Annotated in this window: 108 protein-coding genes, 1 tRNA gene and 1 riboswitch; of the genes, 60 read left to right on the top strand and 49 right to left on the bottom strand. The window is 43.3% G+C overall.

Going from position 1 to position 114,085, the window contains the following annotated elements; translation table 11 throughout:
- Window positions 1-24 precede the first annotated feature (24 nt).
- From N5J47_RS12070 to rplM, 6 genes are all read right to left on the bottom strand, one after another.
- Complete coding sequence (locus N5J47_RS12070) at window positions 25-384, bottom strand: hypothetical protein (RefSeq protein WP_004652550.1); 360 nt, start codon at window positions 382-384, stop codon at window positions 25-27.
- Between the two features lie 385 nt (window positions 385-769).
- Complete coding sequence (locus N5J47_RS12065) at window positions 770-1,429, bottom strand: hypothetical protein (RefSeq protein WP_279960111.1); 660 nt, start codon at window positions 1,427-1,429, stop codon at window positions 770-772.
- Window positions 1,430-1,444: 15 nt separating this feature from the next.
- Window positions 1,445-1,870 carry a ClpXP protease specificity-enhancing factor gene (locus tag N5J47_RS12060; protein ID WP_279960112.1) on the bottom strand — a complete coding sequence of 142 codons (426 nt, stop codon included), beginning with the start codon at window positions 1,868-1,870 and terminating at the stop codon, window positions 1,445-1,447.
- A gap of 14 nt (window positions 1,871-1,884) precedes the next feature.
- A complete protein-coding gene (locus tag N5J47_RS12055; protein ID WP_267981999.1) occupies window positions 1,885-2,541 on the bottom strand; it encodes a glutathione S-transferase N-terminal domain-containing protein in 657 nt (218 codons plus the stop codon).
- A 132-nt stretch (window positions 2,542-2,673) separates the two neighbouring features.
- Window positions 2,674-3,060: a 30S ribosomal protein S9 gene (gene rpsI / locus N5J47_RS12050; RefSeq protein WP_004675485.1), complete on the bottom strand. Its 387-nt coding sequence runs from the start codon at window positions 3,058-3,060 to the stop codon at window positions 2,674-2,676.
- Between the two features lie 12 nt (window positions 3,061-3,072).
- Window positions 3,073-3,501 carry a 50S ribosomal protein L13 gene (rplM, locus tag N5J47_RS12045; RefSeq protein WP_004675486.1) on the bottom strand — a complete coding sequence of 143 codons (429 nt, stop codon included), beginning with the start codon at window positions 3,499-3,501 and terminating at the stop codon, window positions 3,073-3,075.
- Window positions 3,502-3,762: 261 nt separating this feature from the next.
- On the opposite strand from rplM, the gene N5J47_RS12040 reads away from it, so the two are divergent.
- The 18 genes from N5J47_RS12040 to N5J47_RS11955 all read left to right on the top strand — a co-directional run bounded on the left by N5J47_RS12040 (window position 3,763) and on the right by N5J47_RS11955 (window position 20,564).
- A complete protein-coding gene (locus N5J47_RS12040) occupies window positions 3,763-4,395 on the top strand; it encodes a hypothetical protein (protein ID WP_279960114.1) in 633 nt (210 codons plus the stop codon).
- A gap of 36 nt (window positions 4,396-4,431) precedes the next feature.
- Window positions 4,432-5,406, top strand: a complete 975-nt coding sequence (gene pdxA / locus N5J47_RS12035; protein WP_279960115.1) for a 4-hydroxythreonine-4-phosphate dehydrogenase PdxA — start codon at window positions 4,432-4,434, stop codon at window positions 5,404-5,406.
- Between the two features lie 32 nt (window positions 5,407-5,438).
- Window positions 5,439-6,251 carry a 16S rRNA (adenine(1518)-N(6)/adenine(1519)-N(6))-dimethyltransferase RsmA gene (rsmA, locus tag N5J47_RS12030; RefSeq protein ID WP_279960116.1) on the top strand — a complete coding sequence of 271 codons (813 nt, stop codon included), beginning with the start codon at window positions 5,439-5,441 and terminating at the stop codon, window positions 6,249-6,251.
- A gap of 1 nt (window position 6,252) precedes the next feature.
- Entirely contained in the window at window positions 6,253-7,092 is an 840-nt protein-coding gene (locus N5J47_RS12025; protein WP_279960117.1) for a symmetrical bis(5'-nucleosyl)-tetraphosphatase, read from the top strand.
- Between the two features lie 157 nt (window positions 7,093-7,249).
- Window positions 7,250-8,536 carry a glycosyltransferase family 1 protein gene (locus N5J47_RS12020; protein ID WP_279960118.1) on the top strand — a complete coding sequence of 429 codons (1,287 nt, stop codon included), beginning with the start codon at window positions 7,250-7,252 and terminating at the stop codon, window positions 8,534-8,536.
- Between the two features lie 27 nt (window positions 8,537-8,563).
- On the top strand, window positions 8,564-9,115 hold the full coding sequence (locus N5J47_RS12015) for a phosphatase PAP2 family protein (RefSeq protein ID WP_279960119.1): 552 nt from the start codon (window positions 8,564-8,566) through the stop codon (window positions 9,113-9,115).
- 105 nt (window positions 9,116-9,220) lie between these two features.
- Window positions 9,221-9,421, top strand: coding sequence for a Fe-S cluster assembly protein IscX (iscX, locus tag N5J47_RS12010; protein ID WP_005269171.1), 201 nt, complete (start codon window positions 9,221-9,223; stop codon window positions 9,419-9,421).
- A gap of 112 nt (window positions 9,422-9,533) precedes the next feature.
- Complete coding sequence (gene ndk, locus N5J47_RS12005) at window positions 9,534-9,965, top strand: nucleoside-diphosphate kinase (RefSeq protein WP_267981992.1); 432 nt, start codon at window positions 9,534-9,536, stop codon at window positions 9,963-9,965.
- Between the two features lie 122 nt (window positions 9,966-10,087).
- Window positions 10,088-11,323: a 23S rRNA (adenine(2503)-C(2))-methyltransferase RlmN gene (rlmN, locus tag N5J47_RS12000; RefSeq protein ID WP_279960121.1), complete on the top strand. Its 1,236-nt coding sequence runs from the start codon at window positions 10,088-10,090 to the stop codon at window positions 11,321-11,323.
- A gap of 17 nt (window positions 11,324-11,340) precedes the next feature.
- Complete coding sequence (gene pilW / locus N5J47_RS11995) at window positions 11,341-12,141, top strand: type IV pilus biogenesis/stability protein PilW (protein WP_267981990.1); 801 nt, start codon at window positions 11,341-11,343, stop codon at window positions 12,139-12,141.
- Window positions 12,132-12,923: a RodZ domain-containing protein gene (locus N5J47_RS11990; protein ID WP_279960122.1), complete on the top strand. Its 792-nt coding sequence runs from the start codon at window positions 12,132-12,134 to the stop codon at window positions 12,921-12,923. The genes pilW and N5J47_RS11990 overlap by 10 nt, the downstream gene beginning before the upstream one ends.
- A 22-nt stretch (window positions 12,924-12,945) precedes the next feature.
- Complete coding sequence (gene ispG / locus N5J47_RS11985) at window positions 12,946-14,061, top strand: flavodoxin-dependent (E)-4-hydroxy-3-methylbut-2-enyl-diphosphate synthase (protein ID WP_267981988.1); 1,116 nt, start codon at window positions 12,946-12,948, stop codon at window positions 14,059-14,061.
- Between the two features lie 7 nt (window positions 14,062-14,068).
- The gene (hisS, locus tag N5J47_RS11980; protein WP_279960123.1) at window positions 14,069-15,361 is read left to right on the top strand and encodes a histidine--tRNA ligase; all 1,293 of its coding nucleotides are present in this window, start codon (window positions 14,069-14,071) and stop codon (window positions 15,359-15,361) included.
- Window positions 15,362-15,392: 31 nt separating this feature from the next.
- Window positions 15,393-16,091: a tetratricopeptide repeat protein gene (locus N5J47_RS11975; RefSeq protein WP_279960124.1), complete on the top strand. Its 699-nt coding sequence runs from the start codon at window positions 15,393-15,395 to the stop codon at window positions 16,089-16,091.
- The gene (bamB, locus tag N5J47_RS11970) at window positions 16,091-17,233 is read left to right on the top strand and encodes an outer membrane protein assembly factor BamB (protein WP_279960125.1); all 1,143 of its coding nucleotides are present in this window, start codon (window positions 16,091-16,093) and stop codon (window positions 17,231-17,233) included. The genes N5J47_RS11975 and bamB overlap by 1 nt, the downstream gene beginning before the upstream one ends.
- A gap of 175 nt (window positions 17,234-17,408) precedes the next feature.
- Window positions 17,409-18,818: a ribosome biogenesis GTPase Der gene (gene der / locus N5J47_RS11965; RefSeq protein WP_279960126.1), complete on the top strand. Its 1,410-nt coding sequence runs from the start codon at window positions 17,409-17,411 to the stop codon at window positions 18,816-18,818.
- A 64-nt stretch (window positions 18,819-18,882) separates the two neighbouring features.
- On the top strand, window positions 18,883-19,530 hold the full coding sequence (locus N5J47_RS11960) for a 4'-phosphopantetheinyl transferase superfamily protein (protein ID WP_279960127.1): 648 nt from the start codon (window positions 18,883-18,885) through the stop codon (window positions 19,528-19,530).
- A 68-nt stretch (window positions 19,531-19,598) separates the two neighbouring features.
- Window positions 19,599-20,564, top strand: coding sequence for a hypothetical protein (locus tag N5J47_RS11955; RefSeq protein ID WP_279960128.1), 966 nt, complete (start codon window positions 19,599-19,601; stop codon window positions 20,562-20,564).
- Between the two features lie 60 nt (window positions 20,565-20,624).
- Here the strand turns inward: N5J47_RS11955 and secF are convergent, their stop codons facing one another.
- From secF to N5J47_RS11910, 9 genes are all read right to left on the bottom strand, one after another.
- Window positions 20,625-21,593: a protein translocase subunit SecF gene (gene secF / locus N5J47_RS11950; protein ID WP_279960130.1), complete on the bottom strand. Its 969-nt coding sequence runs from the start codon at window positions 21,591-21,593 to the stop codon at window positions 20,625-20,627.
- A 10-nt stretch (window positions 21,594-21,603) separates the two neighbouring features.
- Entirely contained in the window at window positions 21,604-23,505 is a 1,902-nt protein-coding gene (secD, locus tag N5J47_RS11945) for a protein translocase subunit SecD (protein WP_279960131.1), read from the bottom strand.
- Between the two features lie 51 nt (window positions 23,506-23,556).
- Window positions 23,557-23,886: a preprotein translocase subunit YajC gene (yajC, locus tag N5J47_RS11940; protein WP_004675516.1), complete on the bottom strand. Its 330-nt coding sequence runs from the start codon at window positions 23,884-23,886 to the stop codon at window positions 23,557-23,559.
- A 109-nt stretch (window positions 23,887-23,995) separates the two neighbouring features.
- A complete protein-coding gene (tgt, locus tag N5J47_RS11935; protein WP_279960132.1) occupies window positions 23,996-25,126 on the bottom strand; it encodes a tRNA guanosine(34) transglycosylase Tgt in 1,131 nt (376 codons plus the stop codon).
- 337 nt (window positions 25,127-25,463) lie between these two features.
- On the bottom strand, window positions 25,464-26,093 hold the full coding sequence (locus tag N5J47_RS11930; protein ID WP_279960133.1) for a hypothetical protein: 630 nt from the start codon (window positions 26,091-26,093) through the stop codon (window positions 25,464-25,466).
- 37 nt (window positions 26,094-26,130) lie between these two features.
- Window positions 26,131-26,700, bottom strand: coding sequence for a LemA family protein (locus N5J47_RS11925; RefSeq protein ID WP_279960134.1), 570 nt, complete (start codon window positions 26,698-26,700; stop codon window positions 26,131-26,133).
- A 62-nt stretch (window positions 26,701-26,762) separates the two neighbouring features.
- Window positions 26,763-27,788, bottom strand: coding sequence for a hypothetical protein (locus N5J47_RS11920; RefSeq protein ID WP_279960135.1), 1,026 nt, complete (start codon window positions 27,786-27,788; stop codon window positions 26,763-26,765).
- Between the two features lie 177 nt (window positions 27,789-27,965).
- Complete coding sequence (gene queA, locus N5J47_RS11915) at window positions 27,966-29,003, bottom strand: tRNA preQ1(34) S-adenosylmethionine ribosyltransferase-isomerase QueA (RefSeq protein ID WP_279960136.1); 1,038 nt, start codon at window positions 29,001-29,003, stop codon at window positions 27,966-27,968.
- A 102-nt stretch (window positions 29,004-29,105) separates the two neighbouring features.
- Window positions 29,106-29,192 (bottom strand) — tRNA-Leu (locus N5J47_RS11910).
- Between the two features lie 314 nt (window positions 29,193-29,506).
- Between N5J47_RS11910 and N5J47_RS11905 the strand changes: the two genes are divergently transcribed.
- The 8 genes from N5J47_RS11905 (at window position 29,507) to N5J47_RS11870 (ending at window position 39,426) form a co-directional block, all read left to right on the top strand.
- The gene (locus tag N5J47_RS11905) at window positions 29,507-30,778 is read left to right on the top strand and encodes a HAMP domain-containing sensor histidine kinase (RefSeq protein WP_279960137.1); all 1,272 of its coding nucleotides are present in this window, start codon (window positions 29,507-29,509) and stop codon (window positions 30,776-30,778) included.
- Between the two features lie 73 nt (window positions 30,779-30,851).
- Window positions 30,852-33,599 (top strand): bifunctional [glutamate--ammonia ligase]-adenylyl-L-tyrosine phosphorylase/[glutamate--ammonia-ligase] adenylyltransferase, encoded by a 2,748-nt coding sequence (gene glnE, locus N5J47_RS11900; RefSeq protein ID WP_279960138.1) that lies wholly within the window; start codon window positions 30,852-30,854, stop codon window positions 33,597-33,599.
- Between the two features lie 26 nt (window positions 33,600-33,625).
- The gene (locus N5J47_RS11895; protein WP_004675528.1) at window positions 33,626-34,552 is read left to right on the top strand and encodes a branched-chain amino acid transaminase; all 927 of its coding nucleotides are present in this window, start codon (window positions 33,626-33,628) and stop codon (window positions 34,550-34,552) included.
- Between the two features lie 138 nt (window positions 34,553-34,690).
- Entirely contained in the window at window positions 34,691-35,851 is a 1,161-nt protein-coding gene (locus N5J47_RS11890) for a nucleotide sugar dehydrogenase (protein WP_279960139.1), read from the top strand.
- A gap of 173 nt (window positions 35,852-36,024) precedes the next feature.
- Complete coding sequence (locus N5J47_RS11885; RefSeq protein WP_279960140.1) at window positions 36,025-36,780, top strand: glycosyltransferase; 756 nt, start codon at window positions 36,025-36,027, stop codon at window positions 36,778-36,780.
- Between the two features lie 30 nt (window positions 36,781-36,810).
- Window positions 36,811-37,554 carry a hypothetical protein gene (locus tag N5J47_RS11880; RefSeq protein ID WP_279960141.1) on the top strand — a complete coding sequence of 248 codons (744 nt, stop codon included), beginning with the start codon at window positions 36,811-36,813 and terminating at the stop codon, window positions 37,552-37,554.
- Window positions 37,555-37,557: 3 nt separating this feature from the next.
- Window positions 37,558-38,373: a glycosyltransferase family 25 protein gene (locus tag N5J47_RS11875; protein ID WP_279960142.1), complete on the top strand. Its 816-nt coding sequence runs from the start codon at window positions 37,558-37,560 to the stop codon at window positions 38,371-38,373.
- Window positions 38,374-39,426, top strand: a complete 1,053-nt coding sequence (locus N5J47_RS11870) for a glycosyltransferase (RefSeq protein WP_279960143.1) — start codon at window positions 38,374-38,376, stop codon at window positions 39,424-39,426.
- Here N5J47_RS11870 and N5J47_RS11865 read toward each other — a convergent pair.
- Complete coding sequence (locus tag N5J47_RS11865; RefSeq protein ID WP_279960144.1) at window positions 39,415-40,524, bottom strand: glycosyltransferase; 1,110 nt, start codon at window positions 40,522-40,524, stop codon at window positions 39,415-39,417. The two genes, N5J47_RS11870 and N5J47_RS11865, sit on opposite strands and share 12 nt — an antisense overlap.
- 342 nt (window positions 40,525-40,866) lie before the next feature.
- Between N5J47_RS11865 and N5J47_RS11860 the strand changes: the two genes are divergently transcribed.
- On the top strand, window positions 40,867-41,736 hold the full coding sequence (locus N5J47_RS11860; protein ID WP_279960145.1) for a DUF535 family protein: 870 nt from the start codon (window positions 40,867-40,869) through the stop codon (window positions 41,734-41,736).
- Here the strand turns inward: N5J47_RS11860 and N5J47_RS11855 are convergent.
- Both N5J47_RS11855 and N5J47_RS11850 read right to left on the bottom strand, forming a co-directional pair.
- Window positions 41,733-42,614 carry a lysophospholipid acyltransferase family protein gene (locus N5J47_RS11855; protein ID WP_279960146.1) on the bottom strand — a complete coding sequence of 294 codons (882 nt, stop codon included), beginning with the start codon at window positions 42,612-42,614 and terminating at the stop codon, window positions 41,733-41,735. The two genes, N5J47_RS11860 and N5J47_RS11855, sit on opposite strands and share 4 nt — an antisense overlap.
- 5 nt (window positions 42,615-42,619) lie before the next feature.
- On the bottom strand, window positions 42,620-42,841 hold the full coding sequence (locus N5J47_RS11850; protein ID WP_004675553.1) for a hypothetical protein: 222 nt from the start codon (window positions 42,839-42,841) through the stop codon (window positions 42,620-42,622).
- 214 nt (window positions 42,842-43,055) lie between these two features.
- Here N5J47_RS11850 and N5J47_RS11845 point away from each other — a divergent pair, with 214 nt between their 5' ends.
- Window positions 43,056-43,310 (top strand): type II toxin-antitoxin system prevent-host-death family antitoxin, encoded by a 255-nt coding sequence (locus N5J47_RS11845; RefSeq protein WP_279960147.1) that lies wholly within the window; start codon window positions 43,056-43,058, stop codon window positions 43,308-43,310.
- Complete coding sequence (locus tag N5J47_RS11840; RefSeq protein ID WP_279960148.1) at window positions 43,307-43,564, top strand: Txe/YoeB family addiction module toxin; 258 nt, start codon at window positions 43,307-43,309, stop codon at window positions 43,562-43,564. The genes N5J47_RS11845 and N5J47_RS11840 overlap by 4 nt, the downstream gene beginning before the upstream one ends.
- Window positions 43,565-43,626: 62 nt before the next feature.
- On the opposite strand, the gene aspS is transcribed toward N5J47_RS11840, so the two are convergent.
- A complete protein-coding gene (gene aspS, locus N5J47_RS11835; protein WP_279960149.1) occupies window positions 43,627-45,408 on the bottom strand; it encodes an aspartate--tRNA ligase in 1,782 nt (593 codons plus the stop codon).
- Between the two features lie 143 nt (window positions 45,409-45,551).
- Window positions 45,552-46,322, bottom strand: coding sequence for a DUF4184 family protein (locus tag N5J47_RS11830; protein ID WP_279960150.1), 771 nt, complete (start codon window positions 46,320-46,322; stop codon window positions 45,552-45,554).
- Between the two features lie 137 nt (window positions 46,323-46,459).
- On the opposite strand from N5J47_RS11830, the gene znuD reads away from it, so the two are divergent.
- Window positions 46,460-48,520: a zinc piracy TonB-dependent receptor ZnuD gene (gene znuD, locus N5J47_RS11825; protein WP_279960151.1), complete on the top strand. Its 2,061-nt coding sequence runs from the start codon at window positions 46,460-46,462 to the stop codon at window positions 48,518-48,520.
- Between the two features lie 79 nt (window positions 48,521-48,599).
- Window positions 48,600-50,063, top strand: a complete 1,464-nt coding sequence (locus N5J47_RS11820; protein WP_279960152.1) for a phospholipase D family protein — start codon at window positions 48,600-48,602, stop codon at window positions 50,061-50,063.
- Window positions 50,064-50,106: 43 nt separating this feature from the next.
- Here the strand turns inward: N5J47_RS11820 and N5J47_RS11815 are convergent, their stop codons facing one another.
- Window positions 50,107-50,568, bottom strand: coding sequence for a DUF29 domain-containing protein (locus N5J47_RS11815; RefSeq protein WP_279960153.1), 462 nt, complete (start codon window positions 50,566-50,568; stop codon window positions 50,107-50,109).
- 49 nt (window positions 50,569-50,617) lie between these two features.
- A complete protein-coding gene (locus N5J47_RS11810) occupies window positions 50,618-51,064 on the bottom strand; it encodes a hypothetical protein (protein WP_279960154.1) in 447 nt (148 codons plus the stop codon).
- A gap of 167 nt (window positions 51,065-51,231) precedes the next feature.
- Between N5J47_RS11810 and N5J47_RS11805 the strand changes: the two genes are divergently transcribed.
- On the top strand, window positions 51,232-51,723 hold the full coding sequence (locus N5J47_RS11805; protein ID WP_279960155.1) for an RcnB family protein: 492 nt from the start codon (window positions 51,232-51,234) through the stop codon (window positions 51,721-51,723).
- 149 nt (window positions 51,724-51,872) lie between these two features.
- On the top strand, window positions 51,873-52,232 hold the full coding sequence (locus tag N5J47_RS11800) for an RcnB family protein (RefSeq protein ID WP_279960156.1): 360 nt from the start codon (window positions 51,873-51,875) through the stop codon (window positions 52,230-52,232).
- 41 nt (window positions 52,233-52,273) lie between these two features.
- Here N5J47_RS11800 and N5J47_RS11795 read toward each other — a convergent pair whose 3' ends face one another.
- The 4 genes from N5J47_RS11795 to N5J47_RS11780 all read right to left on the bottom strand — a co-directional run bounded on the left by N5J47_RS11795 (window position 52,274) and on the right by N5J47_RS11780 (window position 57,327).
- The gene (locus N5J47_RS11795) at window positions 52,274-52,771 is read right to left on the bottom strand and encodes a phosphate-starvation-inducible PsiE family protein (RefSeq protein ID WP_267981957.1); all 498 of its coding nucleotides are present in this window, start codon (window positions 52,769-52,771) and stop codon (window positions 52,274-52,276) included.
- Window positions 52,772-52,893: 122 nt separating this feature from the next.
- Entirely contained in the window at window positions 52,894-54,675 is a 1,782-nt protein-coding gene (locus N5J47_RS11790; protein ID WP_279960157.1) for an acyl-CoA dehydrogenase C-terminal domain-containing protein, read from the bottom strand.
- 160 nt (window positions 54,676-54,835) lie between these two features.
- Window positions 54,836-56,638: an acyl-CoA dehydrogenase C-terminal domain-containing protein gene (locus tag N5J47_RS11785; RefSeq protein WP_267981955.1), complete on the bottom strand. Its 1,803-nt coding sequence runs from the start codon at window positions 56,636-56,638 to the stop codon at window positions 54,836-54,838.
- Window positions 56,639-56,937: 299 nt separating this feature from the next.
- Window positions 56,938-57,327, bottom strand: coding sequence for a heavy-metal resistance (locus tag N5J47_RS11780; RefSeq protein WP_279960158.1), 390 nt, complete (start codon window positions 57,325-57,327; stop codon window positions 56,938-56,940).
- Between the two features lie 129 nt (window positions 57,328-57,456).
- Here N5J47_RS11780 and baeS point away from each other — a divergent pair, with 129 nt between their 5' ends.
- The 4 genes from baeS (at window position 57,457) to N5J47_RS11760 (ending at window position 62,527) form a co-directional block, all read left to right on the top strand.
- Window positions 57,457-59,115: a sensor histidine kinase efflux regulator BaeS gene (baeS, locus tag N5J47_RS11775; protein ID WP_279960202.1), complete on the top strand. Its 1,659-nt coding sequence runs from the start codon at window positions 57,457-57,459 to the stop codon at window positions 59,113-59,115.
- 46 nt (window positions 59,116-59,161) lie between these two features.
- The gene (locus N5J47_RS11770; RefSeq protein WP_279960159.1) at window positions 59,162-59,848 is read left to right on the top strand and encodes a response regulator; all 687 of its coding nucleotides are present in this window, start codon (window positions 59,162-59,164) and stop codon (window positions 59,846-59,848) included.
- 157 nt (window positions 59,849-60,005) lie between these two features.
- On the top strand, window positions 60,006-61,415 hold the full coding sequence (locus N5J47_RS11765) for a hypothetical protein (RefSeq protein WP_279960160.1): 1,410 nt from the start codon (window positions 60,006-60,008) through the stop codon (window positions 61,413-61,415).
- 38 nt (window positions 61,416-61,453) lie between these two features.
- Entirely contained in the window at window positions 61,454-62,527 is a 1,074-nt protein-coding gene (locus N5J47_RS11760; RefSeq protein ID WP_279960161.1) for a hypothetical protein, read from the top strand.
- A gap of 3 nt (window positions 62,528-62,530) precedes the next feature.
- On the opposite strand, the gene N5J47_RS11755 is transcribed toward N5J47_RS11760, so the two are convergent.
- From N5J47_RS11755 to N5J47_RS11745, 3 genes are all read right to left on the bottom strand, one after another.
- On the bottom strand, window positions 62,531-63,406 hold the full coding sequence (locus N5J47_RS11755; protein ID WP_279960162.1) for a hypothetical protein: 876 nt from the start codon (window positions 63,404-63,406) through the stop codon (window positions 62,531-62,533).
- Between the two features lie 97 nt (window positions 63,407-63,503).
- On the bottom strand, window positions 63,504-64,946 hold the full coding sequence (locus tag N5J47_RS11750) for a protein adenylyltransferase SelO family protein (protein WP_279960163.1): 1,443 nt from the start codon (window positions 64,944-64,946) through the stop codon (window positions 63,504-63,506).
- A 160-nt stretch (window positions 64,947-65,106) separates the two neighbouring features.
- Window positions 65,107-66,276, bottom strand: coding sequence for an acyl-CoA desaturase (locus N5J47_RS11745; protein WP_267981949.1), 1,170 nt, complete (start codon window positions 66,274-66,276; stop codon window positions 65,107-65,109).
- 212 nt (window positions 66,277-66,488) lie between these two features.
- Between N5J47_RS11745 and N5J47_RS11740 the strand changes: the two genes are divergently transcribed.
- Entirely contained in the window at window positions 66,489-67,016 is a 528-nt protein-coding gene (locus N5J47_RS11740) for an META domain-containing protein (protein WP_279960164.1), read from the top strand.
- 56 nt (window positions 67,017-67,072) lie between these two features.
- Here the strand turns inward: N5J47_RS11740 and N5J47_RS11735 are convergent, their stop codons facing one another.
- The 3 genes from N5J47_RS11735 to N5J47_RS11725 all read right to left on the bottom strand — a co-directional run bounded on the left by N5J47_RS11735 (window position 67,073) and on the right by N5J47_RS11725 (window position 70,361).
- Window positions 67,073-67,792, bottom strand: a complete 720-nt coding sequence (locus N5J47_RS11735; protein WP_279960165.1) for a glycerophosphodiester phosphodiesterase — start codon at window positions 67,790-67,792, stop codon at window positions 67,073-67,075.
- 22 nt (window positions 67,793-67,814) lie between these two features.
- Window positions 67,815-68,402 carry a cob(I)yrinic acid a,c-diamide adenosyltransferase gene (locus N5J47_RS11730; RefSeq protein WP_279960166.1) on the bottom strand — a complete coding sequence of 196 codons (588 nt, stop codon included), beginning with the start codon at window positions 68,400-68,402 and terminating at the stop codon, window positions 67,815-67,817.
- A 102-nt stretch (window positions 68,403-68,504) separates the two neighbouring features.
- Window positions 68,505-70,361 carry a TonB-dependent receptor gene (locus N5J47_RS11725; protein WP_279960167.1) on the bottom strand — a complete coding sequence of 619 codons (1,857 nt, stop codon included), beginning with the start codon at window positions 70,359-70,361 and terminating at the stop codon, window positions 68,505-68,507.
- Window positions 70,362-70,396: 35 nt separating this feature from the next.
- Window positions 70,397-70,611, bottom strand: a riboswitch (cobalamin riboswitch).
- Window positions 70,612-70,771: 160 nt separating this feature from the next.
- On the opposite strand from N5J47_RS11725, the gene N5J47_RS11720 reads away from it, so the two are divergent.
- From N5J47_RS11720 to N5J47_RS11705, 4 genes are all read left to right on the top strand, one after another.
- Window positions 70,772-71,431, top strand: a complete 660-nt coding sequence (locus N5J47_RS11720; protein WP_279960168.1) for a phosphoribosylanthranilate isomerase — start codon at window positions 70,772-70,774, stop codon at window positions 71,429-71,431.
- Window positions 71,412-72,656, top strand: coding sequence for a tryptophan synthase subunit beta (gene trpB, locus N5J47_RS11715; RefSeq protein ID WP_279960169.1), 1,245 nt, complete (start codon window positions 71,412-71,414; stop codon window positions 72,654-72,656). The genes N5J47_RS11720 and trpB overlap by 20 nt, the downstream gene beginning before the upstream one ends.
- A 101-nt stretch (window positions 72,657-72,757) precedes the next feature.
- Window positions 72,758-73,906 carry a GGDEF domain-containing protein gene (locus N5J47_RS11710; protein WP_279960171.1) on the top strand — a complete coding sequence of 383 codons (1,149 nt, stop codon included), beginning with the start codon at window positions 72,758-72,760 and terminating at the stop codon, window positions 73,904-73,906.
- A gap of 18 nt (window positions 73,907-73,924) precedes the next feature.
- A complete protein-coding gene (locus tag N5J47_RS11705; RefSeq protein ID WP_279960172.1) occupies window positions 73,925-74,920 on the top strand; it encodes a DUF2804 domain-containing protein in 996 nt (331 codons plus the stop codon).
- Window positions 74,921-74,965: 45 nt separating this feature from the next.
- Here the strand turns inward: N5J47_RS11705 and N5J47_RS11700 are convergent, their stop codons facing one another.
- Window positions 74,966-75,841 (bottom strand): metal-dependent hydrolase, encoded by an 876-nt coding sequence (locus tag N5J47_RS11700; RefSeq protein ID WP_279960173.1) that lies wholly within the window; start codon window positions 75,839-75,841, stop codon window positions 74,966-74,968.
- A gap of 115 nt (window positions 75,842-75,956) precedes the next feature.
- Here N5J47_RS11700 and N5J47_RS11695 point away from each other — a divergent pair, with 115 nt between their 5' ends.
- The 5 genes from N5J47_RS11695 (at window position 75,957) to N5J47_RS11675 (ending at window position 81,285) form a co-directional block, all read left to right on the top strand.
- Complete coding sequence (locus N5J47_RS11695; RefSeq protein WP_279960174.1) at window positions 75,957-76,976, top strand: AraC family transcriptional regulator; 1,020 nt, start codon at window positions 75,957-75,959, stop codon at window positions 76,974-76,976.
- Window positions 76,977-77,178: 202 nt separating this feature from the next.
- Window positions 77,179-77,982, top strand: coding sequence for a tryptophan synthase subunit alpha (gene trpA, locus N5J47_RS11690; RefSeq protein WP_279960175.1), 804 nt, complete (start codon window positions 77,179-77,181; stop codon window positions 77,980-77,982).
- Window positions 77,979-78,890: an acetyl-CoA carboxylase, carboxyltransferase subunit beta gene (accD, locus tag N5J47_RS11685; protein WP_267981936.1), complete on the top strand. Its 912-nt coding sequence runs from the start codon at window positions 77,979-77,981 to the stop codon at window positions 78,888-78,890. Before trpA ends, accD begins: the two co-directional genes overlap by 4 nt.
- A complete protein-coding gene (gene folC, locus N5J47_RS11680; RefSeq protein ID WP_279960176.1) occupies window positions 78,887-80,173 on the top strand; it encodes a bifunctional tetrahydrofolate synthase/dihydrofolate synthase in 1,287 nt (428 codons plus the stop codon). The genes accD and folC overlap by 4 nt, the downstream gene beginning before the upstream one ends.
- Window positions 80,164-81,285, top strand: coding sequence for an SPOR domain-containing protein (locus N5J47_RS11675; protein ID WP_279960177.1), 1,122 nt, complete (start codon window positions 80,164-80,166; stop codon window positions 81,283-81,285). The genes folC and N5J47_RS11675 overlap by 10 nt, the downstream gene beginning before the upstream one ends.
- A gap of 38 nt (window positions 81,286-81,323) precedes the next feature.
- Here the strand turns inward: N5J47_RS11675 and N5J47_RS11670 are convergent, their stop codons facing one another.
- The 3 genes from N5J47_RS11670 to N5J47_RS11660 all read right to left on the bottom strand — a co-directional run bounded on the left by N5J47_RS11670 (window position 81,324) and on the right by N5J47_RS11660 (window position 83,522).
- Complete coding sequence (locus N5J47_RS11670; RefSeq protein ID WP_279960203.1) at window positions 81,324-81,908, bottom strand: dual specificity protein phosphatase family protein; 585 nt, start codon at window positions 81,906-81,908, stop codon at window positions 81,324-81,326.
- Window position 81,909: 1 nt separating this feature from the next.
- Window positions 81,910-82,719 carry an MBL fold metallo-hydrolase gene (locus N5J47_RS11665; protein ID WP_279960178.1) on the bottom strand — a complete coding sequence of 270 codons (810 nt, stop codon included), beginning with the start codon at window positions 82,717-82,719 and terminating at the stop codon, window positions 81,910-81,912.
- Between the two features lie 161 nt (window positions 82,720-82,880).
- Window positions 82,881-83,522, bottom strand: coding sequence for a peroxiredoxin (locus N5J47_RS11660; protein WP_279960179.1), 642 nt, complete (start codon window positions 83,520-83,522; stop codon window positions 82,881-82,883).
- Window positions 83,523-83,889: 367 nt separating this feature from the next.
- Between N5J47_RS11660 and secA the strand changes: the two genes are divergently transcribed.
- Complete coding sequence (gene secA / locus N5J47_RS11655; RefSeq protein WP_279960180.1) at window positions 83,890-86,625, top strand: preprotein translocase subunit SecA; 2,736 nt, start codon at window positions 83,890-83,892, stop codon at window positions 86,623-86,625.
- Between the two features lie 145 nt (window positions 86,626-86,770).
- A complete protein-coding gene (locus N5J47_RS11650) occupies window positions 86,771-87,166 on the top strand; it encodes a hypothetical protein (protein ID WP_279960181.1) in 396 nt (131 codons plus the stop codon).
- A 40-nt stretch (window positions 87,167-87,206) separates the two neighbouring features.
- Here the strand turns inward: N5J47_RS11650 and N5J47_RS11645 are convergent, their stop codons facing one another.
- The 6 genes from N5J47_RS11645 to N5J47_RS11620 all read right to left on the bottom strand — a co-directional run bounded on the left by N5J47_RS11645 (window position 87,207) and on the right by N5J47_RS11620 (window position 95,470).
- Window positions 87,207-89,102 carry an ATP-binding protein gene (locus N5J47_RS11645; RefSeq protein WP_279960182.1) on the bottom strand — a complete coding sequence of 632 codons (1,896 nt, stop codon included), beginning with the start codon at window positions 89,100-89,102 and terminating at the stop codon, window positions 87,207-87,209.
- The gene (locus N5J47_RS11640; protein WP_279960183.1) at window positions 89,051-89,722 is read right to left on the bottom strand and encodes a response regulator transcription factor; all 672 of its coding nucleotides are present in this window, start codon (window positions 89,720-89,722) and stop codon (window positions 89,051-89,053) included. Before N5J47_RS11640 ends, N5J47_RS11645 begins: the two co-directional genes overlap by 52 nt.
- 277 nt (window positions 89,723-89,999) lie before the next feature.
- Window positions 90,000-91,964 (bottom strand): hypothetical protein, encoded by a 1,965-nt coding sequence (locus tag N5J47_RS11635; protein ID WP_279960184.1) that lies wholly within the window; start codon window positions 91,962-91,964, stop codon window positions 90,000-90,002.
- Between the two features lie 387 nt (window positions 91,965-92,351).
- A complete protein-coding gene (gene lpxO, locus N5J47_RS11630) occupies window positions 92,352-93,257 on the bottom strand; it encodes a lipid A hydroxylase LpxO (protein WP_279960185.1) in 906 nt (301 codons plus the stop codon).
- A gap of 159 nt (window positions 93,258-93,416) precedes the next feature.
- A complete protein-coding gene (locus N5J47_RS11625; RefSeq protein ID WP_279960186.1) occupies window positions 93,417-94,727 on the bottom strand; it encodes an MFS transporter in 1,311 nt (436 codons plus the stop codon).
- Between the two features lie 101 nt (window positions 94,728-94,828).
- Window positions 94,829-95,470: a hemolysin III family protein gene (locus N5J47_RS11620; protein ID WP_279960187.1), complete on the bottom strand. Its 642-nt coding sequence runs from the start codon at window positions 95,468-95,470 to the stop codon at window positions 94,829-94,831.
- Between the two features lie 100 nt (window positions 95,471-95,570).
- On the opposite strand from N5J47_RS11620, the gene N5J47_RS11615 reads away from it, so the two are divergent.
- Both N5J47_RS11615 and N5J47_RS11610 read left to right on the top strand, forming a co-directional pair.
- Window positions 95,571-96,848 (top strand): SAM-dependent methyltransferase, encoded by a 1,278-nt coding sequence (locus N5J47_RS11615; RefSeq protein ID WP_279960188.1) that lies wholly within the window; start codon window positions 95,571-95,573, stop codon window positions 96,846-96,848.
- A 17-nt stretch (window positions 96,849-96,865) separates the two neighbouring features.
- On the top strand, window positions 96,866-97,288 hold the full coding sequence (locus tag N5J47_RS11610) for a GNAT family N-acetyltransferase (RefSeq protein ID WP_279960189.1): 423 nt from the start codon (window positions 96,866-96,868) through the stop codon (window positions 97,286-97,288).
- A 76-nt stretch (window positions 97,289-97,364) separates the two neighbouring features.
- Here N5J47_RS11610 and N5J47_RS11605 read toward each other — a convergent pair whose 3' ends face one another.
- The 3 genes from N5J47_RS11605 to N5J47_RS11595 all read right to left on the bottom strand — a co-directional run bounded on the left by N5J47_RS11605 (window position 97,365) and on the right by N5J47_RS11595 (window position 98,840).
- On the bottom strand, window positions 97,365-97,601 hold the full coding sequence (locus N5J47_RS11605; protein WP_279960190.1) for a hypothetical protein: 237 nt from the start codon (window positions 97,599-97,601) through the stop codon (window positions 97,365-97,367).
- Between the two features lie 93 nt (window positions 97,602-97,694).
- A complete protein-coding gene (locus N5J47_RS11600) occupies window positions 97,695-98,549 on the bottom strand; it encodes a patatin family protein (RefSeq protein ID WP_279960191.1) in 855 nt (284 codons plus the stop codon).
- Window positions 98,550-98,615: 66 nt separating this feature from the next.
- Window positions 98,616-98,840, bottom strand: a complete 225-nt coding sequence (locus tag N5J47_RS11595) for a hypothetical protein (protein WP_267981920.1) — start codon at window positions 98,838-98,840, stop codon at window positions 98,616-98,618.
- 265 nt (window positions 98,841-99,105) lie between these two features.
- Here N5J47_RS11595 and N5J47_RS11590 point away from each other — a divergent pair, with 265 nt between their 5' ends.
- Window positions 99,106-99,396, top strand: a complete 291-nt coding sequence (locus N5J47_RS11590; protein WP_279960204.1) for a hypothetical protein — start codon at window positions 99,106-99,108, stop codon at window positions 99,394-99,396.
- A 93-nt stretch (window positions 99,397-99,489) separates the two neighbouring features.
- Here the strand turns inward: N5J47_RS11590 and N5J47_RS11585 are convergent, their stop codons facing one another.
- Both N5J47_RS11585 and N5J47_RS11580 read right to left on the bottom strand, forming a co-directional pair.
- Window positions 99,490-101,625, bottom strand: coding sequence for a 3-hydroxyacyl-CoA dehydrogenase NAD-binding domain-containing protein (locus tag N5J47_RS11585; protein ID WP_279960192.1), 2,136 nt, complete (start codon window positions 101,623-101,625; stop codon window positions 99,490-99,492).
- Between the two features lie 146 nt (window positions 101,626-101,771).
- The gene (locus tag N5J47_RS11580; RefSeq protein WP_279960193.1) at window positions 101,772-102,977 is read right to left on the bottom strand and encodes an acetyl-CoA C-acetyltransferase; all 1,206 of its coding nucleotides are present in this window, start codon (window positions 102,975-102,977) and stop codon (window positions 101,772-101,774) included.
- A 177-nt stretch (window positions 102,978-103,154) separates the two neighbouring features.
- Between N5J47_RS11580 and N5J47_RS11575 the strand changes: the two genes are divergently transcribed.
- Together N5J47_RS11575 and N5J47_RS11570 are read left to right on the top strand one after the other, a co-directional pair.
- Window positions 103,155-103,697 carry an AAA family ATPase gene (locus N5J47_RS11575; protein WP_279960194.1) on the top strand — a complete coding sequence of 181 codons (543 nt, stop codon included), beginning with the start codon at window positions 103,155-103,157 and terminating at the stop codon, window positions 103,695-103,697.
- Window positions 103,694-104,134 carry an NUDIX domain-containing protein gene (locus N5J47_RS11570; protein WP_279960195.1) on the top strand — a complete coding sequence of 147 codons (441 nt, stop codon included), beginning with the start codon at window positions 103,694-103,696 and terminating at the stop codon, window positions 104,132-104,134. Before N5J47_RS11575 ends, N5J47_RS11570 begins: the two co-directional genes overlap by 4 nt.
- A gap of 36 nt (window positions 104,135-104,170) precedes the next feature.
- Here the strand turns inward: N5J47_RS11570 and N5J47_RS11565 are convergent, their stop codons facing one another.
- On the bottom strand, window positions 104,171-105,184 hold the full coding sequence (locus N5J47_RS11565; RefSeq protein WP_267981914.1) for an AraC family transcriptional regulator: 1,014 nt from the start codon (window positions 105,182-105,184) through the stop codon (window positions 104,171-104,173).
- 213 nt (window positions 105,185-105,397) lie between these two features.
- Here N5J47_RS11565 and N5J47_RS11560 point away from each other — a divergent pair, with 213 nt between their 5' ends.
- The 6 genes from N5J47_RS11560 (at window position 105,398) to N5J47_RS11535 (ending at window position 113,418) form a co-directional block, all read left to right on the top strand.
- A complete protein-coding gene (locus N5J47_RS11560; RefSeq protein WP_279960196.1) occupies window positions 105,398-106,516 on the top strand; it encodes a CaiB/BaiF CoA-transferase family protein in 1,119 nt (372 codons plus the stop codon).
- 390 nt (window positions 106,517-106,906) lie between these two features.
- The gene (locus N5J47_RS11555; RefSeq protein WP_279960197.1) at window positions 106,907-108,145 is read left to right on the top strand and encodes a carbohydrate porin; all 1,239 of its coding nucleotides are present in this window, start codon (window positions 106,907-106,909) and stop codon (window positions 108,143-108,145) included.
- A 143-nt stretch (window positions 108,146-108,288) separates the two neighbouring features.
- Entirely contained in the window at window positions 108,289-110,691 is a 2,403-nt protein-coding gene (locus N5J47_RS11550) for a glucose/quinate/shikimate family membrane-bound PQQ-dependent dehydrogenase (RefSeq protein WP_279960198.1), read from the top strand.
- 172 nt (window positions 110,692-110,863) lie between these two features.
- Complete coding sequence (locus N5J47_RS11545; RefSeq protein WP_267981910.1) at window positions 110,864-112,507, top strand: nitrite/sulfite reductase; 1,644 nt, start codon at window positions 110,864-110,866, stop codon at window positions 112,505-112,507.
- Window positions 112,500-112,985: a DUF934 domain-containing protein gene (locus N5J47_RS11540; RefSeq protein WP_279960199.1), complete on the top strand. Its 486-nt coding sequence runs from the start codon at window positions 112,500-112,502 to the stop codon at window positions 112,983-112,985. The genes N5J47_RS11545 and N5J47_RS11540 overlap by 8 nt, the downstream gene beginning before the upstream one ends.
- Before the next feature lie 79 nt (window positions 112,986-113,064).
- Window positions 113,065-113,418, top strand: a complete 354-nt coding sequence (locus N5J47_RS11535) for an SMR family transporter (RefSeq protein ID WP_279960200.1) — start codon at window positions 113,065-113,067, stop codon at window positions 113,416-113,418.
- A 45-nt stretch (window positions 113,419-113,463) separates the two neighbouring features.
- Here N5J47_RS11535 and N5J47_RS11530 read toward each other — a convergent pair whose 3' ends face one another.
- Window positions 113,464-113,907, bottom strand: coding sequence for a VOC family protein (locus N5J47_RS11530; RefSeq protein WP_279960201.1), 444 nt, complete (start codon window positions 113,905-113,907; stop codon window positions 113,464-113,466).
- Between the last annotated feature and the right edge of the window lie 178 nt (window positions 113,908-114,085).

The raw sequence follows: 114,085 nt of genomic DNA, 5'->3' as shown, positions 1-114,085 counted from the left end.
TATTAAATATTGTGTAATTGCCAATTAAGCAAAGTCTAACTCTTTTTCAAATGTTTTTAACTCATGTCGAGCCATTGCCAGATTAGATTTACTGCGGTCCAATACTAGATAGAGGAACAGGTTGCCATTGCTTTCCAGAGGGCGGATCAAGTGATATGCCTTACCAAGGGTGATGAGAATATCTTCAATATCATCATTAAGTTTCAGAGAGTTAGCAACACGGCGTTTAGCTCGAATAACTTCAGTATTACCCGCAGCCGCCAATTCTAAATCAAGTGCGCCCCCGCCTTGAGTTGCCAGCGCCAAACCGCTTTCTGTATCTACCAACGCTGCTGCAACGAAACCATCAATATTTGTTAAGCTTTCTAATGAAATTTTAGCCATGATTTTATCTCTACTTAATACATCTTGTTTATGAATTTATATTCCCTACTTTTGCTTTTGATTAGTTTTCAAAAGTAGATAACCTTATTATAGGAAACTCTTTTATTAAATCAATAATACTTTAAAAGTGTTGAAATCACAGGAGTGCTAATAATTGACAATTTTTGTCAAATAAACAACTTAAAATACCAATTAAAGATAATAATCTAAATTTAATGTGATTTTATTCACACTAATATTTGATTTTAAATTCTCCTTTTGATTGTAAATAAATGTAAATATTTTTCTTGTTAAACTGTATTAAAACATATTTTATGAAATTTAAATTTATTATAAGTACATGATAAAGAAAGTTTTTAAACTTTCTTTATCAATTATTGTTTAATTAATGTGCAAGTAATTGACTGTAAGAACAATACATGAATAGTAAAATGACCAATGCAATGATTGGGGAAAGCAGATAGGACCAGGCTGGAATATTTGGTTGTTCAACCTCAATTTCTTCAGTGTGATGGATGCTAGGTTGTGCCTGATGAACCATTTGATTGAACTCCTGCATGGTGGTTTCCAGTGAAATATCTTGCTGCTCAACAGGTTTGGAGCCTTTCAGTTCTGTGAGCTGGTTGGTTGACCAAACCCAGTCTTCTGCCTGTCCAGACAAGTGCTCGATTTGTCCAAGCAAAAGCTCTGTGAGCCCTGTTTGTCCAAAGCTTCCTGTCTGGTCAAGTTGATTCAGTTCAGTAAACTGTAGACTCAATACCTCTGAGATACTGGACTCTAGCTCGGCTGGGCTAAGTGCAGATTTATTATGTTTGGAGGTAGTGAGGTGTCGGGCAATTTCCTGAATATAAAGCGGGTCGGCAGCCTTGATCTCTTGATAAAGTTTTTGGGGATTTTGTCTCCAAAGACTAATCAGTTGCCCCAATGTCAGCACATTGACTTCATGAATATAAGATTGCTTTTCTTTGGGAGAATACTGGCTAAAAAGCTGTGGTTTTTGAAGCTTAATTTGTTCGCAAAAGTATTGAACTAAGTCAAATGCCATCGTGTATTTCCTCGTTTAATCTAAAATTCTAAGAGAAGGTTTCTTTTTACTTGGTTCTGCTTCTTGCTTTGTTTCAGTCACCTGAGGCGTGTTTGTATCTTCAATGTCAGCATATTCAGCTGGATCGAAAAATAAACCCTGTCCATTTTCTTTGGCGTAAATTCCCAACATCGCCCGAACAGGCACATAAATTTCTTTTGCCACGCCGCCAAAACGTGCCGAGAACGTGATGGCCTCATTACTCATATGCAGGGCATGGATGGCATGTGGGGCAAGGTTCAGGACAATTTGTCCGTCTTTTACGAACTGTAGTGGAACGTCGGTATGGGGTTGTGTGGCATCAACCAATAAGTAGGGTGTCAGTTGGTTATCGCAAATCCATTCATAAATGGCGCGGGCAAGATAGGGACGTGTCGGGGTAAAGGTTATTTGCTCAGACATAATTAAAAAACTTATTAAATCGTAGAAATTAAGTCATTGTAGCTGTTTTTTTCTTGAGCTGTCATTGATTTAATAAAAGATGGTCGGCTAAAGATACGATGGCAATACAAGAAAATGGGACGGCAGTGCTGTTGGGGAAGCTCTATCCCCATGCTCCTTAAGCGCAGGAAAATGGGAGCAAGCATACAGTCCAGAATGGAGAAATTTTCAGACATGAAAAATGGAAAATGCTGAAATAAAGGGGTTAGTGAGATTAGGGTATCTCTCAGCTCTTTCTGTGCTTTCTGTTTTTGTGCGGGATTGAGTGTGTCTGCATGGCGGAGCATGTGGTCAGCCAGTTGAAACCAGTCCTGCTCAAAACGCCAGATATATTGACGCTGCTCAGCCCTTGCCATTGGCGCATCTGCATAGAGCTTGTTCTGGCGATAACGGTCATCAAGATATTCTGCAATCACATTTGCCGAGAAGAGTTTTAGGTTCTGCTCAATGAGCATCGGCAACTGGTTGTATGGATTCAGGTCAGCTAAGTCCTCATCTTCATGGTCGGTAATGATGAGCTGATACTTGATCTGTTTTTCAGCAAGTAAAAAACGAATCCAGTGTGAACGGAAATCATCTGCATGACTATAAAGCGTAATACCTTGAACAGGCGTATTTTCAACCGATGACATATCACAAAGCTAGAGATATAAACGGATTAGCATACTAAAAAAATGTTAGAAAAGCATCTTTGTGACACTAAACTGCCCAGAAATAAAAAACCTCGGAAAAATCCGAGGTTTTTTGTCCAATTCGTAAAACGATTAACGTTTAGAGAATTGAGGACGTTTACGTGCTTTACGTAAACCAAGTTTCTTACGTTCAACTTCACGAGCATCACGAGTAACGAAACCAGCTTGACGAAGAGCAGGTTTTAAAGTTTCGTCAGCAGCGATCAACGCACGAGTAATACCGTGACGGATTGCGCCAGCTTGACCACCGATACCACCACCCTTAACAGTGATGTAAAGGTCATATTTTTCAGTTGCTTCTAAAAGCTCTAAAGGCTGACGCACAACCATACGAGCAGTTTCACGACCGAAATATTGCTCTAAAGTACGATTGTTGATTACGAGTTTGCCTGTACCAGCTGATAAGAAAACACGTGCAGTTGCGGTCTTACGGCGACCTGTACCATAATTAGTAGCCATGTGCTGTATCCCTTAGATGTCCAAAACTTGTGGCTGTTGAGCAGTATGAGGATGCTCGCTACCAGCGTACACTTTCATCTTCTTGATCATCGCGTAACCAAGAGGACCTTTTGGCAACATACCTTTTACAGCACGTTGGAAGATTTCTTCTGGTTTATGCGCAACTAATTTTTCAAAATTAGTTTCACGAATACCACCAGGGAAACCAGTGTGGCGATAGTATTTCTTATCAAGTGATTTGTTACCAGTCACCTGAACTTGTTCAGCATTGATCACTACGATGTAGTCGCCAGTGTCAACGTGAGGGGTATAAGAAGTTTTGTGTTTACCGCGTAAACGACGAGCGATTTCAGTCGCAAGACGACCTAAAGTTTTGCCAGAAGCATCAACAACGTACCAGTCGTGTTGAACTTCAGCTGGCTTAGCGCTGAGAGTTTTCATTAACCACTACCTATTATAGTTGGTTTGGGCAAGGAATCGCCCAAACAAAAGGAGACCGAATTCTATATGAATTTGAAAAAGTGTACAAGAACAATTCGATGGGGATGCCATATTTTGCTGTAAAGTGACTGATTTTGTAACTATAGCGTCGCGAATTTTAGGCTACATTATTTGCCTTGTGAGGGTATGGGATTTGCCCTATCATTTTTACATCAATTAATTGAAATAAATAGAAGTATCTAGCTCTCTTAGGAACCCTCCATGAAACTGTCGTTTGCTGCAAAAATTGCTGTAGTCAGCCTGTTAATCGGTGTTTGCTCTACACAAGCAAACGCACGGCGACTGTATAAGTGGGTAGACCAGAGCAGCGTGACCAATTATTCAGAATTCAAGCCTAAAGAGGGGACAGAGCGCAAGCTGGAGGTTCTGGAAAGCCGTGGTAATGATCATGTTGACCCAGCCATGGCGGTAACTGCTGAAATGAAGCCGATTGAAATTCCTGTGGATATGGTCAATCCAGCCAGTTCACCTGTGGCAACCAACCCCAACTCGCAAACGGTTTATAAACAGGGAGCGATTGTGGAGCCATATACGCGCCCAGCAAGTGGCGTGGTGGCAATCCAGCCATCTGTAGAGAAAAAAGAAGCGGTTATTACACAACATCAGTCAACTAGCCCTGAAAAACAGGGAACGACTGCAATTGCAGAAAGACCAGCGAGTACAGTTGTTGCAACTGTAGAAAAAGTGAAAGAAGAACCAGTGGTGGCGACTGTACCAGCAGAGAAAAAAGTACAAATCAAGGTTAATCCGTGGACACGTACGGTGGATGCCGTTCCATCAAATCTGGTTCCTGAAAATCTACCTAGAACATCAAGTGGTAATCCTGAGAAATAATCGCCATACTGAACGTGATACAGCTTGGGAACCCAGATGATTATGCTTCCTTTATATGTCACGTCAGGTGAACCCGCAGGGATTGGTCCTGATATCTGCTTAAGTTTGGCTGGGCGAGTGGATGAGCGCCCAGTGGTGGTTTTGGCGGATATGCAGATGTTGCGGCAGCGTGCAAAACAACTGGGCAATCCTGTTGAATTGGTTGCATATCAGGGACAAGAGCAGTCAAGTCTGTCAGGACAGCTTTTTGTGGAGCATATCCCTTTAGTTGAACCTGTTGAACTGGGACAGTTAAATCCCGCCAATGCGGCTTATGTGATTGAGCAGTTACGACGTTCAGCCGAGTATGCGATGTCTGGACGTAGCGTGGGTGTTGCAACGGCACCTGTGCAAAAATCCGTGATCAATGATGCAGGCATTACTTTTAGTGGGCACACAGAATATTATCAGGAGTTTGCGGGTGTTGATCGTGTGGTGATGATGCTGGCCACCAAAACATTACGGGTTGCTCTGGCCACGACACATTTACCCTTGCGTGATGTACCTAATGCGATTACCAAACAACGCCTGCATCAGGTGATTGACATCCTGATTCATGATTTAAAAACAAAATTTAAAATAGCCAAACCACGAATTTTGGTCTGTGGTCTAAATCCGCATGCAGGTGAGGATGGTTATCTGGGGCGGGAAGAAATTGATGTCATCAATCCCGTGCTGGAAACCTATCGGGCGCAAGGCATTGATATGAGTTTAAGTTTACCTGCGGATACCCTGTTTACCCCTGAAAACCTGAAAGATGCAGATGCGGTTCTGGCGATGTATCACGATCAGGGCTTACCTGTGTTAAAATCACAGGGCTTTGGTGAAGCGGTAAACATTACATTAGGCCTGCCATTTATTCGAACCTCTGTCGATCATGGTACGGCACTTTCTCTTGCAGGCACTGGACAGGCAAAATCGTCGAGTTTGCATGTTGCGGTTGATTTAGCACTTGATTTAGCCCGTCAGTGATTGACGGGTAAATTATTCACGTTGGAATTATTATGTATCAAATTAATGCCCTAAACCCTAAAGATGAAGGGCATCAGGCTCGAAAACGTTTTGGTCAGAATTTTTTGCATGACCAGCGTGTGATTGCCAAAATTGTACGCTCAGTGAATCCACGTGCGGGCGATAATATTGTCGAAATCGGCCCAGGTTTGGCTGCACTGACATCGCCCCTGATTGGTGAGTGCGATGCGCTCACAGTGGTTGAACTTGACCGTGATCTGGCAGCAGGCTTGCCTGCTCGCGTGCCACATCCTGAACGTTTGACCATTGTTGAGGCAGATGCCTTAAAATATGATTTCACCCAGTTGTTTCAGGCAGGCCGTCCACTACGTGTCGTAGGAAATCTGCCCTATAACATTTCAACCCCACTCTTGTTCCATCTGTTAGAGTTTGGTGACAAAGTCAAAGATATGCATTTCATGTTGCAGAAAGAAGTGGTTGATCGTATTACCGCTGTGCCAAATACCAAAGAGTACGGGCGTTTATCAGTGATGATCCAGTATTTCTGTAAACCAACCTTTTTGTTTGAAGTACCGCCAGGTTCATTCAATCCACCACCGAAAGTGACTTCTGCGGTATTTCGTTTGGAACCTTATGAAACTAAACCAATTATCGCAAAAAATGAAAAAGCTTTGGCACGTTTGGTCAGCCATGTGTTTACCCAGCGCCGTAAAACCTTGCGTAACAGCTTAAAAGGCATGTTGGTTGAAGAGGGTTTTGAGAAAGCAGGTGTGGACCCGATGGCACGTCCAGAAACCTTGAGTCTGGCTGATTTTGTGGCATTGTCCGATCAAATGGTGTCTTAAAATGTCCAAGCGCTACAATTATGTCATCGGTGATGTGCAGGGCTGTTTTGAAGCCCTGAAAGCGTTATTGAAAGAAATTCGCTTTGATCCAGATCAGGACTTTTTATGGTTTGCAGGTGATTTGGTTGCGCGTGGCGAAAACTCGGTGGGTGCCTTGCGCTTTGTTAAAAAGCTGGCTGACCGAGGCGCTGCCGCGACTGTTTTAGGCAACCATGACTTAACCCTGATCGCCTGCGCGCGTGGCTTGAAAAAAATCAAGGACAAAGATCGTACACAAGAGATTATTGACGCAATTGATGGTGATGAACTGATTGATTGGCTGCGTAAACAGCCTCTAAGTTTATGTCCGAATGATCATACCTTGATTACCCATGCGGGTGTGCCTTGTATTTGGTCGGCAGAACAAACTGTGCAGTTGGCAAGCGAAGTGCAACAAGTGGTTGGGCATGACGATCTTACGGTATTGGATGTTTTCCTTGCAGAAATGTATGGTGAGCAACCTGATCTCTGGTCGGATGATTTGACTGGGCAGGCTCGCTTGCGCTGTATTACCAATTATTTAACCCGTATGCGCTTAACCAATGCAGAGGGTAGGCTGGAGTTTGAATTCAAGGATGCACTGGATGCACCGATGCCAACAGGCTTTCAGCCGTGGTTTGAGTTTGATAGTCAGGCTGCACAAACTCATCAGCTGATTTTTGGACATTGGGCTGCCTTGCAGGGCAAAACCATTAGCTCTCAAATTCAAAATGTCGATGGTGGCTGTGTTTGGGGGCAGCAACTGGTTGCCTTGCGTTTAGAGGATCAACAGTTGTTTAAGGTGGATAATCCGTTGGCGTAGGAAAATTCTTAATCACTTGTTATTGCTCTACTTAGTGCTTAAGTAGAGCATTTTTATTTTTAACCCTGTCATAAAGCTGTCACACACTGATCATTAAAGTGTCAAAAAATATTTATAAGCTAAACGCATGAAAATAACGACACAAATGGATGGCGATATGCAGAGTACATACGCGACATCTCTATTAAAGCAAGATCAGTTTCCTGAAAATTTTAAATTCTATTTTAAGAGGAAGCAGCAAAAAGATTATTCTTATGAACGATCCGAGCTGCGGGATTTGGTTCGTCCACGTCTCAGGATTGCAATTGTAACTGAAACGTGGCCACCAGAAATCAATGGTGTGGCTTTATCCATGATGCAGTTATGTCAGGGCTTGCAACGTCTTGGGCATAAAATCCTGCTGGTTCGTCCAGTTCAGAAAGAAACCTGTACGGAATTCCATCCTGAACAGGAATGTCTGGTGCTGTCCCAGCCGATTCCAAAATATCCAAGCCTGCAATTTGGCTGGCCGCAATATCTGAAAGTCACCAAGGCCTTTGAAAAATTCTCACCCGATGTTGTGCATATTGTGACTGAAGGACCTTTAGGACTCACTGCATTACAGGCAGCCAAGGCAAAGAAGATTGCGGTGTCCAGTGGCTTTCATTCACCTTTTCAGGATTTTAGCCGCTTCTTTGACCTGGCCTTTCTGGTCAAGCCCATCCAGCGTTACTTAACCTGGTTTCATAACAGTACCGATGTGACCTGTGTGCCGAGCCAGTATACCGAACAGGCACTGCGTGGTTTTGGTGTGACCTGTCCATTGGTTGTGGTTGGTCGTGGTGTCGATACAGCACGGTTCTCCCCAAAACATCGTTCCCAGCAACTCCGTCAACAATGGGGTGTCGATGCTGATACCCGTGTGATGTTGTATGTCGGGCGCTTATCACCCGAAAAGGAAGTTGATGTGCTGATTAAAAGCTTTCATGCCTTGCAGGCCCAGCAGGGTGTCAATATCAAGTTTGTGATTGTGGGTGATGGGCCTGACCGTGTCCGACTCAGCAAGATGACCACATCCAAAGATGTGATCTTTATGGGGAGTCTTGGCGGGCATGAGTTGGCAACAGCCTACGCAAGTGCAGATGTGTTTACCTTTGCCAGTCAGGCGGATACCTTTGGCAACGTGGTGCTGGAGGCAATCGCCAGTGGTTTGCCCGTGATTGCCTATGACTACGTCTGCGCACATCAGCACGTCAAACATAATATAACAGGATGGTTGAGTCCTTTGGGGCATACAGCCGAATTGATTCAGTCCATTTGCCGTTTACCTGCGCTTCCGCAATTGCGGCAAATGGGCTTGCTGGCCAGTGAAAGTGTGCAGCACAGCAGTTGGCAGTTTCCTGTACAGCAACTTGAACAAGCACTTTATCAGGTGGTGAAGGAGTCTCCCATGACCTCTACCTAAAGTATTCTCAACAAGAGGAGAAAAAGTATGAAATTTCAAAATGCAAAAATAAAAATGCTCGATCTCGATTTAAAAGGCTGCGTATATCTCAATCATCTCTCCCAGACGCAAGCAGTTGCCCTGTTTTTTAAAACCATCAGTCGTTTGGGAGATGGGCCTTTTTGGTATGTGATGTTGCTGTCCGTATGGATCATGCAGGGGTTGGCATACGGTCTACAAATTCTGTACCTGATTGTGGCAGGTTCAGCAGGCACCTTAATTTATAAATTCCTCAAACACAAAACCACACGTCCAAGACCTTATCAAGTCCATCAAGTCATTATTTTAGGTGAACGGCCACTGGACCATTTTAGCTTTCCATCAGGCCATACCCTGCATGCGGTGATGGTTACGATGACCTTGGGCTATATTCAACCCATCTTATTATTGTTGATGTTGCCATTTACGATTCTGGTTGCATTGTCACGAATGATTCTTGGGCTACATTATCCAAGTGATGTGATTGTGGGGGCGATCATTGGGGCATCGGTTGCAAGCGCAATCATCCTGCTGGCACCAGGCTTTAATATTCTTTTATAAATATAACAGTAAATTTCAGGTGAATTTACCAAAACAGCACTATTCCTTAAATCTGCTGATTTGTTAAAGTAGGCTGAATCACATTCATTACATTCAGGTTGTCATATGGGCTTACGTTGGACAGATACGATTGATATTGCGATTGAACTCACCGAAGCGCATCCAGAGGTTGATCCACAATGGATTCGTTTTACCGATTTACACGCATGGGTCTGTGCCTTGCCTGACTTTAGTGATGACCCAAACAAGTCAACAGAGGGCTTGCTGGAAGCCATCCAAATGGCATGGTTGGATGAAGTTCGATAAAAATTCATCAGAAATTAGCGAACTTTTACAGATTCAAGCTGATTATTGGTGCTGACATCGGTATAATGCGGCAAATTTTTTTAATGTTTAGACCTGGATTAGGGAGCCAATCATGGCAGTTGAACGTACTTTATCAATCGTAAAACCAGATGCAGTTGCAAAAAACCACATCGGTGACATTTTTGCCCGTTTTGAAAAAAATGGCTTAAAAATTGTTGCAACTAAAATGAAACACCTTTCTCAGGCAGATGCTGAAGGTTTCTATGCTGAGCACAAAGAACGTGGTTTCTTTGCTGACCTCGTTGCATTCATGACTTCTGGTCCAGTGGTTGTTTCAGTTCTTGAAGGCGAAAACGCAGTTCTTGCTCACCGTGAAATCTTGGGTGCTACAAATCCTAAAGAAGCGGCTGCTGGCACAATCCGTGCTGACTTTGCTGTAAGCATCGATGAAAACGCGGCTCACGGTTCTGACTCAGTTGCTTCTGCTGAGCGTGAAATCGCTTACTTCTTTGCTGACAACGAGATCTGCCCACGCACTCGTTAATCCAAAGCATTCAGGCCAGATAAGTGGTATACTGCTTATCTGGTTTTTTATTTTCTTATAGATCGGTTTGTGTAAATAATGCACAGCCTTTTCTAGCGTTGACATCTTTTAGGTAAATTCACATGAGTTCTGTAGCCGTAGTTTCATCAGAAAATCTGGATGAAAAACAACAGTCTGTTTATACGCCTGTAGTTCAAGCTACCCATACAAAAGTGAACCTATTGGGCATGTCTCGTCCTGAACTGGAAAAATTCTTTGAAGACCTGGGCGAAAAAAAGTTTCGTGCTGGTCAGGTAATGAAATGGATTCACCAGTATTTCGTAACTGATTTCGCTGAGATGAGCAATATCTCAGGTAAGCTGCGTGAAAAACTGGAAAAGATTTGTGAGATCAAGGCGCCTGAAGTGGTGCATCGCAACTATTCCAAAGACGGTACACGTAAGTGGGTGTTCCGTGTTGGCGATGGCGAGGGTTCCCTGGTTGAAACCGTGCTGATTCCTGCTGAAGATAAAACAGGTGCACGCAAGACCCTGTGTATTTCTTCGCAAGTTGGTTGTGCACTGGATTGCTCATTCTGCTCTACAGGCAAGCAAGGTTTCCAGCGTGATTTAACCCCTGCGGAAATTATTGGTCAGCTCTGGATGGCAAACTATTCCTATATGGAAGATGTGCCTGTTGCTGAGCGTGAACGTACCGTGACCAATGTGGTAATGATGGGCATGGGTGAGCCATTGCTCAACTATGATGCTGTCCTGAGCTCCATGCAGTTGATGCTGGATGATTTTGCCTATGGCATGTCGAAGCGCCGTGTGACCTTGTCAACATCAGGTGTGGTTCCCAAGATTGACCAGTTGGCACAGGATATAGATGTGGCACTGGCGATTTCACTACATGCGCCAAATGACGAGTTGCGTAATGAACTGGTGCCGATTAATAAAAAATACCCTTTACAACAATTGATCGCTGCATGCCAGCGTTATCTGGCAAAGGATGGCAACGAAAGTGCCCGCCGTCATGTCACCATTGAGTATGTGATGCTGGATGGGGTCAATGACCAGCCTGAACATGCACAGCAGTTATTAAAACTATTGAAAAATCTGCCAAGTAAAATCAACCTGATTCCATTTAATCCATTCCCGCATGCGCCTTATGGGCGTTCAAGCCGAAACCGTATTATTGCATTCCAAAAAACTTTGTCTGATGCAGGTTTTGTGTGTACGATTCGTCAGACACGGGGCGATGATATTGATGCTGCCTGTGGTCAATTGGTGGGGCAGGTGGCTGACCGTACCCGTCGTGCCGAACAGTGGAAAAAGAAAGTGGCGCAGCAACAAGAAATTTTGCGCACACAAGGATAAAACTTGAGGGTAAAGCGTTGAATACAACTCGACCAAAAACGATTATAGCGACAGCTGTTGTGTTTACTGTATTGGGCCTAAGCGCCTGCCAATCAACAACACTGAAGAAAGACCCAGAAAAAGGGGTACAGGTGCGTACCCAGCTCGCCGCAGAATATATCCGTACAGGTGACTTGGATTCAGCCAAACGCTCTCTTGATCAGGCGTTGAAAGTCGATTCCCGTGATGCAAACGCCAACATGATGATGGGCATCCTGCTGCAACAAGAGGGCAGTAAACCCAATATGGAAAAAGCAGACGCCTATTTCAAGCGTGCGATTTCCTCTGAGCCGAATAATGCACAGGCTCGTAATAATTACGGTACATATTTGTACCAGCTGCAACGTTATAATGATGCCATTGAGCAATTTACCCGTGCGGGTGCAACCCTGGGCTACGACCAGCGCTATCAGTCGCTGGAAAATCTGGGGCGGATCTATTTAAAACTGGGCGATGTTGCGAATGCCGAAAAATCATTCAAACAGGCGCTACAGGCGAATCGAAATGCCACCATCTCCATGTTAGAGTTGGCGGAAATTTTCTATTTGCAGCAGAACAATAGAGATGCATCACAGCTTTATGAACAATATGTTCGTAATGTGGGGCAGAAGAATCAGGGTGCCCGTGCACTCTGGATTGGTATACGCATTGCTCGAGCCAATGCGGATCAGTTGGGAATGCAGGTGTTGGTCAACCAAATGCGTGCCTTGTTTCCTGATAGTCCAGAATATCAACGTTATTTGCAATTACAGTACAGTACTGAGGCCGTATGGAAATAAATCCAAATTCACATCAGCCAACTGGCTCAAACTCACTTTCGTCAACGTTAGGAAATATTCAACGACCTGGTGAGTATTTGCGTCAAATTCGTATTGCACAAAAGAAAGAACTTGAAGGGATTGCAAACGTATTGAACATGCCTGTCAAAACCCTGACGGCATTGGAGCAGGATGACTACAAGTCATTACCTGAAGCCACATTCATCAAAGGCTATTACCGTGCCTATGCGAAACTGCTGAATGCAGACGCCAGCGCCATCATCCAGCGTTTTGATGAAATCTATGTCAATGACACGGGGCTCAAGGCGAATCATGCCCTGAGCAACTCACCGATCAAAACGATGGGCAAGCTTGCTGGGTCGAAAAGTGTGCGCAACCGTAAATGGTTAAAACGCATTGCAATTCTGGCTGTGGTGGCATTATTGGCATGGTTGGCTGTGATGGCAGTGCAGAACTGGACCTCCAGCCATAAGGATGAGGCGGATGTGCCTAAAATCACCAACTCGGATGTTGAGATTCTCCCAATGGGGAATAGTGTTGCAACAACGGGTGACCAGCTTGTATTGAATTTTAGCCGACCAACCTCTGTGCATATTGTCGATGCAACAGGTAAAGTATTGGCTACAGGTCGTCAGGCATCGACATTGACCCTGAGTGGTGAGTCACCATTCCAGATTCGTCTTGATGACGCGACCGCTGTATCATTGGCCTTAAATCAGGAACAGATTTCCCTGTCTCCATATACGGTCAATGGCAAGGCAGAATTCCGTTTGTCTCGTTAATGCCAAAGAGTAGAGCTATACGATGATTGTGAACCCAATTAAACGCCGTCCAACACGTAAAATCCGTGTCGGTTCGGTGTATGTCGGTGGTGATGCCCCGATTAGTGTTCAAAGCATGACCAATACCGAAACCTGTGATGTCGATGCAACGGTTGCGCAAATTCAGCGCTGTGCCGATGCAGGTGCCGACATCATGCGTGTTTCTGTGCCTTCAATGGAAGCGGCGGAGGCGTTTGGTGCCATCCGTAAGCGTGTTTCCGTACCATTGGTGGCGGACATTCACTTTGATCATCGTATTGCCTTGGCGGTTGCCGATTATGGTGCGGACTGTCTACGGATCAACCCAGGAAACATTGGTTCAGACCAGAAAGTCCGTGAAGTGGTGGCTGCGGCCAAACATCATGGCATCTCAATCCGTATTGGGGTCAATGCGGGATCACTGGAAAAAGACCTACAGGTCAAATATGGTGAGCCGACAGGACAGGCCCTGCTGGAGTCTGCCATGCGCCATATCGACATTCTTGATCGTTTAGACTTTCATGAGTTTAAAGTCAGTGTGAAAGCATCAAATGTGTTTTTAACTATGGATGCCTACCGTTTGCTGTCCCAACAGATTGATAATCCGTTGCATTTAGGTGTGACTGAAGCAGGGATTTATCGTACAGGTACAGTGAAATCAGCTATTGCGCTGGGTGGCCTGTTGATGGAAGGTATTGGCGACACCATGCGTATTTCACTGGCGGCCGAACCTGAAGATGAAATTAAGATTGGTTTCGACATCTTGAAATCGTTAGGTCTACGTTCCAATGGAATCAACTTTATCGCCTGTCCAAGCTGTTCGCGTCAGGAATTCAATGTGATTCAGGTGATGCAGGCACTGGAAGAGCGTCTGGAAGACATTCGTACCCCAATGGATGTTTCAGTGATTGGCTGCAAGGTCAATGGACCTGGGGAAGCCAAAGAGGCTGATATCGGGATTGTCGGTGCATCACCTCGTTCGCTGGTCTACCGTAATGGTGAAAAGAGTCATTTGATTGACACCAATCAGTTGGTTGATGAAATTGAAACAATGGTTCGTCAACGTGTTCAAGAGCTTGAAGAAGCAAAATCTAAAGAAATTATCCGCACAAGTTTTTGAGTAGGTCATGAGTTCAATTAAAGTTTTAACTGGTTTTAAAGATATTCTTCCTGATCAGACCCATGCTTGGCGTAAGTTGGAGTCGGAGTTGTCTTTTTTGATGGATAGCTATGGTTACCAACAGATTAGATTGCCATTATTAGAAAAAACACAACTATTTAAACGCTCGATTGGTGATGCGACGGATATTGTGGAAAAAGAAATGTATACTTTTGAAGATAAGGGTATACCACCAGAATCTATTACCTTGAGGCCTGAAGGAACAGCAGGTTGCGTTCGTGCGATTTTGGAAAGCAACCTACTCAGGGGTGGGGCTCCACGAGTTTGGTATCTTGGTCCAATGTTCCGTTATGAAAAACCACAAAAGGGCCGTTATCGCCAGTTCCACCAGTTTGGTGTGGAAACCTTTGGTGTGGCAACGCCTGATATTGATGCTGAACTCATTTTAATGACTGCTCGTTTATGGAAACGTATGGGTGTGTCAGCCAATGTCCGTTTAGAATTAAATACGCTGGGTGAAACCGATGAGCGTGCAGAATATCGTGCTGCACTGGTTGAGTTTTTAAACCAGCACAAAGAAGCATTGGACGAAGATTCGCAACGTCGCCTAACTACCAATCCATTGCGTATCCTTGATTCTAAAAGTGAATCCACCCAGAAGATTCTGGAAAATGCACCCAGGTTGCATGACTTCCTCAAAGAAGATTCAATCCAGCACTTCCAGCAATTACAACAGTACTTAACCGATGCTGGCGTGGAGTTTGTGATTAACCAGAAACTGGTTCGTGGTCTGGACTACTACAACAAGACAGTTTTTGAATGGACCACCACCATGTTGGGTTCACAGGGGACGGTTTGTGCGGGTGGCCGTTACGATGGTCTGGTTGGGCAGCTAAAAGGCAAGGCGGATCAGTCTGTGCCAGCAGTCGGTTTTGCCATGGGGATGGAACGCCTGTTGTTGTTGCTTGAGCAGGTCGAGCAGGCGAAAGAGGTACGTGACTGTGAAGTGTTCCTTGTAGCCGAACCAGCTTATCAGGCAAAAGCATTGGTGTTGGCAGAGCAAATCCGTGACCAGTTGGAAGCTGCGAATAGCAATATTCGCCTAAAAACAGGTTCTCAGGGCAGCATGAAAAGCCAGATGAAAAAGGCAGACCAGTCAGGTGCGGTCTATGCCGTAATTCTGGGTGAGCGTGAATGGGATGCGCAGCAGCTTTTGGTAAAAGAGCTTGCCACTGCTGAACAGTCACAGGTAAGCCTGACTGAGCTGACTCCATTTTTTATCGAAAAATTTAAACAATAAATTGCACAATATTTAGGAAAAGGACAATCACATGAGTTTAAGTGATGAAGAACAACTCGACCAGATAAAGTCGTTTGCCAAAAAATATGGTTCTGCCATGATTAGCGGAATTCTCATTGCCCTGATTGCCTTTTTCGGATGGGAATACTGGCAAAAGAAGAACCTGGCTGAAGCCCAGAATCAAACTGCCAAGGTACAAAAGCTAATGGATGAGGCAAAAGCGGCATCAGGTCAGCCAAATGCCTTGGCAACGGTTTCTGAAGCGGCAGACAAAATTGTCAAGGATGATGCGGATTCTGTGCAGGCGATCCAGACCCAGTTTATTCTGGCAAAGCTGGCTTATGACAAGCAGGATTATGTGGCTGCTGAAAAAGCATTGAAGAAAGTTGAAAACTCGAAAGTCAAAGATGCGGGTTTGGTGCAGATTGTTAAACTACGCTTGGCTGATGCACAACTGGCGCAGAAGAAGTTTGATGAGGCGTTGAAAACCTTGTCAGGTGTGACAGAGCCTGCCTTTAAGGCAACCGCAGATGAGTTGCGTGGCGATATCTTTGTTGCGAAAAAAGACAATGCATCCGCGCGTAAGGCATATCAAAGTGCCTGGGATAACCTGCTTGAGCGTAAGCAGGAGCGTCAGCTTTTACAAATTAAACTCGAAAGTGTTGGCGTTTTAGTAGATGATCCTGAAATTGAGCGCCCGATCTTAGATACCAAAGTGGATGAGTCTTAATGCAGAATAAACTAAAACTACCTTTGGCAATTGCAGTTGCTTCAGCTTTATTGCTTGGATGTTCGAGCAATAAGGTCAAAGAGGCCAAACCAAATCCATTGCCGAAAATTCAGCAACAACAAGGCCTAAACCTTGTGTTTTCGCAAAGTGTCTCATCTACAAATGCGGCTGAGGCTTTACGCCTACAGTTGGATACCGACAATGGTGTGATTTTTGCGATTGATCCTGATGGTCAGGTTTCTGCCTATAAGGGCAAGGAACGACTTTGGAAAAGCAAGATTACCAAACAGGAACTCACTGCTGGTGTAGAGGCGGCTGAGGGAATTGTTGTGGTGGGTAACCGTAAGGGGCAGTTATTTGCATTGGATCAGGCCACAGGTGAACAAAAGTGGACAACCCAGCTGTCTGGTGCAATTCTTTCTCCATCACTGATCCAGTCTGGCCGTGTGATTACCATTGCCAATGATGGAACCATCTTTGCGCATGACGCTGTATCTGGGCAACAGGTTTGGGCATATAAATTGCCAAACGTCCAGTTTAGCCTACGTGGTCAGCCTGCACCTGTACGTTTGGATGATCGCACCATATTGGTTGCTTCGGCAAATGCGTATGTATATGGTCTGGATGTGATTAGTGGTGTGCCACGTTTCCAGCGCCGTGTGGCGATCAGTGAGGGGCGTTCAGACATTCAGCGCCTAATTGACATTGTGGGCGACCCAGTGGTTGCGGGTCAATATCTGGTCACCACCAGTTTCCAGGGACAGGTCACAGTCACTGATCTGGCTACACAACGTGTGGTGTGGAGTGAAGATGCCAGTAGTACCAACCGCCCAGAAGTATCGGGTGACAAGGTATTTGTTTCTACGGTGGATGGAAAGCTGAATGCCTATAGCCTGAGTACAGGTGAGTTGGCTTGGCAAAATGAAGAGTTGCTGAATCGTCAGCTCAGCAATCCTGTCATGTTGGGACAAAACCTTGTGGTGGGTGATCTAGATGGTGTGATTCATCTGATTGATCCTGCTTCGGGTAAACTGCTTGGACGTGCCAAAACCAGTGGTGAAGTACAGTCGCTACGCGTGATTGATAACCAGCTTTACGTCGCTACGCGGAAAGGTGCATTAAGCATTTGGCAGAATCGTTAATTTTAGCGCTGCTTGTGCTAAAATAATCAATTAGCGATTGCTAAACAGAACATTAATCGGGGTATTTGATTATCAAAGCCCCGAATTTTTATTGTGATTACTTGATCACCAAAATCTTCCATACTGTTTCTGATACGATGTCATCAAGATGGCTCGTCTGAATTAAGGTTAGTTTATGAAACCCGTTATTGCGCTCATTGGTCGTCCAAACGTCGGAAAATCAACGCTATTTAACCAAATCACCAAAAGTCGTGATGCTTTGGTTGCTGACTTCGCTGGTTTAACCCGTGACCGCAAATACGGTGATGCGGTTTATCAGAACAAATCGTTCATTGTGGTCGATACAGGTGGTATCGGTGAGAATGAGGGTGGTATCGACACCTATATGGCGGAGCAGTCAAAAACTGCCATCCATGAAGCCGATATCATTATTTTTGTTGTGGATGCCCGCGCAGGCCTATTGGCTTCAGATGAGCAAATTGCGCGTGAGTTGCGTACCCTTGGTAAGAAAGTCTACCTCGTTGCCAACAAGGTCGATGGCGTGCATGCGGAAGCAGCTCTGGTTGAGTTCTATAAGCTTGGTATGGGTGAACCAATGCAGGTCGCGGCCAGTCATGGTCGTGGTGTGCAGCAAATGCTGGAAGAAGTCCTGGCGGAAGTCCCAGAAGATGAAAATCCAGAAGAACACAATAAAAACACGGGCTTGCGTTTAGCAATCATTGGCCGTCCCAATGTGGGGAAATCAACGCTGGTTAACCGTTTACTCGGTGAAGAGCGTGTGGTGGCTTTTGACCAGCCTGGAACAACACGTGACTCGATTTATATTCCATTTGAGCGTGATGGCCGCCAATATACCCTGATTGATACCGCAGGTGTGCGTCGTAAAGGTAAGGTGGATGAAATGATTGAGAAGTTCTCAATCGTTAAGACGCTTCAGGCGATGAAAGATGCCAATGTTGTGGTCGTGGTGGTTGATGCCCGTGAGGGGATTGTAGAGCAAGACCTGCATTTAATTGGTTATGCGCTTGAAGCTGGCCGTGCCATGGTTATTGCGATCAACAAGTGGGACAACATGAGCGAGTATGACCGCAAGCAATGTAAGCTTGATGTTGAACGCCGTTTTGACTTTATTCCCTGGGCAAAAATCCACTTGATTTCTGCACTGCATGGAACTGGGGTGGGAGAGTTATATCCATCCATTCACCGTGCTTATGAATCGTCAAACTTAAAGGTTTCACCAGCGAAACTGACCCAGATTTTAAATGATGCCACCGAAGCGCATCAGCCGCCATCCATTGGTAGCCGCCGTATTAAAATGCGTTATGCGCATATGGGCGGACAGAATCCACCAACCATCGTCATTCACGGAAACAAGGTTGATAAAACCCCTGCGGATTACCGTCGTTATTTAGAGAATGTGTTCCGTAAAGTGTATAAGCTTGAGGGTACACCTGTAAAAATCGACTTTAAGACCTCCGAAAACCCATTTGAAGGACGTAAGTCTCAAGTGGATGAGCGTGTTGCCGCACGTAAACGTCGTTATATCCAGAAATTTAAAAAGGCGGAAAAGAAATTCAAGCGTTAAGTTTTTCTTGATGTCAAAAGCCCAAAGTTTGCTTTGGGCTTTTTTATCTGCAATGGAGGCTATTATGGCGCGTATCATCCAGATTTATGTTCAGGCATTGGCTCAACTCCTCGAACAAAGTAAAACTGATTTTGCTGATTTAAGTGCTTTTAATTATTATAAAAAACAGCAGATTCAAGCTCAGCGTAATCACTTTGTCGCTAATCAACTGGATTGCTCAATAGAAGATTTGGCTTTTGCCCAGCATGAACATGGTAAACCTTTTTTAACGTCTCATTCGCTACATTTTAACCATTCACATAGTCAGCAATATTATGCTTTGGCCATGAGTGAACGTGTTAAAGACATTGGGATTGATGTTGAGGAACTGGATCGAAAGGTTCGCTTTGATGCCCTGGCACAACATGCATTTCATCCCGAAGAATATCAGACATGGCAAGAAAGTCAGGATAAAGAATATTGGTTTAGAGTCTGGACGACCAAGGAAGCAATTTTAAAGGCATCGGGTTTGGGGATTCGTTTGGACCTCAACAGTTTAAATACCCAAGTTCACCCAACCAGTCATGGAGGAATGTGTTCCCATCCGCTACTGGGGACTTTTGCCTATCAGAATTTTATCTTAAATCAGAAGATTGTGTTGACAGTGGCATGGCGGGCAGAGCAGTCCTGTCGTGGTTTTCAGTTTCCACAGATTCAGGTGATTCAAGCTTAGTCTGCTTTGACTTGTGGAGATGATTTTTTCTATACTCTCGGTTCAAAAGCGAATAAAAATTGAAAACAATGAAGAAAATTTTTTTGGTTGTGGTTTTATTGGGGGGAATGGGAATTGCTGCTACACATCATTATGCAGATGCACAGTTATTGCCCAGAATCATTACTCAAGCATTTCGTCCTCAATATGAGCAGCTTTTAATTCAAGACTGGCTTAAATACCAAAACCTCATACAACAGGAAATTCCCCGTCTCAATACTGAGAAAATAGATTTAAGTTCATCAGCAGGAAGAGAAAAATTTAAACAAAACTATGTTAAAGATGCCAAGTTGATCATTGATGCCAATAATCAAAATATTGCAAGAATTCGGCAAGCCACTTTTGCCACGGAAAGTTACCGAAATATTCAAAGTCTGGATATGCAGACCTTAACAATAATGAATCAGCTTTTTCAGGACAACGTCATTGATTATTATGCCAAGCATGGTGATACTCAGACATTTTTAAGAGAGCCTGCACTCAAAATAGAGACTGTCAGTAAATATCAGGCACAGCAAGCAGAAATGAAAGTTCTGGAACAGTTAAGAATCTTGGCCATTAAGAAAGATAGACGTTTAAGGCATATTGATGCTGATCTGTTCTCGGACTGGTTGGATTACTCAATACTTGAGCATCAACTTTATCCACGAGATGCTCAGTGGGATACACTTGGAAATCTTCAAAAGCTATCGCAACGAACAGAATATGACGATGTACGGGAACTGCAAGCTTATCAGGCCTTGCAACCACGTACAGCGACTTTTAAAAAGATTCAACAGCTCAATGTGCAATCTATACAATCAAACCTCCAGATTTTTGCCGATTTTAAGCAACCTACAAATGCCCAGCAGGCTTTGGAGAATATCAAGGCCCTTAATAAAACGATGCAACAACAGGATTTTAAAGCAGGTGTTGAACTTTCCAATCAGCTTACCGCAGAGCAGCAACGCATAAATAAACAAATGGTTTTGCAACTCAGTCAGGCACTTTTGTAGGTCATAAAAAATGCCAGCAATTATGCTGGCATTTTATTTGAATCAAGAGAAGTGGAAAGTTTAAGGAATCTCTTCTTCTTCAAACTCAGGTTTAACTTGGACAATAAAGTCCTGACGATTCAGGCCACGCCATAAAGCGAAAGCTGTACCAATATAAATGGATGAGTAAGTACCGACGAATACACCGACAAACATCGCCACAGAGAACCAGTGCAGGCCATCACCACCCAAGAACATCATGGCAAGCACCACGAGTAACAGGGTCATCGAGGTATGGATAGTACGGCGTAAGGTTTCAGTAAGGGCAATATCCACGATTTCACGCGGGGTTGCACCACGAATCTTACGGAAGTTCTCACGGATACGGTCGGATACAACGATGTTATCGTTAAGCGAGAAACCGATAACCGCAAGTACCGCAGCCAAAACTGTTAGGTCAAATGGCCATTGGAACAGGGCGAAAGCACCAATAATAATGACGATGTCGTGGAATAACGACATGACTGCACCCATCGCGAGTTTAAACTCAAAACGAATGGTCACGTAGATCAGCATCAGGATCAGTGCAAGTGCCACCGCACCCGCAGAGCGGATATACAGTTCATTACCTACCGCACCACCCACAGAATCGACCTTGTGAACCTCTACTGAGTTGTTTGGCAATTGAACCGCTTTGGTAATGCTGTTGCTTAAATCTTCAACCTCAAGGTCTTCCTGCACAGGCATACGCACGATCAGGTCGGTATTGCTTCCCAGAGTTTGTACCACGGCATCCTTGAATCCAGCACGATCCAGTGCCTGAACCACCTGAGCAGGCTGAACCGCCTGTTTATAATTTAATTCAGCCGAGATACCACCAGTGAAGTCCAGACCGAGGTTCAGGCCTTTGGTCACAATAAAGAAGATGCTGGCAATGGTCAGCAAAATCGAGAAGATTGCGGCAGGTTTGGCAATCTTCATGAATGGGATGATTTTTAGATCATCTGGACGGCCGTACTGCTTTGAGTCCTGTTGAGTCAGATCAGTCATGTGAATCTCCTTAAATACTCAACTTTTTCAAATTACGGCGTTTGCCATAAATGAGCTGTACGATTGCACGTGTTACCGTAATCGCAGTAAACATCGAGCAGACAATACCAATCATCAGGGTAACGGCGAAGCCTTTAATCGGGCCTGTACCAATTGCGAATAAGATAAACGCAACAAGGAATGTGGTTAAGTTCGAGTCAAAAATGGTGTTGTAGGCTCGATCATAACCCGCGACAATGGCCTGCTTGGGCGATGCACCCCAGAGCATTTCTTCCCGTATCCGTTCACAGATCAGTACGTTGGCATCGACCGCCATACCAATGGTGATCACGATCCCCGCAATACCTGGCAGGGTGAGGGAAGCGCCAATCCATGACATCACGGTAAGGATCATGGCAAGGTTAAACACAAGTGCAAAGTTGGCAATCAAACCGAATAAACGGAAGAACACAATCATCCAGATTGCAACAAGCAAGAAACCAATTTGGGTAGATAACACACCCTTATCAATGTTTTCTTGACCCAGACTTGGACCAACCACACGTTCTTCAACAAAGTACATTGGCGCAGCCAAAGCACCAGCACGTAGCATTAATGCAAGTTCAGCAGCTTCTTGAGGTGAGTCAAGACCTGTGATACGGAACTGTGAACCCAACACAGCCTGAATAGTTGCGGCATTGATCACCACAGACTCGGTATATGGGGTACGGACTTCAGTCTGAGTCCCTGTTTGAGGATCAGTGACATAGCTGATTTTTTGCTTATTTTCAATAAACAGCACGGCCATACGCTTGCCAACAGAATTGCGTGTCGCATCAGCCATGAGCTTGCCGCCCGCGGTGTCCAGGGTAATGTTGACTTCTGCACCGCCTGAATCCTGGCTAAAGCCAGAGCTTGCATTCTGGACGCGTTCACCTGTCAAAATACGGTTACGGTTTAACAGAAGCTGTCGGCCACTATCCAGTGACTCATAAGCAAATACTTCCGTACCTGGAGGAAGCGGCTGACCATCATATTTACCTGTATATTTGTCAATATATTGATCATTGCTATCAGCAACCAGGCGGAACTCAAGGTTTGCGGTACGTCCAAGAACACGTTTTGCCTCGGCAGTATCCTGTACGCCTGGCAATTCAACCACAATACGGTTGTTACCCTGTGTCTGTACAAGTGCTTCAGCCACGCCCAACTCGTTAATACGGTTACGCAGGGTGGTTAAGTTCTGATTCACCGCATAAGACTGGATTTCCTGACGGCGTGCATCGGTGTAATTCAGTTTTAAGGTCGCACCTGTAGCCGTTGCAACCGCCTGCTGGGTAAACTCATTACCATTACGGCGCAGAAAATCTGTCGCTGCATCACGGTCAGCATTGTCTGCGAACTGGATGGTAATGGTGTTGTTGCTTAAATTAAGGTTGTTAAACTTGATTTTGTTGTCACGAAATTGACGACGCAGATCAGTCGCAGATGTTTCCATACGCTGACTAATTGCTTTATCCATGTCGACTTCAAGCAGGAAATGTACACCACCACGCAAGTCCAAACCGAGTTTCATCGGCTTGGCCCCAATCTTTTGCAGCCATTCTGGTGTGGTTGGTGCAAGGTTGAGGGCAACCACGTAGTCATCACCCAAATCACGGCGCAGCACTTCCTTGGCCTTTAACTGGGCCTCTGAGGAGTCTAAACGTAATAGTGCCGCGTTGTTGGTGAAGCTGTTGTCGTGACTGCTGAGGTTGGCAGCTTTTAAAATCTGCTCAGCTTTTTGCACTATGCTCTGATCAATCTGGGTACCTGCCTTTGCCCCAGAAATCTGGACAGCAGGTTCATCTGGATACAGACTAGGAAGTGCATATAACGTACTGATCACAAGTACCACAAGGATCAGTAAATATTTCCATGCAGGGTAACGCATTCGCTTTCTTCTTAAATGAAAAAGTCGTGCTGAGGCACGACAATCTTATGATTAAAGGTTGTTTAAAGTGCCTTCAGGCAATACTGAAATGACACTGGCACGCTGGATTTTGACTTCTACGCCACGAGAAAGCTCAACAACGGCAAAGTCACCATCAAGTTTGGTAATTCTCCCCATCAAACCACCAGCAAACACGATTTCACTGCCAACCCCCAGGCTTTCAATCAAAGAACGATGTTCTTTGGCACGTTTCGCCTGTGGTCTCCAGATCAGGAAATAGAAGATCGCGATAAACACCGCAATCATCAATAAGTTTGCCATCAGGCTAGGACCTTGCTGGGCCGCTGGTGCAGCGTGAGCAGTAGAAATTAAAAAGCTCATTTCGATTTCCTAAAGTTAAAAAGCCAAAAAATTAACAATAAATTCCAATTCGTTTTGCAATGTACCCTGTCTTGCGGTCAGGCGCAAATCTTGATGCATTTACTTCACATCAGTCTTCAGGGCAGGGTGGAACTTCCAGTCCTCGACGCGCATAAAAGTCCTGAACATAGTCATCAAATGTGCCATTATCCAGTGCATCACGCATGCCCTGTGTCAGGCGCTGGTAGTAACGTAGGTTATGGATGGTGCCAAGCATGGAGGCCAGCATCTCACCGCACTTCTCTAAATGATATAAATAGGCACGGGTGAAATTTTTACAAGTGTAGCAGTCACAATGTGGGTCTAAAGGCCCTTTATCATGACGATATTTACTGTTACGGATTCTGACCAGACCATCGGTCACGAAATAATGACCATTACGGGCGTTACGGGTTGGCATCACGCAGTCGAACATATCGACGCCACGGCGCACCGCCTCCACGATATCTTCTGGCTTGCCGACGCCCATCAGGTAACGTGGTTTGTCATGTGGCATCTTGTTGGGTAAATAATCCAGTACCTTGATCATTTCCTCTTTCGGTTCACCCACCGATAAACCACCAATCGCATAACCATCAAAGCCAACCTCTAACAGGCCGTTGAGTGACTCATCACGCAGGTCTTCGTACATGCCACCCTGAATAATGCCGAATAAGGCATTTTTATTGTTGAGTTCATCATGGTGGTGGGTTTTACAACGTTTTGCCCAGCGTAAGGAAAGCTGCAATGATTTTTGCGCTTCTTCATGGGTTGCAGGGTAGGGTGTACACTCATCAAAGATCATCACAATGTCTGAGTTGAGTACGTGTTGAATCTCCATTGAAATTTCAGGAGATAGGAACACTTTCGAACCGTCGATAGGCGAGCGGAAAGTCACGCCCTCTTCCTTGATTTTACGCATTGCACCCAGGCTAAACACCTGAAAGCCACCTGAGTCGGTCAAAATCGGTTTATCCCATTGGATAAACTCATGTAGACCACCATGCTCTTTAATGACTTCCAGACCAGGACGTAAATACAGGTGGAACGTATTTCCCAAAATAATCTGTGCCTGAATCTCTTCAATGTCACGAGGTAACATACCTTTCACTGTACCGTAAGTACCAACAGGCATAAATACAGGTGTTTCCACCACACCATGTTCTAAAGTGAGTCGACCACGACGGGCGCGCCCCGACTGGCCTAATTTTTCAAATTGCATGACACTATCCTGAGCAAGATCGAAGCACTGCTTTGAGCGCAGCGCAAGGCGAAAAAACAGTTCGCTGATCAAAAGCGGGTATTTTCCTTGATTATGGCGTGTAGTTCTACTACTAAATGTAGCGAGGGATAAAATAGAGAGAATTTACTCTTGAATTTTTCCTTGAATATTCTTTCATAGGCGTAGCTAAATTTTTCTGTATAGCGGAAAGCCATTTGATTTGTTCCCGAACTAACGTTTTGTAATTCGGGAACACATTTTATTACAAACGCGTAAAGCTAACGGTTACAGACTTCTAGGTTATCGAGTACTAGAATATATCACTAAGAAAATACTCTTAATGACAGACTTTATTCCATGCTGATTCGAACTCACTTGAAGTCATATTTTCACCTTCTATAGCGACTACAGTCGGACTTGCTATATAGCGTTTAAAACCAGTGTATCCGCCAAAGCCATTTTTTGAATTTACTTCACCACAGTTTCCATTTTGATTTCTAACTTCAGCACTATCAGGATCTTTCAAGAAGTTCATTAAAGCCATTTTAGACTCTACTTCTATATTAATAATTCTATCTCGTTCCTGTCTTTGAGCTTCTTTTACTGCTTCTTCTTCAGCTTTTTTTGCCTCAAGTTGCTGTCTTTCTTGTTCAAGCTTAATACGATTTGCTTCACGATCTTTTAACCCTTGGCTTGCGGTTCCATTTTGTAAGGCATTTTGCTCAGCTTTACCAATCAAATTCCCACCAATAACCATAAGGAGAAGTGCAATTATTACAAACCACCTCTTTTGTATGGCTTGTTTTAGCATACTTTCAATTTTTTTTTGGAAAATTGGCAGTAGAGCAATACCACCTAAGATTGAAAGAATAGCACCAATAAAACTGATGGAAAAAGCTCTCAACCCTGCAAAAATAATTAAAACCCCAAAGAACCAAGATAATATTGAAATCAAACGATCATTCATTGCTTAATTAATCCATACCAAGAGAAAATCATGAATCCTAAAAATTCGGCTTATAGTCGAAATTATCCGTCACAAGATTGTCTTTAAATGGACGAATACTCTTTTTAGATAAGGTCAGTGTGTTGATCAGGTTGTTTGGAAACACCTCGATCTGGTTATTAAACAACTCAACATTGCGGTTAAAGATGGTAATTGCCGCACCGACATTTTCATTTTGTTCCTGAATGTCATCCATCATCTTGCTATACAGTGCATCAGCTTTGAGTTCAGGATAGTTCTCAACCACGACATTCAGGCTGCGAATCAGTTCCTTGCTCATTTTCTCAATATTCTGTAACTGGGAAATATCCGTGTCATTCACATTTAAATTGAGAATTTGTTGACGTAGCTCAGTGACTTTTTCCAATGTCGATTTTTCAAACTGGGTGTATTGGGCCAGCGTTGCCTCTAAGGCTTCTAGCGTTTTGACTTTTTGACGTTCAAAATTTGCAACTTCAGACCAAGCGCGTTTGGTGGCATTAAAATAACGCACGATGTTGTTGCGTGTATAAACACCCCACACGATGATCACAACAAAAATTCCCAGGAAGATCAGTAAACCTGTCATCGCCATTCCCCTTATTGTTATTCCCCCATCAATTTCCTTTTCTTTAAAAAGGACTAGGGGATTTATTGAATTAAGTTGAGCATCAATTGCTGAAATTTTTGATATTGCGGCATGGTCATGGTACGTAAATGACCACGCAATGCGGGAATATCATGAATTTCACTACGTTTACTGGCGGTTTGGAAAAGATTTTGTTCGCCCACGTAACACAAGATTTGCTCTTCATGATGATAAATTAAATCACCTGTAAAATGTTCAAAAAAATCATGTAATTTTAAGGTCATACTGGGACCAACTTCCTTGGCGAGCTGATGCTGGTCAAGACCGAAAATTTTAAGTTTCTGGTTGATTAAAATATCGCTGCTTTGCCATGAGCTGGTATAGGGTGCAAAAAAACGTGAACGCTGATTGCTCACCGCGACACCCAACGCGGGCATCTGAAAGATAAAAGCCCCCCATAAGTCCTTATGAATTTCTTTTACGATTTTTTTCTCATTGTTTTCCTGAAAAATTGGCATTTCACTGATGTAGTGATATTGAAAAAGCAGAACCTGATGTTCTGTTATACCATCATTCCATATGGTAGATGCATATTGCGTAATTTCATTTGATTCAGTTCCACGGTTAAATAAGGGAAAGTATTGCTTTAATCTGCTCATCACCAAAAGGGGTTGTGCCTGTATGGGCAGGTAGGCAGGCAACTGTTGAAACTGTAAACCATAACGCAATACAGTCATGCGCTGTTCCAGATAATTGATGACCTGTGTCAATGGCTCTTTGGGTTCATAGAGTAAATAGGCCAAAAAGCCTGTCAAAAAAGCCCCCAGAAAACTCCAGATAAACTGAATGTGGGGATGAAGAAAATAGCCAAAAATGAGTGTACTAATACTGGTAATTGCCAATAGATAAGGCAGTATATTAAAAAAGCGTAAACCATGATCCTCACGCCAAGGATGCAACGCATCCAGCAAGTCCTGATCGTTATGTGATTTTTGCCCGATCTCCCAAAGTCGGGCAATATTGCGAAAAACCTGGGCATTTTTTTTACGTCTTATATGTAGGGCTTCTTGGACGGTGTCGATCGGCATGGAGAGGATCAATTCATTGTAATAAGGCTAAGATCGTTTAATTATGCTTTAAGTTTCATAAACTAAGAAGTGGCATGTGAATCTAATTGTTTTTTATCCCAAAATAAATTTCCTATCATTCAATTTATTTTTATGAGGCAATAGGCTAAACCTTGATTTAGCCTATCTTTATATTTTTTAAGTTTCTAGTTTATCAACCAGCATCGCATCGCCATAACTAAAGAAACGATAGCGCTGTTCAACAGCATGTTGATAGGCCGCTAAAATATTCTCTCGATTCGATAAGGCTGAAACCAGCATCAACAAGGTGGATTCTGGTAAATGGAAATTGGTGATCAATCGATCCACGATACAGAATTGATAACCTGGATAAATAAAGATTTGTGTATCACCTGTCCAGGGTGCAATCTGACCTTGATTGGCTTGAGCTGCACTTTCAAGGGCACGGGTGGCTGTTGTCCCTACAGCAATGACTTTATTGCCACGCGCCTTGGTTTCCAAAATCAGGTCAATGGTTGCCTGTGGTACGTCACACCATTCACTGTGCATAATGTGGTTGGTAATATCTGTGGTACGCACAGGCATAAATGTACCAGCACCGACATGCAGGGTTACAAAGGTTTGCTGAATACCTTTGGCTTCTAGTTTCTCCAATAGGTCTTGGTCAAAATGCAGACTTGCTGTTGGAGCAGCAACACTGGCAATTTTTTCAGGGTCGTGAAATACCGTTTGATAACGCTCAGTATCAATCTCTTCGGCTTCACGGTTGAAATAAGGCGGAATCGGGAGCTGACCGTATTGATCAAGCACAGATAAAATCGGTTGTGAAAACTCAACGATAAACAGGTTTTCATGGCGACCCTGTACTGTTATAGGAACAGCATCTTCACCAATATACAGTTCTGCACCAGCCTTGGGTGAGTTGCTTGACTTAATGTGACAGTGAGCTGTGTGGGCATCCAACATCCGTTCAACCAGAACTTCAATGGCACCGCCTGTGGCACGCTTTCCTTTTAAACGTGCCTTCATGACCTTGGTGTCATTTAGCACCAATAAATCACCATCTTCCAGTAAGTCCAGAATATCGGTAAAGACATGATCATGATAATGACCCTGCACATCAATATGCAGTAGGCGTGAAGCGCTACGGCTTTCTAATGGATAACGTGCAATCAGTTCATCAGGAAGGTCAAACGAAAAGTCAGAGAGTTGCATAGATTTCTTTTCCACACCGAATCAGAACAGCATCTTTCTAAGATTTATCCCTAAAATAAAAAACCCCAAACTTTTAATGCCAGTTTGGGGTTTTTGAAATCTTGGTCCCGAGGGTCGGACTCGAACCGACACGTCATCTCTGACAGCGGATTTTGAGTCCGCCGCGTCTACCAATTTCACCACCTCGGGAAGAGTGCGATGCTTTGTGTTGCGTATAATACCCTGTTTAAAACAGTTGTCAATCATGCCTGCTGATCAGTTGTTTAGTTTTAGAGCAATTTATAGATTTTTTATGTATTTTTATAAAAATGTTCAGAAACAGCGAAGTTGCTTGTTTTATAAGCAGAAATAAAATTTTGTTGAAAAATCACGTTTTGTTGCGAATTGATCGAATCAACAATTGCCTTTTATGTTAAAGTTTGTTAATAGTGGGTGATGATTTTCTCATTTTTTTTAAATAAAACCTACATACATGTCATAACGATAATATTCGAGAGGCGAGCATGGCGATTCAACTATTAGAATTACATCAGGCTGATAAGTTAAGTGCTTGTAAAATTTCTCTTTCTTTAGGTGTAACTTCAGAACAGAACTTGCTTGAGCAATTTTTGCAGTTTAACCGAAACCTGATGCAGGCCAATACCGCATTGCTTGTTTTTCATCAGGAACCTTATCTTTGGCATCGTTGCCCTGAAAAATTAAAAGTGATTGATTCTTCAAAAATTATCAAGAGCTTAAATACCTTATTTGTGAATGATGACCTGATTGACTGTAAACATCCACAATATCCAACACTGCTGGCTTTTCTCGCTTCACTTAAGCGAAAAGCACAAACTGCAATCGCCCTGCAACTCAGACATCCCAATCAGACTGCCTTGGGCTATGTGATTTTATTCGATGAAGTGGCTCAGGAATTTACTGACTTACAAAAACAATTGTTGCAGGCCCATTGTGTCAATTTCATGCAGCAACTGGAATTGAAGTTTAACCATGACGAATTAAAGGAATTATACCAACAGGAAGCGGCGCTTAATTTTAGTAAAACCAAGTTCTTCTCCATTATTTCCCACGACCTCCGTGCGCCATTTCATGGCTTGCTGGGTTTTTCCGAGATTCTGGCAAAAGAGCGTGACACACTGGATGAGGCAAGTGTCCAGAATATTGCAGACTATCTTTATGATACTGCCCAGTCGACCTATAACCTGCTGGAAAGTCTGTTAAATTGGTCAATGGCCGAGGGTGGACGCTTTAGCGCTTATCCTATTGAGTTTAAGTTAAGACAAGTGACCACCATTGTCACGGATATTTTAAGGACACTTGCAGTCAAGAAAAATATAAACCTGATCAATGATGTGCCAGAACATATCAAGGCGTATGCTGATATGAATATGGTTACTTCCCTGATTCAGAATTTGGTGTCCAATGCCTTGAAATTTACCGATATAGATGGTTTAGGCGTGGTGTCGATTCGCGCGGAAGAGCAGGGTCGCCATGTTGCCATTTATATTCAGGATACGGGTTTGGGTATGACAGATGAGCAAATGGCAGAGTTGTTCCATCCTCGCCTAACCGTCAGTTTAAAAGGTACAGCGGGTGAAAAGGGTGCAGGCTTAGGCCTGACCTTGTGCAAGCGTTTTGTCGATTTAAATCATGGCGAAATTAGCGTCAGCTCGAAAGAGGGTGAGGGAACCACCTTTAAGGTGCTGTTGCCAGCCGCAGGTGAGCACATGGATGTATGCGTTGAACAACCTAAAACCAAGGCAAAATTAGCCTAAAGAGATTTTAAAGATAAGCTCGTAACTGATATAAATGATCTGAGATGACATGACATTAGTCGAGCTTTTTTATATGAATGTGGAACAGCGACAAAAAACCTTGGTTGCAAGCCAATATGCTGAGCAAGTTTTAAATTTATACCAGACACAATTAGAACAAGACTACTTGGAAGATCAATTTCTTGATTCGCTTTCAACTGAAAGTATCCACCAGAAAGTCCAGCATGCTGTCATGGATTTAACTGATGAGCAGGCTTGGATGAAAGCCTTGCGTGTTCTACGTGCCAGGCTGATGTTTCGCTGGATTTGGCAGGATGCCAATCAACTCACCAATGTCGTTACCCTGACCCGTGAACTTTCTGATTTTGCCGATGCCTGTATCTGTGCAGCCAAGGCATTTGCACTTGTTCCCCTGATTGCCAAACATGGCGAACCGATAGGCTATTCAGGTCAGGTTCAGGACTTGATTGTGATTGGCATGGGTAAATTAGGCGCGCAGGAGCTGAATCTTTCCAGCGACATTGATTTGATATTTGCCTTTGATGAACAGGGTGAAACCAATGGTCGTAAATGTATTGATGTGCAGCAGTTCTGCATTCTCTGGGGACAAAAGCTGATTTACCTGCTGGATCACATTAGTGCGGATGGTTTTGTATTCCGTGTTGATATGCGACTGCGTCCCTGGGGAGATGGTTCAGCCTTGGCAATTAGTCATACGGGACTGGAAAAATATTTAAGCCAGCACGGGCGTGAATGGGAGCGTTATGCCTGGATCAAGGCGCGGGTAATTACAGGGGGCAAGGCGGGCGCTGAACTGATGGAAATGGCACGTCCCTTTGTGTTCCGCCGTTATGTGGATTATTCCGCCTTTGCTGCGATGCGTGAAATGAAAGCCATGATCGAACGTGAGGTCATGCGCCGTAATATTGAGGATGATATCAAGCTTGGTGCTGGTGGTATCCGCGAAATTGAGTTTATTGTGCAGGTCTTTCAGTTGATCTATGGTGGTTCGAAACGTGAGTTGCAGGACCGTCAATGTCTGGTCAATTTACATCATCTCGGGGAAGCGGAATTGCTGGATCAGCAAGCAGTGATTGACCTTGAAGATGCCTACCTGTTTTTAAGACGGGTTGAGCATGCCATTCAGGCACTCAATGACCAGCAAACCCAGTCTTTGCCAAATGAACCTGAATTAAGGCAGCGCATGATTGAGACTTTGGGCTTTGCAGATTGGCAAGCCTTTCTTGATGTGCTGAACCAGAAGCGTGACAAGGTGAAGGTTCAGTTCAAGCAACTGATTCAGGAACAGGAGTTTTCTGCACCGATTGATGATTTTTCACAGTTGGAACAGCGCCTCAGTACTGTACTGGATGATGATGCCACAAACCTGATTCAGAACTTCTGGCATGGGCAGGCTTTACGTAAAATTCCAGCCAGTGCCCTGGAACGTTTAAAGAAATTCTGGCCGCATTTGATCGAGGCAATCTTACAGTCACCGCAACCACAAGTCGCCTTGTTGCGTTTGATGCCATTGGTGGAGTCAGTGCTGCGCCGTACCGTGTATTTGGTGATGTTGATGGAAAGCCGTGGTGCCTTGCAGCGACTGGTCAAAATGGCAACCGTCAGTCCGTGGATTTGTGAGGAACTGGCGCAATATCCAGTGTTGCTGGATGAATTCTTGTCGATGGATTTTGGCTTGCCACAACGCAAGGATCTGGAAGATTCATTGCGTCAGCAATTACTGCGTATTGAGATTGATCAGGTCGAAGACCAGATGCGGGTATTGCGGCTATTCAAAAAGAGCAATGTATTGACTGTCGCTGCCAGTGATGTACTGGCTGAAAGTCCACTGATGAAAGTTTCCGATGCCTTAACTGATATTGCCGAAGTCAGCGTTCAGGCGACCTTAAATTTGGCTTATCAGGCGGTTGTGGAACGGCATGGTTATCCTGTCGGAAGCAATGGCCAGCGCTGTCGTCTCGATGCCAAAGGCTTTGCGGTGATTGGTTATGGCAAGCTGGGTGGGATTGAGTTGGGTTATGGTTCTGACCTTGATCTGGTATTTATTCATGCCCTTGAGGAACAAAGTGAAACTGATGGCAAGAAAAGCATTAGTGGTGCCGAGTTCGCCATTCGAGTGGCACAAAAGTTTATGTCCCTGATGACTACGCAAACGCTGGATGGGCGCGTGTATGAAATTGATACACGTCTCAGACCATCGGGTGAGGCAGGGATGCTGGTGACCAGCCTGAAAGCCTATGAACACTATCAGCAAAAAAGCGCATGGTTATGGGAGCATCAGGCGCTGGTTCGGGCACGTTCAATCGCGGGTGATACCGATTTATGCCAGCAGTTTGAACAGATTCGTTGTCAGATTCTGACCCAAGTCCGTGATGAAAATGAAGTTCGTCAGGAAGTGCTGAAAATGCGTCAAAAAATGAAAGATCACCTAGGTTCGTCTACTGAGCAAAAAAAACATGGGATTTTTCATTTAAAACAGGACTCAGGTGGTATCGTTGACATCGAATTTATGGCACAGTATGCAGTGCTTGCATGGAGTGGGACGAATCCAGATCTCGCCCATTTTTCCGACAATGTAAGAATTCTAGAAGATGCTGCTAAAGCAGGCTGCTTATCCAGTGAAGATGCCACAGCATTAATACACGCTTATCTCCGTGAACGAGCTGAGAGCCACCGTCTAGCGCTTGCAAATCAATCTATGCAAGTCAATGCTGCGGATTGGCACGATACCCGAGAGATCGTTTGCAAGTTATGGCAAAGGTTAATTGATCCAACTGCGACAGCATTGGAAAGTGAATGATTGTGTAAAAATTTGGAGTATGTGCCATGAATTTGGCTGATCGTGATGGTTTTATTTGGCAAGATGGAAAATTGGTTGATTGGCGTGATGCGAAAATCCACGTCTTAACACACACACTGCACTACAGTATGGGTGTTTTTGAAGGTGTCCGTGCTTATGAAACCCCAAATGGTACTGCAATCTTCCGTTTACAAGACCATACCAAGCGCTTGTTAAATTCAGCAAAAATTTATCAAATGAATGTTCCATTTGATCAAGCGACATTGGAACAGGCACAAATCGACGTTGTACGTGAAAATAAATTGGCATCTTGCTACTTGCGTCCATTGATCTGGATTGGTTCTGAGAAGCTGGGAATTGCCGCGACTGACAATACCATCCATGCTGCGGTTGCCGCGTGGGGCTGGGGTGCATACCTTGGTGAAGAGGCAATGGCACGTGGTATTCGTGTTAAAACCTCATCATTTACCCATCACCATCCAAATGTGACCATGTGTAAGGCAAAAGCCTGCGGTAACTATACGGTGTCAATCCTGGCACATCAGGAAGTGGCGCGTTCAGGTTATGACGAAGCCATGTTGCTTGATCCGCAAGGCTTTGTATGTCAAGGTGCAGGTGAGAATGTATTCCTGATCAAGGATGGCGTGTTACATACGCCTGACTTGGCTGGTGGGGCGCTTGAGGGTATTACCCGTCAAACAGTGATTACCATTGCCAAAGATCTTGGCTATGAAGTGATCGAACGCCGCATCACCCGTGATGAGTTCTACATTGCTGATGAAGCATTCTTTACAGGTACAGCAGCGGAAGTGACACCAATTCGTGAATATGATGACCGTGAAATCGGTTGTGGTTCACGTGGTCCGATCACCACTGTGATTCAGAAGACGTTCTTCGATGCGGTTCAAGGCCGTAATGAGAAATATGCAGATTGGCTAACTTATGTGAAGTAAGCTCAAATGCTTGAAGAAGCGAAGCCTAGGCTTCGCTTTTTTTATTGCCGAATTGTCAATAGACTGCAATCAAAGCATCATCAATCTTTCATTTAACTGAACTAAGTTGTCTCTAAACCGAGGCAAAATAGAGCGACAATGAAAATTACGGTGGTTGGAGCAGGCTATGTGGGCCTATCAAATGCATTATTATTTTCAAGACAACACGATGTCACTGTGCTTGATATTGACCAGGCTAGGGTGAAAAATATCAACCAACGAATTTCACCGATCAGTGATTCCTGTATTCAAAACTATTTATCTGAATCTAACCTTGATGCAACTTGTGATAAAGCGCTGGCTTATCAACATGCCAAGCTGATCATTATCGCAACGCCAACCAACTATAATCCTGAAACCAATTATTTTGACACCTCAAGCATAGAAAACGTGATTGCTGATATTCAGGCAATCAATCCCAAGGCTTTGATAATACTTAAATCCACCATTCCAGTTGGCTATACTGCCGAGCTATGCAAGCGCCTAGGTCTTAAAAACCTGATCTTCTCACCTGAGTTTCTGAGGGAGGGGCAGGCGCTACAGGATAATCTTTATCCATCACGAATCGTTGTGGGGGAAAAGTCAAAGCGGGCTGAAAAAATAGCCAAGCTTTATCTTAAGGCAAGCATTAAAAAAGATGCAGTGATTCTATGTGTGGATTCGACAGAAGCCGAGGCGATTAAACTATTTTCCAATACTTACTTAGCCATGCGTGTTGCTTTCTTTAATGAACTGGATACCTATTGCTTAAAAAACAGGTTAAGTGCTTTGGACATTGTTACGGGTGTGGGTTTGGATCAACGCATTGGTGATCACTATAACAACCCATCTTTCGGTTATGGAGGTTATTGCCTGCCAAAAGATACCAAGCAGTTGCTCGCCAATTATCATGAAACACCACAAGAGTTGATTTCAGCCATTATCCGATCCAACCAAACCCGCAAGCAGGCAATTATTGATGATATTTTAAGTCGAGACGTATCCTATGTTGGCATATACAGACTCACCATGAAAGCCGATTCCGATAATTTTAGGGAGTCTGCGGTACATGATGTGTTGCAAGGACTGGCCGATCAGGGAATCAAAATTATTATTTATGAACCGACTCTGGATGTGAGTAAATATCTAGGTCATCCTGTTGAGTCCAGCCTGCAAAAGTTTAAATCATTGTCTGATCTCATCATTGTCAATCGGGTGGTGCCTATGTTCAGTGATGTGATGGAAAAGATTTATACAAGAGACTTGTTTGGGGTGAATTAGCCTAATTTTGTATAAAGATTAGCTTTGTGATTCTCTTTACTTGACGAATTAATAATAAAAAAGTTGATGAGGTCTATGCTAAGATAACTCAACATTCGGTGCATATGATTGAACACAATTGCATGTTAAAACCGCACAGTGGCACATCGTATCTCAAGCATTAAGGTTATCAAATGGCAGATATTCAACAAGATTCGGCAACTCATGAAGACAATATTATTTTGTGCATGAAATGGGGAACCAAGTACGGTGCAGAATATGTCAACCGTTTGTATAACATGGTTAAACGCCATCTGACCTTACCGTTTAAAATGGTTTGTTTGACTGATCGTACAGAGGGAATTGACCCCAATGTACAATGCTTCCCAATCCCACCTTTAGATTTGCCAGCAGGTGCGCCTGAACGTGGCTGGAACAAGCTTTCAACCTTTGAACCAGATTTATATGGCTTAAAAGGTAACGCACTTTTTCTCGATCTTGATGTCGTGATTATTGATAATATTGACTGCTTCTTTCAGGAAAAAGGTGAGTTCCTGATTATTCATGACTGGAAACGTCCTTGGCGCATCACAGGCAATAGCTCAGTCTATCGTTTTAAATTGGGTGCTTTCCCTGAAATCTTGCCTTATTTTCGTGAGCATTTTGATGAAATCCGTCAAAAGTTCCGTAATGAACAGGCATATTTATCCTGGTTCGTTCATAAAGAGGGTAAACTCAGCTATTGGAATGATGACTGGTGTAAGAGTTATAAGTATCATTGCCTGCAAAAAATTCCCCTGGCGTATTTTAAGCCACCTGTAAAACCTAAAGATGCCAAAATTATTATTTTTCATGGCGAAATTAATCCACCTGATGCTGTCAATGGTGGCGGTGGGAAATGGTATCGTTATGTTTTGCCTTCGGATTGGATTAAAGACGCTTGGCAGTAATCCCTAGAATGAGTTAATTAGGTTGTTAAAATGCCACCACGGAAAAAATCCAGATTTGAACAATGGTTTTCTTTTAGTCGTCATCAACGTCGTTTTGGTGCAGACCAAGTGTATGCAGCTTTAGGGAATGTGGATATTCAGCAGCTAAAAACCAATATTATTTCAGGCGATCAAGTTGAATACACCTATGGTTCGGATAAAGATTTAAACATTCATATTCAGAATCTACGTCAGGAGTTTGTGGGACAACCTGAATTAAGCCATTATCATGCAAGTTTAATTGTTTTAATCCGCCGTGATATTGATGCACAACGAAATTTTAATAAATTCAAGGCACTCTGGCTAGCTGAACGTGATTTCTTACTTGAGTATCTCAATATCCGCTGGCTAATTTCTGCGTGTGATACCTTTATTGACTATGATGAAGATATGACATTGCAGGCAATTCTAATGAATGCAATTGTGCTGATTAATACAATTAAGGCACAGGAAACAGAAGCAATCTTATGCGATCTCCAGTATCAGGAAAATGAAAGTACTAAACATATCTTACAAAATGAACGTGTAGCATTGTTTGATGGAACATCCGCTTTAGCCGTTGGGACAGATGATACTTTTAGGAATATGCGTTGGCGTCTAGATAAGGTGTGTGCTTATCATGAACTTGGTCAAATTGTGATTGAGATTTTTGACCGTGTGCAAAATGAAGAAAATAACAATGTATATTCACGTGCAAGAAAACGTCATACCCGTGAACGTACCAGATGGTGGTAAATTATGAAAATATTGATTATTAATTTACCTGCATCAATAGAGCGTTTACATTTTCAACAGAAACAATTTTCCAAATTGGGACTAGTCTTTGAAATCTTACCTGCGGTTTCGATTATCAATATCTCAGAACAGCAATATCAACAACAGGCTTTTGGTTGGCAACGCCCTTTACGAAAAGTGGAATTGGCTTGTTTTCTAAGCCATAAAACCGCTTGGGAAAAAGTGGTTGAGCTTAATCAACCCTGTCTTATTTTAGAAGATGATGCGGTATTGGCAAAAAATAGCCGTGAGGTATTGGAAAATATTGAACAACAGCAATTGCCTAATGTTGATTTGATTAATCTGGAAGTTCGCAGTCGCAAGAAAATTATTAGCAAACAACCTAAAGTTCGTTTATTAAATGGACAGTTTAAGCTGTTTGAGCTTTATCAGGAACGTACAGGTACGGGAGGATATATGATCTACCCTTCTGGAGCAAAAAAATTATTAACACGTTTACAAAATGTGAGCCCTGCACCAGCAGACGCTTTCATTTTTAGTGATTATTCATTAAATAGTTTACAAATTGAACCAGCCCTATTGATTCAGGAAGATCAGATGGTTGCATATGGATTAACAGATCAGTTGCAGCTTGATTCAATTATTGGTCGTTCAGAACATCATAAACCTGTATATCGCAATTTATCTGAGAAAATCTTATTTAAGCAGAGACGTTTAATGGGACAATTGGCAATGGCAATTCGCTATATACAAGTGATGCCAAAAGCGGAAAAACGTTTTATTGCCTTGAATAAGACAGATTTTGACTGGGTCAAATAAATGAAAAAGAAAATCGTATTGGCAATATTTACATTACAGGGAAATGGAGCAGAGCGATTTGCATTAACACTCGCAAAAGGTTTGGTTGATGCTGGACATGAAGCACATATTGTTTATTTTAAAAATATTATAGATTTGCCTATACCTGAAAATATCCAGCTTCATTTTTTTGATTATCAGAAATACCGTGCAATTCCAAAGTTTATGCGGACAGGTTTTGCAGCACGGGCATTTGATAAGTTTGTGCTAAAAAATATTGGGATACCTGATCTGGTACTCTCAAATCTATATCCTGTAGATTTTGTCTTGGCCCATAGTCAATTACCAAATGTTCATTTAGTTATTCACAATACCACTAGTCAGGAATATGCAAAGCAACTCACACCTCAATTTATTGAGCAATTGAAGAAGACCTATTTAGCCAAGCCTTGTGTAGGAGTGAGTGAAGGTGTTACACAGGATTTTAGGCAGTTATTTGGTGAACAAAGCCAAATTAAGACTATTTATAATCCAATTGATGTAGATATGATATTACAGACAGCCAATGAATTTACTCCTGAATATCAGGATTATATTGTCCATGTGGGAAAGTTTAAACAGCAAAAGCGCCATGATATCTTGATTCAAGCCTACGCTAAGGCGAATGTGCCACAGAAGCTTGTACTGGTTGGTACTGGCGAGCTGATGGAGGCATCAAGACAATTGGTAAAAGAATTAAATATTGAAGAGAAAGTTATTTTTGCTGGGTTTCAAAAAAATCCCTATCCATTTATTAAGAATGCAAAATTAATGGTGGTCTCTTCTGATTTTGAAGGCTTTAGTATCGCAATTTTAGAGGCATTGGCATTAAATACACCAATTATCAGTACGGATTGTCCATCAGGACCGAATGAGGTTTTGCTATCCAAGCATTTAGTTCCTGTGCAGAATATTATTGCTTTAGCCAACAAAATTGAAGATGTTTTAGCTGATGTCACATCTTACACAATCGAATTTGATCAAAAATTCTTGCCAGTCCAAACAGCCAAGGAATATCTGGCTTTAATCAACTAATTGTATAAATGCTTGCGTCATTTGATCCATACTATATCGGTCTATAGTATTTTCAGGAATACCATAAGGATGATGAACAACATCTTCTAAAGCATTTTTTAAGGCATGAATATCATTGGTTTTTACCAGCCCACGTTGCATATCTGCTGTATAAAGTTGATATGCAATTCCTTGAGTACAATTATAAGCTACAACAGGGGTTCTATTTAATAAGGCTTCTCCCACGACTAAAGGGTAACCTTCTGTACGTGAGGGCAGAACTAAGACTTTACTTTGCTGGATATACTGCTGTGGGTCTTCAACCCAACCTGTAAATATTATACGTTCCTGTAAACCTAACTTTTTCACCAGTTTAAGTAATTTATTTTTTCTATCGCCATCACCCACAATCACCATCTTTCCAGAAAGGTTGGATTGGCTTAAAGCAATTATTGCATGTTCAATTTGCTTAGAGGGTGATAATCGACCTACATAACAAATATCCCAAATCTTTTCATTTTGAGTATCTGCTGGGATTTTTGGATTAAGTAAACCATTATAAATGACTTGAATATTAATATTATCCAATAGTTGCTTATACTTCTTTTCTAAATCTGTATTGAGGACAATAATGTTCTGATTGGAAAAAATTTCTTTAAATCTTTGGGTAAAGAGTTTTTGCTTATATATATTGCGTAATAGTTTAATCGGATTCCATGTTTTTTCAAAGGTTGGAAGAATATCGCCTTGCGACCAAACCCATAGATCTGGATGCTGAATATAAGGTAGAGTGAGGTAGGCGTACCAGATCGTTACAATAATAGCAGCGGGATTGATTGTATTGATCATGGATTGAAAGTGAGAAATGGTCTTCGATTCAATCGGCTTGTTTATTAGAAGTTTTCCACTGACAAAGTGTTGAGGAAAATATGCACAATGTAAATGAAATTTTGCTGTGCGTTCCTGATAGTTATTAATATCCAATAGAGTTATGATATGGATCGTATAACCCTTGGCATGGAGATGATCTGCAAGATTAAGTAGCATAATCTCTGCACCACCACCTTTAAGATGGTCAACAATGAAAAGTAAATCTTTTTTATATAATTTAGATGACATATAACGAATTGTTCCAAGTATTTGGATGTAACCTAGAGATAAAACTCATGTATCGCTAAAAATTCTAGCACCTTTTAGAAAGGAAGAATATCATGATAGTTGATTTTTAGTGTGAAAGTTATAGATAACTTTTTATATAAAAGACAATATATTATAATTGAAAAATATAAAAATTGCTTTTTCGAAATCTGCTATATAAAGAATTTTCCTTGTTTAAGCTTAATTGAATTGGACAAGGCTTTTGTGGCTGGAATTCATAAAATTTAATGTCGGGGTATGTTTGTGAATAGGCTTCTTTATTGGGGTGTAGTGGACTCTTTTGTCATTTCTAAAAGGTCCTATATGAAATATTTTAAATATATTTTACGATTTTTAATAAATTGGCGAGAGAGCTATATTTGGGCTGCTTATTTAAATTCAACACCACAAATGATACGATGGAAAGAAAATTATAAAGGGGATTTATATCTTAAATTACAGAGTTCTTATCTTAGTAATAATTTTAATCATGAGCAAAAAATAAATTATTTAAAAGCACATTATTCTTGGTTTTTTAATCAAGTCGATGAAAGTCATTATTTTCAAGATATGGCTCATTTGTGGGAGTATATGCTAGATAATGAAAATAAAGATAAAATTTCTTTTTCTTTTATATTTAAATCTGATTTTTTTAAAGAGGGTGAAAGTGGTCTTATTTTAAAGCTGAATGATAAGATACAATATATTTTAACTTTTTCACATATACTTTTAAATGGAGAACCTGCTTTCTTTATTGGAGGGTTACAAGGAGGAAGGCAAGAGGACACAAATCCTGAACTCATTAAGCAGTTGACAAAAAATCTTTATGGTTTACGCCCTAAACAACTAATGTTACATGGGTTATCTGTGCTTTGTAATTTTTATAATGTAAAGCAGGTGGTTGGAGTGTCTAATGAAAATCATTTTTTTAAAAGTAGCCGTCGGGCGAAGAACCGTGAACGAGTTAAAACCAACTTAAATGAATTCTGGCTAGAATTCGACGCAGAATTGGATGAATGGAATAATTTTATTTTTAGACCTTTAAGTAATCAAATTAATTTGGAAGAGATACCGTCTAAAAAACGTAGTCAATACAGAAAAAGACAGCTTATTCTTGATCAATTAGTTGAACAGGGTACATTACAATTAGAGAATTTGAAATATCCAAAAAATTCAGTTTATAAGAAAATTTAAAAGCTTGTTTTTTGATATAAATCTTCTTTATTAGAGGCCCCCCTAAACCGTTTATATCCCCACATATACTCCGCAGGGAAGCGGTTGATCATCTGCTCAACTGCTTTATTGAGTGCAGTTGTTGCAACCTCAATATCTCTATCATAAAGTTCAGGATCATTCAGGTCATCACAGTACACATCAAAACCCTCACCATCTTCACGGCGGAAGCAACTTAAACCCACTAAACGACATTGGGTTTTTTGTGCCATTTTGCTGGCGAGGGTGCTGGTCAGGCAAGGAATGCCAAAAAATGGCACCACCACACCACCAGACGGTTGTGGGACATGATCAGGTAGAATTACGCTGAAACCACCTTGTTTCAGGTTTTTAAACAGTGCTTTTACCCCATTGGCATCAGTAGGAACCAGTGTTGCATTGAGCCGCTGGCGGGCATGTAAGGCAAAGGCATTAAAACCGCTATCTTTCATGGGTTTATACATAATGGTTGGTGTACCATATTGATGTACCCATGCATTCATCATTTCCCATGTACCCAGATGTGGGGTAATAATCAGTGCACCTTTCGGGTCTTTTAGCGCATCCGTCAGGACTTCTAAGTTATGCACAGTATGGATTTGCTGGATACTCCATTCAGGTGGCATTGCCCAGCATTTTCCAGACTCAATATAACTTAGGCATTGTTTGGTGACGCTTTCCCGTGCCAATTGTTCTTTTTGTTCTGGGCTAAGTTCTGGATAGGCAAGACCTAAATTAATTCGCGTTTTCCATAACATACTTTTATTGGGATTCTGATTGATAAAGTAGGCTGCCACTTTGGCGATACTACGCAAAAATGCTAAAGGTAAAATACGGAGTAGGGTAATGTAAAACGACATGACGATCAGTCTTGCTTATCGGTATTGCCCTTGAGCACCATATAGATCAGTGCCACAAAAATCAGAAGTGCGCCCGCAAGGCTACTGATACAGAAATATAAAATTCGCTGATTGGTGGTCATATTGAACAGTTCATTGGCGAGGATGTAACGCATAAAGAACCACTGGGCCAGTGAAAACACAATAATTACAATCGTGTGTCGACGTACATCAGGACGCATTGCCATAAGACTGACCTCTCAATAAAAAGCAGCTTATTATGCCACTAGCAGGCATGATCGCAAAGTAAAACTCGAATATAAAAAAATTGCATATTTCTGTATAAACATACCCATTATTTTGGCTCAAAAACACATAAAGTCACTGTTGATTAGATTGAATGATTGATAGTGTTGTACTAAAATAAGTACAATTACTTGTACTTAATTAAAAAGGTGAAGAATGAAAGTTGTAACCTATTCTGATCTCCGAAAGAACTTGGCAACTGTACTTGATGGTGTCATAGATGATCACTCTCCTGTACTTGTGACTCGACAGAATAACCAAACGGCTGTATTGATTAGCTTGGATGATTTCAATGCCTATGAAGAAACAGCACATCTACTTAAAAACCCAGTGAATGCAAAGCGATTACGTGATTCTATTGCCCAGATTGAAGCAGGTAAAACCATCAACCGTGAGCTGATTGAAGAATGATTTTAAGCTGGAGTGATGAAGCTTGGGATGATTACCTCTATTGGCAAACTACAGATAAGCAAACACTTAAAAGAATTAATATCTTGATTAAAGATATTAAACGGTCGCCATTTGATGGAATTGGTAAACCTGAGCCGCTTAAACATGATTTATCGGGGTATTGGTCAAGGCGGATTGATAAGGAAAACCGCATCGTTTATAAGGTGACATCCGAATCCATTATCATTGCGATGTGTCGTTATCATTATAATTAACTAAATAGCTTATAAAAAAACCCTGCATCAAGCAGGGTTCCACTGAATCATAAATCTAAAGTTTATTTTTCTTCAGCTTTTGCTTTTTCACGTAAACGGATACCCAAGTCACGCAATTGGTTTGCTTCAACTGGTGCAGGTGCTTGTGTCAATGGACATTCAGCAGTCTTGGTTTTCGGGAATGCAATCACATCACGAATCGAAGATGCACCTGTCATCAACATGATCAAGCGGTCAAGACCAAATGCCAAACCACCGTGCGGAGGTGCACCGTAACGCAACGCATTCAATAAGAAGCTGAATTTCTCTTCGGCTTCTTCTTCACCAATCCCTAACGCTTCAAAAATTGCTTTTTGCATTTCCAGAGTATAGATACGCAATGACCCCCCACCGATCTCAGTACCGTTGAGGACCATGTCGTATGCAACTGAAAGTGCTGCACCTGGATTGCTCTTCACTTCTTCAACACTTGATTTTGGCAGTGTGAATGGGTGATGTACAGAGGTCCATTTGCCATCATCAGTTTCCTCAAACATTGGGAAGTCAACAACCCAAAGTGGCGCCCACTCACAAGTTGCAAGATTCAGGTCATGACCGATTTTGACACGAAGTGCGCCCATCGCATCATTTACAACTTTGGCTTTATCTGCACCAAAGAATACGATATCGCCATTTTCAGCACCAACACGTTTTAGTAGATCAAGAACGATTGGCTCGATGAATTTGACGATTGGAGACTGTAGACCATCGATACCTTTTTCAAGTTCGTTGACCTTAATATAAGCCAAACCTTTTGCACCGTAGATACCGACGAATTTGGTATATTCGTCAATCGCACTACGTGGAAGTGAACCCGCGCCTGGTACACGTAAAGCGACAATACGACCTTTCGGGTCTTTGGCAGGGCCTGCGAATACCTTGAACTCAACGTCCTGCATCAAGTCTGCAACGTCAACAAGTTTCAAAGGAATACGCATGTCTGGCTTGTCAGATGCATAGTCACGCATAGCATCGTTATACGTCATGCGTTCAAATTTATCGAATTTTACATTCAATAATTCATTGAACATTTTAACTGTTAAGCCTTCCATTAAATCCATGATGTCATCGTCAGACATAAACGATGTTTCAACGTCGATTTGGGTAAATTCAGGCTGACGATCCGCACGCAAGTCTTCATCACGGAAGCATTTGGCAATTTGGTAATAACGGTCAATACCCCCCACCATCAACAACTGTTTAAACAATTGTGGTGATTGTGGAAGCGCATAGAAGCTACCATTTGAAACACGGCTTGGCACTAAATAATCACGTGCACCTTCAGGTGTGGCACGGGTCAAAATCGGTGTTTCAACGTCTAAGAAACCATGATCTTCAAAATAATTACGGATCAGGTTGGTCACTTTTGAACGGAAGCGTAAACGATCCAGCATCTCTGGACGGCGAATGTCCAAGAAACGGTATTTCAAACGAATTTCTTCTGAAATATTGGTGTTTTCGTCATTTAATGGGAATGGAGGCGTTTCAGAAGCAGCAAGAACTTCAATTTCTTTTGCCAAAACTTCAATCTGGCCACTCACCATATTGGCATTTTCAGTGCCTTCATAACGACGGCGAACACGGCCTGTAATTTTTAATACAAATTCAGAACGCGCCTTATCCGCAGTTGCAAATGCTTCTGGGGTATCAGGGTCAATTACCACCTGAACCAGACCATCACGGTCACGCATATCCAGGAAAATCACACCGCCATGGTCACGGCGACGGTGAACCCAACCGCATAAAGTCACTGTTTGATCGATTTGGGCTTCAGTTAAAGAGCCACAGTAATGAGTGCGCATCATATTGAATTATTATCCAAACTATATTGGCTGTAGAAGATGCATACGTAAACAGCGCAGCATCAATGGAGCGAAGATTATGCCTTGTTGAACGGCCAGTCTCAAGTCTTAATGCTTTCGGGACAATCCTAATTCAATGCTTTGGGTTAAAATTCTGCCATATAGGCTTTTCGATGCAGCAACAAACTCATTAAACAGCAAATACTAAATAGTATGAGTCCATTTTGGGAGAACTGGTTAATGGCTTTGCCAATAAAAAAATAACGCTCAGTATTCCACAGTTCAGCCGAAATGGTGTGGCTGTATTTCCACACTGCCAACATGCCACCAGTCACTGAAATGGCCATACTCAGCAGGGCAAACAGCTTAATTTTCCCTGAAATAGGCGTGTCTTGTTTGTAGGTTTGGTAATAGTTTAGACACATCCACAATAATAAAGGCAAGCTGAGAATGGATGATGCAATTTGCAGAATAAAATGCAGGGGATAATGAACATTCCATAGGGAAATATTTTGGGCGAGCGTGTCTTGAAAGGCAAAGGTTCGGAAGTCTAAATGAGTCAATCCATCCCAGATGAGATGTGTTGCTGTTCCTAAAATGATGGCTAAACAACACATCAGTATAAAAGCCACCGTCTCATCAAAGGATTTGACCTTTAAAGGGTGCTTGATCCCTAAAAAACGATAAATCACTGGCCGATACAGTAAATACCACAACAGGCAAAAGCATAAGCCAATCGGAAGATTGGGAAATAAAATCCCTGACCATTGATGGGTTAACACAATGGTCTCTGTTGTAAACAGGCGATACAGGTCTGGTGTCATACAGCCAATGGCTAAGGCTGCAATCGGTAAATGACCCCGACTAAGTTTGGATAAGGGTGGGGCAAGCACCGCATGGGAAAGGGTAAAGGGCATAAGCTTGAATCATGAAGAATGCTTAAATCATGGAGTGGCAGTTTAACAAATGAAGTTTGCATGTATGTTTTTTATTGCAAAAATAATGAAATGTTATAATATAACAAAAATAAAGATCGACTGATTTGAGACACAGTATGTCATTTCCGAAAAATATTCTGACCTTATCCATTTTGGCTGTTGCGTCTGTATCTGTATTTGCCGCAGAAAATGAGCAGGCGACTACGCTGGATACTATTCGCATCAAGGCGCATCCGCTTGAGCAAACCTCAAAGGACTTTGCTGTTGCAGACACTGTGGTAGACGAAAAACGCTTGGCGCAAGGGGCAGTGACCATTGGCGAGGCATTGAGTGGTGAAACGGGAATTTCCTCCAATCAGTTTGGTGCGGGTTCTAGCCGACCTGTGATTCGTGGGCAGGATGGTCCACGCGTGAAGATTCTACAAAACTCATCTGAAAATATTGATGTATCCACACTTTCCCCAGACCATGCGGTAACGGTTGATCCAGCACTGGCAAAACAGGTTGAAGTGATTCGTGGGCCATCCACTCTATTATTTGGTGCTGGAACAGTGGGCGGTCTGGTGAATGTTACCGATAGTAAACTTCCAACAGCAATGCCAGAAAAGGGCTATGAGGGTAATGTTGGCTTACGTTACAACACGGGCAGTGATGAAAAGCTGGCAAGTGCGGGTGTAACGGTGGGTTTGGGTGATCAGGTCGCCTTGCGTGTTGAGGGCTTAAAGCGTGAAGCCAATGACTATATTGCACCAGATTATGTACATGAGGGCGAAAAGGAACGCCGTGTCGATAATACCTTTGCCAAAGGTCAAACGGTAAATGTCGGTTTGTCATGGATTTATGATCGTGGCTTTACGGGGATTTCCTATAGCAACCGTCAGGATCAATATGGCTTGCCAGGACATAGCCATGAATATGAAAGCTGTCATTTACATGGACTCAGCCTGCACTGTGGTGAACACGACCATGATGAAGAGGGACATGACCACGAAGATCATGACCATGATCATGCACATGAAGCAGGTCCCTGGATTGACCTGAAATCTGAACGTTATGATGTACGTACAGAACTGGATGATCCGTTTGCAGGCTTTAAAAAGTTGCGTGCTCAGGCCAGCTATACCGATTACCAGCATGATGAAATCGAGGAAGACACCATTGCGACCCGTTTTAAAAACAAGGGTTATGATGGACGTTTAGAGTTGGTACACAACCCACTGGGTGCATGGGAGGGGGTGATTGGTACACAGTATGGACAACAAAAACTGGAACTTACGGGTGAAGAAGCCTTTTTGGCACCAAACACCACTAAAAAGTGGAGCATTTTCGCTTTGGAACATGCCCAATTTAATGATGTGCATGTCGAGCTAGCGGCACGTGCAGACCAGCAAAAAATTGATATTGATGATTCAAGCAAGAAAGATTTCGACGGTTCAGCCTTTTCTGTTTCTGGTGCGGCCAATTGGGAGTTTGCACCAAACTACAAACTTTCTTTGGTCACGTCTCATCAGGAGCGTTTGCCTTTGGCACAGGAACTTTATGCGGATGGTGGACATTTCGCCACCAATACCTATGAGCTGGGCAATGACCAACTGAGCAAGGAGAAGTCAAATAATGTGGAACTGGGTTTCCATTATGATGATCAGACCTTTGATTATCATGTCCATGTGTATCATAACTGGTTTGATGATTATATCTATGCCCAAACCTTAGACCGCTATAAGGATTTCCGTCTGGTGCAATATGCACAGGACAAAGCCAAGTTCTATGGTGCGGAAGCGGAAGCGGGCTATCAAATTTCACCAGTCTATAAGCTCAGTGTGTTTGGTGATTATGTACGTGGCAAGATCGACAATGACAATGCACCTCGTGTACCCGCAGGACGTTTAGGGACTAAGGTCAATGCTAATTTTGATGATCACTGGAGTGGTTCGGCTGAATACTATCATGTGTTCCAGCAGGACAAGATTGCGGCTTATGAAACAGACACCCAAAGCTATAACATGCTCAATCTCGGTGTGGCGTACTCAGGTAAGTACAGTAATGTCAGCGATTATCGGGTGTTCCTGAATGCCAACAACCTGCTGGATGATCAGGTCTATCAACATGCCTCATTCCTCTCGACCATTCCACAGGTGGGACGTAACTTTACCGTTGGTGTGAACTTTAGTTTCTAATTTGTCACTTAAATCTTATTGAAAAATCAAAGCATAAGCTCTAGCCTTAACCCATTAGGCTAGGGCTTTTTCTGTTTATATGCGTATCTTCCAACGAATCCATCAAAAATTAAACTGGTCAGGTCGGCGTTACATGGCAGTCATATTGAGTATTGTGGTGATTGGGTACATTGCTTCGGCAATTTACCACACTGTAAAACCGCTCCCACAAGGGCTGGATTTTACGGGACAACTGCGCCATGCCAATGTGAAATTTCTGGCAGATCAAACCTATATGGATGCGCAGGGTCAGCAACAGGTAGACCAACATATTTTCAGGGAAGTCTTTCAACTGATTGATCAGGCACAGACCACAATTGTGCTGGATATGTTCCTGTTTAATCAGGAAGTTGGAAAATCCAAAGTTAAACAGTTTCCTTTAATGCAACAACTGACCGATGCATTGATCGCAAAGCGTCGTCAAGACCCAAATATTCAGGTGGTTGTCATTACTGATCCAATCAATTCTGTTTATGGTGGGATTGCACCAAAGCATTACCGTCAGCTACGTCAGGCAGGCGTGGATGTGATTGAAACGGATTTAAAACCATTGCGTGCATCGAATCCATTGTGGTCAGGTTTCTGGTATATCTGCTGCCAGAGTCTGGGTAATAACCCAGAAAAAGGCTGGTTAAGTAATCCATTCGGGGATGAAAAGATTACCCTGCGCAGTTATCTGGAACTGTTTAACTTTAAGGCGAATCACCGTAAAACATTGGTGGTGGATACAGAGCAAGGCTGGAAAAGTCTGGTGACTTCCGCCAATCCACATGATGGCAGCTCACATCATAGTAATGTGGCATTGGTGGTTGATGGACCAACCGCAATTGATGTGCTGAAAACGGAGCAGGCGGTTGCACAAATGTCGCAGGGTTCCAGTCCCTTTGTGATTATGGGTGGATTCACTGAAGACAAAAGTTTGCCACAAGTTCAGGTGCTGACTGAAAAAGCCATTTATGATGCCGTACTCAACATGATTAATGAGGCCAAGCCTAAAGAACATCTAGATATGGCCATGTTCTATCTGTCTGAGCGCAATGTTATTGATGCATTGAAGCAGGCACAGCAACGTGGTGTGAATATTCGTTTAATGATTGACCCAAACAAGGATGCCTTTGGTCGTCAAAAAAATGGCATTCCAAACCGTCAGGTGGCTTCGGAGCTACATGCCGCAGGCATCCCGATCCGTTGGTGTGATACGCATGGCGAACAGTGTCATAGCAAAATGCTGGTCAAATACAATGCCCAGCAAGCTGAGCTAATTTTGGGTTCAGCGAACCTCACTGCACGTAACCTGAAAAACTATAACCTTGAAACTGATATGCGAGTGGTTGGCTCAGCACAGGCGCAGGTGTTTAAAGATGCAGGACAATATTTTAATGCGGCATGGAGCAATGCCAATGCTCGTCAGGTGACAGTTGATTATGCAAAATATGCAGATGAATCGAAAACAAAATACTGGCTATATCGTTTTATGGAATGGTCAGGTTTATCGACTTTTTAGATATAAAGACGCTCTAATTGTCAATTAGAGCGTCTTTATATTGTTATTTAGACTCGCTATCATGATGAGGAAAAAAGTCATCTACAAGGATTTGTTGCGTTGTCCAGATGGGTTGTTCTGGGAAGATTTTAATATCTAGTCCAGTTTCACTCACAGCTTGATATAGCGCAGATTGCCAGATGTCATTAAACCACTCAGTATCATTGAGTGAATTTTTTAAGCTTGGAGAGTCTTTAATCACACGACCAATTCTTCTTCGTTGCTCATTGATGGTATTTGCCCAGCTTCGGCTTTGATAATTGGGTTGGAATGTCCATTTGAGCAAGTGCATCACAAGAATAATCATGCGACTTTCAAGTTCCCGTTTTTCACTTCTGCCCATTGCCTCAATTTCCTCAACCAGATTTTTAATATCTAATTCGTTTACTTTACCTGTTTTGAGTAATTCAGCCTGAGTATTCAGCCAGCCAACAAAGTCTTGTTCGTAAGTATATGCGGTTGCCATGACAATACCTCATAACGCGCTTCAGGGAAGATTTGATCTTAACATGCTTTTAAGAATTCGGTGGAATCAACTGATCTAAATCTTTATCTGCCAACTGATCGAGTTCACTGAGATCCGTTTTGATTTTCCACTGGCTTTCATCTTCCACAGGCGTTGGAAGTCGTGCTTCCAGCCAGTCACAGACCACATCGGGACTAAACTCAGCATGATTACACTGGATCACCCAGGCCAGAAAGTCTTTGGCTTCACCATTCATGTAGGGTGGCGGTGAAACAGGAAAGAACTGGGTTGGCAGGCGTTCATTGGTGGATAAATAATTCAGTACATGCCCAAATTCCTGAACGGTTTGCCATGCCAAAGGATGTTCAACATCAATATTGAACTTAAACCACCATGCATGTTGACCATCTGTACCATGCGCCACGATTCTGGATTCCTGTACACTTGGAACCTTACAGAAGAATTGATAGAGACGATCAAAATTCATTTCAGACACTGACATTGCCCCAAAATTGAAAAATGGATTTTAGCATATTCTCAAACTCGACGAAAAATCCCTCCTTATTTCATCCTTGATTTGCCCTGAATGGTATCGAATGGTAACAGTCATTGCTGATTTTTTGCTCTAAAATAGAAATTAGGATTTGATGAGGGGAGAGGGCAATGTTGCGATCTAAATACGATGTTTATGCTTTTATTGGTGTGTTGAGCTGTCTTCCCGCAATGGTCTATGCCGATAATGCCTGGAGTGGCTATAGTGGGATGGAGCGCCGTTCCTCGCATCAGGCTTCGCCATCTTATCAGCAGCCTGCACAGGACCCATTTGCTTTTTCAAATCAGCGCTATACCCCCTCTGCGCCACCAAAAGGCTATTATTATCAGCCCTATCAAAATAATAACCACCCTTACCCCAACCATCGACCAGGCGTTCGGATTGAATATTATCCAGATACCCAATATGAGGGCAGTTATCGCCGTGAGTCTTTCGTGGTGGGGAATGAGTTGCCTGGTGAGTTCCGTAGTGAGCGTTATGTGGTTCGTGACTGGGACTATTATTCCTTACGTGAGCCGCCACGCGGTCGACACTGGGTTATGGTGGATGGACGTTATCTCTTGGTAACCGATGATAATTTCACCATTGAAATTATTCGCTGATTTTTGGGTGTTTTTGAAATTGTTCCTTGATGATGACCTCCATAATTTCTTGGATTTCATTACAAAGCTTTGCAATGTCGCTGGATTTGTTCATGGTTTCTCCTTGAGTTTCTCTTAATCTGGATTCAGGTCAAACAGAGGATCAAACAATGAAAAAGACGGCAATATTACTTGTATCAACCTTAATGCTTGGTGTTTCTGCATCTACGATGGCAGATTCAAATCGCTGGAACAATCATCACGATTATAAAGATCGTTACGATCATCGCTATGACCGCCATGACCATCGTGAAGCCCACTGGTTAAATGACAGGGGCAACAAATATGGTCAGCGTATTGTTTTTAAACGTGGCGACCAGTTGCCATCGGCATTCCGTAGTAACCGTTATGTGGTGTCAAACTACCGCCTACATCGCCTGTATGAACCACCACGTGGTTATAACTGGATGCAGGTACAGGGTAAATATGTACTGGTGGATTCAAAATACCGTGTCTATCGGGTTGCATAACATGATCGATCAAAAGCAGGCATCAAGCCTGTTTTTTTTATTTATGCCAGTTCATCATCTTGGGGTTGAGGTGTTTTATTGGCAGGAATTTGCTTTTCCTGATCTTTGCTACGAATCACGGATGGGTAGTTCCATGAAGCAAAACGCACCACTAAAATGGCTAGGGCGAGGATTAAAATAGAACCCGTAATAATCACCTGATCCATTGAGGCTTTATGATTGTGCTGAATATCAGCAATCAGTAAACGGGTCAGTGCGGTAATTGCCACGTAAATCAAAAAGCGCACGGGCATGTGATTGGTCTTGAAATAAATCCCAACCATCGCCCCCAGTTCAAGATAGATAAATAACAGCAGAATATCGTCAATGCTTGCGTATTGCTTAACGGTAAGGATTTCAATCACCGTATGCACGGCTGACCATGCGATCATACAGCCGATAATAAACAGCGCCAAATAATGAAAGGCTTCAACCGCATAGTGACCTAAACGGTCGAATAGACGTTGTAGGTCTTCAAGTTTCTCTTTTGAACTAGACATGGAAATTTAATGTACTCAACATGATCATAAAAATGGATGCAATTTTTATGCTGATTTTACAAAGGTCATAAAAAAACTGCCTAAACCAATTGGTCTAGGCAGTTTGAATAACCAGACTAAAATTAAGCCTGATTAGTGAAGTAATCTTCGCTAAAGTTCATGATCAAGTCAGAACCTGCCTTGATTTTCGCAAGACGAGAATCAAGTTCTGGCAAGATACGCTCAACATAGTACTGCGCCAAAGCCAATTTGTTTTGGTAGAAATCACCAGACTTGTCTTTTGCAGCAGCAGCGATCTTCGCGAACATATAGCTAAAGCTCAGTAGACCAACTGCATGTAGATAATCCACCGCAGCAGCATTTGGGAAATCTACATTTTCAGCAGCTTGTTCAATGATGAATTGGGTAATGGCTTCAATTTCAGTTGCAGCATCTAAGGTTGCATCTTTAATGAAGTTTAAGTCTGTGTCCAGTGCATTGGCAAAGTCACGGATTTCAGCGATATATTCAGCAATGAACGCACCGCCACACTTAATGGTTTTACGACCAATCAAGTCTTGAGATTGAACGCCATTGGTACCTTCGTAAATCTGTGCAATACGAAGATCACGGATACACTGTTCCATACCCCATTCACGGATATAACCGTGACCACCGAACACCATTTGCGCATCCAGAGTTGCCTGGAATGCAGTATCTGTGAGGTATGCTTTTGCAATCGGTGTTAATAGCGCAACACGGTCATTGGCTTTTTTCACTGCTTCTGCATCAGTTGAGAACTTGGTGATATCAAGCTGTTGACCCACATACACTGCGAATGCACGAGATGCTTCATTGTTGGCACGTACATTGAGCAACATACGGCGCACATCACCATGCACTAAAATACTGTCCGCTGGTTTGTTTGGTGATTGCACACCTGCTGCACTACGACCCTGTAAACGGTCAGTCGCATATTGTGCCGCATTTTGGTAAGCAAATTCAGAAGCACCTAGACCTTGAATACCCATAGACAAACGTTCGTAGTTCATCATCACGAACATTGCCGCAAGACCTTCGTTTTCTTTACCAACAAGGTAACCTTTGGCACCGTCAAAGTTCATCACGCAAGTCGCAGATGCCTTGATGCCCATTTTGTGTTCAATTGAACCAGGACCAACAGGGTTACGCTCACCTAAAGAACCATCTTCATTTAACAGGAACTTCGGTACGATGAATAAAGAAATACCACGTGAACCTGCAGGTGCATCAGGTGTTTTTGCAAGAACAAGGTGAATGATGTTTTCAGCGAGATCGTTGTCACCACCTGTGATGAAGATTTTCGTACCTGTAATGTTGTAAGTACCATCTTCGTTACGTTCAGCTTTGGTTTTGATAATCCCTAAATCAGTCCCTGCATGTGGCTCGGTTAAGCACATGGTGCCTGACCATTCACCAGAATAGATTTTAGGCAGGTAAGTTTCTTTCTGCTCTTGAGATGCATAGCTGTTTAAAGCCATACCTGCGCCCACAGAAAGAAGTGGGTAAAGCATGAAAGATGGGTTGGTTGCGAACAGCATTTCATCAGAAAGTACAGTCAGCATTTTTGGCATGCCTTGACCGCCCCATTCCTCATCGGCACCTAGACCGATCCAGCCACCCTCAGCATATTGACGGAAAGCATCCTTGAAACCTGCTGGTGTAAACACGTCGCCATTTTCCCAACGCGCGCCTTCTTCATCGCCAGTACGGTTCAATGGATGGGTCACGTTTTGGGCAAACTTCGCCATTTCCTCTAAAATCGCTTCAGCAGTTGCGGCATCTACATGAGCAAGCTTCTCATTAGACTGCCAAAATTGTTCTGCTTTAAATACATCATTTAAGATGAATTTCATGTCTGCTAATGGGGCATTATAAATTGGCATAATCGTTCCTTTTTACGCACAGGTCATGTGCAAAGTGATCAAATAAAACGAACAAATAAATGAATGGTGTAAATTTAGCACTGATTAAACAAAAAAAGGACGGTCAAAACTGACCAGTCCTTTTTCTGTGATGAACGTTGCATCTCATTCTAAACTATGTTTAGAAAGCGAAGTGTTCTGCATCAAGTTCAAACAATGGCGCAACACCTGTTGAAAGCACGTCTACGTGAGAGCGAACACGTGGCAGGATCTTCTGGAAGTAGAAACGTGCTGTTTTGATTTTCGCATTGTAGAAGTCAACATCAGTTGTACCTTCAGCCAATTTCTCCTGAGCAACCAATGCCATACGTGCCCACAGGTAAGCAAGTGTGACATAACCAGAGAAGTATAGGTAATCCACCGCAGCCGCACCAACTTCATCAGGGTTTTGCATTGCACGCATGCCGATTTGCATGGTGATGTCGCCCCATTCCTTGTTGGCAGCAGCCAATGGTGCAACAAATTCCTGCATCGCAGCATTGTCTTTGTTTGCTTCAACAAATTTATGGATGATCTTGGTGAAGTCTTTCAACATTGCGCCCTGAGTTTGCAATACTTTACGACCTAGCAAGTCAAGTGCCTGAATCTCAGTGGTACCTTCGTACAAGCAGGCAATACGTGTATCACGTACAATTTGCTCCATACCGTGCTCAGAGATGAAGCCGTGACCACCAAATACCTGTACACCGTGCTTCGCAGATTCAGAACCAGTTTCAGTCAGGAATGCTTTAGCAATAGGTGTCAACAAAGACAGGATGTTGTCAGCAAACTTACGCTCTTCCTCAGTTTCACCTTTTTCAACGATGTCTGCATATTGAGCCAATAAGTAAACCAGCGCACGGCCACCTTCAGCAAATGACTTTTGTGTTAAAAGCATGTTGCGAACAGCAGGGTGAACGATGATTGGGTCTGCTTCTTTTTCAGGTGCTTTAGGACCAGAAAGAGAACGCATTGCCAAACGGTCTTTCGCATAGGTTAAAGCGCCCTGGAAAGAAGATTCAGATGCAGACAAACCTTGAACCGCTGTACCAATACGTGCAGTGTTCATGAATGTGAACATGCAGTTTAAGCCACGGTTTTCAGGCCCGATCAAGTAACCTTTTGCCTGATCAAAGTTGATCACGCAGGTTGCGTTACCGTGAATACCCATTTTGTGTTCGATTGAACCACAACGAACCGCATTACGCTCGCCCACAGAACCATCTTCATTAACATGGAACTTAGGAACGATAAAGAGTGAAATACCTTTGGTGCCTTTAGGCGCGCCTGGTAAACGAGCTAAAACGATATGGATGATGTTGTCAGCCATGTCGTGCTCACCAGCAGAGATAAAGATTTTCTCGCCAGAGATTGCATAGCTACCATCTTCATTTGGCTCTGCTTTAGAACGGATGATACCCAAGTCTGAACCTGCATGAGATTCAGTTAAGCACATGGTGCCTGTCCAAACACCTGAAACAAGGTTCGGTAGGTAAGTGGCTTTCTGTTCGTCAGAACCCCAGTGCTCAAGGGTACGTACCGCACCGTGAGACAAGCCAGGATACATACCCCAAGCCCAGTTTGCTGTACCAACCATTTCAGAGATTGCAATCCCCAAAGAGTTTGGCAATGCCTGACCGCCAAACTCTTCATCAGCAGAAAGCGATGGGAAGCCCAGCTCGATATATTTTTGATACGCTTCCTTGAAACCTGTAGGCGTAGTGACAACACCGTCATTCCAAGTACAACCTTCACGGTCACCGACTTGGTTTAAAGGAGAAAGTTCATTCTCACAGAAGTCAGCCGCTGCTTCTAAATATTGATCAACCAATTCACGGCTTACGTTGCCTTGAAATGCAGGCAGTTTTGCGTAATGTGCTTCAGCATTTAATAATTCGTGCAATACGAACTGCATATCACGTAAGGGTGCTTTGTATTGTGGCATAGCGGGTTCCTCAATACTGGTGAAACCAGAGTTATAATCTTAGTCAATGATAAATGTGCCCAATTGGCTCCATTTTGTAGCGCTAATCGTGCAACAAGTCATCGTTCGGTACAAGCTTTTACAGGTCATTTCTGAGTGACTGCTAAGTCAAAGTTTGTGGTTCAACCTGTTTAAACGTTTAGATTGTAGGTGTTTTTTATACTTTTGACTTAAACTGCATGTTGAAAATCGTAAGCAGCTGTGTAGACAAAAAAAGGGCGCTTAACGCGCCCGTGAGGAAGAGGAAAGAAGTGTGGTGATTAAGCCTGACGTTTAAAGTTGGCTTGATCTGGAGTAAAGCGAACTTCGCATGTCCCCTCAATGGTGCGGTTGTTCCATTGAATATTGACACGGTCACCAATACGTTTGCCCTGACAGGCGGTAGCAATTTTTGCCCGTTGCGCTTCATGTTCTTCACGTATTTTTGCGCGTTGATCTAAACGCTGTTCACGTTTTGCCTGCCATTCCGCACGCTGTTCAGGGGTGAGCTGTGGGCGCTGTTTAAAGCCACGGTCGCCATCCCGCTGTATTGGGTATTTGCCGTGACGGTGTCCATCTGCGTAGGTATTGGGTGCTGTAGACTGACAGGCTGTTAAACCAAACATAGCTGTTATCAATGTGCCGAGCAATAATGTCTTTTTAAGATTCATGGTGGTGTTCCCAATCTGCGTTATTTTTGATAGTTAAAGATTAGATAATAAAGATGAAGAAACAATGGAGAGTTTTTTTCAACCATGTTGGGTACAATCCATAAAGAGAACAATATTGAGACTAAGCTTTTGAATGTTCGTCGTGTCCCGATCGCGCTACGCCTGTTTTTGACAGTCCTGCTCACCACCTTGCTGATTGCAACGATTAGTCTGGGGATTTTGCACTGGACCATGCAAAAAAACTTTGCGCGCTATGTTGCCGATGTGGAAATGCAGAAACTGGACCGCCTCATTGCCAATCTGGGCAATGTCTATACGGTTTACCATGACTGGGGCAATGCCATTCAGGCACAGATTCTTCAAATCGAGGGCACGGCGGCACCTGATGACTATGATCGTTTATCGCAGTGGTGGTTACGTCGCCAGTATGACATCGCATTGCAGCAACGTTATTTTAATGACCACACCTTACTTAGTCTTTCCCCAACACTGGCACAGAACAATACTGAAATTAAAAGCCGTCAAATCTTTAATGAAGAAGAGTTGAATATTCTAAAAAAGAATTTACCCTCAGAATATCAACCTTTTGAGGGCCTAAAATTTCCATTGCGTGCCAGCCAGTTTCGGCTGAAATCCGATGAAAAAGGCAGTAAACAACAAAGCACCGTTGAAAGTGGTAAAAAACGTTTTGTGTCGATTCCTGATCGCTTGGGCTTAAGTTCGCGTCTCTCGCTGTATGATGCCAAACACCAGTTTATTGTGGGCGAGCCTGCGTCAGACCAAATTTCCTACCGCCCAATTATGGTGGGGCAGGACGTGGTGGGCTATCTGGGATTGAAACCTGTACTCGATCAGGATGATGCATCCAGTATCAACTTCTTTAGTAATCAAAAACGATATTTACTGTTGGTCTATGCGCTTACCGTGCTGTCGAGTCTGGTTGCGGCATTATTGATGGCGACCTACTTTAAGAAACCGATTCAACGTTTGCTCAATGCAACACTGGAAATGACACGTGGCAACTACCAGCATCAGGTAGTGATTAAACGCAATGATGAGTTGGGGGATTTATCCAATCAACTCAATCATCTGGCTGACATCCTCCATCAACATGAGGAGTCCCGCCGTCAATGGGTGGCTGATACCTCACATGAGTTGAAAACGCCATTGGCGGTATTGCAGGCACAGATTGAGGCGATGCAGGATGGAATCCGTAAAGCCACACCTGAACATCTTGATGCCATGATGCGTCAAGTAACCAGTCTAAAGAAATTGACACAGGACTTGGCAGATTTGGCGCAGGCGGATGCACAGCAACTCAAATGCTATTTTGCTGAGGTCAACCCATGGGATGTGGTGTTGCAGGAAGTTGAAAACTTTAAATCCACTTTTGAACAGAATCAGTTGGAAGTTTCACTGTCAGGCGAGAGCGTGTTGTTATCTTTAGACCGTGACCGCTTTAAACAGATTATCGTCAATTTGTTAGGGAACTGTGTCCGTTACACGGAACAAGGTGGAAAAATACAGATTCACACTCAACAAAATGAGCAACAATGGATACTGTATGTCGATGACAGTCCATTGGGCGTCAATGATGAGCAACTTGCGCGTTTAGGTGAACGTTTCTATCGTGTGGATGATTCCCGTACTCGTAGTACAGGTGGCACAGGCCTGGGCTTGGCATTGTCCTGTAAATTGGCACAGGCACTGGATGGTTCACTGAGCTTTGATCATTCACCTTTGGGTGGATTACGTTGTGTACTGACTTTCCCAAAACAGATCAAATAACTTTTTAGCTCCTCTTTGCTTGAGGATAATGGATAGGATGAAGACCATGAAACATATTATGTTGGTTGAGGATGAGGTTGAACTGGCAGAGCTGGTTCGGGATTATTTGGAGGCGGCTGGTTTTGAGGTCAGCATGTTTCATGATGGTCAGGATGCCTACACTCAGTTTCAGCAACGTAAACCTAGCCTGATGATTCTGGACTTGATGGTGCCACGTATGGATGGTCTAACCATTTGCCGTAAGGTGCGTGAACAGTCAGACTTGCCGATTATCATGGTGACCGCGCGTACTGAAGAAATTGACCGTGTATTGGGCTTAAATATGGGCGCAGATGACTATATCTGTAAACCCTTTAGCCCAAAAGAACTGGTGGCACGTGTTCAGGCGGTGTTGCGCCGTTTGGAGCGTAAGACTGAACCTGAACAAGATGATTTATTCCGTATTGATAAGGCACAGCAACGCATCTGGTATCAACAAAAAGCACTCACTTTAACCCCAACAGAATTTCGTTTATTGGAGCTATTTTTAGAACATTTAGGGCAGGTATATTCACGGGCGCAACTACTGGATCATATTAACCCTGACAGTTTTGATGTGGCGGATCGGGTGATTGATAGTCATATTAAAAATCTGCGCCGTAAAATCACCGAAGCTGCTGATACAGGTAATCGCCATGAATGGATTCAGGCGGTGTATGGGGTTGGCTATCGTTTTGAATATCCTGATGAGTAAAAAATATAAGCCCTTTATTAATAAAGGGCTTTCTATTAAATAATCAATTGTCATTATAAATATAACTAGATATGATTATAAAAAACCTAAGCATGGTTTTATAAAATCCTAAATTTAATAATTTAGATAACAGTTTTCTATAAAAAGGGGTTATAGAATGTTTAAGAAGACATTGTTGGTTTTAGCTTGTTCGGCTATTTTAACTGCTTGTGGTGGAGGTAGTGATTCATCATCAAATAATGGTGGTAATAATACTGAAAATCCAGCCATTCCAGTATCAGACTTGGATAAGGCAAAGCAATTGGTAGATACAACAAATACTATTATTAGTTATTTTGATAGTTTTGATGGATTGCAATCACAATACCAGCCGACATTCGATGCAATTAGTGATGCTGGCAGTGATATTGGTAATGCCAGTAGCTTGATTTTGACTTTGGCCTCATTGGCACAGCAAGATGCAAATGGTTCAACCCAAGAATATAATGCAACTCAGCTAGAGGCTTTATTAAAAGAAGACTCAACCTATGGCCAGTATTATTACCCTGACTATCAATTGAGCAATAATACGCTAAAAGTCAGTGTGACACCAAATTCTGTGACTGTAACAGGGGGAGTTACAGCTAAATATTGGACAGATTATGTTTGGGACTCTAAAACACAAACAGGGCATGACGTTTTTGGTAATGAAGCTACTGTGGGTGTAACCAATCTGAAACTTGAAGCACCATTCTCGGCATCTAAATCAACTTACGATTTTAAACTGGTTGCTGGTGGGAAAATTGCGACCAAGAATGTCCTGAGTAAGAAAGAGGCAATTTTGGCGGTCAATAGTGATAGTACTGCTCAAGTTGTTTATAACAATGCAAAAAAACTGGATGACCGTTCTAGTGACCAAGCACCTAAGACTGCACAGTTTAAGTTTGCGAATATTGTGTTGACTGCTGTTGGTACGGGTGCAGAGTTGAGCTTAACGGAGTTTTCAAGCAAGGCTACACAAGTTCAGTTTAAGGATGGTTCAAGTACATCAACTGAGCTTATCCCAACTGAGCTGAATTTAAAAGGTAAGGCTGTTGCTGGAAATGAGAACCTGAACTTAGAGGCAAGCATTAAATTAAATAATGATTTATCCAAAGTAATTGATATTACAGGTGGTGATGAATCTGCTGCTGCATTTATCAACGCGGACCTTAATGTGAAACTCAGTGGTAATGTCAAGGGTGGTGGTACCAGCATTAAACCATTTAGTATTGATTTAACTGCGAAGCGTAATGAGTATCAGAAAGGTACAGCAACGATTAAGGTTGCTGTAGATAAAGATGCGCTTACGGCTGATTTTAAAACAGATAATTTGATTGGTAATGATCCTAATGCGGCGCATGAGCCAACTGTATGGGCAAAACTGTCTCATGCCAATGGTGCTTATGTTGAAATTGCTGATCTTGACAAGTTTACGTCAGCACAGATTAAAGTGGGTAACACCTCATACGCTACAGTAAGCAAAGTCTCAGATAACGTATATTCTGCAAAATTCACAGATAATACCGTTAAAGCGATTGCACCATAATCATAAAAAGGAGAGGGGGAGTAAATCCCCCTTTTTATATGCTCAAAAAAAGTCTAGCTGTATTGGGAATGCTAATGCCTTTCTATTCCAATGCCCAGGAAAAAATCTATTATCAAGTACAGGCAGATGTATATAGTGAACCTTTGTCGATTCACGCATTTACAGATGATTGGGATGACCCAAACTTTAAATCGGGAAAAAATGCATTTGCCCATGGCCTAATGCAGTTGGGTGTTAAACAGGGACAATGGGATTTTAGCTGGATTTGGCGTTATGATTATGTACTACGTTTTAGTCCAGACACTGCAAAATTATATTATCAGATCAAAAATGAAAAATTGATTGATGCCAATACTCAATATAATTTGCAACTAGAGGCACAGCATATTGATACGGTTGGGTCACGATTTGCATATACCTGGCAACTTTCACCTAACTGGAATGTAACTACAGGGGCAACCGCATTAATTGGCCGAAATTATGCTGATGGTCAGGTGAATGCTTTGGCGAAAACCACAGATCAGGAACAACTTATGGATCGTGTGAAGTGGCTTAATGGTCAAATTGACTATAGTTATGACCAGCCAGCATTAAAAGAAGACAAAATGGGCTGGAATGAGCGAGCGAATCATGGATATGGTTTTGCATTTGATACTTCATTACAAGGGACTATTGCGAATCACTGGAAATTAAATATCAATATTCAGGATGCTTTGGCCTATTTATATTGGCAAGATGCACCCTACACCCAATATCAGATTGCTTATGATCAGGATAAGCGTCCCCGATTTGATATTCAGGGACAATTTAATAAGTATCATCAATATACGCAGAAGTTGCCTTTTAAAATTTATACTGATCTAAATTATCATTCAGATCAGAATTGGCGTTTAGGTATGAGTTCAATCAGCAATCAATATAGTAGTCTTTGGCAATTGAATGCTTATTGGGATAGAGGTGTACAATGGGGAATCCATTTTGAACCTCAGACCCATGCTTTTGGTTTATCCGTACAGCATCAAAATTTTGGCTTGAAGTATATTGCAGATGATCTAAATACCAATCAGGCCAAGAGGATGGGCGCTCAATTATTTGCTCAATATCAATGGTAGAGACTAAGCAAAATAATAATCCACATCTAAACTTAAGCCTAGTGTAAACAATTTTCTAATATTGGCTGCGCTAACGGGGCGGTGATGTGGATTTTCAATATGTCCTGTTGCACTGACACCGAGCGAATATTGGGGATTAAAAAAGAGCTGCTGCAATGTGTCTTGATAAGGGAGTAACTGTTCCACTACATCAGCAATATGCTCATTCAGTTTTAATGAATCTCGATCTAAACGTGAATGTAGTTTAATCAATGAATTCTGATGATTGATTATCGGTCTAATCACAGCATTTGGTCGATATATATTATGCCCCTGATCAAAACATACTTCAAAATTGAGATTAGGGAATAATTGTTGTAATTCAGAAGCAGGTAAGCGAGCTACGATAGAGAAATAAGCATATTCACTACATGGCCGTGATTGTTCTATTATTTTTATAGGCTGGGCATAAGGGTAGTCATGCCTATCATCCTGATCTAAATAACCATGTAAGTGAAATCCAGCATTTAATTCGCTCAGTTCTCGTAATAGATCAATATTCAGATGAAACCCTGCACCTTGCATATTTACATCATGCGTGACTAAATGCAAAGTTCGATGAAATGATGTGGGAAGCTGTAACATATTGGTTTTATTTTCAAGATAAGTAAACCAATGCTGGATTTGCTCTGCATTATTTAAATTTGGGTCAATGTCAAAACGAATACACATCTGTTGAAATTGATGTGTGCCATCATCACTGATTTGACCTTTATTCCAGGCTTCATAGCCCCACATTCGATCAAAATGATATTGTTCTGAGATTTCTTGAACAGATTGTTCACTATCTTGGGTAATAGTGAAATAAAAATATTCACTGTAGCTTTGTTGCTGTGACATTATTTTTACCCTTAACGTTCTTCTCGGGATATTCTTTTAAAACGAATAACTCACCTGCGTCGCGATAGCGGCGCAAGGGAACTCAAACTGTTTAGAATTAAGATGAACAACTTACCATCACCTCAGGCACATCACTTGGCAAAGGTGCAATATCCTGTTCAGTTTCCAGGTCTGGTTGTTTTAAATAAGGCTGATTCAGTAGCTTAAACAAACGTTCAACCTCACTAAAATCGCCACGTTCAGCCTGCTCAATGGCTTTTTGGGCCATATGGTTACGTAGAATGTAATGTGGATTCACCTGTTGCATGACTTGGTTTAATTCATCAGTATCTTGATGCTGTCGAATATTTTGATAACGAATCAGAAAATCATCAAACTGTTGTACATGGATACAATCATCTCTTAATGCCTTGTAATCCTGTTGCTGCAAGCGAATAAAACTTTGGGTGTAGTCGAGTTGCTCGGTTTGTAAAATACCAAGAAAAATAAAACTGCAATCCAGACTGTCTTTATGAAAATGGGGAAGTCCCATTTTTTTGCATAAACCCTGACCATAATATTCTAAAAAGGTCGGTTCAAATTTTTCTAGGCAAGTCGCCAAATCCTGTTTGAACTGTTCCTTATTTTCAGGAGTGGCTAACGGAATCATATTATTTAACCACGTCCATAGATTCCAGTGCCCAATACTTGGCTGATTTTGGTAGGTGTAGCGACCCTGATGGTCGGAATGGTTATTGATCCAGTTCGGACGGAAACGCTCCATAAAGCCATATGGACCAAAATCTAGTGTTGAACCTGTAATATTTAAATTATCGGTATTCATGACCCCATGCGCAAAGCCGACCAATTGCCATTTGGCAATCATGATCGCTGTTCGTTCAACTACTGCCTGAGCGAACGCCAAAATAGGATTCTCTGCTTCCAAGCATTCTGGATAATGCCATTCGATACATTTTTGTGTAAATTCAGGCAAAAGTTCAGGTGCATATTGATTGATCCATTCAAAATGACCGAAACGGATATGACAGTCTGAGGTGCGTAACAACATGGCACCCAGTTCTAATGTCTCACGCTGTACGCCCTGGGTTGAAGTGGTAAAACCGACTGCATGACTTGAAGCCACGCCAAGCGCATTCAGTGCATGTCCAGCCAGATATTCACGAATCACCGAACGCAATACCGCACGACCATCACCCATACGAGAGTAGGGTGTTGAACCCGCACCCTTAAGATGGAGATCAATGGTTTGTCCTTGCTGATTGAGAATTTGCCCAATCAACAAGCCACGACCATCGCCCAACTGTCCAGCCCATTGTCCAAATTGATGTCCTGCATAGACCATTGCCAAAGGTGGAAATTCAGCAAAGGTTTTTTGTCCGCTACAAATCTCAACCCAGTTGGCTTTATCCTCTTCATTCCATTGCAACTCATCAGCCAATGCTTCGTTAAAGTGACCAGCTTTTGCACCACGTAAAGGACTGGGCTGTTGCTGATGGTAAAGTTTAGGATTGAGGGAAGCATAGCGGGGATTGAATTGCATAAACTGGACATCGTGATCGGGGTTAAAAATGAATATAGCAAATTATGTTGCCACAAGGGCAAGTAAAGGCTAAAGCCATACAAGAACATATAGCAAATACTGTTTAGAAGACATAAAAAAATGGCCTCTTATAAAGAGACCATTTTCAATCATCATGGATTTATTCAGAAACAGGCGCTTTTTTGATGTTACGCATTAAGGTTTCCAAACATTCGCGATGGTGAGCAAGACGATGTTCAAGCAACTGGAAATCAACCTTAAGTTTATGGTCGATCTGATGGATTTTTTCAGCCATCGCTGCCTTTTTCGCATGAAGTTCCTGCTCTTTCAACTTTGCCCAATCATTGAGTGTATGGGTAAAGGCTTCGTATTCCTGCGCAATACGTTGCTTCATTTGCACGATGTCGGTATTGACATCATGACCGTAGATCGCCAAATCCTGCTCAGCATATTTAAATTTCATCGCAAGTTCAGCTTTCTGGATATTAAAGCTTGGAATGCGTCGTAAATTTTTAGCCAAGCCAAGTTTGGAGCTGGTCCAGATCAACCATTTGGTTGGGTCATATTGCCACCATTTTACCCCATTACGGTAGTCGTACTGGAAAATGTGATGGTAGTTATGATAACCCTCACCCCAAGTCAGGATTGCCAATACGAAATTATCACGTGCGGTATTTTCATCGGTATAAGGACGTTTGCCCCACATATGGCACAGTGAGTTGATGAAGAATGTCACATGATGGCTAATGATCAGGCGTAGTAAACCACCCAGTAGAACGACACCCCAAACATCGCCGACTGCCCAGCCAACACCACCCAGTAAGCCCACATGAACTGCAATGACCATTGGGACATAGTATTTATGCTGGAACATCACCAGCTTGTCATTGAGCAAGTCAGGTGCATTTTTGTAATCGGGTTCAGAGGGTGAGTGGTCGCGAATCATCCAGCCCAGATGTGCATACCAGAAACCACGTTTGATTGAATATGGATCCTGGTCTACATCATCAACATGACGGTGATGGGTACGGTGGCCTGAAGCCCAAAACAGGATACTGTTCTGGACAGCGAAAGTACCGCCAATCATCAACAGGATTTTAAGCGGTAAAGCGGCCTCATAGGCACGGTGTGCCCAAAGACGGTGATAACCTGCTGTAATTCCCAGGCTGCTTAATGCTAAAAGAAAAAATAAACTGACCCAGGCACTTACACTAAAATCATAATAATAAGCGTATAAAGGGATTAGAATAATCGCAAGAATTGGTGTTCCAATTAAGGTAATGCTAGCAGTCCAGTTAATGGGTGCTTTTTTGAGTGGGGCGGAAGTCATATCCGTCAGCGCTCCTAGTAACCTTGTTTGCACAAGATAATAAAACTAAACGAGATAGCAAAACCAATCATAACGATATATTGCTATTTTACCGTTGATATTAGCACGCTCAGATAAATGAACACTAGCATTATTCTACAGTTGTACTTAAAGAACCGTAACAGAATTCAGCCTGCCTAACTGGTGTATTGATTAAAAGGTGAAAGAAATCAATGTCTGAGCAAATTACCGTGAAAAATCCGATTTTTTCCATGAAATCTTTTTTTCATAAAACTTTCATTTTGTCGGCTGTTGTGATGGTGGCTGCCTGCCAGAGTCAACCCAAAACAGTGCAGAAAACCACCTTGCAACCAAAACGTGTGGTTCAGCCTCCTGCAATGCAGGTTCGTAAAAGTAGCGATGGTGTGCAGGATGTTGAATGGCAAATTATGACCATTCAGAATAGGCGTGCATTGTTTTTTAACCAGTATCCGAGTTTCCTGCTTAACTCGGTGACAAAGACAGTCTCTGGCCATACAGGCTGTAACGCTATTTATGGTCGTTATACATATGACTTTGCTCGGCAGAAACTTGATTTTGATGTTATGGCTGGACATGACAGTTGTCATAAGGCTTTGGCCCAGGAAGCTGATTTGATGGATCTCATTCAACGGGTTGAGCGTTTCCAGTTTGATGGTACAAATTTATATTTGCTTGATGCTAAAGGGCAGCGTCTGATTCAGGCACAGCCTAAAAGATAAAGTAGGGGCGATGTATTCGCCCTAATCCCATATTTTAATTGTTTATACTGCGATTTCTACAAACACAAAGATCTGAGCATGGTGCTTGGTACATCAGTGATTAAGCCCTGAATGCCCAATTGCTGTAAATGCTTCGCCCTTTCCACATCATTGACTGTCCAGACACTGATATCCAGATGGGCCTGTTGCGTCAGGTGAATCATTTCATCAGTTGCCAGTTGGTCTTTCCAGCCAATCTGGCAGCATCCATATTGCTGGGCCAGTTCTATGGCATATTCACCCAGTGGAATTTCAACCAGCAAGCCACGTTTAAAGTGGCTGTGATGTTGCTGTAAGGCGGTTAAAATCTTCACATCAAAGCTGGTAATGGTTGCGGTCTTTTCAAAGCCCTTGAGTTCATTATGCAGACTTAAGATCAGGCGTTCAGCCGCCGCTTCATCTGCAACAGCCTTGATTTCAACTTCAATATGTTCAAACTCGGTCAAACATGCCATCACGCCTGTTAAGTGAGGGGTGTATTCTTCATTTTCCCAAGCCTGCCATTGATGGCGATGGTCAAACTGCTGTGCGGTGGCTAGATCACAACTTTCAACATGTTGTGAACGACCTGTGGTACGCTCAAAATTATCATCGTGGATGACAATCAATTGGTCATCCTGTAGTTGCCGCACATCAAACTCGACGGCACGTACCCCTAGATGATGCAAATAACGAAAACCGCCCAAGGTATTTTCAGGCGCTTCGCCGCGTGCACCACGATGACCAATAATTCGCATTTATTTTCTACCTAAACCATCTTTATGCTGGATCAATACTGTCATTGATATTCTTCTGCCACAGCACTTCGCTGCCACCCTCAGCACGCTGTAAACTGCGTGAAGCCACAAACAGCCAGTCTGATAAACGATTGAGTAATTGTAAAGCGGTTGCCTGAATATTTTGATCGCGTGTATGCACCGACATCAGGGCACGCTCAGCACGACGGCAGACAGCACGCGCCTGATGCGCATAACTACAGGCCAAAGTGCCTGATGGGAGGATAAAATCTTTCAGCATTGGCAGATTTTCATTCATGCGGTCAATTTCTTTTTCCAGAAATTCAATACAGACAGGCTGTAACAAATGATAGTTGGGAATACAGACTTCACCGCCTAAATCGAATAGCCAGTGTTGAATCAGGCTCAGGCTTTTGTCCCAGTGGTGTTTATCTGCCATTTGGCTGGCACTGATTTGTGCGCGGAGTACCCCAATGGTGGCATTCAGTTCATCCACATCACCCAGTGCAGTGATGCGTAAATCATCCTTGGCAACCCGTGAACCATCTCCTAAACCCGTTGTGCCTGAATCGCCAGTGCGTGTGTAAATCTTGCTTAAACGATGTCCCATAGTTCTGTTGCTCTTGTCCTAAAATAAAAAGGGGATAATGTCGGTCAGAACATTACCCCGAAACTGGAGTGAATCAAGTGTTTTTATGATGCGCTTGTCGGCTTAGTAACGGAATGTTATCCCAGCAGAGGCGAGGCGACCACCATTGATATAGTAAACACCATTGCCGTTATAAGCTGTTTTATAATTGACATCACCAATATTTTCAATATTGGTAAACAGCTTGATCATTGGGGTTGCTTGCCAATATGCATTCACATTGGTGCTGACATAACCTGGATTAATTGTTGGCGTGGTGGATGGGTAGTCTGCAATGTCTTTTGAGCTGGATTTTGCAACAACAGATGCAGAAATGCCATAAACACCGTCATCCCAACCTGTGGTTAAAGTCAAGCTTTGTTTAGGACGACGATTCAAGTCTTTCTTGGTTTCATCATTTTTGGCCTGAACATAGGCATAAGTGGTGTTGAGGAACAGAGCATCTTGTTGCCATTGCAGTGATGCTTCACCACCCGTAAAGGTTGCCTTGTTGACATTAATCAATTTACCAGCCTGATAGCTGATCAGGTTGTCGACTTTATTGCGATAAACAGACAAGCCTAACTCAATATTGTTGTTGAGCTTTTGATCTACACCCATTTCATAAGAGAAACTTTCTTCTGGCTTTAGATCAGGGTTTGCACCCCACGAAACGGCATATAGGTCATTGGTTGTTGGGGCACGGAAAGCGGAACCAATATTGGCATAGACACTTGTCAATGGGAGAACCTGATAACGGATAGCACCCTGACCTACAGTGTGGGTACCAAATTTATCGTTGTCTTCAACACGGACACCAACCTGAGTTTCTAGTCCATCCTGCTGGTATTGATGTTGAACAAAATAGCCAATGGTATCGACTGACTCGTTGTATTTAACATCTGCTCCGCCCCAGAGGTTTTTAGAGTAAACATTGCCTTTGATATCTTTAAAGGTTGAACCCAACAAAACATTTTGTGCAGGCGAGAATTGCCATTTTGTATAAAGCTCAGCTTCCTGCGTGGTGCTGTATACATAATCTGGTGAGTCATTTTGATTCAGATTGTCTTTGAATTGAGAAAGGCGTGCATGAATAGCTAAATTATCCAGGACGTTTAGGCGGCCTTTTAAATTGATCACTTCATTTTTAAAGTCTTGTGAAACTAAGTTTCCATAGTTGTCGTAATCGCTATAGCCTTGGTTTTCACTGTAATCAACAGAGGCAGCATAGTCTTGCTTGTTTACACCGAATTTTGCACTGTAACCTTTTTGATCAAAGCTGGCTTTTTTATTGTCTTTGGCATCAGTAACAGATGTACCATCCGTTTCTAAACGTTGACCACGAATTTGTGCATAAAAACCCTTTTGTGCCAAATCGGCACCGATCACTGATTTATAGGTTTTATTCTCACCAATTTCACCTGTTATAAAGGCAGATGTCTTTTCAGGTGTTTTTGAAATGAGCTGGACGACACCACCAATCGCATCTGCGCCATATAGCACTGAGGCTGGACCTTTTAATACTTCGATTTGTTTAATATCAGTTGTATCAATAAAGGGTAGGGATGCTGCGCCAGAAGTATTTGAATTCAGGCGGATACCATCCCTTAACAATAAGGTGTGGTTGGAGTTGGTGCCACGTAGGAAGATTGCCGCTGTTTGTCCATAGCCACCACTTTGCACCATATTGATAGATGCATCAGTTTGTAGCAGTTGAGGTAAGGATGCGATTGGTGATTGTTCAACAATCTGTGGCTCTACAATAGAGATACGTGCAGGCACATCCTTGATTTTTTGTTCAGTACGGGATGCCGTCACCACAATGGTATCAAGTGAAACGGTTTTATCCGTTGACTGATCCTGGGCAAAGGCGACTGAAGAAAACCCCATCACAATAGCGATAGCGCCAACTAAGCGTGTTGGCTGGAAAGAAATAGACATGTGCGCTCCAGACATTCATTCCTCGTGAATGTTTAAAGTAGATAAGTACAACAAGCAGGTCTTCGGACTTCACTATAATCATCTTGAAAGATGATAGACTGATCACCTTCCCACATCATTAGATGCAGTGGTTTGGCTACTAAGCTAAGATCAGCATTTCAGTGTTACCGTTGCGAGGACAGTGTTGGAGTTTCACCAACTTCCCTATAAGCAAAGGAATTTGCTTTAGACTTGTTGCAAGATGGTGCAAAGTATAAAGGGGGCATATACAACTTACAAGATATGAACAAAAAGTAGGTCTTTACATGAGTGGCGGCACATTACATATTATTTTGCATAGTTATCCGATTGATTGAGTTTTGCATTACAATATCAGCATTCTAAAATCTTTATTTAAAGTCGGATTGCCCATGCAGCAGATACAACGGCGGACGCGTGCCAAGATTTGTGGAATTACCCGCGCACAGGATATCCAGTCTGTGGTTGAGGCAGGTGCGGATGCAATCGGTTTTGTATTCTTCCCACCAAGTCCACGCCATGTCAGCATTGAGCAGGCACAGGCTTTGGCTAAGCTAGTTCCACCTTATGTGCAACTGGTTGGCCTGTTTGTAAATGCGAGTGCAGAAGAAATACAAAGCGTACTTGATTCAGTTCCTTTGGATGTATTACAACTACATGGCGATGAAAGTCCTGAACAATGCCAGCAGATTGCGGCACAATGCAAACGCCGTTGGTATAAGGCCATACAGGTTAAACCAGATCTGGATGTGGTGGCTGAAATCCAGCGTTATCAAGCCGCAGGTGCCAGTGCCGTACTATTGGATGCGTGGCATCCTGAGCTGAAAGGTGGCACGGGACACAGTTTCGACTGGAACCAGTTTCCCCAACTCGATATTCCACTGATTTTGGCAGGCGGATTAACCCCTGAAAACGTGAGTGAAGCCATTGATGTCACAGCCGCTTTTGCTGTGGATGTCAGCGGAGGCGTAGAGTCCGCAAAAGGTATAAAAGACCAACAACTCATTGAAAAATTTATGCAAGGAGTCCAATGTGGATCAGCAAAACTCTAGTCAAGAAAATCAGGTGATTGATTACACCCAGTTTCCAGATGCGCAAGGGCATTTCGGGATTCATGGTGGGCGTTTTGTATCAGAAACGCTGATGGCTGCACTTGAAGATCTAGAAAATCTTTATGGTCGTATGAAAAATGATGCACAGTTTCTGGCAGAGTTTGACCGTGATCTTGCGTTCTATGTTGGTCGTCCTAGTCCACTTTATCATGCTGAACGATGGTCGCAGCATCTTGGGGGGGCGCAGATTTACCTCAAGCGTGAGGACCTGAACCATACGGGTTCACACAAGGTCAACAACACCATTGGTCAGGCACTCTTGGCAAAGCTGTCAGGTAAGAAGCGCATTATTGCAGAAACAGGCGCAGGGCAGCATGGCGTTGCGACAGCAACCATTGCAGCACGTTTGGGCATGGAATGTGTGGTGTACATGGGTGCTGAGGACGTAAAACGTCAGGCAATGAATGTATACCGTATGCGTTTGCTTGGGGCGACTGTTGTGCCTGTGCAAAGTGGTTCAAAAACATTGAAAGATGCCATGAACGAAGCGATGCGTGACTGGGTGACCAATGTTGATAGTACTTATTATGTAATTGGTACGGTTGCAGGTCCACACCCATATCCACAGTTGGTTCGTGATTTCCAGTCGATTATTGGCCGTGAAGCGCGCCGCCAGATTCAGGAGCAGGCAGGACGCTTGCCTGATGCCTTGGTGGCTTGTGTTGGCGGTGGCTCAAATGCGATGGGCTTATTCTATCCATTCCTGAATGATCAGGATGTGAAGATGTACGGTGTTGAAGCGGCGGGCTATGGGATTGAAACAGGCAAGCACTCTGCACCACTCAATGCAGGTCACGTTGGTGTACTGCATGGCAACCGTACCTACCTCATGTCTGATGAACAGGGTCAGATCATTGAAACCCATAGTATTTCGGCAGGTCTGGACTATCCAGGTGTGGGTCCTGAGCATAGCTTCCTGAAAGACATGAACCGTGTGCAATATGTCCCAATCAATGATGATGAGGCATTACAGGGTTTCCGTGACCTCACCAAGATTGAGGGGATTATTCCTGCACTGGAAAGTTCGCATGCGATGGCCTATGTCAGCAAACTTGCCCCAACCATGTCGAAAGACCAGATCATTATTGCAACAGTTTCAGGTCGTGGCGACAAGGACCTGATGACGGTTGCTAAAATTGATGGCATTCCGATGGTCGACTTATAAAACTAAAAAATTATATGCTAGGATTAAGGTAAATTTATGCCTAATGACATTATATGGTCATTAGGTTTTTACATGGATGTAATCACATAGGATTACGGGGGATGAAATATTCCTTACCTAGATATATTAGCAAAGCTTTTCTAGTTATTCTGGACTGGGATTTAGTCAAAAAATCCCAATCAATACTGTGGTATGCCAGTTTTACCGCAGTCGTGATCTATTTTATCCAGATAAAATACATGTATCACCCATTGGCAAATACTGAATTACTTATTCGGTTTCAATGGCTGTTTCCTGGCATCATTATATTAAATACATTTTTTATTTTATTGGGTTATTTTATTAAAAATAAGCCAGACCTGCACATTTACTATGTGATGTTTTTATCTGTTTATTATCCATTCTCATTGTTGGGACTGCCAATTGGGGTAGGTTTGCTGAACCTCCTGAATGGCATTATCTTTATGGGGATTGCCTTTACCGCATTATTATTATATCCCCGATTTGTGGTGTATTTTGGTCTGGCCTTTTATGTCTTTGCATACTATATTTTAGCTGGCCTTACGGTGACTGGGTATCTGGATTATGCGGTTGCCTATAAACCGTATACCTTGCTGCATAAGGATATTCAAAATGCCCAGATTATCTATACCATGTTTTATACCACCTTATATGCGGCATTTACCATCACGCTATTTGATATTAGTGTGGAGCGTTGGCGTAGGTATAGTTCAAAAATTGAAAAACTCAGTTGTACCGATGAATTAACGAGCCTGCTTAATCGTCGCGGGGTTAATGAGATTATTGATTTACAGATGCAGCAGGCACAGATTACCCATCGCGAAACCTCACTGATCATGGTAGATATTGATAATTTTAAAACCATTAATGATCAATATGGGCATCATCAGGGTGATCTGGTATTAAAGCACGTTGCGGATATATTGCGGAAAAACCTGCGAGCCAGTGATGTGATTGGGCGTTATGGTGGTGAGGAGTTTGTGATTCTGCTGCCATTTACCTCAATTGAAAATGCAGTATTGGTGGCAGAGGCATGCCGTAAGGCATTGGAGCAAACGACAATTGAAGTTAAGCAAAATGAACCACTCTCTATCAAAGCCTGTTTTGGAGTGAGCAGTACGGCTTTTAGTGGCTTTGATTATAGAGGCTTGTTCGAACAGGCAGATAAGGCGATGTACCAAGCCAAACGGAATGGTAAAAATCAGGTCAGAACAGCTTTAACGCTATAATTTATTTGGGGAAATGTGGTGAAATTAATACAGGAAAATGGTCAGCCTCGTTATGGGCGTTTTGACCAGATACCCTCACGGATCAATCTGGACGATTATATCTATAAAACCCCTTATGGGCAGATGTTGAAAGGCTGGCGCAAGCAGCTTAAATATAAAAAATTTAGATTTTGTGGCTTGCAGCATGAACACTACAGTATTGGTGTGGCGATTGTCGATTTATCATGGGCGGGGCATGGTTTCTTCTATGTCTATGACCATCTTTCAGGAAAGGTGATTGAATGGAATGCGATCCAGCCACTGGCGTTGAAAACCCATCTGGATGAACAGCCTTTATTTAGCCAAAGTTATTTTAAGAAATCTGCCTATCAATTCGATATGCAGCATGCCAATGGTGTGCGTTACATTCAGGTGACCAAACATGGGGAGGTGCGGCTGAAAGCCCGCATCTTCTGTGCAGGTGTGGATGCACTCAGTCTATGTACGCCAACAGGAATCAATGGCTGGACTTATACCCAGAAACAAACCACTCTGGCTGTCGAGGGTTTCTTTATCAATCCAGAGCGGCAAAAAGTTGACTTTAATGCGCAAAGTCTGGCTGCACTGGATGATACCTGTGGCTTTCTACGCCCTGAAACAGCATGGTTCTGGCTCTCCTGCCAGTTCCGCGATGAAAATGGTCGACGAATAGGTTTAAACCTTGCATCAGGTGTCAATGAAAGTTTTGGTAATGAAAATGCATTGTGGGTGGATGGGCGTTTATATCCACTCACCGATATTTTATTTGAACAGCAGAATGAAAAACTCTGGTCCATCCGTTCTTTGGATGGACGACTAAAACTGACCATAAAAACAGCATGGTGCCGTTTTGAAAATATTAACCTGCGTTTAATTGGTAGCCAGTTTAATCAGTGGCAGGCTAAAATCAGTGGCACAATTGAGCATGAGGATGTTGAACTGATCATATTGAATCAACAATATGGTCTATTGGAACAGCATTACGCCAAATGGTAATTACTGTAAAAAAATCCCTCTTTTTAAAGAGGGATGATGGGAGATTTATAGACCAGCTTGCCAAAAAGCCTCACCCGCAGCGATTGGGTCATTGGTTTTGGCCAGTGTGTCAATCCAGACATCGTATTGGCGAATAATCGGATGTTGGTTCGGATGAAAATCTTTTTTAAACCAGTCGCTATACTGTTCTCTTTTTGCAGTCAAAATACCTCTGCGTCCAAAGAACCATGGCAAGCCCTTGCGTGCCATGTCAAGACGCTGCCTAAAGCTAAAACCATCACTCTTAAGCATGACATCGGTACGGTAAAGTGTGAAGCCAAACATTAACACGGTCGTAATAACGAGGGCAGAACGACGAGTCAATTCTGGTACTTCACCGACCTGTTGCATGACATCAAAAGCCACATCACGGTGTTCCATTTCCTCAATCGCATGCCATGCGAACAGCGCGCGAACAAAAGGATCAGCTTCCGCCAATGTTTCTTTCTTACTGTAGAATGTGTCTGCCATCAGGGCGGTTAAATGTTCAGCCGCTGCGGTCATGGCAATATTGTATTGTGGTGAGCGATTCTTCAATTCAAATCTAAATATTTTTTTCAAACGGTTGGTGAACTGATCCACAGGCATGCCTTGTTCTTTCATGATCTGGTTCATCTTGTCATGGGCAATGCCGTGCTGGGCTTCCTGACGAATAAAGTCTGCCACACGTTCCTGTAGCTCAGGATCATTGATCTTGTCACGGAATAAACGTACACATTCAATGAAGTAGCGTTCTCCATCAGGGAAAGTCAGGCTTAATGCATCAAACATGCGGGTACGGAATGGATCACCACCAAACCAGAAACGTGGAGCCTCATTGAGGTGAAAGTCTAGTTTTGTTCTTACAATTGGATCAGCCTGATAGGAAACATGTGCGTTCATTTTTGCTATTCCTTGTCTTTTTCATGAACTTAGTATGAAAAAAGTTCAGTAAAATGTTTTGACAGTTACAGCCAAGTTTTATACAAATAACGACAGATCAGGATGAGATTGGCGTATGTCAGTTAAAATTATCATTGGATATCTACGGTTGTTGAACCGTGTCCTACAGCAGGAACACATTGACTTGTCTAAGGCTGTGGCACCTGAGCTGTGGCAGGACTTTCGTGCCTGCTTGGAAAATCCAGATGAACAGGAATTTGATGTTGAGCGTTACGCATTGCTGTTGCAGGCGGCACAGGCGTATTTCCCTCGTCCGATCACACTGGTTTTGGCTGAACATGCCAACTTGCAGGATTTGGGGCTGATGGGTTATCTGGCATCAACCAGTCTGGATCTGGAGCAGGCTTTACAGCTTTTGCAGCGCTATTATTCTCTGGTGTTTAAGCAAACCAATCTGGAACAACTCAGCGTACAACAATTCTCACAGTACATTCAAATTGTATGGAGTGCATCCTATTGCGATTATCGGGAAATGTATGAGCTGAATCTGGCACTGATCTTTAAAATTGCACAGTCGATTGTACAGGATGCCCTGGTGCCACCGCAGATGATTCAGTTTGGTTATACACCGCAAATGGCTTTATATCATTTTGAAAAATTTTATGGCTGTCCAATTCAGGTTCAGGCTGGGCAATATGCCATTCGTTTTTCCAACCAGATTTTACAGGCCAAAAGCATTGCGGCAGACCAACAGTTGAACCATGTGCTCTCTACTCAGGCACAGCAATCATTAAATAGCATGAGTTCTTTTGAGGCACAGCAACAACAGTTTCGGCAGAAAATCCAGAGCTATATTGAGCAGGGCCTGTTGCAGCAAGAGGAAGTTTTACAGGGTTATGTCGCCAAGCGTTTGCACTGCTCGGAACGTACCTTGCAGCGTCAGCTCAAGAGCTATCAATTGAACTTTCAGGATATTCTGGATCAATACCGTCTGGAGCAAAGTAAGCTTTATCTGCAACAGGGCAAGTCATTTTCCGAAATTGCCGAGCGTTTAAACTATGCGGATCAAAGTGCCTTTGGACGTGCGTTTAAGCGCTGGACAGGTGTCACACCGAAGCAGTTTTTAAAATTGTAATGTACAGAAATTAGTAAGCTTTGATCATTGAGAAAAAAACAAAAATAGAGATAAATGTATGTGGGTTGTTGTAAGTAGCAACATTCGCTGTTGAATCGCGCCAAACCCTGTTCAATGAGCAAAAAATAGCGTTACAATGCAGTGTTTCTGTATGACTACAAACAACTCCTCAATTTATATAAATCAAGGAAAGCATAATCCTATGTCACGTCTTGCCACTCGTTTTGAACAGCTTAAATCTCAGCAACGTAAAGCGCTTGTTTCTTATGTTATGGCAGGTGACCCGCATCCACAGGTAACTGTTCCATTGCTGCATCAGATGGTTGATGCGGGGGTTGATGTCATTGAGTTGGGACTGCCGTTCTCAGACCCAATGGCGGATGGCCCTGTAATTGCCTTGGCTGCTGAGCGTGCCCTGGCAGGTGGAACCAATACCTTTGACGCACTGGATATGGTCAAGGCCTTTCGTGAGACAGATCAAACGACACCAGTGGTGTTGATGGGATATTTAAACCCTGTTGAGGTGATTGGTTATGAAAAGTTCGTTGCCTATGCCAAAGACTGTGGTGTGGATGGCGTACTGCTGGTGGATTTGCCACCAGAGGAATCCAAGCAGTTTGGTGAAGTCTTGAAGCGAAACGAGATGGACCAGATCTTCCTGCTTGCGCCAACCTCAACTGACCAGCGTATCCAGCATGTGGTCAATCAGGCCAGCGGCTTTGTGTACTATGTGTCACTTAAAGGCGTGACAGGTGCGGCAACACTGGACACCTCTGAGGCAGCGGCGCGTATTGCGAAAATCAAGTCCAAGACGACTGTACCTGTTGGTGTGGGTTTTGGGATCAGTGACGCAGCGTCTGCAAAAGCGATGGGACAGGTTGCCGATGCCGTGATTGTGGGAAGTGCTTTCGTTAAATCTTTTGCGACATTGCCAGCGGATGAGGCTGTGCAACAGACGGTGAATAAAGTGAAGGAGCTTCGAGCCGCGCTCGATGAGTTAGTATGAGTCAAGAACGATTGAGTCCAGAATCAGCAACAGGGAAAGTGCTTAGTCCCACAACACCCTGGACGGAACGTCAGGTGCCAGGGATTCAGGTTGCGGATGAACAGCAGACCTTTAAGTCAACTTTTACCGAGCCAACCATTGAATGTCCTGAATGTCATGCCTTGGTGACGCGTACAGCCATGTCATTCAACGCCTATGTATGTCCGCAATGCGATGAACATTTGCGTATGAAAGCGCGGGACCGCCTGACCTGGTTCTTCGATCAGGTCAACTCAGAGCTTGGTCAGGAATTTAGTGCCAAAGACCCGCTAAAGTTTGTGGATAGCAAGCCTTATCCAGAACGTATGCGTGAGGCGCAGGATAAAACAGGTGAATCAGAAGCACTGGTGGTGATGCAGGGCTCGCTCAAAGGTCTGGATTTGGTGGCATGTGCCTTTGAGTTTGACTTCATGGGCGGTTCAATGGGTACTGTGGTCGGTGACCGCTTTGTACAGGCAGCTGAACGGGCAATCCAGCTACACCAGCCTTTGGTGTGTTTTGCTGCTTCAGGTGGCGCACGTATGCAGGAGGGCATGCTGTCCCTGATGCAAATGGCACGTACCTCTGCGGCAATCCAGAAAATGAAGGAGGCACGCGTGCCTTATCTGGTGGTGTTGACCCATCCAGTTTATGGGGGTGTAACTGCCTCCCTGGCAATGCTGGGGGATGTTCATCTGGCTGAACCGAAAGCCATGATTGGTTTCGCAGGTAAGCGGGTGATTGAGCAAACCGTACGTGAAAAACTGGAGGAGCCATTCCAGCGTGCGGAATATCTGCTTGATCATGGTGTAGTCGATCAGATTGTTCATCGTCATGCGTTACGTGATACTGTATATAGACTAGTGGCTAAACTGATGAACTTACCTTGAAACTAGACGCTCCCCATTCAACAGATACACTCACAACATGGCTCGATTATTGGGGCCATGTTCATGTTACAGGCATTGATTTAGGGCTGGAGCGAGTGATTCCCGTTGCTGAAAGGCTGGGCGTGATGCAGCCAAAAGCCAGGGTGTTTACAGTTGCGGGCACCAATGGTAAAGGCTCAACCACAACCACATTGGCGGCGATTCTAAATGCACAGGGCTACAAGGTTGGGCTATATCAGTCACCCCATATCTATCGCTTTAATGAACGGGTAAAGCTGGCTGGTCATGAGGTGGATGACCAGCGTTTGGTTGATGCCTTTGTGTGTGTTGATCAGGCGCGTCGTGAATGTGGTCTAAGTCTTTCTTTCTTTGAAGCCACCACATTGGCGGCCTTTGTTATTTTTAAGCAGCAGCAATGTGATGTCTGGGTGCTTGAGGTTGGGCTGGGTGGTCGCCTTGATGTGGTCAACGTGATTGACCCTGATATAGCGGTGATTACCAATATTGGCCTGGACCATGTGGACTGGCTGGGTGATACCATTGAAAAAATTGCCTTTGAAAAGGCAGGTATTATCCGTCCAGACATTCCCGTTGTTTTTGCAGGGCAACAGCAACTGCCGCAGGCCATTCAGGATAAGGTGGATGAAACAAGCGCCAGCTTATATACACTGAATCGGGATTATTTCTATCAACTGAATGATGATGGACAGGGCTGGTCATTTGCATCATCTGGCACAACCTTAAAGCTTCCTGTGGGGCAGTTGGCCTTGGACAACATCTCCACTGCCGTGGCCGCGGTACTGGTGAGTGGGATTGAAATTTCACAGCAGGCCATTGCAACAGGTATTCAGCAGGCACGTTTGCAGGGGCGTTTTGAAATTCGTCAGATACAGGATAAAACCGTTATTTTTGATGCGGGACATAACCCACATGGTGTCGAATTTTTATTGAATCAGTTGCGAAAATTCTTAAAATACAATAAACAGTACACAGAAGTTGTCGCAGTATTTTCGATGCTGGCAGATAAGGACATCGCGTCTGTCACCGATTTACTAAAAACAACAGTAAAAGATTGGTTTATTGCTACTTTAGATGTGCCGAGGGCCGCAGCAATGCAACAGTTGCACGAGGCATTGCAGGGCCAGCAGGTACATGAGTTTGGCAGTATCCAGCAAGCGTTTCAATCTGTGCTGAAACAATGTAATAACAATCAGCTGATTTTAGTCTGTGGTTCGTTTCATACCTTGGAAGCGATCTGGGAGTATTTAGAACAATGTCAATGAATAACAAGCAACGCTGGATGGGTGGTGTTGTTCTACTTGGGGGAGGTGTTTTGTTGGCAGCATTACTTCTCAAGGGTAATGAAGAAATAGAGCAGGATAAGACACAGGCTACAGTTACTCACCCTATTCCCAAAACCGAAACCCAGCCTAAAACAGCCCAGCCAGAACAGGAGGGGGAGATGGTCTCCTTGCAGCCTCTGGCTGTGGATGTTGAAACTGAAAAACGTTTGCTGGATGAACAGAAACGTGCGCGTGAAAAGGCGGTTGCTGAACAGGAGGCCCGTGCTGCCGAGTTCCTGAAAATGCAGCAGGAGGCTGAGGCTGCGGCTGCACGTAAAGCCGCTGAAGAGTACGCTGCAATCAATGCCCGTAGAACCGCGGCGCAGGAAAGTTCAGATAATATTCCACCAGAACTGGTTGAGGACGATCAGGCTAAGGCTCAACGACTTGCTGAAGAAAAACGTAAGCTGGAAGAAAAGAAGAAAGCCGAACAGCAAAAGGTAGAGCAGCAGAAAACTGACGCTGAAAAGCAGCTAGCTGAAGACAAGCGTAAGGCGGAAGCGGATAAGAAAGCTGAGGAAGATAAGCGTAAGGCTGAGGCCGACAAGAAAGTGGTCGAAGAAAAGAAACGTAAAGCTGAGGAAGATGCCAAGAAAGTAGCTGAAGATAAACGTAAAGCTGAAGCAGAGAGGAAAGCGGCTGAAGAAAAACGCAAGGTTGAAGCGGATAAAAAAGCTGAGGAAGACAAGCGCAAGGCTGAGGCTGAAAAGAAAGCAGCGGCTGAAGAAAAGAAACGTAAAACTGAGGAAGATGCCAAGAAAAAGGCTGAGGCTGAAAAAGCCCGTCAGCTTATGGAAAATGGTGACAAAAACTGGATGGTACAGGTGGCGCTTGCTGCAAACCAGGCCAATGCCGATACAGTGGTGTCCAAGTTACGCGCCAAAGGTTATAAAGTCACCACCAGCCCAACCTCCAAGGGAATTCGGATTATGGTGGGGCCATCCAAAGATCGGGACGCTGCTGATGCGGCACGTAAGAAAATTACCTCAGATGAGAGCCTGGGCATGAAGTCCGCCTGGGTGATTGACTGGGTTCCACTAGATCAACGTTAGTAAAGTGCAATCGTGATTGCATTATTTACACAGGTTCTTTATTTGGATGGATTCAACAACTGCTGTTGAATCCATTTTACATTTTCAGGACTAAAAAGCTGGTCAATGTTCTTCCAGATGATATGGAATCCATATCCGCCTTGTTTCATCTCTTTAACGGCATCCTCAATTGACCAGTTCTCGAAAATAATACGATACATGGCAATGGTCGCACCTGTGCGGTCAGAACCATGATAACAATGTACGAGAACTTTCTGATTGTGTTGCTTCGCCGTTTGAATGGTCTGCATGGCTTCAAGCAAGTCATTCCGATCAATCGACCATGTATTGATGGGAATATGCACCAGATTAAATGGCTGATCCCTTAAAACCTTGGCATCTTCATTTCTTGCGCGCAGGTTGATGACAGTGCCAATTTGATGTTTTTTCAGGAAAGGGATTAACTGGTTGCTGGGTTGTTCACTGCGAAAAACATCAGGACTGATCTGGTAAAAATTATGTGTATCTGAAATCAGTACTCCCCAATGCTGGGGCCTTTGATGCTCCTCCAGACTTGAGTGTTTCATACAACCACCCAAGCTTAGGGATGATATGAAAATAACAGTAATCAGTGTCTTGTGCATATTATTGGTAACGATTGAATTCAACTGGATCATGCGCACAAATTAACTCAATGCTCGGTTCATGTTGAGCCAGATATTGTAATTGCTTCAGGTTGTGTAAACGTTGCTGGTTGTCCTCAGCCAGTAATCGTTCTGTTAAATCTAATGCCTTTAACCTGTTTTTAGGATTGAGTTCGAGATGTGAGAAATAGGCATCTCCACAGAATAAAATCCAGCCATCCTGTTTCTTGACCGCAATCGCACTATGTCCAAGCGTATGACCGATGAGGGGAACCATCAGAATTTCATCCTGAAACAGGGGAAGGCCTTTGACCTTTTGCAGGTTAAACCATGCCTCACCATCAGTCTGTTCTGCAAAGTTCCAGTGTCGGTGCTGTTTAAACTGTTCGGTTTTATAGCGAAGTTTTCCTTTGGCGGAAAGGGATTGGGTGGCATTAAATTCAGAGGCCAATACATGCACAGTGGCATTTGGAAAGTCTGAAATACCGCCAGCATGATCGAAATCAAGATGGGTTACAAAGATGTATTTCACATCGTTGGGGCTAAAGCCAAGTTGCTGGATCTGCTGGATGGCACTGAGTTTCAGGTTGGATTCAAACTGTCCAAATCGGCTGAGCAGCTTGCCCAAGCGCTGTTCAGTATGTAGATAATCCTGCAAGCCCAAACCTGTGTCAATCAGAACCAGACCCCGATCAGTCTCGATCAATAGACAGTGGCAGACCAAATGGGCTTTCCAGCCTTTTTGTCCAAACAATGGGGCGCAAACGGGGCAGAAGCTGCCGCAATGCAGGTGATGGATATTATAGATCATGGTGATTTTTTATTATGTTTCGAGTCGAATTATTCTTATAGCGTATTGATTCAAAAATACCAAGATTAAAAATCCCCTAAATTGCATTGAATTTAGGGGGAAATTCTTTATTGTTACGCGCTTCGTTTGTCTTGCGCTTCGCTTGAAGCCTTTAATCGGCTTCAATCTTGCTCAGGCTGTGGTGTCAGTCTTAAATAAGGTTTCACTGCTGTATAACCTTTAGGAAAGCGCTGCTTGATTTCCTCTTCATCTTTCAGTGATGGCACAATCACCACATCTTCACCCTGTTGCCAGTTGGCAGGTGTCGCCACTTTATGCTTGTCAGTCAGTTGTAGTGAATCCACCACACGCAACACTTCATTAAAGTTGCGGCCTGTTGAGGCAGGATAGGTGATGATCAGACGAACTTTCTTGTTCGGATCAATAATCACCAGTGAACGTACAGTCAAGGTTTCGCTGGCATTTGGGTGGATAAAACCATAAAGCTCAGACACCTTACGGTCTTTATCCGCAATAATCGGGAAATTCACTGTAGTGTTCTGGGTCTCGTTAATGTCCTGAATCCAGCCCTTATGTGATTCAACATCATCCACAGACAGTGCAATTGCCTTGACGCCACGTTTTGCAAACTCATCTTTTAGCTTGGCGGTATAACCAAGCTCAGTGGTGCAGACAGGCGTATAATCTGCGGGGTGTGAAAACAGGATTCCCCAGCCACCCCCTAGAAACTCATAAAAATCAATAAGGCCCTCGCTTGATTCTTGTTGGAAATTTGGGGCTATATCACCTAAACGTAAGCTCATTCTTGGTCTCCTCATTCTGCTTATCTGATGCTGTGTCTTCTTACTATGCGCCAATTTATATATGAATCAAATCATTGTTTTTTTATTTGATTATAAGTTTTTTATATATAGGTGAGGTGTTGATGATAAAAAAATGATCAGAATTTCACATGCAAATCGATGTAACTTAAATGCAAATTTGCTACATTAACGCTCTTTGGTTATGCATGTCAGAATCGCCTCGCAGATTTTTTTACCTGTTTGGATGCAAAGCACTTGTAGTTCTTATTTCTGACTCCATAATAACAACCAAGAAAAAATTAACCGACCTAGGGTTTGTTGATCTTTGCGACAAACCTTATAACAAACAGGATTAGAGAGTTTATTCATGTTGGCAAGTCTGATCGGAGGTATCTTCGGTACTAAAAATGAGCGTGAACTCAAACGCATGCGCAAAATTGTTGAACAAATCAATGCGCTGGAACCGACGATATCTGCTCTTGGCGATGCAGACCTCTCTGCAAAAACTCCAGAATTCAAACAACGTTTTCAGAACGGTGAAAGTTTAGATAAATTATTGCCTGAAGCCTTTGCGGTGTGCCGTGAGGCAGCAAAGCGTGTCATGGGTATGCGCCATTATGATGTGCAGTTGATTGGTGGTATCACCCTGCATGAAGGTAAGATTGCCGAGATGCGTACGGGTGAGGGTAAAACCCTGATGGGTACACTGGCCTGTTACCTTAATGCCTTGAGTGGTCAGGGTGTTCACGTCATTACCGTGAACGACTATCTGGCACAACGTGATGCCGAGTTAAACCGTCCTTTATTTGAGTTTTTAGGTTTAAGCATTGGGGTAATTTACTCCATGCAAATGCCTGCCGAAAAGGCACAGGCCTATAATTCAGACATTACCTACGGAACCAACAACGAATTTGGTTTCGACTATCTTCGTGACAACATGGTGTTTTCTCTGCAAGAGAAAAAACAACGTGGTCTCAGCTATGCCATCATTGACGAAGTGGATTCAATCCTGATTGATGAGGCGCGTACGCCATTGATCATTTCAGGACAGAGTGAAGATTCTTCCCATCTCTATCAGTTGATCAACAGTATTCCTCCGCAACTACGTCCACAGAAAGAAGAAAAAGTGGCTGATGGCGGACATTTCTGGGTCGATGAAAAACAGCGTTCAGTTGAAATGACTGAAATCGGTTATGAAACCGTTGAACAGGAACTGATTCGCATGGGGCTGCTGGCTGAAGGTGAAAGCCTGTATTCAGCAGCAAACCTGAATCTGGTTCACCATGTGACTGCCGCAATCCGTGCACATTACCTCTATCAAAAGAACGTGCATTACATCATTGGCATTAATCCACAGTCACAAAAAGAAGAAGTCATCATTGTGGATGAGAGCACGGGTCGTACCATGCCTGGCCGTCGTTGGTCGGAAGGCCTGCATCAGGCGGTTGAAGCCAAAGAGAACATGGAAATTCAACCTGAGAACCAGACGCTTGCAACCACAACATTCCAGAACTATTTCCGTCTGTATAAAAAGCTTTCAGGGATGACGGGTACTGCCGATACTGAAGCAGCGGAAATGAAGGAAATCTATGGTCTGGATGTGGTGATTATTCCAACGCACCGTCCAATGGTGCGCCAGGACCATAATGACCTGATTTATTTAAACCGTAATGGCAAATACAGTGCCATTATCGAGGAAATCACCAATATCCGTCAGCAGGGTGTTGCGCCAATCCTGATTGGTACAGCCACCATTGAGGCCAGTGAAATCCTGTCTGCCAAACTGTTGCAGGCTGGGATTCACCATGAAGTATTGAACGCCAAACAGCATGAGCGCGAGGCGGATATTATTGCACAGGCGGGTAGTCCAAATGCGGTGACCATTGCCACCAACATGGCGGGTCGTGGTACGGATATCTTGCTCGGCGGTAACTGGAAAGCCAAGCTGGCGAAAATTGAAAACCCAACCCCTGAAGATGAAGCACGTTTGCAGGCACAGTGGGAAAAAGACCATGAAGATGTTCTGGCATCGGGTGGTCTGCACATCATCGGTTCTGAACGCCATGAATCACGCCGTATTGATAACCAGCTGCGTGGTCGTGCGGGCCGTCAGGGTGACCCTGGTGTTTCGCGTTTCTATCTGTCGCTTGAAGATGACCTGATGCGTATCTTTGCGGGTGACCGTGTGGTTGCCATGATGCGTGCAATGGGCTTGCAGGAAAATGAAGCCATTGAGCACAAGATGGTGAGCCGTTCAATTGAAAATGCACAGCGCAAGGTTGAGGCACGTAACTTCGATATTCGTAAGAATCTGTTGAAGTATGATGATGTCAATAACGAGCAGCGTAAGATTATTTATTCGCAGCGTGATGAGGTTCTGGCGGAAAGCACGCTACAGGCCTACATTGAGGAAATGCACCATGAAGTGGTGAAAGGCCTGATTGCGAACTTTATTCCACCAGAGTCGATTCATGACCAGTGGGACATAGCTGGCTTGGAAAATGCCCTGCGTACCGATTTAGGCATTGAGCTTCCTGTACAGCAATGGCTTGACCAAGACCGTCGTCTGGATGAAGAGGGACTGATTGAGCGTATCTCTGATGAGGTAATTAAGCGTTATCGTCAGCGTCGTGAACAGATGGGGGATGAGTCGGCGGTGATGCTTGAGCGTCACTTTATGTTGAACTCACTGGATCGTCACTGGAAAGACCACTTGGCAGCGATGGACTACTTGCGTCAGGGTATCCATTTACGTGGCTATGCACAGAAAAATCCTGAGCAGGAATATAAGAAAGAGGCATTCAACCTGTTTGTGAATATGCTAGGTATTATCAAGTCTGACGTGGTGACGGATTTATCCCGTGTCCATGTTCCGACCGCTGAAGAACTGGCTGAGTTAGAGGCTCAACAGCAGCGTCAGGCCGAATCAATGCGTCTTTCTTTTGAACATGATGATGTTGATGGCCTAACAGGTGAAGTGACCATTTCTGAAGAACCAGACCGTTCATTGGCAAATGCCCAGTTCGCAGTTCCAGAAAGCCGTAACGCACCATGTCCATGTGGTTCTGGCTTAAAATATAAGCAATGTCACGGTAAAATCTAGTTTTAGGCTGATTTTTAGTTGTGATGAAAAGCAGGACTCAAGTCTTGCTTTTTTTACGAGAAGTAACTTGAGTCACAGCTGGCTTTATAGTTAGATTATTGGGATTATTATTCTTGATTGAATGTGTATTAAAAGCGGGAAAGCAATGAAAAAAACATTACAACTTTTGATTTTGGCAAGTGCGGCAGTCTCTGGTTTTGCAGTTGCGGAAGACGCACCACAAACAACCACTGTGGACAAGGTACTTGCTGCACAGGGCAACACCACCGCAGAGGCACAGGTAAAGCGTGATGTCACCACCATTATCAGCCCGCGCACAGGAATTCGTTATACCTTGGGTGATACAGGCAATCGTCCAATCGTTTTACAAACTGCGGCGATTGCGCCTGCAAACTCTGCCAATATCAACCGTATCGTGGCATCAAATCCAGCACTTTCGGCAAAAAGTCAGGAAAAAGCCAAGATTGCCCTGATTGGTGAGGCTGCGGTTCAGGCGGCAGATATGGCGGCGCAAACTGCCAGTGCAACACCTGCACAGTAAGCTTGATTAGGGAAGAAATATAAAGCTATGTTTCTTCCCTTTAAATAATTCTGCTCACACAGACAGATAAACAGGTGTATCCTGATTGAGAGTGGATGCTAAACTGACCATTCAATTGTTCCATTCTCATGTGCATACTTTGCATACCAATACTTATTCCTGACTGTTTAACCGCATCAACATCAAAGCCAATTCCATCATCCTCAATTTTTAGAATCAGTTGTTGTCCCAAAAAGCATAATTTGATGGCTACATTTTTTGCCTGACTGTGCTTAATAATATTGGTGAGTGCCTCTTCGGCAATTCTTAAAAGAGTGAGGCATTCTAATGGCGTGGGCTGGAATTCCCATTGTTCAGGAAAATACCATTCAGAATGAATGTCTAATTCCTCAAATAACTGATCAAAACGATGGCGTATAGGTGCACCCCATAAAACAGGGGATTCAGGAACCTTAACCCCATTACTTGAACCATGATCAATCACCTGCCTTAAATCATCACGTAATAATTTTAAAATAGATACAAATTGTTGATTGCTAAGGTTACTGTGGCTTTGATCGATCATGGCGATGGAACGCACCAATGCACCTCCCAAACTGTCATGTAGATCATGGGCAAGATTGATTCGTTCCTGTAGTTTGATATTGGTCAATTCAAGCTGATGCTGGGTACTGAGGGAATCATTGAGTTCAGCCTTGACCGTTATGACTTTTTGTTCAAGTGTTTCATTGAATGCTTCAATCAGCTTCATATTGCGCACTAGACGCATGGCCAGTGTAACGGAAATAAAGATGACAGTAACGGGTGTGGTATAAATGACGGTAAAATAATTTATTTCACTGTGTTTTAAGAATAAAATTAGATTATATAACCCCAGTAGTAAATATAGGACCAAGCATAATGCGAGTAAATATTGCTCGATTTGTTTGGAGTGATAAACAATATAGGGATAAATTAGGCAGTTTAGGATAAAACCCAATATGGTGTAGATCAGGACAATTTTTAATATCCAATCCTGTTGCTGGACTGGCAAGACCAGCACCAGCACAGCAAAAATAACCACACTGAGCCAGATAAACTTTTCAAGTTTAGGGTAGGTCTTACCTGAAAAACGCCATGTGTAAATAATAAAGCACACCACATAGCACAGCAAAAACATGATGTTTGCCCGAGCCACATCAAAGGTATGAATAAAAGGGGCAGGGTCAGTACTAAGCAGATAATAGGTAAATATTGACCAAAACGCACAGGCAAGGGCAAACCAGCCAAAGGCTGTTTCCTGCCGCCGTAATATCCAGATGGAAAAGCATAAAATACCCAGTGTAATGGAACAAATCAGCCGAACCAAATGAGAAAAGCGTTGATACCACCATTGTTGTTGATAGTGCTGGAAAGCCAAGTCAGGTTGACCTAGATAAATTTTCCCCAAGCCAGGTGACTGTGCTGCGATACCTGTCACCCGAATTAAAATTGTATTCTGTCCTTGATGTAAAGCGGCGGCAGGAAAAACCCAGTAACGGGGCATATTCCAGCTACGGGACAGGGGTTCTTGCAGTGACTGGTCTTGCCAGATGAGTTGCTGGTTCAGATAAACTTGCCCTGCCATATTGATGGAATGAACAGCTAGGGCAATCGAGCTACGTTGACTGGTCGGACAAAGATAATCCCAACTGATGCGATACCAGACATGACCATCATAATTTTTCCAGCGTTTCTGCCAATGGTCAGGTAACTGAACTTTTTGCCAGCCTTTTTGTGGAACTTGCGAGGGTTCACTTGTGGCTTGGACAACCTGAATATGTCGAATTTCGGCAGTACATCCTGTTGAAGCATAAGAGCTAACAGTTAAACCACTGAACAGGATAATAACAGCACAGCAAAACGCTAAAGCAGCCTTAAAGAGCGAGCGGTATCTATTGCCTCGGTTCGGGTACATACGGCAAGTTTCCGATAAATATGTTGAATGTGGGAATTTACTGTATGAGGAGACAAGTTAATCTGCTTGGCAATGGCTTTATTGGTCAGTCCCTTTGCCACCCATTCCAGAATTTCCAGTTCTCGGCTAGAGAGTAACAGTTCCTGTTCTGACAAGGGATCTTGGTCTGATGGTGTCAACTTGATTTGCGATAAAATCTGCTGTGCAACAAACGGGTCAATCGGAGAACCACCCTTGAAGATACTGCGTAATAATAGGGTCAGTTCAAAGTCATCACGTTCCTTAAGCAGATAACCTGTTGCACCTGCCTGAATTGCCAACAAAATATCGGATTGCGTATTCCATGCAGAAATGACAAGAATGGGAATCTCAGTATCATGATAACGCACATGTTGAATCAGTTCCCGACCATGTCCATCAGGCAAGCCTAAATCAACAATACAAAAACCAATCTCATGCTGTCCAAACAACACTTTGGCATCTGCAATGGTGGTACTAAAAAAGACGCTATCCAGTGAATAACCAACAGACAATAGCAAGTAGGACAATCTGCGCTGCATAACAGGATCATCTTCAAGCACCAATACAGGTGTTGGTAAAATCAGTTCTAAATGCGACATTGTCTTCTGTTCTATGATTTTCAATCTATGCTGTAGTATAGAGAACAGCCATATAAATTGACCATCACTTAAATAAGTGATTCATATGTTTTATATACGATACTTTTATGATCAGAGGCCTATATTTATAGTTAAAATCACTTATTTGAGTGATAGCGATACACGCCATAAAAGATTCAATAAAAAACCGCAATAGGACTTAATTATCATATTACGGTCATTTTATTGGAGCGAGTAAAACAGTTTATTGTTTCCTGTTCTTAAAGGTTGGTTCAGATTATTTAAAGCGATTGGCAATCACTTTACCCATGTATTTTTCCACTTCACTGATATTTTTAAGCTGTCCTAAAACTACAAACTTGGCATTATCAAAGTTATTTTCTACTGCATTGGTCGTGGTTAAACGACGTGACCAGCGAGTTTGACCACTTGGATCATTCACCCAAACCGCATAATCACCAGTCGCTGTGACAAATGCGGATGCAGGTGCACCATTCGCCACAGCAACATCTTTTACTGTACCTTTATTAAAAGCAGGACTACCAAATAATCCATTCCATATCGAATTTTCCATATACATCCAGTTGGTTAAACCCAATACTTCATTACGAGTCGTGGAGGGTAGGCTGAGGTTCTCGGTCAATCTGCTGAGTACGGCTTGTGTTGTTCCTGTATTATTATTAAATTGAATGTAGTTAAAGTCACCGACTGGATAGATGACATAAGGCAAAATATCCTTGCGATAGGCTTGATAGACATTGATAAACATACTCGATACTGGCAATTCAGCCTGTGGTGCAAGTGCCAGATAGTTATTACGGGCTGTTTTCAGTTCATGAAATAAAACACACTGACGTTTATAGGTCACGGATGAGGACAGCGTATCTGGACAATCCTGTGCGGGGATATTATTTTCCTGATCCAGCGCATTGTAATATTCCATAAAGAGATAATATGCCATTGTATTGATATCATCATAATATTGAACATGATTTTGAATGGCGGTAATCACTTTTGGACCAAAGAACACGGTTTTATTGAGATCTGAACTTTGTGGAAATTGCACATTGATCAGGTTTTCAATCATCGATGCATTACCCACAGTTCCATTCAAGGTAGAAGAGACGAGGGTACGCTTGGTCATCAGGTTTTCAATGGCAGTTTTCAGTCGTTTACGCTCATTGGGTTGTAACGAAGATGGCAATTGATGTGCATTTTGTAAATCAAACAGAATAATTTTAACCTGTTCCACATATTCTGATAATGCAGTGGTTTGAGTCAGTAATTGCTGAATACGTTGCTGTTGGGCAGCACTTTCCAGCTTCACATCAATTTTTTCGATTTGTCGTAAAGTTTCCTGAACGCCACTTTGAATCTGGTTGATCTGGTTACTCATCACATCCAGTTTCTGGTTCACCTGACCCAATTGTGCCATGATTTCATTATGGCGTTCCGATGCCTCAAAATCACTTCCCAGCCCCATAAAACTGAGGGCTTTACCCATAAGCTCGCCACCAATCGCACCAACAGCACCTTTTGCCAACTCGATACCAATGCCTTTCACCAAAGGATTTAGTCCAAGTAGCGGTTTATATGGGTGCTGTAAAGTGGCATCAGCCGCGATTTGATCAACCGTTTTATTGATTTGGGCATCAAGGCCAATGCCTACTTTATTGGCTTCGATGAGATGGTCTGAGACAAAACGGGCTGCATTAAACAGGTTCGGATCAACCCCGTCCTGTGAGCTTAAGTCTTCAGGTAGCATTAAATAATACGAAACCCGTTTTTCCGCATCAGCCAAAGACAGGTTTTTTTGCTGGACTAAACGATCTACCAGCGTAGAACGAACATCAACCTGAATGATGCTGTTCAATTGCTTAGGTGTAACGGACGTTGATAATATCGCACAACTGAGTTCCACTAATGTGTCAGTACAGGCCTTACTTTCAATACGTAGCTGCTTTAATTGTTGTTCTGTAACAGGCAGGGTCTCGACTAAAAAATTGCCGTTATTAAAGCTTTTACTGTTGGCAACTTCGGTTGTTCCACTGAACACCTTAAACTGGGTATCTGTGGATGGTTTCGCCAGTGTAATTTCACCCCTGAGCGTTTGTACGGTTTTCACTGGTTCTATAACAGTTGGACTATCATCATCGTTATCCTGATGACATGCAGACAGTGAAGTGGCAATCAGTGTTGCCACCACTGTTTTTGAGAAAAAATGGTGGGTAAATCTATTCATGTCATCATCCTTTATGGTAAATAGCACTATAAGGATTTGTAAATTATAGAATTATTATTTTGATGTATATCACTCATACTGAGTATTTTTGAGTCTTGAAACACGGGTTTATATATAGAATTATGCGCTGTTTGTATATCACTTATATTAATTACTTTTACGCTTTCAGATGAAAATCCTAACTTTTTAGATAATGAAAATAGCAAGGACATCACCTCATTTAGCTTGCAGCCCCGCAAGAGAATTGAGGTGATGCCCATTTATAAAATTTATTATTTTTGAATGGAATCAACCATTGTTACCCAACCTTTGATAAGGAATTTATCTTTACTGTTGAAAATCCTGATTCAAGGTTGAGTGTTGCATAAGTAAATATGAGACCAGCCTTTATAAAAAGCTTGGCAGTAAGATGAGTCCAATAATCATGCCAAACAGCAGCCATTTAGATACATAGTATAGATGACGGTTACGTTGCTTTAAGCCACGACCATAATGGTGTACCGCATAGCCGTATTTAAAGATGCGATTGATAAAGCCAGTTTTGTCCTGATCATCATTTGGCGAGCTTGCCGCAGACATGACATTTCGTCCAAACCAGTGGTTGAAACGTTGTGCCCAGCCCCATTTCATCGGACGTTCGATGTCACAGAACAGGATAATACGGGTTTGATCAGTCTGGTTATGCGCCCAATGCACATAGGTTTCATCAAAAACGGTGGCTTCACCATCTCTCCAGCTATAACGTTCCTGATCGACCTCAATGAAGCAGTCATCGCTATTTGGTGTGACTAAACCTAAATGATAACGAACTGAACCTGCATAAGGGTCGCGGTGTTTGCCTAAATAACTTCCTGATGGTAACTCAGTAAACATGGCAGCTTTGACAGAGGGAATACTTTCCAGTAATGCCACTGTTTTAGGACAAAGTTGCTGCGCCGATGGGTGGCTGTCCTGATACCATTTTAAGTAGAAACGTTTCCAGCCACGTTTAAAGAATGTGTTAAAACCCGCATCATTATTTTTTTCCGCCGCCTTAATCTGGCTTTGGAGTTGAATGGCTTCCTCACGAATCACCTGCCAGTTATCCTGCAATGGCTTGAGTTCTGGGAACTGTGCCACATCAAAGAATGGTTGGTTTGGGAGCTTTGAGAAGCCAGTCATAAACATATTGACGGGTGCCAGAAACGTGGAATGATCAAATAATTGTCTGGAGGCTTTTAAGCGTTCTTTACCGCGATAATAGGTATATAAGAAGCTGAGCAAAAATACGGCAACGATAATCACTGCGTACATAACACAATCGTCTAAAAAAATGGAAGCGGTAATTTTACCATAAAAAATATTTTGGAAAATGTTGCGATCTATTTAACGGGGAGGGCTTGGGTATTGCCCGATAAATGGTATTCCAGATGATCCAGTTTTTTTATTTTTGGATCATCTGGAAAATGAGATTTAAATCTGGTTGTTTACATCATCATGCTTGGTTTCACGAATCAGTAAAAATGCGATTAAAGAGAGAATGGATGCCAAACTGAGATATAAACCAACGGCACCCAGACCATAGTTTTCTGCCAGTTTGGTGGCGATATAAGGGGCAAAAGACGCACCGAAAATACCTGCCAAATTGAATGTCAAGGCTGAACCTGTGTAGCGTACTGAGGTTGGGAAAATTTCAGAAAGTACAGTGCCAATTGGGCCATAAGTCAGTCCCATGATGGAAAGGCCAATACAGAGGAACAGGAACACCAGTATTGGGTTGCCTGAACCTAGTAGTGGTGCAAAGCATAATCCGAACAGTGCTGAAAGTACGCAGACAGCAATCGAGGTATTTTTGCGGCCAAACTTCTCTGCAAAAATCGCAGACAGTGGAATAAATGCTGCAAAGCATAGCGTGGCAATCAACTGCAAGCCAAGAAAATCACCGCGCGCATAACCCAGCTTGGAGGTTCCCCAGTTCAACGCGAACACGGTAGTGAGATAGAACACCACAAAGGTACAGATTGCGGCAATGGTGCCCAATACCAACATCGGGAAATGCTTGGTCATAACTTCCTTGAAAGGGACATTGACCTCTTTCTGCTTATTCAACACTTTCTGGAAAGCAGGAGTTTCATGCAGTTTTAAACGGATATACAAACCGACCAACACCAGAATTGCACTGGAGATAAATGGAATCCGCCAGCCCCATGTCATAAAGGCCTGTTCAGACATAAAGGCATTCAGCAGGAGGAATGAACCTGTTGCCAGAATAAAGCCAATCGGTGCGCCAAGTTGTGGGAACATGCCATACCATGCACGTTTACCCTCTGGAGCATTTTCAGTGGCAAGTAAAACCGCGCCACTCCATTCACCACCCAAGCCTAAACCTTGTCCTAAACGGCATAAGGCGAGTAGCAATGGGGCAATAATGCCAATCTGGGCATATGTCGGAAGCAGCCCGATACAGACAGTGGAAATTCCCATGGTGAGTAGGGCGGCAACCAGTGTGGCTTTACGTCCAATTCGATCACCCAGATGTCCAAAAATCGCCGCACCAATTGGGCGGGCAATAAAGGCGATGGCAAAGGTTGCCAGTGATTTGAGTACCGCAGCACCATCACTGCTCTCAGGAAAAAATAAATGGGGGAAAATCAGGACTGCCGCTGTGGCGTAGATATAAAAGTCGAAAAACTCAATCGTAGTACCCACCAGACTGGCAAATAATACCCGTACCTTTGAATTACTGGCCACTTCAGTGGTGACAGTCGTAGCGTTTGACGACATACAGAACCTTAATGTGATTTATTCAGGAAACAGTAAAACCTTTCCTGAAAATTTCTTTTGAATGCGGAATTTACCCAGCAAGCTGCCTGCGATGCATGGATTTATAATACATAGCAATAGATCGCTAAAAAGTGTAAACCTGCCCCTAATAGCACAAAAACATGCCAAATTGCGTGGGTATATCTTACCTTTTTTAAGGCATAAAACAATGTGCCGACCGTATAGGCGAGTCCGCCTGCGACTAACAGTTGTATTGCGCCTTTCGCAAGATAACGTTGCATATCGTCCATGACCAAAACCGCCAACCAGCCCATCACCAGATAGGCCGCAAGAGACACTTTCTGGAAACGGTGAATAAACACCAGCTTAAACAGTGTTCCAATCAATGCAATGACCCAGAGGGCAATCAGTAGGTCGTGTGCCTTTGCCGTTGGAATGGCAATGCTGAGAAAAGGCGTGTAAGTCCCTGCAATTAAATAATAAATGGCAGTATGATCGAGCTTTTTATACCAATAACGTTTACGTTCGTCTTGGGCAAAGTGATACAACATGGAACTGCTGAGCAATAACACCAGACTCAGACCATAGACCCATAAGCTGATCCATTGTCCCAAAGGTAAACCATAGCCTTTCACAATCAGAAAAATGGTAGCAATCAATGCCAGTACGGCACCCAAGCCATGACTATAGGCATTGATCAGTTCTTCCTGGGGATCATAATCGAGTGGGGAGGTTGAAGCCATTCACAGCTCATCTGAATAAAAATACAAATGTATCGTAATGCAATTTCCCTTTTAAAGTAAGACGCTTTAAAATTTAGTTTCCATTTGTCAGGTTTTCACTATGTTTGCGCCGAAATTTTCTTTTGAACAGGAACAGCAGTTTTTCTTGGATATCCAGCAATCTATTGAAAATAAAAGCTTTGAACGGCTGATTCTTAGTCAGTACAAGGGTGAACTGGCAGATCTGGAAAAGATGACTTTTCGCATGATTGAGTTGCAGGGACAGCCAACCTTGACTTGCCTGTATCACCACACCACTCAGGACATCACCAAAAACTATGTAATGGATGAGGGGCTGGAGAAAATTGCTGAGCTATTGAACCTGTCTAAACAGGCAAATTTATTTACACTCAATCAGGATATTCAACTGAAGAAAAATAAAAAGAAAGCCATGCTCAATATCCAGAAAAAACAGGCTTCTGCAATAAAAGTGGAACAACATCAGCATAACCGTGAAAAGCAGCGTTATGTACAACAACACAGCCCATTCCTGAAACATCTAGGCATTACCGATGAAAAAGGGCAGATCATTCCAAGTATGGCGCGTAAATGGAAACAGATTAATAAGTTCATTGAAATCTTTTCCAGTGCCTATGAACAGATTGATGCCTCACAGCAAGAGTTGAACATTGTCGATTTTGGTTCAGGCAAGGGCTATTTAACCTTTGCCTTGTATGATTACTTGCAGGCGCAACATAAAATACCATTGATTACTGGCGTTGAACTACGTTCAAATCTGGTGGAGTTCTGCCAAAATGTGGCTGATCAGGTCGGATTTCATCATCTCGATTTTTTTGAGGGTGATGTACGCAGTTATCAACCTGATGAGCGAGGATTAAATGAAGCATCGCTTCATCCGAGCGCAAGACGAGAACCTCGTTCGAGTGACTTGGATGTGATGATTGCCCTGCATGCCTGTGATATCGCAACTGACTTTGCCATTCATACTGGGATTCGTCTCAATGCTTCCATGATTATGTGTGCGCCGTGTTGCCATAAAGAATTAAGGCCACAACTCAAGAGCCCAGACGTATTACAACCTATGCTCCAGTTTGGGATTCATGCAGGCCAGCAGGCAGAAATGCTGACCGATACCCTACGAGCCTTATTGCTCAAGGCATACGGTTATGAAACTAAGGTATTTGAATTTGTGGCATTGGAACATACCAGCAAAAACAAGATGATTCTGGCAACCAAGCGCAAGGATATTCAACAGCCTGACCCAAACATCATGCAGCAGATTCAGGCCTTAAAAGCCATGTATGGCATTGAAAAACAAAGTCTGGAATTGTTGTTGCAGGATCAAATGCCAGTCGAAAATATTGGCTGCAAATGTTAATCGAGTCTGGGGATTGTATGTATCAGGTCAAACATGGACGTTGGGATCAATTACGGCAGGATGCCAGACTGATTCGGGAATTGGTGTTTATTGTTGAACAAAATATTCCTGAACAGGATGAGTGGGATGATCAGGATGCCATTTCAAAGCATTTTGTGGTGTATGATCATGATCAACCTATAGCCACAGCGCGTCTATTGCAAGACAACAGTGTTGGGCGTGTGGCGGTCATCCAAAAATATCGTGGGCAGGGCATTGGACGGTTGATCATGTTGGAAATTATTGAGCATGCACAACAGCAACACTATCCATTCCTTAAACTGTCATCACAGGTTCATGCCATTTCATTTTATGAAAAACTTGGTTTTGTCACACAAGGCGATCCGTATGATGAATGTGGCATTCCGCATATTGAAATGATGATGCCACTTATACAATAAATGTTATAGATTAATGGATTGAACTTAAACTCTATAATTTCTGGTATCAAATTTTAGGTATGCTAGCCCAATTCAATCATTCGTGATGCTGATGGGATTGTTCAACCACTTCTGAAGCGGGGGAAGTGTTTTGAGCCTGTTGTTTTTGTTGCTGTGCCTTACGTTGCGCACCTGGCATATAGTCAGGTTCCTGGCTCATCGCCAAATAGAAAAAAGTGAGGAAAATGGTGCTGAGTACACCCACAATGATGACAAACTTCCATCCCAATACGGTTTCACTTGAATCTTTTTGTGGAGATGGCTGATTACTCATAACAAATTCCAAAAATAAACAAAAAATAAAACCAGATTCTGCGCCTTTTTAGCCTAGGTTGCCAAGTGAAAACGCAGAATTGTTTATGGTGAATTAAAGCTTGTACCAGTCCTCAATTGTCTTTAATCCAGTTTCCAGACCCACATCATAGCTATAACGTATTTTCGCTCTGTTCTTGGAGAGTCGCCCAGCCATGTTTTTTAAATCAGGGGGGCAAACCTCCAGAATTTTCTGCTCTGCTGGTGAGCGTACAAATTCGATGGAATCGTTATAGCGTTGTGTTCTGGTTAATAAGCTTTGAGCAAAACCACGTTGCTGCTTAAACAGGTATCTGGCAAGGAGCTGGTCACCTTTGCTGCTGGCCTTGTGATAATTTTGCGGGCGTGTCCGTAGCACCATCAGTTTGCAAACCTCATGCTGCTGTGCTGCCCAGTGCACGGGCAATGCATCCGCTACACCACCATCAAAGTAGGGTTCACCAAATATGTCAACTGCCTGTCGGGTCAGCACAGGAATGGAACTGGATGCCCTCAATCCATCGAGGATATTGTCCTTAGAGGCCTTGATATAGGTTGCCTCACCTGAAATGGCATGGGTGAGCACCATATAAAACTCTGGATGATTGGCAAATAAATGTGCCTGATTGAGCGGATGTTCCTGTTCAACGACATCCCACATCCATTTTAAGTCGAGCAGGTCGCCACCTTTAAAAAAGCGGCCATAATGGATAAATTCAGGGCGAAGTGAGTGATCTAGATAGATTTGCAGGGTGCGGCCCTGTTGTGCGGCGAGGTAGTTGGCAACATTGGTAGAACCTGAGGAGACACCGACACAGAGGTCAAAGGGATTAAATTGTTGCTGTAAAAATGCATCCAGAACACCGCTGGTGAATGCACCACGCATTCCACCACCTTCAACGACCAGTGCCTGACGATTTTGCTGAAGCATTGAACATCTCGAATATCATGATGAATCCCTGTTTAACACGGATTCATCATGAGCAACAATAACACTTTAGTGCTGGTGCTGATGTGTTTCAGTATTGCCTGTTTCGGTGGTCATGGACGACTGTGACATTTCAGCCTGGGCTGCTGCTTTCTTCTGGTTCATTGGCATATAGTCCGCTTCATTATTCATGGCAAGGTAGAAAACCACCATAAAAATAAAACTTAAAATACAGGTGATGATCAGGGCTTTCCAACCCCAGGGAGATGTTTCAGGGCAGAGTTTTTCAGACATGGAATTTTCCTAAAGAGCGCAAATAAATAGCGTTATAGCATAAAAGTATGAGGAACTCATTGTGCAGATGTTAAGAGGCAGGCTAAAAATCGACTTTTGTCCAATATGGATTATGCTGTTGGATCATTAAAATCACCATAGTATTCAATACAATGAAGACAGATTCTTTCAAGGTGGATAATAGGCTGAGCAGGATTAGGGGTAAGGCGTGCACTTTGGAAGTGATAACAAGATTGATGAAAAACAGAATATGATGGAGAAAAAAATGATTTTGGATTCAACCGATACGGATGTTTTTGCAGCTGTTACGCAATTTTATGTGCGTTTAAGACGGGTCACTGGCCGTGTGGTCGATGTTCTTTATATGGTGGAAAATCAGGAATATGCCCAGCATTTGATTGACTACGCCAAAACGATAGACGATACGGAGTTGCAAGGTCATGTAAATCACCTCACCCAGTCTCTCAATATTGTTAAAGCACCTGTTCCCTTGGTCGAACAGCCAGAACAGACGGTGGCAAGACCTGTACCACAAAGAGTCTGGTTTTTAGGTTAATTCACCTGTTTGAAGCAACTCATAAAAAATTAATCCTCCTCCCTTTTTGATAAGAGGGAGGAGGATCAAAGTGTTTGGTTCGGAAGAAGCGTATTATTTAAACACTTCACCTGATGTGGCATGTTTTCTAAGTAATTCAGGTGGGTTGAAACGCTCACCATATTGAGCAGCCAATTGTTCTGAACGCTGGAGAGATTTCTCAATGCCATTCTGGTTCAGGAACTGGATTGCGCCTCCTGTCCACGGTGCGAAACCGATTCCAAAGATTGAACCGACATTGGCATCAATCACCGATTCCAAAACATTCTCTTCATAGCAGCGTAAAGTATCCAGTGCCTGAACATAGAGCAAGCGATCAATGATGTCCTGTTCAGAAACATCATGGTCTTTAGTCCAGCGACTGAGTCCATCCCATAAATGTTTTTTACCATTTTCAGGATATTCATAGAAACCTGCACCCGCAGCCTTACCTTTACGGTTGAGTTCGTGGATCATGGTATGAACCACTTCATCCACAGGGGTTTTTGGTAGGTCTTTGCCCTCAGCCTGTAGGGCTTTACGGGTTTCGCTTGCCACGTGTTCAGTCAAAGTCAAAGAGACTTCATCCTGAATCGCCAATGGGCCGACTGGCATGCCTGCTTTGAGTGCTGCCATTTCAATCTTGGCTGGATGTACGCCTTCAGCAAGTAAACGCATGCCTTCCTGAATGAATGTACCAAACACACGACTGGTAAAGAAGCCACGGCTGTCATTCACCACGATTGGCGTCTTGGCAATTTGCTGTACAAAGTCATAGGCTTTAGCCAAGGTTTCAGCCGAAGTCTCTTTGCCCTTGATAATTTCAACCAACTGCATTTTATCGACTGGACTAAAGAAGTGTAGGCCAATAAAGTTCTTGGCATCTTTACTTGCCGTCGCTAAACCCGTAATCGGTAAAGTTGAGGTATTTGATGCGAAAATACCACCATCAGCTAGATACTGCTCAGCTTCCTGAGTCACTTTGGCTTTTAGTTCCTGATTCTCAAAAACAGCCTCAATGATCAGGTCGCAGCCCTGCAAATCTGCCGCATCAGATGTTGCTGTAATCAGTGACAGCACTTGATCACGTTTTTCAGCGGTCATACGACCCTGAGAAACACGTTTATCCAGCAACTTTTGCGAATAGGCTTTGCCTTTTTCAGCATTCTCCACCGACACATCTTTCAGTACCACAGCAATGCCCTTGATGGCAGTTGAATAGGCAATACCTGCACCCATCATGCCTGCACCCAATACACCCACTTTGGTCGCCTGCCATTTTGCAACATCCGCAGGGCGGCTTGCACCTGACTTGATCGCATTGAGACCATGCCAGAATGTACCAATCATGTTCTTGGAAATCTGACCCACAGTAAGCTGGGTAAAATAGCGTGATTCGATACGCAAAGCTGTATCAACATCCACCTGCGCACCTTCAACCGCTGCCGCCATGATTGCTTCTGGCGCAGGGTAACAGCCTTTGGTTTTGTCTCGTAGCATTGCAGGCGCAATCGCAAGCACTTGCGCAACCGCAGGCGTTTTTGGATCACCCCCTGGAATCTTGTAGCCTTTGACATCAAACGGCTGTTGCGATTTTGGATTGGCTTTGACCCATGCAATTGCTTTGTCCAACAACTCTTGTTCATTCTCAGCGGTGTCATGCACCAAACCAAGCGATTTTGCCTTATCCACGCCAAACTGCTTGCCTTCCATCAGGAATGGAAACGCATTCTGGAGACCGAGCAGGCGTACCATACGCACGATACCGCCACCACCTGGCAGTAAGCCCAAAGTCACTTCTGGCAGACCAAACTTGGTTTTTGGATCATTAATCGCAATACGGTAATGGCAGCCTAGAGCAATTTCCCAACCACCGCCAAGCGCTGTACCATTTAATGCGGCAACCACAGGCACGCCAAGCGTTTCAATGGTGCGCAAGTCACCTTTGAGCTTTTCAATCATCTTGAAAAATTCAGTGGCATGTTCGGGTTTAACCTGAATCAGTTCATCCAGATCGCCGCCTGCAAAGAATGTTTTCTTGGCTGAGCGGAAAATAACGCCTTTGAGATCAGTTTCAGCTTTCAGTTTTTGGCTGACCTCATCCAGTGAGTCGCGGAACTCCGCATTCATGGTGTTGGCAGACTGACCAGATGAATCAAGGGTAAGAATTACAATATTGTCAGCGTTTTTTTCGTATTTAATAGCGCTCATACATCATCGTCCTAAATTTATTTCTTAAAAACGCTGGCGAAGCAGAGCTTGCAAGGCGGAAATATTTGAAAAAAGCGCAGTTTACAATATGTAAATGAGCATTTTTGAAAGTGTTTCCAACGTGGCAAGATCAATGCAGCCAGTTTTTATACCAACTCAATGATAGTGGCAATCCCCATTCCACCACCAACACATAGTGTTGCCAGACCACGTTTCTTGCCCTGACGCTCCAACTCATCCAGCAATGTACCTAAAATCATGGCACCTGTTGCACCCAATGGATGACCCATTGCAATCGCACCACCGTTGACATTGACTTTTTCGGCAGGAACATTCAGTTCATTGATAAAGCGCATCACTACGGCAGCAAATGCTTCATTCACTTCAAACAGGTCGATGTCATCAATGCTTAAGCCAGCCTTTTGCAGCGCCTTGCGTGCAGCAGGAGCAGGGCCTGTCAGCATGATGGTTGGGTCTGTACCGACCAATGCAGTTGCCAGCACTTTGGCACGTGGTTTCAAGCCTTGTTCCTTAACCGCTTTTTCAGACGCAAGCAGTACCACTGCCGCACCATCCACGATACCTGACGAGTTACCTGCATGATGCACATGGGTGATTTTCTGGGCTTCTGGATATTTCTGTAATGCAACCGCATCAAAGCCCATTTGTCCCATCATTTCAAAGCTGGCATTCAGTTTTGCCAAGCCCTCAACGGTGGTATTGCCCTTGATAAATTCATCTTTTTCTAAAATCATCACACCTGAATGATCTTTCACAGGCACAACGGATTTATCGAAATGACCATTTGCCTGTGCCGCTGCCGCTTTTTGCTGTGAATTCACTGCAAAGGCATCCACATCTGTGCGGCTATAACCATCTAAAGTCGCAATCAGGTCAGCACCAACACCTTGAGGAACAAAGGAGGACTTCAAGTTGGTTTCAGGATCAAGTGCCCACGGACCACCATCTGAACCCATTGGGATACGTGACATGGATTCCACACCACCCGCAACGACCAAATCTTCCCAGCCAGAACGGACTTTTTGTGCTGCCAAATTGACAGCTTCCAAACCAGATGCACAGAAACGGTTGATTTGCACCCCTGCAACATCATCATTCCAGCCAGCGGCAATGGCTGCGGTTTTGGCGATATCGCCGCCCTGATCAGCAATTGGCGTCACACAGCCGAGTACGATGTCATCGACTTTTGAGGTATCGAGCTGGTGGCGTTGTTGTAATTCATTCAGTAATGTTGTGAGTAAAGTGATCGGTTTTACTTCATGTAATGAGCCGTCTTTTTTTCCTTTTCCGCGTGGTGTGCGAATGGCATCAATAATATAGGCCTCGCTCATAGCTGTTCCTTGTATTGCCTTAAATTAAAATCATTGTGCATCGAGTGTACTCAATTTAAGTGGCAGTGCAATGATGATAAACGTTGGCAAGTTTGATGTTTTTCGCCAATTGATCACTTGCCAGAAAAACGGCTTCATCAGTAAACTGGCCCGCCATAACTGAAGCAAGCATTTCAGATGAAATTCATTAATATTATTGGCACCACGGGCTCTGGTAAGTCTACACTTGCCCGAAAACTGGCACAAAAACGACAATTACACTATATCGAACTGGATGATTTACTCTGGCTGGATGATTGGCAGGAATCATCAAATGAAGCCTTATTCTCCAAACTAAAAACAGCGATGGAGGATGCCACGGCAGGATGGGTATTGGATGGTCTTTATACCCGTACCATTCCGATGATTATGCAACAGGTGGATACCGTGATTTGGCTGGATTATCCATTTCACATCAATCTATACCGTCTGACTAAACGCACTTTGGGACGTGTCATCAGCCGAAAAAAGTTGTGGGAAAATTCAAATAATCGGGAAAGTTTAAAATTGATGTTGTCTAAGGAATCAATTTTTATCTGGTTAATCAAATCCTATCCTAAAAACCGCAACAAATATTTTGACCTAATGCACAATCCAGCCTATCAACATATTCAATTTATTCGTCTGACTTCACCTAAACAGACTGAATCATTTTTAAAGCACGTTAAGGCAGTGCAATGACACATATCAGAACAAAAGCCCTGTGTATTTTTCGACATCAGGATAAGGTGTTGCTGTCTTATGGTTATGATCCCAGCAAGAATGAAACCTATTTAAGACCGATTGGCGGCGGAATTGAATTTGGTGAAACTTCTGTACAGGCAGTTGAAAGGGAAGTCTTGGAAGAAATTCATCAACAGATTATTCGCCCAAAACTGTTAGGTGTAGTGGAAAATTTATTTAGCTTTGATGGACAGCAGGGACATGAAATTGTTTTTATGTATGAGGCTGAATTTGCTGATTCGAAATTTTATCGACACGTGGAAATACAAGGCTGTGAAATGGATGGATCTATTTATACTGCCTGCTGGATGAGTCAAGAACAAATCGAAGTCAACCAATATCCTGTTTATCCTAAAGGGATAGAGCAATGGTTATTTACTGAATCGGCAGAATAGATAGCCTGAATTTTCAGACTATCGATATGCAGTGATTTATAAATGCTGTCCATGCAACTGACGATATAAACCAGGTGTAACGCCCGTCCATTTTTTAAAGGCACGGTGAAAGGTACTGGTTTCACTAAAGCCAACTTGTTGGGCGACATCCTCAAGGGTCAGGTTTGGTGTCAACAATAAGTGAATCGCAGCATCACGGCGCAGGGCATCTTTCACGCCTTGATAACTCTTGCCTTCCGCAGCCAAACGACGACGCAAGGTTTGCGGAGAAAGATAGAGCATGGAGGCCACATCATTCAGTGTCGGCATTTCCTCACCAATCTGGCTCTTTAACACATCACGAATACGCGATGTGAGCGAGTTGGTGTTCTTGAATTTTACCAACAGTTGCGCTGGCGCAGCTTTTAAAAATTCCTCTAAGGTCTTTTCATCCTGACGGATTGGAAGATCAAGATAATCCGCAGCAAAAGTAATTTCGGTACGTGGTGCATCGAATTGCATGACAGGTGCAAAGAACAGCGCATCGTATTCATCAGCATGGTTGGGACGTGGATAGCCAAAATGGACACGTTCGAGTGGCAGGCGACGTTCAATCAGCCATGAAGCCAAACCATGCCAGATCATCAACATGCTTTCAGTGATGAAATGATCAGGATCAAGGGCTTTGGGAATATGTGGAACCAGACGGGCTTCATGCTTGTCGCGTTCCAGACTCACCGACCATTCATCGCCAAATAGTTTATAGAACTGGGAGGAGAGTTCCAGTGCCTGTCCAAGTGTCTTGGAGTGGATGATCAACTGGCACATGATAGCAAACGTACCGAGACGGCGTGGCTGGACATCAAAGCCCACATGCTCGTCCTGTGTCACCATCCACAACATTTTTACAAAGCGGGTGTATTGCTCTGGGGAGATTCGGGCCTTGGGCTGGCGCAGCAATTCTGCTTCTATGCCGACATGAGAAAGTAATGTTTCCACGTCCATGCCGAGGCGTTTGACACCTGTTAAAGCCGCATTCACGAAGTGGATGCTGATCGTATCACGGCTCATATTGAATCCTTCAGTTTCTTTACTGTTCACGATAATTGACCTAAATAACCGTCTAAAATATCAAGTTGGGCAATTGACAAGAAAAATAATTGCTCATTCAGTACATGTTAAATTGCCGAAACGATCAAGGTAAATGGCTGAACATGACATTGTTTTTGTGTTTATCCAAACCTAGTATAAAAGAAAATTTAAACAAACTGAGTAAAAATTATTATGCCAACCGCTTTAAAGGGATTGAAAGTTCTGGATTTTTCAACGTTGTTGCCTGGACCATTTGCCAGCATGTACCTTGCGGACATGGGTGCAGAAGTGATCCATGTTGAATCACCGACACGTCCAGACCTTGTGAGAATTATGCCACCCTATGCCAATGGACAGGCGACAGCCCATAGTTATTTAAACCGTAACAAGCAGTCGATTGCACTCGATTTAAAAGATGCTGCCAATATTGAACTGATCAAAAATAAGATTTCTGACTTTGATATTGTGTTAGAGCAATTCCGTCCAGATGTCATGCGCCGTTTGGGTTTGGACTATGACACTTTGGCAGAGATCAATCCACGTTTAATCTACTGTTCAATTACAGGCTATGGTCAAACAGGTGCTTATAAAGATCGGGCAGGGCATGATATCAACTACTTAGCCCTTGCAGGTATTTCTGGTCATAGTGGCCGTCAGGACAGTGGCCCACCGCCATTGGGCATTCAGATTGCCGATGTTGCGGGTGGTTCACTGCATGCAGTGATTGGTATTCTGGCGGCTGTGGTGGAGCGTCAGCGCAGTGGTATGGGACAATATATTGATATTTCCATGACAGACTGTGTGGCCAGCCTCAACAGTATGGCGGCTTCTGCAAGTCTGGCAGGGCAAACCCCGCAGGGGCCTGAGCAGGGAATGCTGAATGGCGTCAGTTTCTATGATTATTATGAAACCAAAGATGGTCGCCATTTTTCTGTAGGCAGTCTGGAACCCCAGTTTATGGCAGGTTTGGCGACTGCGCTGGATTTACCAATCCTGTTGGCAAAAGGTGCATCTTTTGACCCTGAAGATCGTCAGGCGGTCAAACAGGCATTACAGGACAAGTTTAAATCACAGGATTTTGCTGAATGGCAGCATCTATTCCAAAGCCTTGATATTTGTGTCGAGCCTGTCTTAAGTCTGGATGAGGCACTGACATCACCAATGGCGGAACAGCGTGGTTGGGTGGTCGATGTGCCATTGTCTGAAAATTCAGAACAGACCGAGCCGCAGCTTGCTTGCCCAATCAAGTTTTCCCGTTCTCAAATGAAGTACAACTTTATCGGGCAGGGATTAGGTGAGGGCAAGTGGTAGAAAATATGTGCATTTAATCATGAGGGTCTGTTGATATTTCAGCCATGCTTGCGTTATAGGCTAAAACAACTCAAACAAGGCATGAAACGCAGGCAATGGCGAGACCATTGTCAAGTTTCATAACGCAGTTTGGGGCAGTTTTAGCCATAACCCTTTGGGACAGGGACATTTTTTGCCGCTACTGCGTTATGCCTTATTCATTTAGAATAGCTAAATTTCATAAGTCATGCCTTGTATCGTCTAAAAAATGTCCTCTGTCGCAAGCATCTGTGAAATGTCAACAGACCCTAACTGTTAAAATACTGTACATATCCTTAACATTTTGAATAAATCAATCCGTTCAAAATCAGCGTAACCTTTTATAACAAAAACATAAAAGGTTACGTAAACATGACAATCTCTCAATCATGGGTTGTTTCTTGTTTATCCGTTCTATCATTGAGTCTTTTTAGCCAATACACTCAGGCAGCCTCAGCATTTGACCCGAATGGTCAGTGGCTGTTTGGGGATTGGAACGGTCAACGCACTGCGTTGCAAGAACAGGGTTACAACTTTTCTGCGGATTACACAGGTGAATTTGCAGGGGTTCTGGACGCCAAACAGCATTCCAGCCACGGCAGTGAATATACAGGACAACTGGCTTTAGGCACACATTTCGACCTCAATAAAATTCTGGGTTGGCAAGATACCGAAGCCCAGTTCACCGTAACTTATCGTGATGGGCAATCGCTTTCCCAAACCGCAGATGGCTTACAGGGGCATTTAAGTTCTACCCAGGAAGTCTGGGGGCGTGGTCAAACCTGGCGCTTGACTGATTTGTGGATCAAGAAGAAATTTTTAGATAAAGCTTTAGATATTAAAGTCGGGCGTTTTGGTGAGGGTGAGGATTTCAACAGCTTTGACTGTGATTTCCAGAACTTGGCCTTGTGTGGTTCCCAAGTGGGTAATTGGGTTGGTGACCAATGGTATAACTGGCCTGTCAGCCAGTGGGCATTGCGGGTTAAATACAATCTCCAGCCAGACCTTTATGCACAAATCGGGGCCTATGAATATAACCCTGACAATTTGCAGCGTGGTAAGGGGTTCTATCTCAGCACTGATGGCTCAAAGGGAGCAATTATCCCCGCAGAGTTGGTGTGGACACCAAAACTGGGTCAACAGGTGCTTTCAGGTGAATACCGTGTTGGCTATTACTACAGCACGGCTGATGCAGCAGAAATTGCCAATCCAGCCAAAACATCACATAAACAGGGTGGCTGGTTTACCGCCAAACAACAGCTTACAGGTGATGGGCAGTCAGATCGCGGCTTAAGTGGCTTTGTAAATGTCACCGTTCATGACTCAAAGACCAATGCGGTTAAAGACATGCAGAATGTAGGTCTGGTTTATAAGGGCTTGCTGGCCCAGCGTCCACAGGATGAACTGGCTTTGGGGGTGGCGCGTATTCACGCCAATAATAAGGTCGATGCCTTACTGGATGAAGAATACAACACTGAACTGTATTACGGCATTCATGCCACCAACTGGCTGACGGTTCGTCCAAATATTCAATATGTCCACCATGTCGGTGCCTTCAAAGATGGCGACAAGACCTGGGTGGGCGGAATTAAATTCCAGACCATTTTTTAACACTACACTGGAGAAATGTTGCGGATGGAGTCGAATCGCTGGACGGTATCCGCAACATTGCTCTTGTAATTTGAACTGGACGATGAAGTAGATTGATCATTCGCTTCATCGATCTCTAAATATAAAATATGCAAGGTGATCGTATGAATCAATCTGCAAAATCTGGGCTTAGAACCTTGACGGTCATTATCCTTGCCGTCATTGCACTGTTCCTGCTCATTGGCGGTATCTGGCTCGCAGCAATTGGTGGGTCTTTTTATTATGTGATTGCAGGTGTGCTGTTGCTGGTAGTAGCGGTGCAACTGTATAAACGCGCCTCAGGCCCGTTGTGGATATATGCTTTGCTGATGCTGGGCAGCATTATCTGGGGTGTCTGGGAAGTCGGCACCGATTTCTGGGCACTCGCGCCACGGCTTGATATTTTAGGGATTCTGGGATTGTGGTTGCTGATTCCGGCGGTCACACGAGGCATTGATAACCTGACCTCAAGCAAGGTGGCACTGTCATCTACGCTGGCGATTGCCATTGTGGTGATGGTGTACTCAATCTTTAATGATCCACAGGAAATCAACGGAGTGATTCAAACCCCACAACCTGCACAGGCAAAAGCGGTGGATGGGGTTGCTCCTGAAGATTGGCCTGCATACGGGCGTAGTCAGGGCGGTGAGCGTTATTCGCCACTGACCCAGATTAATGACAAAAACGTCAAAGACCTGAAAGTGGCGTGGACATTCCGTACAGGTGATTTCAGAACGGATAATGATTCAGGTGAAACCACCAATCAGGTCACCCCCATCAAGATTGGCAACAATATGTTTATGTGTACGCCACACCAACATTTAATTGCCATCGACCCTGCCACAGGCAAGGAAAAATGGCGTTTTGATCCAAAACTCAAAACCGATAAAACGTTCCAGCACTTAACCTGTCGTGGGGTGATGTACTACGATGCTGCCAATACCACTGAGTTTGCAACCAGCTTGCAGACCAAGAAATCGGCCTCTACTGAATGTCCTCGTAAAGTGTTTGTACCTGTTAATGATGGCCGTTTAGTGGCGGTGAATGCGGATACAGGCAAGGCATGTTCTGACTTTGGACAGAATGGCGAAGTGAACCTACAGGAATTCATGCCTTATGCTTATCCAGGTGGTTATAACCCGACTTCACCAGGTGTAGTTTCTGGCACAACCGTGGTGATTGCGGGTTCTGTCACCGACAACTATTCCAATAAAGAGCCATCTGGCGTGATTCGTGGCTATGACGTGAACACAGGCAAATTGTTGTGGGTGTTTGATACAGGTGCAGCCGATCCAAATGCCATGCCAGGTCAGGATACCACCTTTGTCAACAACTCTCCGAATGCATGGGCACCACTGGCTTATGATCCAAAACTGGACATTGTCTATGTACCAACAGGTGTGGGTACACCTGATATCTGGGGCGGGGACCGTACTGAGTTGAAAGAGCGTTATGCCAACTCGATGCTGGCGATCAATGCCAGCACAGGTAAGCTGGTGTGGCATTTCCAGACCACCCATCATGACTTGTGGGATATGGATGTACCATCCCAGCCATCTTTGGCGGATGTGCAGGACAAATCAGGTCAGACCGTTCCAGCGATTTATGTACTGACCAAAACAGGGAATGCCTTTGTGTTGGATCGTCGTACAGGTCAGGCGATTGTGCCGATTAATGAAAGACCAGTGCCTCAAACTGTGAAATGGGGTCCTCAAACCAAGGGTGAACACTACTCAGCAACCCAGCCATTTTCAGACCTGAATCTGGCACCAAAAGACAAATTGACAGACAAGGATATGTGGGGCGCCACCATGTTTGACCAGTTGATGTGTCGTGTGAAATTCAAACGCCTGAACTATGATGGCATTTATACGCCGCCATCTGAAAATGGCACCCTGGTATTCCCTGGTAATCTGGGTGTGTTTGAATGGGGCGGTATGTCAGTGAATGCGGATCGTCAGGTCGCTGTAATGAATCCGATTGGCTTGCCATTTGTCAGCCGTTTAATTCCTGCCGATCCAAACCGTCTACAAACCGCCAAGGGTGCGGGGACGGAGCAAGGTGTACAGCCAATGTATGGTGTGCCTTATGGGGTGGAGATCAGTCCATTCCTGTCGCCATTTGGATTGCCGTGTAAACAGCCGAGCTGGGGCTTTGTTGCTGGTGTAGATTTAAAAACACATCAGGTAGTGTGGAAAAAACGGATTGGTACCATCCGTGACAGCTTGCCAAATCTATTCCAATTGCCACCAGTGAAAATTGGTGTACCAGGATTGGGTGGCTCGATCTCAACTGCGGGGAATGTGATGTTTGTGGGAGCAACCCAGGATAACTACATCCGCGCATTTAATGTGACCAATGGTGACAAGTTATGGGAAGCACGTCTGCCTGCGGGTGGACAAGCAACGCCAATGACCTATGAAATCAATGGCAAGCAATATGTGGTGATTATGGCAGGTGGACATGGTTCATTCGGCACCAAAATGGGTGATTATGTGGTTGCCTATGCATTGCCAGATAAGAAATAGTTTCATTTAGGCATGATGTTGAAAAGCCCAGATTCGTCTGGGCTTTTTCTTTTTGTGGTTTAAGACAGGCTTATCAATAAAACCGTTATTAAATATGCAAAAAAAGCATTTTGTTGATGAATGAAAGCTCGTTATGCTATCCGCCTTTATAATGAATGACTAGCCATACGCCATGTATTTATATACGGATTTCGATCAACAACTGATCAACCAACGTGTTGCCCAGTTCCGTGATCAAACAGAACGCTATTTAGCAGGAAAACTGACCGAAGACGAATATCGTCCATTACGTTTGCAAAATGGTTTGTACGTGCAACGTTATGCGCCGATGCTCCGTATCGCTGTGCCGTATGGCTTGATGAATACCAAACAACTCAGAAAAATTGCTGAGATTGCCACTGAATATGACCGTGGCTATGCCCATGTATCTACCCGCCAAAACATTCAGTTGAACTGGCCTGCATTGGAAAATGTACCAGATATCCTGGCTGAACTGGCAACTGTGCAAATGCATGCAGTTCAAACCTCTGGTAACTGTATCCGTAATACCACCACTGACCAGTTTGCAGGCGTGGTGGCAGGTGAAGTGGCAGACCCACGTCCAACCTGTGAACTGATTCGTCAGTGGAGTACGTTCCACCCTGAATTTGCATTCCTGCCACGTAAGTTCAAGATCGCCGTGTCTGCTTTGGAAGAAAAAGACCGTGCCGCAACAGCGTTCCATGATATCGGTGTGTATATCGTGCGCAATGAAGCGGGCGAAATGGGCTATAAAATCATGGTTGGTGGTGGCTTGGGCCGTACCCCAATCATTGGTAGCGTAATCCGTGAATTTTTACCTCGTGAAGACCTGATCGCCTATCTTGAAGCGACATTACGTGTCTATAATTTGCACGGCCGTCGTGACAACAAATACAAGGCCCGTATCAAAATTTTAGTAAAAGCCTTAACGCCTGCCGTGTTTGCTGAAAAAGTTGAGGCTGAATTTGAATACACACGTGAAGCGTTAAAGATTCAGCCTGAAATCCTGAAAAAGCTGGATGAAGAATTTACACCATTCAACTATCAGGATTTGGAAGATCAGGATTTTTCAGCACTTTTTGCTGAACATCCAAAATTCAAACAATGGTTTAACGTCAACACCAATGCACATAAAGTCAAAGGCTATCGTATCGTCACGATTTCACTAAAACGTGCAGGCGTTGCTCCTGGTGATGTTACTACTGAAGAAATGAATTTGATTGCTGACTTGGCAGATAAATACACCTTTGGTGAGTTCCGTACCACACACGAACAAAACATTTCCTTGGTGGATGTGCCACAAAAAGATTTGTTTGAATTGTGGCAAACGCTTGAACATCACAACATGGCACGCGCGCATATCGGCTTTATTACTGATATCATTTGCTGTCCAGGCGGTGATTTCTGTTCATTGGCTAATGCGAAATCCATTCCGATTTCAGAAGCGATTAGTCGTCGTTTTGAAGATTTAGATACCATTTATAACTTGGGCGAACTTGACCTGAATATTTCAGGCTGTATGAATGCCTGTGGTCATCACCATGTTGGTAACATCGGTATTTTGGGTGTCGATAAGAAAGGTGCTGAGTTCTACCAGATCACTTTGGGTGGTCATGCTGATCATGATGCCTCTTTAGGTGATATCCTGGGGCCATCGTTTGCTGCGGATGCCGTTCCTGATGTGATTGAAGAAATCCTCAATACCTACCTTGACTTGCGTACTGAGGGTGAGCGTTTCATCGACACTTACCGCCGTGTTGGCATCCAGCCATTTAAGGAGCGTGCTTATGCTTAATACATCGCTACAAGTGCTTTCTAAAGATGGCACAATTGCAGACAATAGCTATCAAGTGATTGCTGAAGATGGTGTGATTCCTCAAGGTGATGTGGTGCTGACTACTGCACAGCTTGATCAGTTGACACTGTTACAAGGTAAAAAGGCTTTATATATCACGGTCAATGATTCACCTGAAACCCATCAATTTCCATTAAATGAACTGGATGCAATCTTCATTGAGTTTGCTGGTTTTGGTGATGGTCGTGGCTATTCTTTTGCTGCGTTATTACGCCGTCAGGGCTATCAGGGTGAATTACGTGCAGTAGGTGATGTGTTTAAGGATGTTTTAAATTATTTGAAACGTTCTGGCTTTGATACCTTTGTTGTCAAAGAGGGCAAGGACATTCACGAAGCGGCTGCTGGACTTCAGGATTTTACCCATCCTTATCAGGCTTCAACCGCAGTGCCACAAGCCAGTTATCAAACAGGTGCGTAAGTATCCTGAAAGCAAAAGCTGAACTACGGTTCAGCTTTTTTATTGATGATGATTGAATCCAATAAATTGAAGAACAACAATGTTGACACTAATTTCAAAAATAAATCCTGGAGTAATTTGGCTGTTATTCGCCATTGCAACTGATGTGCTTTCCACTTTTTATTCAGCCAAAGGCAATGGACTGGTCAATAAGCTTGATCAGGGTATTGCTTTGGTTCTCTATATTGTTTCTTTTACTTGTGCTGCCATCGCCTTGAAATATATGCAGGCAGGCATTCTCTATGTGCTCTGGTCGGGAATTGGGGTGATCGCGACAGCCGCGTTGGCAAAGGTATTTCTAGGGCAGCACATTGATTTGGCTGGGTGGATTGGAATTGGTTTTATTACCGTGGGTTTAATGATTATTGCGCAATATTCAAATATTGATGTTTAGAACTTCATCAAAAAATTATTTCGATGAAGTCTTTATCTTGTTAATTTACATGCTCTCAAGCTGACAATTGACCATCCATTTTATTCCAAACTGATCGGTAAATGCACCGTAGAGTGCACCCCAGAAAGTTTTTTCCAGTTGCATTTCAATATGGCCATGTACTGAAAGCTGGTTAAATAAACGTCGTGCCTCCATTTCATCATATTCAAGATTAATCGAAATATAATGGTTATTTCCTGGAGTAAACACACTATTTGGTGCACAAAACTGATCGTTGACATCTGATCCCATAAGGACCGTAAATTCATTGATTGGCAAGGAAACGTGCAGAATTAAACTTTTGTCGGCTTCAGACAGTGTAACTCCCTCAGTCGGTGGCATGTCTCCATAGCGGCTAATCATGGCAAATTCACCGCCAAACACAGACTGGTAAAAAATGAATGCCTGTTCGGCTTGTCCTTTAAAATTGAGATAATGGTTGAGTTGCATAGGTATCTCCTTGTTGTTTTTTTATACACAGCATAACTTATCGGGATTTTTAGATGGGGTGCATTATTTTTTGTAATTGTGAAAATAAAAAATCCTGCATCATGATCTGCACCCTGAAAGTTGGACACTCTTAGTCTAATTTGAAAGGTGCTTTTTAATGGCTAAATACAGCAAAGCG

Origin of the sequence: Acinetobacter sp. GD03645 (genome assembly GCF_029845285.1) — a bacterium.
GTDB lineage: Bacteria > Pseudomonadota > Gammaproteobacteria > Pseudomonadales > Moraxellaceae > Acinetobacter > Acinetobacter corruptisaponis.
This window is presented reverse-complemented; position numbering and strand designations above follow the sequence as displayed.

What these genes read in the sequence shown, in the direction of transcription:
- N5J47_RS12070 (WP_004652550.1), bottom strand. Translation starts at nt 384, where the DNA reads ATGGCTAAAATTTCATTAGAAAGCTTAACAAATATTGATGGTTTCGTT.
- N5J47_RS12065 (WP_279960111.1), bottom strand. Translation starts at nt 1,429, where the DNA reads ATGGCATTTGACTTAGTTCAATACTTTTGCGAACAAATTAAGCTTCAA.
- N5J47_RS12060 (WP_279960112.1), bottom strand. Translation starts at nt 1,870, where the DNA reads ATGTCTGAGCAAATAACCTTTACCCCGACACGTCCCTATCTTGCCCGC.
- N5J47_RS12055 (WP_267981999.1), bottom strand. Translation starts at nt 2,541, where the DNA reads ATGTCATCGGTTGAAAATACGCCTGTTCAAGGTATTACGCTTTATAGT.
- rpsI (WP_004675485.1), bottom strand. Translation starts at nt 3,060, where the DNA reads ATGGCTACTAATTATGGTACAGGTCGCCGTAAGACCGCAACTGCACGT.
- rplM (WP_004675486.1), bottom strand. Translation starts at nt 3,501, where the DNA reads ATGAAAACTCTCAGCGCTAAGCCAGCTGAAGTTCAACACGACTGGTAC.
- N5J47_RS12040 (WP_279960114.1), top strand. Translation starts at nt 3,763, where the DNA reads ATGAAACTGTCGTTTGCTGCAAAAATTGCTGTAGTCAGCCTGTTAATC.
- pdxA (WP_279960115.1), top strand. Translation starts at nt 4,432, where the DNA reads ATGATTATGCTTCCTTTATATGTCACGTCAGGTGAACCCGCAGGGATT.
- rsmA (WP_279960116.1), top strand. Translation starts at nt 5,439, where the DNA reads ATGTATCAAATTAATGCCCTAAACCCTAAAGATGAAGGGCATCAGGCT.
- N5J47_RS12025 (WP_279960117.1), top strand. Translation starts at nt 6,253, where the DNA reads ATGTCCAAGCGCTACAATTATGTCATCGGTGATGTGCAGGGCTGTTTT.
- N5J47_RS12020 (WP_279960118.1), top strand. Translation starts at nt 7,250, where the DNA reads ATGCAGAGTACATACGCGACATCTCTATTAAAGCAAGATCAGTTTCCT.
- N5J47_RS12015 (WP_279960119.1), top strand. Translation starts at nt 8,564, where the DNA reads ATGAAATTTCAAAATGCAAAAATAAAAATGCTCGATCTCGATTTAAAA.
- iscX (WP_005269171.1), top strand. Translation starts at nt 9,221, where the DNA reads ATGGGCTTACGTTGGACAGATACGATTGATATTGCGATTGAACTCACC.
- ndk (WP_267981992.1), top strand. Translation starts at nt 9,534, where the DNA reads ATGGCAGTTGAACGTACTTTATCAATCGTAAAACCAGATGCAGTTGCA.
- rlmN (WP_279960121.1), top strand. Translation starts at nt 10,088, where the DNA reads ATGAGTTCTGTAGCCGTAGTTTCATCAGAAAATCTGGATGAAAAACAA.
- N5J47_RS11990 (WP_279960122.1), top strand. Translation starts at nt 12,132, where the DNA reads ATGGAAATAAATCCAAATTCACATCAGCCAACTGGCTCAAACTCACTT.
- ispG (WP_267981988.1), top strand. Translation starts at nt 12,946, where the DNA reads ATGATTGTGAACCCAATTAAACGCCGTCCAACACGTAAAATCCGTGTC.
- hisS (WP_279960123.1), top strand. Translation starts at nt 14,069, where the DNA reads ATGAGTTCAATTAAAGTTTTAACTGGTTTTAAAGATATTCTTCCTGAT.
- N5J47_RS11975 (WP_279960124.1), top strand. Translation starts at nt 15,393, where the DNA reads ATGAGTTTAAGTGATGAAGAACAACTCGACCAGATAAAGTCGTTTGCC.
- bamB (WP_279960125.1), top strand. Translation starts at nt 16,091, where the DNA reads ATGCAGAATAAACTAAAACTACCTTTGGCAATTGCAGTTGCTTCAGCT.
- der (WP_279960126.1), top strand. Translation starts at nt 17,409, where the DNA reads ATGAAACCCGTTATTGCGCTCATTGGTCGTCCAAACGTCGGAAAATCA.
- N5J47_RS11960 (WP_279960127.1), top strand. Translation starts at nt 18,883, where the DNA reads ATGGCGCGTATCATCCAGATTTATGTTCAGGCATTGGCTCAACTCCTC.
- N5J47_RS11955 (WP_279960128.1), top strand. Translation starts at nt 19,599, where the DNA reads ATGAAGAAAATTTTTTTGGTTGTGGTTTTATTGGGGGGAATGGGAATT.
- secF (WP_279960130.1), bottom strand. Translation starts at nt 21,593, where the DNA reads ATGACTGATCTGACTCAACAGGACTCAAAGCAGTACGGCCGTCCAGAT.
- secD (WP_279960131.1), bottom strand. Translation starts at nt 23,505, where the DNA reads ATGCGTTACCCTGCATGGAAATATTTACTGATCCTTGTGGTACTTGTG.
- yajC (WP_004675516.1), bottom strand. Translation starts at nt 23,886, where the DNA reads ATGAGCTTTTTAATTTCTACTGCTCACGCTGCACCAGCGGCCCAGCAA.
- tgt (WP_279960132.1), bottom strand. Translation starts at nt 25,126, where the DNA reads ATGCAATTTGAAAAATTAGGCCAGTCGGGGCGCGCCCGTCGTGGTCGA.
- N5J47_RS11930 (WP_279960133.1), bottom strand. Translation starts at nt 26,093, where the DNA reads ATGAATGATCGTTTGATTTCAATATTATCTTGGTTCTTTGGGGTTTTA.
- N5J47_RS11925 (WP_279960134.1), bottom strand. Translation starts at nt 26,700, where the DNA reads ATGACAGGTTTACTGATCTTCCTGGGAATTTTTGTTGTGATCATCGTG.
- N5J47_RS11920 (WP_279960135.1), bottom strand. Translation starts at nt 27,788, where the DNA reads ATGCCGATCGACACCGTCCAAGAAGCCCTACATATAAGACGTAAAAAA.
- queA (WP_279960136.1), bottom strand. Translation starts at nt 29,003, where the DNA reads ATGCAACTCTCTGACTTTTCGTTTGACCTTCCTGATGAACTGATTGCA.
- N5J47_RS11905 (WP_279960137.1), top strand. Translation starts at nt 29,507, where the DNA reads ATGGCGATTCAACTATTAGAATTACATCAGGCTGATAAGTTAAGTGCT.
- glnE (WP_279960138.1), top strand. Translation starts at nt 30,852, where the DNA reads ATGAATGTGGAACAGCGACAAAAAACCTTGGTTGCAAGCCAATATGCT.
- N5J47_RS11895 (WP_004675528.1), top strand. Translation starts at nt 33,626, where the DNA reads ATGAATTTGGCTGATCGTGATGGTTTTATTTGGCAAGATGGAAAATTG.
- N5J47_RS11890 (WP_279960139.1), top strand. Translation starts at nt 34,691, where the DNA reads ATGAAAATTACGGTGGTTGGAGCAGGCTATGTGGGCCTATCAAATGCA.
- N5J47_RS11885 (WP_279960140.1), top strand. Translation starts at nt 36,025, where the DNA reads ATGGCAGATATTCAACAAGATTCGGCAACTCATGAAGACAATATTATT.
- N5J47_RS11880 (WP_279960141.1), top strand. Translation starts at nt 36,811, where the DNA reads ATGCCACCACGGAAAAAATCCAGATTTGAACAATGGTTTTCTTTTAGT.
- N5J47_RS11875 (WP_279960142.1), top strand. Translation starts at nt 37,558, where the DNA reads ATGAAAATATTGATTATTAATTTACCTGCATCAATAGAGCGTTTACAT.
- N5J47_RS11870 (WP_279960143.1), top strand. Translation starts at nt 38,374, where the DNA reads ATGAAAAAGAAAATCGTATTGGCAATATTTACATTACAGGGAAATGGA.
- N5J47_RS11865 (WP_279960144.1), bottom strand. Translation starts at nt 40,524, where the DNA reads ATGTCATCTAAATTATATAAAAAAGATTTACTTTTCATTGTTGACCAT.
- N5J47_RS11860 (WP_279960145.1), top strand. Translation starts at nt 40,867, where the DNA reads ATGAAATATTTTAAATATATTTTACGATTTTTAATAAATTGGCGAGAG.
- N5J47_RS11855 (WP_279960146.1), bottom strand. Translation starts at nt 42,614, where the DNA reads ATGTCGTTTTACATTACCCTACTCCGTATTTTACCTTTAGCATTTTTG.
- N5J47_RS11850 (WP_004675553.1), bottom strand. Translation starts at nt 42,841, where the DNA reads ATGGCAATGCGTCCTGATGTACGTCGACACACGATTGTAATTATTGTG.
- N5J47_RS11845 (WP_279960147.1), top strand. Translation starts at nt 43,056, where the DNA reads ATGAAAGTTGTAACCTATTCTGATCTCCGAAAGAACTTGGCAACTGTA.
- N5J47_RS11840 (WP_279960148.1), top strand. Translation starts at nt 43,307, where the DNA reads ATGATTTTAAGCTGGAGTGATGAAGCTTGGGATGATTACCTCTATTGG.
- aspS (WP_279960149.1), bottom strand. Translation starts at nt 45,408, where the DNA reads ATGATGCGCACTCATTACTGTGGCTCTTTAACTGAAGCCCAAATCGAT.
- N5J47_RS11830 (WP_279960150.1), bottom strand. Translation starts at nt 46,322, where the DNA reads ATGCCCTTTACCCTTTCCCATGCGGTGCTTGCCCCACCCTTATCCAAA.
- znuD (WP_279960151.1), top strand. Translation starts at nt 46,460, where the DNA reads ATGTCATTTCCGAAAAATATTCTGACCTTATCCATTTTGGCTGTTGCG.
- N5J47_RS11820 (WP_279960152.1), top strand. Translation starts at nt 48,600, where the DNA reads ATGCGTATCTTCCAACGAATCCATCAAAAATTAAACTGGTCAGGTCGG.
- N5J47_RS11815 (WP_279960153.1), bottom strand. Translation starts at nt 50,568, where the DNA reads ATGGCAACCGCATATACTTACGAACAAGACTTTGTTGGCTGGCTGAAT.
- N5J47_RS11805 (WP_279960155.1), top strand. Translation starts at nt 51,232, where the DNA reads ATGTTGCGATCTAAATACGATGTTTATGCTTTTATTGGTGTGTTGAGC.
- N5J47_RS11800 (WP_279960156.1), top strand. Translation starts at nt 51,873, where the DNA reads ATGAAAAAGACGGCAATATTACTTGTATCAACCTTAATGCTTGGTGTT.
- N5J47_RS11795 (WP_267981957.1), bottom strand. Translation starts at nt 52,771, where the DNA reads ATGTCTAGTTCAAAAGAGAAACTTGAAGACCTACAACGTCTATTCGAC.
- N5J47_RS11790 (WP_279960157.1), bottom strand. Translation starts at nt 54,675, where the DNA reads ATGCCAATTTATAATGCCCCATTAGCAGACATGAAATTCATCTTAAAT.
- N5J47_RS11785 (WP_267981955.1), bottom strand. Translation starts at nt 56,638, where the DNA reads ATGCCACAATACAAAGCACCCTTACGTGATATGCAGTTCGTATTGCAC.
- N5J47_RS11780 (WP_279960158.1), bottom strand. Translation starts at nt 57,327, where the DNA reads ATGAATCTTAAAAAGACATTATTGCTCGGCACATTGATAACAGCTATG.
- N5J47_RS11770 (WP_279960159.1), top strand. Translation starts at nt 59,162, where the DNA reads ATGAAACATATTATGTTGGTTGAGGATGAGGTTGAACTGGCAGAGCTG.
- N5J47_RS11765 (WP_279960160.1), top strand. Translation starts at nt 60,006, where the DNA reads ATGTTTAAGAAGACATTGTTGGTTTTAGCTTGTTCGGCTATTTTAACT.
- N5J47_RS11760 (WP_279960161.1), top strand. Translation starts at nt 61,454, where the DNA reads ATGCTCAAAAAAAGTCTAGCTGTATTGGGAATGCTAATGCCTTTCTAT.
- N5J47_RS11755 (WP_279960162.1), bottom strand. Translation starts at nt 63,406, where the DNA reads ATGTCACAGCAACAAAGCTACAGTGAATATTTTTATTTCACTATTACC.
- N5J47_RS11750 (WP_279960163.1), bottom strand. Translation starts at nt 64,946, where the DNA reads ATGCAATTCAATCCCCGCTATGCTTCCCTCAATCCTAAACTTTACCAT.
- N5J47_RS11745 (WP_267981949.1), bottom strand. Translation starts at nt 66,276, where the DNA reads ATGACTTCCGCCCCACTCAAAAAAGCACCCATTAACTGGACTGCTAGC.
- N5J47_RS11740 (WP_279960164.1), top strand. Translation starts at nt 66,489, where the DNA reads ATGTCTGAGCAAATTACCGTGAAAAATCCGATTTTTTCCATGAAATCT.
- N5J47_RS11735 (WP_279960165.1), bottom strand. Translation starts at nt 67,792, where the DNA reads ATGCGAATTATTGGTCATCGTGGTGCACGCGGCGAAGCGCCTGAAAAT.
- N5J47_RS11730 (WP_279960166.1), bottom strand. Translation starts at nt 68,402, where the DNA reads ATGGGACATCGTTTAAGCAAGATTTACACACGCACTGGCGATTCAGGC.
- N5J47_RS11725 (WP_279960167.1), bottom strand. Translation starts at nt 70,361, where the DNA reads ATGTCTATTTCTTTCCAGCCAACACGCTTAGTTGGCGCTATCGCTATT.
- N5J47_RS11720 (WP_279960168.1), top strand. Translation starts at nt 70,772, where the DNA reads ATGCAGCAGATACAACGGCGGACGCGTGCCAAGATTTGTGGAATTACC.
- N5J47_RS11710 (WP_279960171.1), top strand. Translation starts at nt 72,758, where the DNA reads ATGAAATATTCCTTACCTAGATATATTAGCAAAGCTTTTCTAGTTATT.
- N5J47_RS11700 (WP_279960173.1), bottom strand. Translation starts at nt 75,841, where the DNA reads ATGAACGCACATGTTTCCTATCAGGCTGATCCAATTGTAAGAACAAAA.
- N5J47_RS11695 (WP_279960174.1), top strand. Translation starts at nt 75,957, where the DNA reads ATGTCAGTTAAAATTATCATTGGATATCTACGGTTGTTGAACCGTGTC.
- trpA (WP_279960175.1), top strand. Translation starts at nt 77,179, where the DNA reads ATGTCACGTCTTGCCACTCGTTTTGAACAGCTTAAATCTCAGCAACGT.
- accD (WP_267981936.1), top strand. Translation starts at nt 77,979, where the DNA reads ATGAGTCAAGAACGATTGAGTCCAGAATCAGCAACAGGGAAAGTGCTT.
- N5J47_RS11675 (WP_279960177.1), top strand. Translation starts at nt 80,164, where the DNA reads ATGTCAATGAATAACAAGCAACGCTGGATGGGTGGTGTTGTTCTACTT.
- N5J47_RS11670 (WP_279960203.1), bottom strand. Translation starts at nt 81,908, where the DNA reads ATGCACAAGACACTGATTACTGTTATTTTCATATCATCCCTAAGCTTG.
- N5J47_RS11665 (WP_279960178.1), bottom strand. Translation starts at nt 82,719, where the DNA reads ATGATCTATAATATCCATCACCTGCATTGCGGCAGCTTCTGCCCCGTT.
- N5J47_RS11660 (WP_279960179.1), bottom strand. Translation starts at nt 83,522, where the DNA reads ATGAGCTTACGTTTAGGTGATATAGCCCCAAATTTCCAACAAGAATCA.
- secA (WP_279960180.1), top strand. Translation starts at nt 83,890, where the DNA reads ATGTTGGCAAGTCTGATCGGAGGTATCTTCGGTACTAAAAATGAGCGT.
- N5J47_RS11650 (WP_279960181.1), top strand. Translation starts at nt 86,771, where the DNA reads ATGAAAAAAACATTACAACTTTTGATTTTGGCAAGTGCGGCAGTCTCT.
- N5J47_RS11645 (WP_279960182.1), bottom strand. Translation starts at nt 89,102, where the DNA reads ATGTACCCGAACCGAGGCAATAGATACCGCTCGCTCTTTAAGGCTGCT.
- N5J47_RS11640 (WP_279960183.1), bottom strand. Translation starts at nt 89,722, where the DNA reads ATGTCGCATTTAGAACTGATTTTACCAACACCTGTATTGGTGCTTGAA.
- N5J47_RS11635 (WP_279960184.1), bottom strand. Translation starts at nt 91,964, where the DNA reads ATGAATAGATTTACCCACCATTTTTTCTCAAAAACAGTGGTGGCAACA.
- lpxO (WP_279960185.1), bottom strand. Translation starts at nt 93,257, where the DNA reads ATGTACGCAGTGATTATCGTTGCCGTATTTTTGCTCAGCTTCTTATAT.
- N5J47_RS11625 (WP_279960186.1), bottom strand. Translation starts at nt 94,727, where the DNA reads ATGTCGTCAAACGCTACGACTGTCACCACTGAAGTGGCCAGTAATTCA.
- N5J47_RS11620 (WP_279960187.1), bottom strand. Translation starts at nt 95,470, where the DNA reads ATGGCTTCAACCTCCCCACTCGATTATGATCCCCAGGAAGAACTGATC.
- N5J47_RS11615 (WP_279960188.1), top strand. Translation starts at nt 95,571, where the DNA reads ATGTTTGCGCCGAAATTTTCTTTTGAACAGGAACAGCAGTTTTTCTTG.
- N5J47_RS11610 (WP_279960189.1), top strand. Translation starts at nt 96,866, where the DNA reads ATGTATCAGGTCAAACATGGACGTTGGGATCAATTACGGCAGGATGCC.
- N5J47_RS11605 (WP_279960190.1), bottom strand. Translation starts at nt 97,601, where the DNA reads ATGAGTAATCAGCCATCTCCACAAAAAGATTCAAGTGAAACCGTATTG.
- N5J47_RS11600 (WP_279960191.1), bottom strand. Translation starts at nt 98,549, where the DNA reads ATGCTTCAGCAAAATCGTCAGGCACTGGTCGTTGAAGGTGGTGGAATG.
- N5J47_RS11595 (WP_267981920.1), bottom strand. Translation starts at nt 98,840, where the DNA reads ATGTCTGAAAAACTCTGCCCTGAAACATCTCCCTGGGGTTGGAAAGCC.
- N5J47_RS11590 (WP_279960204.1), top strand. Translation starts at nt 99,106, where the DNA reads ATGATTTTGGATTCAACCGATACGGATGTTTTTGCAGCTGTTACGCAA.
- N5J47_RS11585 (WP_279960192.1), bottom strand. Translation starts at nt 101,625, where the DNA reads ATGAGCGCTATTAAATACGAAAAAAACGCTGACAATATTGTAATTCTT.
- N5J47_RS11580 (WP_279960193.1), bottom strand. Translation starts at nt 102,977, where the DNA reads ATGAGCGAGGCCTATATTATTGATGCCATTCGCACACCACGCGGAAAA.
- N5J47_RS11575 (WP_279960194.1), top strand. Translation starts at nt 103,155, where the DNA reads ATGAAATTCATTAATATTATTGGCACCACGGGCTCTGGTAAGTCTACA.
- N5J47_RS11570 (WP_279960195.1), top strand. Translation starts at nt 103,694, where the DNA reads ATGACACATATCAGAACAAAAGCCCTGTGTATTTTTCGACATCAGGAT.
- N5J47_RS11565 (WP_267981914.1), bottom strand. Translation starts at nt 105,184, where the DNA reads ATGAGCCGTGATACGATCAGCATCCACTTCGTGAATGCGGCTTTAACA.
- N5J47_RS11560 (WP_279960196.1), top strand. Translation starts at nt 105,398, where the DNA reads ATGCCAACCGCTTTAAAGGGATTGAAAGTTCTGGATTTTTCAACGTTG.
- N5J47_RS11555 (WP_279960197.1), top strand. Translation starts at nt 106,907, where the DNA reads ATGACAATCTCTCAATCATGGGTTGTTTCTTGTTTATCCGTTCTATCA.
- N5J47_RS11550 (WP_279960198.1), top strand. Translation starts at nt 108,289, where the DNA reads ATGAATCAATCTGCAAAATCTGGGCTTAGAACCTTGACGGTCATTATC.
- N5J47_RS11545 (WP_267981910.1), top strand. Translation starts at nt 110,864, where the DNA reads ATGTATTTATATACGGATTTCGATCAACAACTGATCAACCAACGTGTT.
- N5J47_RS11540 (WP_279960199.1), top strand. Translation starts at nt 112,500, where the DNA reads ATGCTTAATACATCGCTACAAGTGCTTTCTAAAGATGGCACAATTGCA.
- N5J47_RS11535 (WP_279960200.1), top strand. Translation starts at nt 113,065, where the DNA reads ATGTTGACACTAATTTCAAAAATAAATCCTGGAGTAATTTGGCTGTTA.
- N5J47_RS11530 (WP_279960201.1), bottom strand. Translation starts at nt 113,907, where the DNA reads ATGCAACTCAACCATTATCTCAATTTTAAAGGACAAGCCGAACAGGCA.